The sequence below is a fragment of the Actinomyces sp. ZJ308 genome (assembly GCF_011752065.1).
GTDB lineage: Bacteria > Actinomycetota > Actinomycetes > Actinomycetales > Actinomycetaceae > Actinomyces.
On record NZ_JAAIJY010000002.1, the window covers coordinates 1 to 115,343 of the forward strand.

A 115,343-nucleotide genomic window follows, 5' to 3' on the forward strand; every position below is an offset into this window, starting at 1 on the left:
CACGCAGCCAGGACTCAAGCACCTCCAGGTCACCCTCACGCACAACCAGTCCAGGAGCAGGTCTATTCGCCATACCCCCATCATCCTAAGCACCAACCACAAAACAACTAACGACACGCGACACTAGAGACACGCCATCCCTACCAAACCGACTCAGACACCCTCACCCACCGACTTTGCCGACCCCCTGGTGCGGCAGGGAGGATTGGTGATGGGCGGAATAAGAATTTCTAGTCGCCTTGCTTTGAAGTGGAGAGCGATTACCGTAGCGGTTGTCGTTCTAGTGTTGGCCGCATCCGGCATAATTTTTGTTCACTTCAGATATGTGTCGAGCGGCAAGATAGGGCAAGACAATACTGTTTCTGAGACCGTCTGTAGCGCATTTGATGTTCGCCAAGTTGAGCGAGCTTCAGGTAAGTCAGTAATATTTGAGAATTTTGGACGCTCTAGCTCATCTGAGTATGTCCCTGATCTGTCGTGCCAGTTGTCGCTCGATGGTTTTGGAGATGTCAAAATTGGGTACATTAATGCGCGTTGGTTTAGGGATGGTCCTTCCTCTCATGTGAGTGAGAGCGAGTTGCTAGACTTAGAAAAGTCTCATGGGTGGGCAATTGAAAAAATGGATCTTGGGCTAGATGGGAACTCCTACCTAGCTGTTTCTCCAAAACGTGAGTCTGTCGTCGCCTATGGCGCTTGGTACTCTTCGTCGGGGCGGACGTTTTCGGTGGCCGTATATAATTTAAGTGACACATCTATAACTGACGAGCAGATCAAGGAGGTCATCGATCCGTTGATGCGTTACTTAGTTTCCGCGGTCCAAGCGAAATTTCCTGTTACTTGAGTCGACTCATTTAACTTGGAGATAGTGAGGTTTATTCATGGGGTGTAGTTGAATGTGATTCCGAGGACTGCTGTGATGGTTGTCGGGAAGGTGTCTAGTGGTTTTCTGTAGCCGGTGTGCAGGGCGCGTCAGGTTGAACCGCTTCTGGGTTGGTGGATGCCGTGATGGCACGAAGGGTCGCTGGCATGGGACCTAAGGAAGTGCTCCGACGTGTTGCCGGCGCGGGCCATGAGGGTGGCCTTGGAGGCGCTGGCCGACCCGGCTTGGGTCAAGGGTGTGGTGCGCAGTATCGCTCTGGTGGGGCCGTGATGTTTTCGTGACATCGTTGTGTCCTGGCCGGTAGGGTCGGGATGTTCGTGTTGTGCCGGGGTGTGGTCTCGGCTTGATCGTGGAAGGTCTACCCCTATGAGTCGTCCCCCGTCCTACCTGCACCATCCCTCCGGTCGTCGCCGCCTTGCCAGCGCGCTGGGCGCGAGCCTGCTCGCCGGCTGCCTGGCCCTGGCGGGGTGCTCGTCGAACAGCTCGAAAGCCGGCGGCACCATCCCACCCATGAACAGTGCGGGCGCCGGCAGCGGCTCGACGGCATCGACTGCCGCCTCGGGTGAGGCATCGGCCGGTGCGAACACTGCGGGCTCGGGCCCGGTGACCGCCGAGTCCCTCTCCGACCCCGACCTGGGCTACACGGTGGTGTCCATCCCCGAGGGCCTGGACGCCACCCAGACCAAGGTCCTCCAAGGATTTATTGCATACGACAAACTGACCTGGAGGATATGGTCTACCGGAGAAGGGGTGGAAAATATATCAGAGGTTGCCACGGGAACTACTCGGAATGACGTTGTCCAAAATTATGCAGCGAGGGAGAAAGGTAGACTAGATAGGCCGCCTATGCGAGTCGCGGTCACTGAGGTGAATGTTGATCAAGGTGGGAGTGCGGCAACCGTAAAAGCATGCGTGGACTCAACCAAGGTGGTAACCATCGACTCCTCGGGGAAAGATGTCAGTAATCCGGAGAAGCAGGTTCGAGTGCTGGCCACGGAGGCTATGGTGCTAAGTCCTGAAGGGAATTGGTTAGCTAGCGATGAGTTTACCGAAAGCAACACGTCCTGTTCAGTAGATTGAAGTGTGGAGTGGCAGGAACGTCAAGCATGATGTACACTAAGGCGACGTATCTTCGGCACATATTGTTTCCTTTAGTTGCCGTTTTTCTCGCTACTCCAACAGCGGCAGCGTTAAAAGGTTCGACAGACTCTCGGGCTTCCGGGGTGGTGCGGGAAACTGGGAGCGGTGAGGGCGAGGTTTCCGCGCATGTAGAGGTGGGCTACTCATCTGCTGGCGGAGAGGGTGGTCCTACATCGTCGACTTCGGTGTCGCTGTCAGTAAAACCTTCATGCGGCTATATTCCAGGAGATACGGCTGCTCAGTTCGAGGAAAAATGGGGACTGACGGCGAATGCACCCACGAGCGGCGGCTGGGATAACGACTTAAAGCGGACTTATCCCAATTTTCGAGAACATAGGGGCGATGATACGGGGCGGTGGTGGAAGAGCTATTGCGACCGCAATGCATTTCCGGATGAGCTTACCTGGGCGCAAGAAGGGTCTGAGTTTATGAGCAATAATCCCCCGAACGTGTGGGTTCCTGAGGGACAATCAGCTCCTGCGCCATATATTTCACCTGCATGGCTGGCGGAAGTTGCTTGGCAGGCGGTGAAGATCCCGGCGCCGACGGTGGAGACGAATCCGAAGGTCGGGGACCGGGGCGCCACCCTGGTGGGGATGGACACCTGGGTGTGGGCCACCGGTAGCACGCCGAGGTCGGTGACCGCCACCGCCACGGCCGGTCCGACCACGGCGACGGTTACTGCTTCCTCCACTGGTTTGCAGCTGTCTGCTCCTGACGGGAAGGCCTCCTGCCAGGGCTTCGGTATCCCCTGGCACTCGGGGATGCCGGAAGGATCAAGCCCCTGCACGATCTCCTTCAACCGCAGCTCGGCCCACCTGGGCGGGACCACGCCGTTGACGGTGTCGGTGGCCTACTCCGTGTCCTACACCGGCTCTGACGGGGCCAGTGGGACCCTGCCGGGCCTGACCACCACCAGCACCGTGGACCTGCCGGTCGCCGAGGTCCAGACCCTGACCACCAACAGCAACAACCCACGCCAGAACTGAACCGACGGCGCCGGACAGCGCCCGGGCGGGGTGCCTCGCCGTCGGCGTCTGTTCCCCGGTTCGCCCAGGGCGGGAGGGGGTGCGTGCGGCGCGGGCGGGGTGAATGCTTGGGCACCACCCGGGGCTGAACGGCTGACCGGCTCCGGGCCAGGAACTCGCAGGAAGGGTGTCTCACATGTCCCGCATCGTCATCATCGGAGGCCACGGCAAGGTCGCGCTGCTGGCCGCCCCGCTGCTCGTGGAGGCCGGCCACGAGGTCGTCTCCATCATCCGCAACCCCGACCAGGCCGCCGACATCACCGCCACCGGCGCCACCCCGCTGGTCCTGTCCATCGAGGACGCCGACGTCGCCGAGCTCACCCGGGCCTTCACCGGCGCCGATGCGATCGTCTGGTCCGCCGGGGCCGGTGGCAAGGGCGGCCCGCAGCGCACCGACGCCGTCGACCGCGCCGCCGCGATCCGCTCCATGGAGGCCGCCGCCGCGGCCGGGGTCAAGCGCTACGTCATGGTCTCCTTCATCACCGCCTACGGCGAGGTCGCCGACGACCACCCGCTGCGCGCCTACGCCATCGCCAAGATCGCGGCCGACCGCCACCTGCAGACCACCGGCCTGGACTGGACGATCCTGGGGCCGGGCCTGCTGACCCTGGAGGAGCCCACCGGCGCCATCACGGTGGCGCGACTGGCCCCCGGCTCGGCGTCGGATAGCGGACGGACCTCGCGCGCCAACGTGGCTCGCACCATCGCCGCCGTGCTCGCCGAGCCGGCCAGCATCGGTAAGGTCATCCCCTTCTACGACGGCGATACTCCTATCGCCCAGGCCGTGGCCGACGTGCCCCAGGAGTACGCCGACCTGTCCTGACGCGGGGGCTCCGGATATCTGATGGATACGCTCCGGCCCGTGCTCACTCGATGAGCACGGGCCGGGTCCCGTCTCGGTGTCGACGGGGTGGGACTCACTTGCCGTCACTCATGGCGCCGGAGGTCGGGCTGTCAGACATCTTCCCGTCGCCCATCTTCCCGTCCGACATGCTGCCCGAGGTGGCGTTGTCGGACATCTTGTCGTCCGACATCTTCCCGTCTGCGGTCTTGTCATCGCTCATCTTGCCGTCGGACATCTTTCCGTCGCTCATCGTGCCGTTGGGGCTCGAGGTCTGCTCCATCTTGTCCTTGCCGGCGTCCGTGGAACCGCAGGCGGCGGTGCCGACGGCGAGGGCGGCAACGAGCAGGGCGGCGGACACGATCTTGCGAGTACGCATAAGAGACTCCTTGGTGACGTGGTCAGGTCAGTGGTGGCGCACCGGTGCGGTGAGCCGTCACCAGGAGTTCGGAGCCGGGCGCGAGCCGGATGGGAGCAAGTAAGTGACTCCAGTCACTCTTTAGGGGAGGGTGAGGCGGCTCTATCGCATGTAGGGGTGGTAGTCCCGGTACTGAAGGTGCTGAGAAGGCGACATCCCGGCCGGCGATGGCTGCGGAACTACGTGATTACGCCTGTCCGCGGAGGAACGGCGGCGCAGCATCACCGTCACCCCAACGGCGATGGCACCCAGCAGGATTGAGGCGATCCATGCCCGGACGTAGATGTACAGGAACCTATCCGTGTCAAGACTCGTCAGGCCGAGCACGGAACCGACGGAGGTCGCGGAAATACCGTGGATGAGGAGGATGTACATGTTTGCCAGGGCAACCATCATCGGCGCGATGCCGACGAGGTACGTGAACGCCGTCGGACGGAAAGGGCGGGACCCCATGTAGAGACTGACGGCGGCGATGGTGGCTGTCACGACCATCAGGATGATGCCGACGATCAGAGGGGCGCCACGGTACTCAGAGCTGATTGCGACCGTCATCCACAGGTTGACCGTGCGCTCGCTCAGCTCGGCTCCTCTCAGTCCGTACCGCAGAGCCGTCGCCAGCTGGTGGAGCATCCCCACGAGAACAAACAGGTTGACCGCCAGCCCGAGTGTGACCGGCCATGGCCGTGGGTCGGGGGTGTGCTGGCTCATGACGGTGGTGGCGATCGCGGCACCGCCGGTCGCCAGGAGGCACATGATGGGCAAGGGGGTATTGATGATGCTGTTGTTGAATATCAGGACGTCGATGAGCAGCGGCTGGAGCACCGCCGCTGCCATGACCGCGCTGGGGCGATTCTCGTAAATGGCTCTTATCGGAAGGAACACCAGCAACAACCACCAGGGGCCCAGGTTGATGATGATGTAAAAGATCAGCTCGATGACGAACTGCGCTGAGAAGCCCTGATCGGTGTGGAAAGCCGGATGCCTGGAGGCATCGATGAAGGCCCATATGATCATCGTTCCGCATGCGATGAGGGTCGTGATGAGGGCGATGATCCGGTCGCGTCTCCAGGGAGTGGACGTGAAGGCGGCGGCTTGGCGGACGGATCCGGGCGGCTGCGGCTGGGTGAACCGTTGTGGGGCGGCGGGGGCCGGGCCGGGGGAGGGGGCTGGGATGTATCTGGGGAAGCTTGCGGTGGGGCCTGTTGAGTAGGGGTCGGCGCCGGTGCTGTCGGTGGCGATGCGGTTGGCGGGTTGTCCGACGCTGGAGAGGTGCTGGGCCACCGGTTGCGTGGGAGCGGCTGCCTGTCCGTGATCCAGGTAGGGGTAGTCGGCCTGCTGTCGGCCTGAGGGTGGTGCCTGCTGGGCGAAGGCCGCGTAAGGCGAGGTCGAGGGGTTCGGTGAATGGGGCATGACGCCGTAGGGCTCGTTCGGCGCGTTCGCGGTGTTGCCCGACGACGCGGAGGCGGGAGGGCCCTGATGAGGAGGCTGGATCGGCTGCCGCATAGCAGCATTGTGCTCGCCCTGTCGGATGGTGTCGATGAGCTGAGGGGAGAGGAGCGCCGGCCTCGCAGCTCCTGAATGACCTCAGTACCTGCCTCCCGGGGGTGACTGAGGCTGGTGATGCTGCCTGAAGCGGCTCTGCGTGCCCCGGGTGCTCGGTGCGTATCCGGCGTGAGGGTGGTGTGGGCCGCCGTTGGCGGGTAGCGGGGTGGCAAGGCGCCGTCCCGCAACCAGGATCGAACCGATGAGAACGGCTCCGAAAACGAGGATCAGCGTCACTTCCAGCCCTGTCTCGGAGGGGGTGTACCAGTATTCACCGCGCGTGGGAAGTCCGTAGATGAGGATGACGAGCAGGTTGTAGAGGATCAGGGATACGGCGGCGATCAGGGAGGTCGTTCGAAATGCTCTGCCGGAGGGGGAGCGTATTCCCATGAAGAGGGCCGCGGCGGCAAGAGAAGTGATCGCACTGAATATCAGCAGTCCCGGCGCCAGGGGTACCCCTACTCCTCCTGAGTTCGACCATGTGAACCATACGCCAGCGGTGTACTGAGTGATGCTCCTTCCTTGTGAAATGGCTGCCAGGCTGAGGTGCCCGAAGCGCTGGACACTATTGATGAGTACGAACTGGCAAGCGCCCAGCGTCAGGGTGGCGGCCCACGGTTGTGGTTTCGGAAGGCGTTGGTTCAGGCGTGCGGTGAGAACCGCGCCGATGGTGGTGGTGATGAAGGAGAGAACGGTGGTGACATTCAGCGCGCCGGAGTACGGGTCACTGGATTCCTCGGTGAGCAGACTGAGGGTTCCTAAGAGGAACCACAGTGAGAGTCCTGTCATCTCGGAAACCGGTTGGTTGCGGAAGAAGCGGCGTAATGTGAAGTAAAGCCACCAGACTGTCGGCATGATGGCGAAGTACAGAACGCTGCGGATCACGAGGTTCACCCAGGTGGTGGCGCTTCCCATGGAGAGCTGGAAAATGATGAACACCGCGACCTGGAGGACGCAGCTCGTCAGGATCATGATCAGTGCCGCCGTCTTCTCACCGCGCCACGGCACAGGGCGTCCCACGCCGAGGGCCTGTGACGACGTCGTCTCTCCGCCCGGGTGGCCCGGCTGCGGGAGCCGGCCTCCGGTGGAGTAGCCCGGGGCCGTCACCGCCCCGCTCAGGTACCCGTGCCCGGAACTCGCATACTGCTGCTGATACTGCTGGTAGGGCTGGTACTGCGGCGTCTCGGCCGGACCGGTGAGGTAGTACTGCGGCGCCGGAGCCTGCGCGGATGGACCTGGGTACGGTTGCCCCGGGAAGGCGGGGCCTCCGGATGAGTGGTGAACCGCCTGGGGTGGGATCGCGAGCTGCCCCGGGGGCATGTAGGAGGCCTGATCGGCCGGCGTCGGCACCTGCCCGTAAGGCGCCCCGGTCGGTGGAGCGCCCACTGGCTGCTGGCCGTACGCGGCGTACGGAGAACTCGGCGAGCCCGGCGAGCCGCCGTGACCCTGTGGTGGCCCGGGATGCGGAGACGGGTATGTCATGGCGTGGTCCTGATGGTCGTGGCTGAGAAGTTCAACGAATCTCATCTCCCGCCCGGGTTCCGGGGCGTCAGGTGACCCGCCTGCCGGGCGAGTCAGTCGCGTGTGAAGTGCGAGACGAAGTTGCGGATGATCTGCCCGGCGTCGTGGGTCTCGGAGGACCGGGCCCGGGTGAGGATGTCCTCACTCATGTCCGGGTCACCGTACCCGGCCTCGTCATAGATGCTCACACGCCGCTCGAACCGGTCGGCGTCGAGCTCGGGGTTGAACTGGCAGGCGTAGGCGTTCCTGCCCACGCGAAGCATCTGGACGGGGCAGTCGGGAGAGCTCGCCAGCAGGGTCGCGTGCGCGGGAACCTCCCCGACGCCCTCGTAGTGACCGGCGAACACGGTGACGGCCTGCGGAAGTCCCTCCAGGACCGGGTCCTCACGGCCCTCCGCCGTCAGGAACAGGTCGACGGCGCCCAACTCCTCGCCGAACTCCTCGTGCGTCCCGGTACCCAGGTAGGCGGCCAGGACCTGGAGCGCGACGCCGGTGGCCAGCAGCGGGATCCCCTCCTTGAGGATCACCGCGAGCAGCTCGTGGATCTGCTCCTCGACGTGCCGCTGGCTGCGGGTCTTCTCCGCCGCGGGCGTGTCCGCGTTGTAGGGGCTGGCGCCGATGAGCACCCCGGAGACGTCGGCTGCGGTGAAGGACCCCAGGAAGTCGACCTCCTCCAGGGCGATGTGCTGCAGGTCCTCGCGCGACAGGCCGCTCTGAGCCAGGAAGGACTCGTACTCGTCCCGCGCCGCCTCGTGCTCGGGGCGCGTCGTCACCATGATGAAAGGCTTCACGGGACCACTGTAGGGGACCCGTCGGCCGGCTGGGGACGCTAGACCACGAGCAGTATGAGCACCAGGACGAAGAACCAGATGACGGTGGAGGCGCAGCCGAGGATGAGGCCCAGCCAGGCCATGCCCTCCCCGGAGTCATAGCTGTGGCGCAGCCGCCTCAGCGCCCCGAGGCCGAGGACGATCGCGACGACGCCGATGACGGGGATGACGCTGAGCAGCCCGCAGGCCATGGCGGCCGCCGCCCCCGAGTCGGTACGGGGGCGCGGGGCGGTGTAGCCGGGGCCGGAGAAGATCTCCGCGGGATTGAGGTTCTCGGTGCCGGGGAAGACGAAGCCCGGTGGGAGTCCGTCGACGTACTGCTCCGAGCCCGGGGAGAAGGGCGGGGCGCTGGCTCCTGGAGGTGCGGGCCGGGCGGTGCTCATGACGCCATCATGCCCGCCGGAGCCGGAGGAGGCATCGTTCCCGCGGAGGAGCCGGGTCAAGGCGGTCGAGGCGGTCGAGGCGCTGAAGGCATCGGGCGGCGGCCCGCTCCGGGGCTCCCGATCGGCACGGTCACCGACCGGGGGCTATGCTGAAGTCCCGGCAGGCTCTGCCGGGACCTGCCGAGCGTCTCGCCGGACCTTCCACGGGATGCTGTCACATCCCCATCGTTCAGGCAGGAGACCGTTCGTGTCCTCATCTCCGTCTCACGGCTGGCGCCTTCACGGCGACGGCCGGTCCATCGCTCCCGGTGAGGTCGTCGCTCCCGGTGAGCGTCTCACCTGGCCCCGCACGATCGGCATCGGCATCCAGCACGTCGTCGCCATGTTCGGCGCCACCTTCCTGGTGCCCCTGCTGACGGGCTTCGACCCGGCGACCACGCTGTTCTTCACCGGCGTGGGCACCCTGCTGTTCCTGGGGATCACCTCCGGACGCCTGCCCAGCTACCTGGGGTCCTCCTTCGCGCTCATCGCTCCCATCGGAGCGGTGACCGGCTACATGGCCGACGGCGGAGGACCCATCGACGCCCACAAGGCCTCCCTGGCCCAGGGCGGGATCATCGCGGCGGGACTGTCCCTGCTGCTCGTGGGCGTCGTCGTCCACCTGGCCGGGGCCGGCTGGATCGACCGGCTCATGCCCCCGATCGTCACCGGCGCGATCGTGGCCCTCATCGGCTTCAACCTGGCGCCCTCGGCCTGGAACAACGTCAAGCAGGCCCCGGTGACGGCGGTCGTCACCATCGTCTCGATCCTGGTCATCACCGTGCTGTTCAAGGGCATCGTCGGACGCCTGGCGATCCTCATCGGCGTGCTCATCGGCTATGCCACCGCGGTGGTGCGCGGCGAGGTGGAGTTCACCAAGGTCATCGAGGCCCCGGTCCTGGGCCTGCCGCACTTCCACGCCCCGGCCTTCGACGTCAGCTACCTGGGCCTGTTCATCCCCGTGGTGCTCGTCCTGGTCGCCGAGAACATCGGTCACGTCAAGTCCGTCTCGGCGATGACCGGGGAGGACCTCGACGACGTCACCGGTCGCGCCCTGTTCGCCGACGGCCTGTCCACCATGCTCGCCGGTGCGGGCGGCGGCTCGGGCACCACCACCTACGCGGAGAACATCGGTGTCATGGCCGCCACCCGTGTCTACTCCACCGCCGCCTACGTGGTGGCGGCGGTGACCGCCCTGAGCCTGTCCCTGCTGCCGAAGTTCGGGGAGATCATCGCGACCATCCCGGCGGGTGTTCTGGGCGGTGCGGCCACGGTCCTCTACGGCATGATCGGCATGCTGGGCGTGCGCATCTGGGTGCAGAACCGGGTGGACTTCTCCGACCCGGTCAACCTCAACACGGCGGCCGTGTCCATGGTCGTGGCCATCGCCAACTACACCCTGGCCTGGGACGGCATGACCTTCGAGGGCATCGCCCTGGGGTCGCTGTCCGCGATCGGCATCTACCACGCCATGCGCTGGATCTCGAAGGTGCGCGGCACCAACCTTGAGCAGGCCTCCCCGGCCTCGGCCCCCGCCGGCACCGAGCTGGAGGGCCCGGCCTACTCCAGCCGTGCCGCCCACGCACCCTCGGCCGCCTCCCCGGGGGCGGGCCCGACGCCGTCGAGCCCTTCGGAGTGACGGGCACCGAGCGGATTGCTGAGTGTCGCGGAGGGGCGCAGAGGCCTAAGGCTGCGCCAGTAGTCAGCGGATCAGGAGGTATCAGCGGGTAGGTGGTGCGGTTGCGTTGAGAGGCGGGTGCGGCGTCCTCGCGGTGACCCGTCAGCACTGCACGAGTGTCCGGGGTCTACTGGCTGGGAGGTGGGTGTACTCCACGTGGTCCGGAGCCCCGTGCAGTGCGGTCAACCCCTGGTCAGTACCGTCCGAACCTCGTGGAGTAGGGCGCCCGGAATCAGGCCGCAGGGTCCGCCACTCGCAGTCTCCCTGTTCCAAGCCGCTGTGGCGCTCCCCGCTCAGCCCTCCTTCTTCGTGGCATTGTCCACCGGGACGCAGTCGCTGGGGGCGGTGATGGGCTTGTCGGAGCCGATCAGCTTGATCTCGTCCGCGTTCAGCGCGTCCTTCAGGTACTCCTTGCCCAGGACCACCGAGACCGTGGAGTCGTTGTCGGCCAGGCTCTCATCGACCTGCACCGTGGAGCTGGGGAAGATCTGAGCCAAGGAGTAGGCGTTGGTCAGGCTGCCCTTGGAGGACAGGATCTGCACCTCGCCGTTGTAGATGCCCCCGGGCCAGTCGCTCGCGGAGGCGACGGTCAGGCCCGCTTCCTCCAGGTCCTGCTGAACCTCCGTCGCCAGGCCCACCGACTCGGAGCCGTTGTACACGTTGATCGTGAGCGTAGTGACGTCGACGGTCTTGGCGCCGGCGGGCGGGCAGGGCTGCGGCACGTAGGTCGCGGTGCTCTTGGGCTGCGAGAAGCCCGGGTTGTAGGCGGGCAGGACGCCCAGCGCCACCAGAAGGCTCACGGCAACCGCAACGACCATGACGGCCAGGATGGAGCCGATGACGGTGGCCTGACGGTGCTGCATGTGCCGCCGGTACTCGGTGCGCGGATCTGCGGGACTACTCACGCGATCCAGAGTAATGGACGACGGCGCTCACTGGGCGGTGGTCGGCCCGATGTGACATGGGACCGAGGCGGGTGCTGCGGCTACTGGCCGGCTACTGGCCGCCTCGGGCGGGCGTCAGGCGCTCGGCGGCGCTGGAGCGAGCCTCGGTGTCCCGTCCTCGGTGACCTCCAGGATGCGGGCGTGGATCGCGGTGCGTCCTTGCAGGGCGGCGCGCAGTGCCCGGTGCAGGCCGGTCTCCAGGTAGAGGTCCCCCTTGAAGGAGACGACGTGGGCGAACAGGTCGCCGTAGAAGGTGGAGTCGTCATCCAGGAGGCTGCGCAGGTCGAGAGTCGCACGGGTGGTGGTGAGATCGGCCAGGCGGATCTGTCGGGGCGCGATGACGGCCCACTCGCGCTGAGTGGTGACCCCGTGGTCGGGGTAGGGGGGCCTCTCTCGCACTGCCTTGAAGATCACGACAACATCCTAGTGAATGAACCGGCCTGAGGCGCACGGGAGCACCGTGGGCGGCCCAACATCCCGCTCACGCGCGGGGCTGGTGGGGCCCGGTGGGGAGCTCGGGTCCCACGGGGTCGGGCCGCCGAGCCGCTTGCCGAACCGTTATCTGTCTCACTAGTTGGAATGTGGTCTGCGGAACGATTGTCTCGTCATCTTGTTGTGATTGGCGTTATCACTACGAAATCTAGTGGTTCGCTGGGAACGTGGGACGTCTGATGCTGTCAGCGGGTTTTATGCCTGATTTCCAGACTGTTCCCCTCCTCTTCGGGGCTCTAGTACCGTGTTGGCTGCACCGACGTCGACCGAAAGGATGCCGCAGTCATGACCGCCACGGTCCGCCGAAGCGGCTTCACCATCCCCCTGTCCCTTGTTGTCCTCACCTCGACCGCCATGCTTCTGGCCGGTTGTCAGTCCGGTGGTGCGTCCAATGCCAATCAGCAGGGCACCGCGGGCTCGTCCTCGTCATCCTCTGCCAAGTCCCAGTCGACTGCCAGCGCCAAGCCGACCTCGGGGCAGAAGCCGGGACACGCCTCCCCTCGCATCCCGAGCCCCACGGGGAAGGGGACCGGCGAGTCGTCCGCGCCGCAGTCCTCCTCCGGCTCCAACGCCCGCCCGTCGAGTCCGCGTGCCAACGAGCCCCGTCCGGCCGCCAGCGGTACCGGCACCGACAAGGCCGCGACCCCCGGGAAGACGGACGCGCCGAGCGCCTCCGGCAAGCAGAGCGGCGGCGCCTCCAAGGCCCCCGAGACGAGCGGCTCCAGCGATCCTCAGGCCGGGGCCTCCCCGCAGGCGCAGCCCGCGGCTCCCCAGGCTCAGTCCTCACCCGAGCCCGCCTCGCCCGTTCAGCCGCCCGCCGACGGCTCCGGCAGCGCCGACCAGACGACCCCCGCGCCGGCGCCCGCTGAGCCGGCAGACCCCGCAACCCCGCAGGCCACGTCCTTCGTTCCGGACAACCTCGTCTCGGAGAAGACCGCCATGATCGTCTCGCCGTCGGGCAACATCGGCTGCGACCTGTCCGCCCACTTCGCGGGCTGCGGCGTGCTGTCCTACCGCTCCGACGGCACCTACGGCCAGGACGAGATGGGCTCGCCCAAGTGGTGGTTCGATCTGAGCAGCGGTGACACGCCCCAGCTCGGCGGCCGTGGCGAGGGCGCCTTCTCCCTGGACGAGTCCTTCCGTGGCGCCGGATCCTCGCCCCAGGTGATCGAGTACGGCCAGTCCGTCGCCTTCGGCTCCTGGGTGTGCAGCTCGGAGGAGACCGGCATGACCTGCCGCAACACCGAGACCGGCCACGGCGTCTTCCTCAGTTCCGCGCGCTACGAGACCTTCTGAGCCGGACCTGACCGGTTCGTGACCATATGCATGCATTCGCCCCGGTTTTCAGCCGGGGCGAACGCATGCGCCCGAGTCCATGTGTCGAGCCCGCTGGGACCAGGAAGGTGTATTCGTGGGTGAGCAGGTGAAGAGTCCCGAGGAGTCCGCGACCAGCGCCCTCGATGGCCTCGCGAGTCGGTGGGCCGCCTGGCTGCGTCGGACCGACTCGCTGGAGATGGTGGTGGAGATCGAGGCGCTGGGCGAGCGAGTCGCCTGCGCCAACCGGGTGCTGCGCAAGACCGGCCTTCGGCGTCGGCTCGAGTGGGTGGAGGGCGGTGTCCCCGATGAGCTCGTTCACGACGCCGTCGCCCTGCGGGACTCCACGACCCGCGCCGACGGCGCCGCCTGGACCTGGGCCTTCCTGTCAATCAGTACGCGCGACGGCGAGCTCACCACCGACTTCGACTACGAGCGCCGCCCCGACCTCGTCCCGCCGTGCACCCGTGACGACTGCGCGGCGGAGCTGAGACTCTTCCCCCGTGAGCTGGACCGACTCCCCGCCTGGATGGCGGGGCTCCGGTCCGACGACGCCCGGGACGCAGTACCCCCAACGGGCTCGGGAGGCGATGAGGATGCGGGGTCGCGGCGGCTGGTGGGCCGTCCTGCCCTGCAGCTCCGTTAGACGTTAGACCACTTCTCATCTCAGTCCGCCCAGAAGGAAGATCTCGTGTCCGATTCTCCGTACTCTCCCGGCGCCCCGATCAGTGGCGGTCACTACGGCGGCGACATGCCTCCGACGGCGGGCGCCGACGCCGCCTACGGCTACCCGCAGACTCCTGCCTACATGCCTTCCCCGCGGCCTCCGGTGCCGCGGATCGAGGTGGGCGACGCCGTGAAATGGGCATGGTCCAAGACCTTCGCCAACCCCCTCATCATCGCCTGGATCCCGCTGTCCCTCGCCGGCATGGGCCTGGTGGTGGGGGGCCTCCTCAGCCTGGTTGACGATGACTCGCTCAATGCCGCGATCGGGATCCCGGGGGTGCTGGTCTGGGCGCTGATCATGTACCTGGGGATTCAGAGCGCGGCCCTGCGGGTCGCCCGTGGGGAGAGAGTGACGTTGCGGTCCTTCGTCGCGCCGCCCAATGGTTTCGACGCGGCTGCGGCCCTCGTGCTCGTCGGACTCGCGAGCGTGGTCGCCTCACTCGTCCCCTTCGGTGGCGTGGTGGCCGGCTACTTCTTCTGGGTGACGGCGATGGCGGCCATGAATGAGGGCTGCTCCTGCTTCACGGCGATCGGCCGCTCGTGTCGCCTCATGAAACAGGGCGGGAACGCGCCCGTGGTGCTGCTCGTCCTCGGTGTGATCCATCTCGTCGGTATGCTGACCGCCGTTGGCTGGCTCATCACCGGTCCGATGGTCGCTCTCATGACGGCCTACGTCTACATGCGCATGTCCGGCGGTGACGTGGCGCGCTGACGCGGCCGGCGCCGCTCCGGGCCTCCGGCGGGCAGGTCATCTGGGATGCAGCGGGCCGGTGAGGTAGTGCTGGATCGTCGGCCCGACGACCTCCACCAGGTGATCGACGCTCGCGCTCGCGATCGGGTCGAGGCGCAGCACGTAACGGATCATGGCCAGCCCCACCAGCTGAGATCCGGCCAGGGTGGCCCTCTCACGCGCCGACACCCCCGACAGCCCCGACTGCTTGAGGGCCTCGGCCATCGGGACGGCGATCTGCTCGGTCGCGTAGCTCTGGATCGCCTCCGGGGCGCTGACATCCGTGGCCATCCACCGCAGCAGGGTGCGGAAGGTCGCCCCGCCCGCGGCGTCGTCCCAGGCGGTCAGTGACAGCCGCACGAGGCGGGGGCCGGCCGAGCGCAGGTCGCCGCTGACGGCGGCCGCGATCTCCTCGCTCGCCCGCACCCGCAGGTTGACGGCCGCTCCGAACAGGTCCCCCTTGGAGCCGAAGTAGTACGACACGAGCGCCGGATCCACCCCGGCCGTGCGCGCCACCGCCCGGATCGTCGTGCCCTCGTAGCCCTGCGCCAGGAAGGACTCGCGCGCGGCCTTCAGGATCGCCTCTCGTGTGGAGGGCGTCTGGGTGCTGCCGGTCTCCGGCCGACGTCGCGGCCCTCGACGGCGTGCACGGCCGGGACGGGCGGGCTCGAGCGTCTCCTCCTCGGGCACGGCGCTCGGCTGCGGCGCGCTGACGGCATCACTGGTCACTCCAGGAGATTACGAGTGCCGCCGTCGCTGGTCGGGGGCGCCCCGGCGGAAACCGGGGAAGTTCCGGGAGAACACGGCACTTGAGCGAGGTCGAGGGGCGCGGCGGTATGTGACGACCGCCCTATTTTTAGAGAACACTATCGGTGCGATATTCAACGTCGTTCAGATTCTCGGTGTGAGCGGCATGGCTGCGATGGGGGTCTTGCGCGTCATCCCGCCAAGAAGCGCGGCGGGCGACGAGGGTGGAGGGAGGGTATTTCAACGCCGTTGAGGCTGGTGGGGTGTCTCGATACGGTGGTGCCCAGCCCACATCGCCGTCGGCTCACAGGGGGCCGGCGCAGGTGCCCGCCGAGGTGAAGCATGTCCGTTCCCGATCCTGTCTCCAGCGTGCGGAAAACCGACTCCTCCGTGGCCGCGGGACCGGCTGCGCAACCGACGGCGCCGGTGCCCGGCGGTACCTCGAGGGTCCTGCGGATGGGGCTGGACATCGGCTCGACCACCATCAAGCTCGTCCTCCTGCCCGAGGTAGCTTCGGGTTCTCAGGCCGAGTCGGCGCCTCCCGTGTCCCCCTTGTTTGCTGAGTACCGTCGCCACAACGCGGACGTGCGCGGCGAGCTGACCCGGCTGCTGGGGGAGCTCGGCCGGGCCTACCCGGACGCCGTCGTGCGCGGGGCCGTCACCGGCAGCGCCGGCCTGTCCCTGGCCACCCTCATGGGCCTGCCCTTCGTCCAGGAGGTCATCGCCGAGACCGAGACCGTGCGCGCGTGCGACCCGCAGGCCGACGTCATCATCGAGCTCGGCGGCGAGGACGCCAAGATCACCTACCTCCACCCCACGCCGGAGCAGCGCATGAACGGCACCTGCGCGGGCGGCACCGGCGCCTTCATCGACCAGATGGCCCAGCTCCTCCACACCGACGCCGCAGGGCTGGACGACCTGGCCTCGCGTTACACGACGCTCTACCCCATCGCCTCGCGCTGCGGCGTCTTCGCCAAGTCCGACCTCCAGCCGCTCATCAATCAGGGCGCAGCCGGGGAGGACCTGGCCGCCTCCGTCCTCCAGGCCGTCGTCACCCAGACCATCGCGGGCCTGGCCTGCGGGCGCCCCATCCGCGGCCACGTCATGTTCCTGGGCGGGCCGCTGCACTTCCTGCCCCAGCTGCGCGCCGCCTTTGAGCGGACCCTGGCCGATCAGGTCGACTCCTTCACCTGCCCCGACAACGCCCAGCTCTACGTCGCCATCGGCGCCGCCCTGCTCTCCTCGGGGGAGCCGACGCCGATCTCGGAGCTGTCCACCCGGCTGGCCACCCGCAAGGCCCTGTCCCTGGGCACCTCCCGGATGCGCCCGCTCTTCCGCGACGACGCCGAGCTGGAGGCCTTCCGCGAGCGCCACGCCCGCGCCCGTATCGAGCGGGCCCCCTGGCCGGTCCCCGCCGAGGCCGCCACGGGGACGGCCGAGCCGAGCGGTCCGGACGACGAGCTCGACGACCATCTTGACGACCATCTCGACGACGAGGTGTCCGCTGCGGCGTCGGCGCCGGGGGCGAGCGGGACCGCGGAGCACCGCGACGGCGACTGCTTCCTGGGGATCGACGCCGGCTCGACGACGATCAAGGCCGTCGTCCTGGACGCGCGCGGGCGGATCGTGTGGGAGCACTACGCCGGCAACGAGGGCGACCCGGTGACGGCCGCCGTGGAGATCCTGCGGCGTATCCACCGCGAGATCCCGGACGGGGTGCGGATCGTGCGCTCCTGCGTCACCGGCTACGGGGAGTCCCTGGTCAAGGCGGCGCTGCGCATCGACGAGGGCGTGGTCGAGACGATGGCGCACTACCGGGCGGCGGCCTACCTCAACCCCGGGGTCACCTCGGTCATCGACATCGGCGGCCAGGACATGAAGTACCTGCGCATCAAGGGTGACGCGATCGACTCCATCAGCGTCAACGAGGCCTGCTCGGCCGGCTGCGGCTCCTTCCTGCAGACCTTCGCCCGCTCGATGGGCCTGGAGATCGGCGAGTTCGCCGAGGCCGCCCTGCACGCCGAGCGGCCGGTGGACCTGGGCAGCCGCTGCACCGTGTTCATGAACTCCTCGGTCAAGCAGGCCCAGCGCGAGTCGGCCACCGTGGGGGAGATCAGCGCGGGGCTGTCCTACTCGGTGGTGCGCAACGCCCTGTACAAGGTCATCAAGCTCAAGGACGCCGACCAGCTCGGCGAGCGCGTCTCGGTCCAGGGCGGCACCTTCCTCAACGACGCGGTCCTGCGGGCCTTCGAGCTGCTCACCGGCCGGGAGGTGGTGCGCCCCGACGTCGCCGGCCTCATGGGCTGCTTCGGTGCGGCCCTGAGCGCCCGGGCCTCATACGCCGGCGTGCCCTCGGGCCTCATGAGCCTGGGCGAGCTCTCCCGCTTCAGCCTGACCACCGAGACCGCCACCTGCAAGCTGTGCCAGAACCACTGCCAGCTGACCATCACCACCTTCAACGACGGCCAGCGCCACATCTCCGGCAACCGCTGCGAACGGGGCGCCACCCAGGAGCGGCGCGCCACCAAGTCCGACCTGCCCAACCTCTACGACTACAAGTACAAGCGGGCCTTCTCCTACCGGCGTCTGCTGGAGGGCGCGGCCACGCGCGGGGACATCGGTATCCCCAGGGTGCTGGGCATGTACGAGAACTACCCCCTGTGGTTCACGGTGCTCACCTCGCTGGGCTTCCGCGTCATGATCTCGGGGCGCTCCAACCACGAGCTGTTCGAGTCGGGCATGGACACGATCCCCTCGGAGAACGTCTGCTACCCGGCCAAGCTCGCCCACGGCCACATCGAGGCCCTCATCGCCAAGGGGATCACCACGATCTGGTTCCCCTGCGTCTTCTACGAGCGCGAGCTCGTCCAGGGCGCCGCCGACCACTTCAACTGCCCGATCGTGGCCACCTACCCCGAGGTCATCCGCAACAACGTCGAGGCCGTGCGCGACGGCAGGCGGGAAGGGCCCGACGGCGTCGAGGGAGCCGCTGGATCCGGTGGCTCAGGCGTGCGGATGCTCGCCCCCTTCCTCAACCTGGCCGACCCCGCCACCCTGGCCGAACGGCTCGTCGAGGTTCTCGCCGACTGGGACGTCACCCTGCCCGAGGCCCGCCGGGCCGTGGCCGCGGGCTTCGCCGAGGACGCCGCCTTCAAGGCCGACGTGCGCGCCGAGGGCCGCCGCGCCCTGAGGTGGATGGAGGAGCACGGCCGCAAGGGAATCGTCCTGGCCGGGCGGCCCTACCACATCGACCCCGAGATCAACCACGGCGTCCCCGACGTCATCAACACCCTGGGCCTGGCCGTCCTGTCCGAGGACTCCCTCCTGCCCGAGCCCGACGCCGCGGCGACCGGCCCGACTGAAGCGGCGAGTCCCGGGGCCGGAACTGAGGTGCCCGCTGAGAGGTCCGGTGAAGCATCCGCGGAGGCATCCACCGGGTCCGTCAGTCCTTCTGCCGCCGGCTCCCGAGCGGCTCGGTCCAGGTCCGGTGGCGACCGAGCCTCCGGCAAGACGGCTGCCGAGACCACCGGGGAGCCCGGGAAACCCGGGGGGAGCGCGGAGAGCGGTGAGGACGGGAAGGCCGGGGCCGGCAAACGCCCGGCCCGGCCCAAGAAGCCCAGGAAGCCCAAGAAGACCGACTGGGCCGCCATCGCCCGCCAGGCCGGATCGCCGCCCGCCAAGGACGAGGCCCAGGCCCCCGACCCCGGCGACGGCGCCGAGCACGCCGTCGCCACCGGGGCGCTCAGCCGGGCCGTGGCCGCACTGCGTCGTCGGGTGGGCCAGACAGGGACCGACCCGCAGGCACCCGCCGACTGGTCCGACGTCACCGGCGTCGGCCTGCCCACCCCCGAACCCGTGGCCACCCCGGGCGTCACCCCGCACCTGCGGGTGCGCGACCAGTGGGCCTACCACTCGCGCCTCTACCAGGCCGCCGAGCTCGTCACGACCCGTGACGACCTCGAGCTCGTCCAGCTCAACTCCTTCGGCTGCGGCGTCGACGCCCTGACCACCGACCAGGTCCAGGAGATCCTGGAGTCCGCCGGGGGCGTGTACACCAGCCTCAAGATCGACGAGGTCTCCAACCTCGGCGCCGCCACCATCCGCCTGCGCTCCCTGGCCGCCGCCTCCGAGGCCCGCGCCGCGGACAAGGCCGCCGGGAAGGCGACTCACGTCGAGGAGGCCACTGAGGGGACCGCGTCTGAGGACGACCTGGAGGGCGCCGCCGTCGAGATCGACACGACCGCCCCCGCCGAGGGGCCCACCGAGACGACCGCCGGTCGACCCGCAGGGAAGAGCACCGAGAAGGCTGGGGGCGAGCCCGCTGAGAAGACCGTCAACGCTGCCGGCCGGCCCGAGGCGGGCGCCGCCGGCAGCACCGCCGGGGCTCGAGAGCTGCCGGGGGCCACCGGCCCGGTCTTCACCGAGGCCATGCGCGCCACCCACACCATCCTCATGCCCCAGATGAGCCCCGTGCACTTCCGGCCCCTGGAGCCGCTCATGCGGCGCCTGGGCTACCAGGTGGAGCTGCTGGAGTCCGCCAGCCGCGACGACCTCGAGGTGGGGCTGCGCTACGTCAACAACGACGCCTGCTTCCCCGCCATCATGGTCATCGGCCAGCTCATCGGCGCCTTCACCGACGGCAGCCACGACCCCGACGCCTGCGTCGTGGCCATCTCCCAGACCGGCGGCATCTGCCGCGCCACCAACTACGCCGCCATGCTGCGCAAGGGCCTGCGCGAGGCCGGCTACCCGCAGGTGCCGGTCGTGGCGATCTCCCTGCAGGGCATCGAGTCCAACCCCGGATTCGAGCTGACCGCCACCATGGGGCTCAAGATGCTTCAGGGCATCATCATCGGCGACACCCTCAACACCTGCCTGCTGCGCGTGCGCCCCTACGAGGCGGTCGCCGGCTCCACCCAGGAGCTCGTCGAGCGCTGGAACCGCATCATCGGCGAGTACTTCGAGCACCGGGGCCGCTCGGCCACCTGGGGCGGACGCATCGGCTACCGCCGCCTGCTGCGGGAGATGGTCCGCGAGTTCAACGACCTGCCCCGGCGCGACGGGCCCCGCCGCCCGCGCGTCGGCGTCGTCGGCGAGATCCTCGTGAAGTTCCAGCCCGACGCCAACAACCACGTCGTCGACGTCATCGAGGCCGAGGGCTGCGAGGCCGTCGTCCCCGGGCTCCTGCCGTTCTTCCTGTCCGGGCTGGTGACCGCCCAGTGGGAGGCGCAGGCCTACGGCATCGGCAAGGAGTCCGTGGCCAAGAAGAAGGCGGCCGTCTGGTTCATCGAGCAGCTCCAGGCTCCGGCCCGAGCCGCGCTGCGCGCCGCCGGCGGCACCTTCGACGTCGAGCCCTCCACGGCCGAGCTGGCCCGCAAGGCCTCGAAGGTGCTCTCGCTGGGCAACCAGGCCGGCGAGGGATGGCTGCTCACCGGCGAGATGATCGAGCTCATCGAGCACGACGTGCCCAACATCGTGTGCTGCCAGCCCTTCGCCTGCCTGCCCAACCACGTGGTGGGCAAGGGCATGTTCCGAGAGGTCCGACGCCGTTACCCCCGGGCCAACATCGTCGCCATCGACTACGACCCCGGCGCCAGCGAGGTCAACCAGCTCAACCGCATCAAGCTCATGATCTCCACCGCCCTCATGGCGCAGGACAGCACCGGGCCGGGGGAGCCCGAGCAGGCGGACGGGACCGGTGCCGTCGCGGCCGAGGACGAGCAGCGGGGCGGAGCGAGCAGCGGCACGACGGGCGAGGAGCTGCTGGCGGGGCTCGGGCCGGTACCCGACGGGACGCCGTCGTCCCCGGATGTCGCCGGGGACCGGCGTCGTCAGCGGATCCGGGCCCGCTGAGAGAACCGGCGGGGCTATTTCTTGGAGTTCTTGGCCGAGCCCTTGACCTCCGACTTGTCACCCTGGGCGACGACGCAGCTGATCTTGCGGTCTCCCTTGGCCCAGGTGTCGTCGCTGGGGGAGAGGTACTCGATCTGGTAGCCGGAGCTGGCGGCGTCGACCCCGACGTACTTGGTGAACTCCTCGCCCTGGCAGAAGCCCTCGCCCAGGGACTTGATCGAGCCCTCGTTGGGAAGCTTGTCGACGTCGTCGGGGAAGGTGGTCTGGGCGATGACCTCGTAGGTGTGGGCCTTGGCGCAGTCGACCACCGTGACCTCGCCGACCGGGTTGTTCCCGCCGGCCTTGTTGCTCACGGTGTTGTAGCAGTTCCCGACCTCGAGGTCCTTGGTGGCGGTGGAGGTGCCCGAGGAGAACAGGCTGCAGGAGGACAGTCCCATGGTCAGGGCGGCGGCGACTGGAAGAGCGAGGAGCGTGGTCAGGGTGCGCATATACCGAACCGTAACAGTCACAATGGCGGGATTGTGCCGGTTTTCCGCGGGATTCTGATCGCGGGTGGGGTGCGGTTGAAAAATCCGGGATGAGGACCGGGTGGCGACGTGAGACGGAGAGACGGAGAGTCGCCACCCGGCCGGAGTGGGTGGCAGGACGGGGAATGCCAGGTGAGTCAAGGAGTGAGCCGTTGCTCCCGGACGGCGGCCCGCCTGCCGATTGAGATCCTGTGTCCTGCTCGACGAGGACAGACTAGGAGTTCTTGATGGATTTGTTCAATGGGGAATCATCCTCGTTCTGGGCGAAGCAGGTGAACTCGTGATCGCCCTGATCCCACGAGGACTGCATGGGGGTCAGAGCGGCCACCATATAGTTCTCGGCCTTGGAGGGCGACCCCACATAGGACTGCAGCAGCGGCTCGCAGACCGTGGAGATCTCCTCGGGGGTGTTCGACTCGGCGTAGCTGGAGGCGGTGGACTGAGCCGTTCCAATCATCTCGTACTGATGCGGGGCGGAGCAGTCGACAACCTTCGCCTCGCTGGTGCCCGTCCGGCCGCCCCTGGTCTCGTCGACCATCTCGCTGACGCAGTCGCCGGTCTTGAGGTCGCCGATGGAGACGGTCCTGCCGTCGGCGCTGGCGCTGGAGCCGGCCTTGGATGAGGGGGTGGCCGAGGCGTCGTCGGAGTCCTCGGAGTCCTTGGAGTCCTTGTCCTTCGTGGAGGCGGACGAGTCGGAGCTGCTTGACGACGAGGAGTCCGTGGGCGTGGTGCTCACGGACTCCTCGTCACAGGCGCTGAGGCTGAGGGCGAGCAGGAGTGCAGTGGGGAGAGCGATGAGGGCAGAGGTTTTCGTGCGCATGGGTTAACCGTGGCAGGAGCGCGTCGTCGCGTCGATGGGGAGAGGTACCAATCTGCCGTTCGGCGGGGAGGCGACTCAGGGGGCCGCGGGGCCGGTTGAGGCCCTCTCCACCAGCCGCGGCACGAGCACCTGCTGCGTGGGCAGATAGCGGTCCGCGGCACGTCCCACGGCTCGCTCCAGTGCCAGCCGGGCCATGAGAGAGGGATTCTGGTCAATGGTGGTCAGCGGAACGAGGCTGGTGTCCGACCTGCGGGCATTGTCGAAGCCGACGACGCTCACCTGCTCGGGCACCTTGACGCCGGCCATGAAGAGGCCCTGAATGATGCCGAAGGCGAGTCGGTCGTTGAAGGCCGTGATCGCCGTCGGCAGGGTGCCTCCGGCCAGGATCTCCCGGGCCGCCCGGACGCCGTCGGCCTGCTCGAGGCCCCCGGGGATGATGGCCGACTCCGCTTTGAGGCCGTGCGCCTCCATCGCCTGGAGGTAGCCGGTGCTTCGCTCGGTGCTCGACGGTGCGGTCCGACCATCAACATGCACGATCCGCCGATGCCCCAGGTCGGCGAGATGGTCAACCGCCATGACGATTCCGCCCCGGTCATCGATGCGAATGACGTCGACGCCGGGGCATGACAGCGGGCGTGCGACGGCGATGACGGGAACCTCGTCCGCAAGCACCCGCAGGCGCCCCATGCCCAGGGAGGGCGCGATCATGATCAGGGCCTCACAACGATCCCGCAGGAGCGTCTCCGCTGCCCTGCGGTCGTCGACGGCGCCGACGACCGCCGAGAGCACCAGCTCGTGCCCGCCGGACTCGGCGGCTGCGTACAGGCCGTCGACGATCTCCGCGTGGAAGGGCTGGTGGACGCCGAAGGTGACGCCGATGAGGCCCGACCTCGCCGAGCGCAGGGCGCGTGCTCGCTGGTCGGGGCGATATCCCAGGCGTGCCGCCACCGCCTTGACCCGACGTCTGGTCTCCTCCGAGGCCCCGGTCGCGTCCCGCATGACGATCGAGGCCAGTGAGACTGAGCAGTTCGCCTCCTTGGCGACATCGAGGAGCGTCACCCGCTTGCTGCGTCCTCGCGCCATGGTCCTCCTTCGCCTGAGCTGCCGCGGTCTCCCGAGTGGACTGTAACGTCTAGAATTCTAGAACGATCGTTCGAGAGGTGCTCGGCATAGACTGTTGAAATATTAGGAAATAGGTGGGATCAGGTTGCAGAGTTGTGATCCTCAATGCTGGTATATCACTAGAACGTCCTAGTCTCGTTGGTGTCAGGAGGCGGCACAGAGGCCGCCGGAAACCCTCATGACGAAGGAGTCATCGTGCCCACCGCCCTGCCCGTCCGCCCCGACACACGTGAAGCAGGCCTTCTCGACACCGCCGTCGTCACCCTGGAGGAGGTCGCCCGATGAGCCCCGTGACCGTTCCCGCCGACAACGCCTTCACCCTCGCCGCCTGCGCCGAGATGATCTACCTCGACAAGCCCTTCCTCGAGCGCGTCGACGCCATTGCCGCTCGCGGCCTCAAGGTGGAGATCTGGGACTGGACCGCCAAGGATCTCACGGCGCTTGCGGCACGGCGCGCCGACGGCGTCGAGATCGTCTCCATGACCGGCTACGTCGAGGGCGATCTCACCACCGACGACGGAGTCACCCGGATCCTGTCCACCGCGGAGGACTCGCTCAAGGCCGCCGAGACGATCGACTGCCCCCGGCTCAACGTCCACGGGACCGGTCTCGGTGAGGGCGGCATCCCCGTGGTCGCCAACGCACATCCCAGCCCGACCGACTGGCTGCGCGCCGTCGACACCTGCCGGCGCCTGGCCGAGCTCGGCGAGCGCCACGGCCGCATCTTCACCCTGGAGAACCTCAACACCGCCGTCGACCACCCCGGCTGCCCCTTTGCGCTCGCCCGTGACACCCGTGCCCTCGTCGCTGCGGTCGACTCTCCCCACCTGCGGATGAACCTCGACCTCTACCACGCGCAGATCGGGGAGGGGAACCTCATCGAGCTGTGCCGGCAGTGCCTGCCGCTCATCGGCGAGATCCAGGTCGCCGACGTCCCCGGCCGCGCCCAGCCCGGCACCGGCGAGATCAGCTACCGGGCCGTCTCCGAGGCCCTGGCCGCCGCCGGTTACCGCGGCACCGTGGCCATGGAGGCCTTCGCCACCGGTGAGGGCGAGAACGGTTCGACGGCCGTGTCCGAGGCTGCTCTCGACCAGTTCATCGACACCTTCTCCGTCTCGGGGGAGAGATCCTCATGAGTGCAGTAACCGCGGTCTCCGATCGCAGAAGAGTCGACAAGCGCCTGTTCACCATCCGCACTATCGCGACCCTCGGTGGTCTCCTCCTCGGGTACGACACCGGCGTCATCTCCGGCGCGCTTCCCTTTCTCGCCAAGGGGGCCTCCGAGGGCGGACTCGGGCTCAGCGCCTTCCAGCAGTCGATCGTCACCTCCAGCCTCACCCTGGGGGCGGCCTTCGGCGCCGTGATCGGCGGGCGTCTGTCCGACCGCTACGGGCGTAGGAAGAACATCATGACCGTGGCCGTCATCTTCCTCCTGGCCGCCCTGGGCTGCGCCCTGTCCCCGAACTATGCGGTGCTCGTGTGCTTCCGCTTTCTGCTCGGGCTGGCGGTCGGAGGCGCCAGCGCCACGGTCCCCGTGTACCTGTCCGAGATGGCGCCCGTCGCCATCCGAGGAACGATGGTGGCTCGCAACGAGCTCATGATCGTCACCGGCCAGCTGCTCGCATACTCCTTCAACGCCTTCATCGCGATCATGTGGCCCCACGCCCACGTGTGGCGCTGGATGCTCGTCATCTGCTCGGTGCCGGCGATCGCGCTGTGGATCGGCATCCACCTGCTGCCCGAGTCCCCCCGCTGGCTCGCCAACAAGCGGCGTACCCAGGAGATGTGGGCCGTCCTCAACGAGGTCCGCATGCCCGATGAGGTGGAGGCCGAGGGCGAGGACATCGCTCGACGGGTCGAGGAGGAGGCCAGGATCGGCTCCGGGGCGTGGAGCGACTTCCGGGTTCCGTGGATCCGCAGGATCACCCTCATCGGCATCGGGCTGGCCGCCCTGTCCCAGCTGACGGGGGTCAACGGCATCATGTACTACGCCCCGACGATCCTGGAGACCACCGGACTGGGCACTCAGGCCGCCCTCGTGGCGACCATCGCCAACGGGGTCGTCTCCGTCGTCGCCGTCGCCATCGGTATCGGCTTCCTCAAGCGGCTGCCGCGCAAACGCATGATGATCATCGGTCAGACCGGCGTCGTCGTCTCCCTGGTGATGCTCGGGTTCATGTTCCTCCTGCCCGCCTCGGTGACCCGGAGCTACCTGGTCCTGCTGTTCATGCTGACGTTCCTGTTCTCCATGCAGTGCTTCATCGGCCCGACCTTCTGGCTCATGCTCGCCGAGATGTTCCCGATGCGGGTGCGCGGCCTGGCCAACGGGGTGGCCGTGTTCTGCAACTGGATGGGCAACGTCATCGTGGCCTTCGCCTTCCCCAACCTCATCGCGGCGGTCCAGGGCAACACCTTCTTCGTCTTCGCCGTCATCAACGCGCTCACGCTCGCCTTCTACGCCAGGTTCCTGCCCGAGACCTTCGGTCACACCCTGGAGTCCCTCGAGCGTCACTTCGAGGAGAGGTACTCCTGAGCTCGTCGTCGGGCGCCTGAGGGGGCCCGGCACCCGCCCTTGCACCATGACAAAACCCCGGGATCGTGCGGATCCCGGGGTTGGTGGCGGAGGATGGGGGATTCGAACCCCCGAGGGCTTGCACCCAACACGCTTTCCAAGCGTGCGCCATAGGCCACTAGGCGAATCCTCCAGGTGCTCCATGCGGCGACAACCGCGTGCAACGAGAAAGGAATATATCGGACCGCCCATCTCCGGGGCCAGTCCGGGGCGGTGGGATCTGTCACGCGAGGCCGGATCCGCTGGCCCGATCTGCTTGCCCTGACCGAGAGCGGCCCTGACCGGGAGCGGCCCTGACCGGGAGCGGCCCTGACCGGGAGCGGCCCGGACCGGGAGACGTGGCCACCGGTTCCCGCGCGGACGCACCTTGGGCCTCCAAGACTTGATGCCAAGGGGGCAGTCCCGGGGCTCTATGGTGCGTCCGCGCGATCAGAGGCGAGTGAAGCCGGTTCGCAACCGGGGCCCCGATCGGGTAGTCTCTCGCTCGGCCCCTCGTGCGGCGTCATCCAGCGAATCCCCCAGGACCGGAAGGTAGCAAGGGTAAGCGGGCTCTGGCGGGTGCACGAGGGGTCCTCACGTTCCTGGGTGCCGAGGGATCGGGCCGGGAGCGCGGAAGAGTCCGGAAAGACCCGGAGCGCGCATCGAGGAGCTATCGGCGACTGCGCTTCCCGTCGGGGACGTACCTTTCTCGCAGACGACTGGGGGCGGACCTCAGTAACCTGCGGGAAAGCGCAGTCCTCGCCTCAAAGGTACGTCCTCGCTCGGCCCATGCCCCGCCGCCTCGGGCTCAGCACGACGTCGGTGCGGCCCGCTGAGCCCACCCGCCTGTACTGTGCGAGGCCCGGGTGGGATGGCACGTGAGGGCTCCTCGTGGCGGCAGGCCCACTCGCCCGCACTGCACGACGTCTGGGGGCCACTGGAGGAAGGTTGGCGGTACTCCACGACGGTTGACGTATCGTGCAGTGCGGCTAACCCCCGGCCAGGGGCACCCGAGGTTCGTGGAGTACGCCCTGGATCATGCCTCGGCGCCGATCCTCGTTTCCCCGTTGTTCCGCCGTTCCTCCCGCCGACGCCGGTCGAGCCCTCCGACGTGAGTCGCTCGGTGCGCACCTGACGTGCCCGGCGCCTCGCACGGGGTCGGCCCGGCCGATTAGGCTCGGCCCGTGACCACCGCTCTGTACCGCCGCTACCGTCCCGACGCCTTCCAGGAGGTCATCGGGCAGGACCATGTCACCGCTCCGCTCATGGCGGCGCTGCGGGCCGACCGGGTCACCCACGCCTACCTCTTCTCCGGCCCGCGCGGCTGCGGCAAGACGACGTCGGCGCGCATCCTGGCCCGCTGCCTCAACTGCGCCCAGGCCCCCACCGACACCCCCTGCGGCACCTGCCCCTCCTGCCGGGACCTGGCCACCGGCGGCCCCGGCAGCCTCGACGTCGTCGAGATCGACGCCGCCAGCCACAACGGCGTTGACGACGCCCGCGACCTGCGCGAGCGCGCCGCCTTCGCCCCGGCCCGCGACCGCTACAAGATCTTCATCCTCGACGAGGCCCACATGGTCACCGCCCAGGGCTTCAACGCGCTGCTCAAGCTCGTCGAGGAGCCGCCCGCGCACGTGAAGTTCATCTTCGCCACCACCGAGCCCGAGAAGGTCATCGGCACGATCCGCTCGCGCACCCACCACTACCCCTTCCGCCTCGTCCCGCCGGACGTCCTCGAGGGCTACCTGGGCCAGCTGTGCCGGGCCGAGGGCGTCGAGATCGGCCCCGGCGTCTTCCCCCTCGTGGTGCGCGCCGGCGGCGGCTCCGTGCGCGACACCCTGTCCGTCATGGATCAGCTCATCGGCGGTGCGCACGACGGCGGCGTCGACTATCAGCGGGCCGTCGCCCTGCTCGGCTACACCGACACCACCATGCTCGACCAGTGCGTCGACGCGATCGCGGCGGCCGACGGCGCCGGCGTCTTCCGGGTGGTCGACCGGGTCGTCTCCTCCGGGCACGACCCCAGGCGCTTCGTCGAGGACCTGCTCGCCCGCCTGCGCGATCTCCTCGTCATCGCCCTGGCCGGCTCCGAGGCCGGAGCGGCGCTCGGCTCCATGCCTCTCGACGAGCTCGAGCGCATGGACCTCCAGGCCCGCACCATGGGGGCCGCGGCCCTCTCGCGGGCCGCCGACACCACCGCCCAGGCCCTCACGGCGATGGTCGGCGCCACCTCCCCCCGCCTCCAGCTCGAGCTGCTCGTGGCCCGCCTGCTCATCCCGGCCGGTCACGCCCAGGCCGGTGGCGCCGCGGGCCCGGGAGGAGCGCCCGGGCAGGCCGGGGCCGCAGGGCCGACGTCGTCGCTCGCTCCCGGGGCGGGCGCTGCCAACGCCTCTGGCGGTATACCCGCCGGATCCGGGCGCGAGATGGCCGCCCAGATCGCCCGACAGGCCTCCGCGGACGCCGCCGGACGGCGCGGGAGCCAGTGGCCCGAGAACACCGGGGGAGCGGGGAATGACGGGAGCGCAGCCCCCGCCGCGGCGCCCGGGGCGCCCCCGGCCCCTCAGACCCCTCAGGCCGACGACGGCTGGGGACAGGCCTCGAACGCGGACGGCTGGAACGAGCCGGGTGGTGCCCCGACAGGGGCGGCGCCACGGGCGTCGGCGTCGGCCCCGAACGCGCCCTCGGCGCCCGCCGCGGGAGCGACGTCGGCTGCGCAGGCTCCGCAGGCCGGATCCGCCGTCAGCTGGGACGGCCCCAACGACGGCGCCCCGTCCCACGGGCCGGCAGCCTCCGCCGCGTCCTCGTCCCCCGCCCCGTCAGGGCTCTCGGCGCCGTCCGCCGCGGCCGCGCCGCCCCAACAGCCGGTCGAGCAGCCCTCATACGCAGCCGGACAGGCCGGCGCCCCGGCGGCCCCGAGCGCGCCGGCGGCCCCCACGACCCAGGGGCGTGGTGCCGCCGGCGGTCCTGGCGGGGCCGAGGCGGCCGACGCGGAGATGATCCGCACCCGCTGGGAGGAGGTCCTCGAGGCCGCCAAGCGCTCGCGGCGCGCGACCTGGGCGCTGGTCGGCCCCAACTCCCGGCCGGGCACCGTCTCCGGGGGCGTCTTCACCCTGCTGTTCGCCGCGCCCGGTCTCGTGGGCGCCTTCGAGAACGGCGGACACGGTCCCATCTTCTCCGCAGCCCTCCACCAGGCCCTCGGCCTGCGCCTTGAGGTGCACGCCATCGTCGCCGGTGACGGTCCCGACGGGTCAGGTGGCTCGGGAGGTCCGGGAGGCTCCGGCGGCTCGCACGGTCCGGGTGGCCCGGGCGGCTTCGGCGGTGGAGCCGCCGGAGTCGGTGACGCGGGCAGTGGAGGCCACAGCCTTGGCCGTCCTGACGGTGCTGGTCATGCCGGTCATGGTGGAGCTCCGGGGGCTCACGACGCCGGTGCCCCGAGTGCAGGCCCAAGCGGTCCGGCTCCCCTGGCGAGCGCCGTCGACTCGGCCGTTCACGGTGGACAGGCGAGCGACGGCGATGTCGGCTCCAGGCTCCAGGGCTCCGCGCAGGTCGTCGCCGACCCGGTTGTCGGTGGTCGTGCCGGTGGCGTCGATCAAGGCGGCGGTGCACCGCAGGACTCCTCCGGGGCTGGTGCGTCCTCCGCCCCGTCTGCCGCCGTCCCCCGGGCGGGCGCCGCCGGTGTCGACAGGGCCTACGACGACTCGGCGGTGACCGATCCGACCTTCAGCGCAGCAGAAGGGGCCGGTGAGTCTGACGCTCGCGATCGTGCCGATGCGGCCGCTGCCGGACCGGCCCGGTCGGCCGGCATCGATCCCGCCGACCGTGCTCATGCGCGCCGGTCCGTCTCCACCACCTGGGACGACGGCTCGCCGATCGTCGAGCCCCCGCCCGACGACGACTGGGGCTCCGACCCCTACGCCGATGCCCCGGGGTACCCGGGATATGACGCCGCCGAGCCCTCCGGCCCGGCTGAGCGGATCGGACCCACCGGGGACCCTGCCGCTGCGGGGGCCGCCGCGCAGGCCACCGCGGCCTCGCCCGAGCCGCGCGCGCTGCAGCCCGCCCCCGCGCCCTCCGAGTTCCAGGCCGTTTCCCCGGCCTCCCCCGCCGCCCCGGCCTTCTCCGCATCCTCCGCACCCCCGGCGGCTCCGGTTGCTTCTGCACCCGCCCCCCACGCGGTCCCGACGTCGTCGGCCCCCGCGGTGCCCACAGACCCCGACGACGGGTGGGGACCCGTCGCGGTCCCCGGAGGCGGCTCGGCTCCGGCGCCCGCATCGGCGCCCGCCCCCGACAGCACTGGCAGCACCGACACGGACGACGGCTGGGGACCGGTCGCCGTCCCCGGAGGCGGAACCGTGCAGGCCCGGTCCGCACCGGGCTCAGCGCCGTCATCCCCGCCGGGCGGATCACCCTCCTCGGGCGCGTCGGCGGCCCCGGCGCCCGAGGTGTCCCTCCCGCACGCCTCGGCCCCCGCTCCCGCCGGTCCCCGGGGCGGCTCCCGGCCCAGTGCCTCCAGCCCCCAGCCCTCATCCGCGCCGGTCCCGACTCCGGCTCCCGCCTCACCATCACCCGCACAGTCACCCGCGCAGTCCCGCTCCGCCCCCGCCGCGCAGGCGCCCGACGAGGCGCCTCTGGCCACCGTCCACCGTCTGCGCGCCCTGCCGGAGATTCCCGGCGGGGCCGCATCGTCCCCGGCCGCTCCCCAGTCCTACCAGCAGGCTCAGTCCCCGCAGGCGCCGGCCGCCGGCAGCGCGTCCGGTGCGCCCGACGTCACCGCCGGATCGCCCGGCCTGGCCCCCGTCACCTGGGAGGGGACGCCGTCGAGCCCCTTCAGCCCCGGCCCGGCGCCCGAGGAACCCAGCGCCCCGAGCGCCCCGCCCGAGGACGACGCCACCTGGGCGCCGTCGGGCATCGCGGGCTCGCGCCTGGCCGCCGCCATGGCCGCCGCCCGCGCCGCCGCGCAGGACGCCGGCGCCGACTCCCTGGCCGACGACACCCCCAGCGAGGACGACCCCGACGCCGAGGACGCCGGCGTTGTCGGGCTGGAGGTCGTCAAGCGCATCCTGGGCGCCCAGGTCATCGAGGAGGTCACCGTGACCCAGGAGGGACGCTGACATGCCCGCCGTCTACGAAGGTGCCGTCCAGGACCTCATCGACGAGTTCGGCGAGCTGCCCGGCATCGGCCCCAAGTCCGCCCAGCGCATGGCCTTCCATGTGCTCGCCGCCGACTCGGCCTCCGTCGAGCGCCTCATCGAGGCCCTGCGCGCCGTCAAGGCCAAGGTCCGCTTCTGCGAGACCTGCGGCAACATCGCCGAGGCCCCTCAGTGCGCGATCTGCCGCGACCCCCGCCGCGACCAGCGCGTCATCTGCGTCGTCGAGGAGCCCAAGGACGTCGTCGCCATCGAGCGCACCCGCGAGTACCGGGGGCTCTACCACGTGCTCGGCGGTGCCATCGACCCCATCAACGGCGTCGGCCCCGACGATCTGCGCGTGCGCGAGCTCTTCGGCCGCCTGGGGTCCGGCGAGGTCGAGGAGGTCATCCTGGCCACCGACCCCGACGTCGTCGGCGAAGCCACCGCCGCCTACCTCACCCGCATGCTGCGCACCATGGCCGTGCCCGTCTCCCGGCTCGCCTCCGGCCTGCCCGTGGGAGCTGACCTGGAGTACGCCGACGAGGTCACCCTCGGGCGAGCCTTCGAGGGCCGACGCCGCGTCGAGGACTGAGACTCCTCCTGGCCTCCTTGCCGAGCCGGGCATTCTTCGCGTAGTCCCACGGTTCTTCTGTCCGGCTACGCGAGAAATGCCCGGCTCGACGAATGTAAGGCGGGGAGGCGGTCGGGGCCTCGTTGACGCGGGAATTAACCGGCAACTTCGGTAAGACTTGTAAAACTAGTTATACGGTGCGACGATGGAGGGGTGAGGGCGCACAGAACCCTCCCGCTGAGGCGATCCACCTCGACGGACACATCATCCAGGAGTTCTGATGAACGCCGTCACCTGCAACCACGTCACCCGCCGCTTCAGCGACCTCACCGCTGTCGACGACGTCAGCCTCCAGGTCGCCGACGGCGAGATCTTCGGCATCATCGGCCCCAACGGCGCTGGTAAGACGACACTGCTCTCCAGCATCGAGGGCCTCGACGAACCCACCTCCGGAGAGATCTCCGTCCTGGGCCTGCACCCCGTCAAGGATGCCGGCGAGATCGCCCGCCGCACCGGCATCCAGCTCCAGCAGGCCGCGCTCCTGCCCCGACTACGGGTCGGAGAGGCCCTCGAGCTCTTCTCCTCCTTCTACGACCAGTCCTTGCCCTGGCGTCCGCTGCTGGAGCGCCTCGGCATCGCCTCCAAGGAGAAGACCGACGTCGCCCGGCTCTCCGGTGGGGAGCGCCAGCGCGTCTTCATCGCCCTGGCCCTCGTCCACGACCCCGAGCTGCTCTTCCTCGACGAGCTGACCACCGCGCTCGACCCCCAGGCGCGCCTGGCCATGTGGGATGTCGTGCGCGACATCCGCGAGCGCGGCAAGACGGTGGTCCTGACCACCCACTACATGGAGGAGGCCGAGGCCCTGTGTGACCGGGTCGCCGTCATCGACCACGGACGCGTCATCGCCCTCGACACGATCCCGGCGCTCATCGCGGCCCACGGTGGCCAGGCCACGCTCCGTCTCAGACTCGGTGCGCCTGCGCCGGCGAGCCTGTCCGACGTCGAGGGCGTCACCTCCGTGACCAACGACGGCGCCGTCACCGTCGTCGGCGGCACGGGCGCTTTCGCTCAGGCGGTCCTGGCCCACCTGGCGCAGGCCGACGTCGTCGTGCAGGACATGGAGACCCACTCGCCGGGGCTGGAGGAGGTCTTCCTCAACCTCACCGGGCGCGCCCTCCGGGACTCATGACCGGTCAAGGCTCCGCTGAAACCGACTATCAAGACAACGAGCGCTGAGAAGAGATACGACCATGCCGACCACGCGCACCCGTCGAACCTATACAACCCTGCTCGTCATGCTGACCCGCTCGACCCTGCCTGAGCCCGTCGGCCTGTTCTTCACCCTGATCCTCGCCCCGCTGCTGGTGGTGATCCTCGGCGTGCTCTTCGGCAACGAGCCCAACCCCCAGTTCGGGGGCCGTGGCTTCATGGACGCCACCTTGCCGGCCTGCGCCTGCCTCGTGGTGGGGATGACCGGCATCATCATCCTGCCCACCAGCCAGCTCCAGCTGCGCGAGAGCGGGGCCCTGACTCGCCTGCGGGCTACGCCGCTGAGCCCGCGGGTCTTCGTGGCGGCCGACCTGACCGTCAACTTCCTCGTCAGCCTGGTAGGCATCGTGCTGGCGCTGCTGGTGGGAGCCCTCGGCTTCGGGGTGAGGCTCCAGGGCAACCCGGTGGCGGTCCTGGCCGCCGCGGCCCTTGGGCTGGTGGCCTTCCTGGCGCTGGGCTACACGCTGGCCGCCGTCTATCCGTCCTCCCGCGCCGCCACCGGGATCGGGAACGGATTGTTCATCGTCATCATGATGACCTCCGGGGCCTTCGTCCCCCAGAGCCAGATCCCGCAGGGCGTCCAGCGAGTGGCCCGCTACTCGCCCTTCCGCTACCCGGTCGACCTCGTGCAGGGGATGTGGTCCGGCCGGTCCTGGGCGGATTATGGGACGGCGCTGGCGGTGCTCGTCGGTATGACGGTGGTCTGCGGCCTGCTGGGGGCCCGGCTGTTCCGGTGGAAGACGGCCTGACTGAGAGCCACTTATCCCTTGCGGCGAGCCGGGCATTTCTCGCGTAGCCGGACAGAAAAACCGTAGGGCTACGCGAGAAGTGCCCGGCTCGATGAGGGTAGGTGGCCGCGGGAGGAAGTGACGCTCAGGCCAGGCGGATGCCGCGCGGCAGCCTGCCGGCCGGGACGCGCAGGCGCCGACTGGCCGTCACCACGCCGCCTGCCCCCAGAGCCATGAGCGCCACAAGGCTGGCGGGCCAGAAGGCCAGGTGGTTCGTCGTCGGGTCGTCACTGCTCGTCATCGGAGACTGTGGCGAGCCGTCATCGGAGTCGTCCCCCTCGCAGTAGTTGCGGACAACCCGCTCGGGCTTGGGGTCGCGCATGTCGTCGATCATCCTGCCGGAGATCGTCAGCGGTGACGCGCTGTAGCCGCTGCCCCTGCTGGCCGGCTGAAGCGGTACGTGCGCGGTGGCGTCCCCCAGGGCCACGAAGGGGTTGGGGGCCAGCATCCACCAGATCCGGTCGGTGCGGGTGACGTCGTGGGTGGAGGTTTCGGGCTCGGGCTGGCATACGACCTTGTCATCGGTGGAGTCGCTGTAGTTCACGTCGTAGACCACCTCGGTCTGCGTGCCGGTCACCACGGAGGAGGCGATGGCCGTGGCCAGGGGCGTTCCGACGGTCAGGGCGGCCACCACGATGTAGGTCAGCGCCGCCGATGCCGAGGGGCGCGCCGTCAGGCTGGAGAACCCCAAACCGATCGCGCACACCGCCCCCAGCGTGAAGACGAGGATGACCAGGTGGGCGACGAGCGCCTGCCAGTGCGATCCGCCCGCGACGGTCAGGATGATGAGGAAGGGTGCGGCCACCCCCAGGAAGGCGATCGCCGCGACCCAGGCCGCCAGCAGCTTGCCGACGACGATCTCCTGGCTGCGCAGCGCGGTGGCCTGCAGCAGCGCCAGGGTCGCGTCGGCCCGGTCGCCGTTGATGGATGTCGCCGACAGGGTGGGGGCCACGATGAGCCCGATCCCCAGGACGAAGCAGACGACGAGGTCGTAGAGGGCCACGAGGTAGTCGTTGGACGGCCCGGGGCTCGTCGTCTCCACGGCGATCGTCAGCCCGCCGCACAGCAGGATGAGGACGGCCAGCCAGATCCCCAGCATGACGCGCCAGCGCGTGGCCCTCACCCGCTGGCGCAGCTCGAGCACCATGATGGTGCGCACACCGGTCCAGGTCATCGGCGTTCTCCTTCCAGGGCCAGGTAGGTCTCCTCCAGGGTTCCCGGCAGCGGGGCGAAGGAGACGACCTCCACCCCGGCCTCGACGGCCTCGCGCAGCAGACGGGCCGCCGCCGCGTCGTCGGCCACCGGCAGGCGCACGGTCCCGTCCTCCTCCGGCGTGACAGGCAGCTGCGCGGAGCCGGCCCAGTCGTTGAGGCGCCCTGCGTCCAGGGCTCGCATCCGCCAGGTCCGTCGCACCGGCGCCGGGTGCGTGGCGCCGTCGGCCGCGGCGTCTCCGACCGGTACCGGGTCCGATGGCGAGGGGACGGCGGTTCCGCGGGACATGAAGACGACGCCGTCGACCATCTCCTCCATCTCCGACAGGATGTGGCTGGAGAGCAGGACCGTGGTGCCGCCCGAGGCCAGGTCGCGCAGCAGGATGCGCAGGTCGGCGCGCGAGCGCGGGTCCATGCCGGCGGCCGGCTCGTCCAGGAGCAGGACCTTGGGGGCGTGGATGAGGGCGCGGGCCAGGCCCAGGCGCTGCTTCTGGCCCCGGGAGAGTACCCGGGCGGGCGTGCGCGCCAGCTCGTCGAGGTGGACCAGGGTGAGCATCTCGACGGCGCGGGTGCGGGCGGTATCGGCGTCCATCCCCTGGGCGGCGGCGAAGGTCAGGAGGATCTCGGTGCAGGTCAGGGAGTCCCAGGTGCCGAAGGCGTCGGGCATCCAGCCCACGGCGCGGTGGATCTCGCGGGACTGGGTGACCGGGTCCAGGCCCGCGACGCGGATCGTCCCGGAGTCCGGGGCCAGGAGGGCCGCGAGCATGAGCAGCAGCGTCGTCTTGCCTGCGCCGTTGGGGCCGACCAGGCCGGTGACGGCGCCGTCGGGCACCGACATATCCAGCTGGCGCACCGCGGGCGAGCGACCGAAGAAGCGGGTGAGCTGAGAGACTTCAATGCCCATAAGGAGAGACTACCGTGTGGAAGGTTGCGGTGACACAGGTGGAGGAAGGCAAGTGCGGCCACTGTGAGAGCCGCGTGATATGTCGGCAACACGGTGCATCGTATGCTTGACCCAGCCACGCCGTCGTGGGCGCCGCGCGGCGTCGGCTTCACACCTCGGAAGCCCCTGCGGGGCCGCCCGCTGCGCTGCGCGGCAGTTGACAGCAGGACTGACTGATACAGGACTGACCCGAGGACCCGAGGAGCGCCACATGGCACTGGTCGTCCAGAAGTACGGCGGCTCGTCCGTCAGTGACGTCGACGCGATGCGACGCGTCGCCCGGCGCATCGTCGCCACCCGCGAGGCCGGCAACACGGTCGTCGTCGTCGTCTCCGCGATGGGGGACACGACCGACGAGCTCCTCGACCAGGCCGCCGCCCTGACCACCGACGCCCCGGCCCGCGAGATGGACATCCTGCTGTCGGCCGGCGAGCGCATCTCCATGGCCCTGCTCGCCATGGCCGTCGGCGAGCTCGGCGTGCCGGCACGCGCCTACACCGGCGCCCAGGCCGGCGTCCTCACCGACTCCAAGTACGGCAAGGCCTCCATCGTCGGGGTCCTGCCCGAGCGCGTGGCCCGCTCCATCCAGACCGGCGCCGTCGCCATCGTCGCCGGCTTCCAGGGCATCAACGAGGTCGAGGACACCACCACCCTGGGGCGCGGCGGCTCCGACACCACCGCCGTCGCCCTGGCCGCCGCCCTCAACGCCGACGTCTGCGAGATCTACACCGACGTCGACGGCCTGTTCACCGCCGACCCCCGCATCGTCCCCACCGCCAAGCGCATCGAGTCCCTCTCCAGCGAGGAGACCCTGGAGCTGGCCGCCCACGGCGCCAAGATCCTCCACCTGCGCGCCGTGGAGTACGCCCGCCGCTTCGGCGTGCCGCTGCACGTGCGCTCCTCCTTCTCCGACAAGACCGGGACCTGGATCTACGACGGCCGCAGGCAGGGCGCCTTCGTGCCCTCGGTCGTGGCCGCCCAGCTCGACGACGTCGTCGCCGCAGACATCGCGACGCCGGGCAGTCCTGCGACGCCGGCCAGTGCCGCCAGCGCAGCGAGCCCGGAGGCGGCCCCCGCCGGCCCGGCCTCGCCCTCAGACCCCGCCGGACTCGACGAGGGCCCCTCGGCCGCCGTCGTCGACTCCGCGCACCGCAATGCCATCGCCGCGCGGGCCCAGGCCCGCCCCCGCCCGTCCGCCAAGGAGGACCACGTGGAAGCCCCCGTCATCTCCGGAATCGCCCACGACCGCAGCCAGGACAAGATCACGCTCGTGGGCGTGCCCGACGTCCCCGGCGCCGCCGCCCGCATCTTCGCGATCGTGGCCGGCACCGACGCCAACATCGACATGATCGTCCAGGACGTCTCCGCCGAGGGCACGGGCCTGACCAACATCTCCTTCACCTGCCCCGACGGCGACTCCGCCACCGCCCGCGAGGCCCTGGAGGGCGCCCGCGAGGAGCTGGGCTTCCGCAGCCTGCACTTCAACCCCGACATCGGCATCCTGTCCCTGGTGGGCGCCGGCATGCGCTCCAACCCCGGGGTCTCGGCGCGCCTGTTCAGCGCCCTGAGCGAGGCCGGGGTCAACATCCACATGATCTCCACCTCCGAGATCCGCATCTCGGTGGTGGTCGACGACGCCGTACTCGACGAGGCCGTGCGCGCCGTCCACTCCGCCTTCGGCCTCGACGCCCAGGCCGCCGAGGCGGTCGTCTACGGAGGGACCGGACGATGAGCCAGCCAGTCAGCACTGTCAACACCTTCACCGGACCGGCCGACGGCGTCGCCGTCGCCGTCGTGGGCGCCACCGGCCAGGTCGGCCGCGTCATGCGCGCCATGCTGGCCGAACGCGACTTCCCGGCCCGCGCGGTGCGCTTCTTCTCCTCGGCCCGCAGCGCCGGGAGCGTCGTCGACTTCCGCGGCGCCCAGGTCGAGGTCGAGGACGTCGCCACCGCCGACCTGAGCGGCATCGACGTCGCGATCTTCTCCGCCGGGGGCGCCGCCTCGCGCGAGCACGCGCCCCGCTTCGCCGAGGCCGGGGCCGTCGTCGTCGACAACTCCTCCGCCTGGCGCAAGGACCCCGAGGTCCCGCTCGTGGTGAGCGAGGTCAACCCGCACGCCCTGCGCGAGCGCCCCAAGGGCATCATCGCCAACCCCAACTGCACCACCATGGCCGCCATGCCCGCCCTCAAGGTGCTGCACGAGGAGGCCGGGCTCATCCGCCTCATCGTCTCCACCTACCAGGCCGTCTCCGGCTCGGGGCGGGCCGGGGTGGCCGAGCTGGCCGGGCAGGTGCGCGCCGTCGTGAACGAGGACATGGAGGGCCTGGCCCTGGACGGGCGGGCCGTGGACTTCCCCGCGCCGGAGGTCTACGTCGACACCATCGCCTTCAACGCCGTGGCCTGGGCCGGGAACGACGCCGGGGACGGCTCCGGCGAGACCGACGAGGAGCAGAAGCTGCGCAACGAGTCGCGCAAGATCCTGGGGATCCCGGACCTGCTGGTCTCCGGTACCTGCGTGCGCATCCCGGTGTTCTCCGGCCACGGCCTGAGCGTCAACGCCGAGTTCGCCCGCGAGATCAGCGTCGAGCGCGCCCGCGAGCTGCTGGAGGCGGCGCCCGGCGTCACCTACCAGGACGTGCCCAGCCCCCTCAAGGGCGCCGGCCGCGACGGCACCTTCGTGGGGCGGCTGCGCGCCGACCAGGCCTTCGCGCCGGGTCACGGCCTGCAGTTCTTCGCCGTGGGGGACAACCTGCGCAAGGGCGCGGCCCTCAACGCCGTCGAGCTCGCCGAGCTGGTGGCCGCCGAGATCCAGGCCGCGCGGGGCTGAGGCTGTCCCCTTTCCTCCTCCGCCGAGCCGGGCATTTTTCGCGTAGCCCGACAGAAATTCTGTTGTCCTCCGCGAGAAATGCCCGGCTCGGTGTCTGCGCGGTCAGTGCGGCCGACGATCCTCCCAGGAGCCCGGTGTAGAGTCCCGTCCATCAGAGGAGAGGAGGTGCCCTGTGTGCAGACAAGTGAGTGTCACTCTGCCGAGTCATCTGGCGGACGAGCTGGAGCAGCGCGTCGCCTCGGGTGCCTACGCCGACCGCAGCGAGGCAGTCACTGATGGGCTTCGGGAGCTGTTCGCCCGCGAGGAGGCTGTTGACGCCTGGCTGCGCGGTGACGTGGCGTCGGCGTATGACGAGCTGAGGGCTGATCCCTCGTTGGCCCTGGATGCCTCGCAGGTGCGCGCCCACATCGCGGCCCATCACTCCCGCCGTACCTCCGAGGCCTGAGGACGATCCGTGACCCGGCGTGTGGGCTACTCTCCGCAGGCGCAGCGTCATCTGACCGATCTCTACGACTGGATCGCGTACAAGTCTGGCTTCCCCGATCGCGCCGAGGCCTACGTGACCGCGCTGATGGACCGGTGCGATGCGCTGGCCGACTTCCCGATGGTTGGTCGCGCTCGCGACGACATCCGCCCCGGTCTGCGCACCATCGGGTTTCGCCGGCGTGCTGTCATCGCTTTCGCCGTCACTGATGAGGCGATTGAGATCATCGGTATCTACTACGGCGGGCGCGACTATGGTCCGCTTCTGCATGCCGACGACGAATGACTGAGCTTGTGAATCTTTGTGCAGCATCGCCCTCGCCCTCTGCCCTGAGCCGGGCATTTTTCGCGTAGCCGGACAGAAATTCTGTTGTCCTACGCGAGAGATGCCCGGCTCGGTGTCTGCGCGGTCAGTGCGGCCGACGTCGGACCGGAAGACGGGTGGACGCGGTCAGGTGCCCGAGCCGCGTTCCTCCAGGAGACGGTCGATGCGCCGGCTCAGCTCACTGACCTGCTGCTGGAGGGCGGCCACCTGCGCCTGCGTGGCGGCCTCCTGCTCGGCGTTCTCCTCCTCGACCAGCGAGACGATCCACGACGCCAGGGTCGCCGTGACGACACCGATGAGCGCCACGCCGCCGATCATGAGCAGCGCCGCGATGCAGCGCCCTTGCGTGGTCATCGGGGTGGTGTCGCCGTAGCCGATGGTGGTGATGGTCGTCAGCGCCCACCACAGGGCCTGACCGAAGGTCCGGATCGAGGAGCCCGGTTCCTGGCGCTCCGCCTCCAGCGTGGCCAGCGCCGAGGTGAAGATGAGCAGGCCCGCGCTTCCGACCGTGTAGAGGGTGATGCGTCCGCGCAGTGCGGTGCCGGCGCTGCGCTGCATGACGCCCACGAGCGTCACCAGGCGCAGGAGGCGCAGTGGCCGCAGGACTGGCAGGGCGAGCACCGCCAGGTCCGGCAGGTGATGGAGGAACCAGCGTCCCCGGTTCGGCGCCAGGACCAGGCGCACGAGGTAGTCGACGCCGAACAGGGCCCATACGACGTCGATGACCAGCTCGGCGGAGGCCTTGGCCGCGCCCTGCGCGCTGAGCACCTGCCAGGCGTAGGCGCCCAGGAAGACGACGGCGGCGCCGGTCAGCGGCCACTCGGTCGCCCGCTCCCACGCCCGCAGTCGAGCGCCCGTGCTCTCCTTGGTCGGCATGCCCCGATGGTAGACCTCGTCCGCCGGCTGCGTGCCGCCCTCGCCGATGGAGGCATGCGGCACTGACGGGGACCTTCGACGCCCCGGGGACGTGTCGCGCGTACGGGGACAGAAATCCTGTACCCGACGGCGCAGAACGTCCCCGGCCGTGAGAGGGGCGCACCCGTTCGCGTGGGATGTCCCCGGCCGCGAGAAGGGTGAGTGAAAAGGGCGAAGGGCGCGCCCGTGAACGCCGAAGGCCCCACAGGTGGGGGCGGGGCCCTTCGCACCGGCTCCTCAGACGACCTCGGGGTAGACCGGCTGCCACATGGCGTCCTGGACCGCCTGGATGAGGTTGTCGTGCTGGATGGTGGCGACGCCGTCGGCCTCGGCCTGGCGGGCGACGGCGACGGCGACCGTCGCCGAGGAGGCGCGCAGGTTCTCCACCGGCGGCAGCAGGGCCGCACCGGGCGCCGTCGGGTCCACCTGGCTCGCCACCGCCTGAGCGGCGGCGAGCAGCATGCCGTCGGTCACCCGGCTCGCCCCCGAAACGATGACCCCCAGGCCCAGACCCGGGTAGAGCAGCGCGTTGTTGCCCTGCCCGATCGTGAACGTGGTCCCCTCGTAGTCGAAGGGCTCCACCGGGATGCCCGTGGCGACCAGCGCCTTGCCGTCGGACCAGGCGACGACGTCGGCCGGTATGGCCTCGATCCGCTCGGTGGGGTTGGACAGCGGCAGGACGATGGGGCGCTCGACGCCGCTGCTCATCTCCTCGATGACCTCCCGGGTGAAGGCCCCGTGGTCCGTGGAGGTACCGATGAGAACCGTGGGGTGGACCCGCCGCACCGTCTCCAGCAGACCGATCCGGCCGTGCTCGCGCGTCCAGTCGGAGACCTCGGAGGCCGGGCGGGCGTAGGCCTGCTGGTAGTCGGGCAGGTCCTTCATGTCGTCGGTGACCAGGCCCTCCCGGTCGATGAGCCAGATGCGTGAGCGCGCCTCGTCCGGGCTGAGGCCGTCGCGGACCATGCCCGCGTGGATCTGGTCGGCCATCCCCGTGCCGGCGGTGCCGGCGCCGTAGACGACAAGACGCTGGTCGGCGAAGTTCTGGCCGGTGACCTTCATGCCGGAGATCACCGCGGCGATGACGATGGCGCCGGTGCCCTGCATGTCGTCATTGAAGATGCGGTACTGGTCGCGGTTGGCCAGCAGGATGCGGCGCGCGTTGGACGGGCCGAAGTCCTCGAAGTGGAGCAGCGCGTGGGGGAAGAGCTCGCCGGCCACGGACAGGTACTCGGCAATGAGGTCGTCATAGCGCTGGCCGCGCACGCGCGCGTGCCGCTCGCCCAGGTAGGCGGGGTCGTTGAGGAGGGCCTCGTTGTCGGTGCCGCAGTCCAGGTTGACGGCGATCGTGCGCTCGGGGTGGATGCCGGCGGCGGCCGTGTAGACGGCGAGCTTGCCCACGGAGATGTCGGTGCCGTTGACGCCCCAGTCGCCGATGCCCAGGATCTCCTCGGCGTCGGAGACCACCACCAGGTCGACGTCGTCAGGGCCCAGCCCCAGGTTCTCCAGGGAGGGGCGCACGTCCTCGATGCGGTCCACGGACAGGTAGACGGCGCGTGACCTGCGGTAGTCGCGGCTCCACTTCTTGATGGCCTCGCCGATCGTGGGGTCGTAGACGATCGGGAGCAGCTCGGCGAGGTGGTCGGTGAGCACCCGGTAGTAGAGGACCTCGTTGCGGTTGTGGAGCTGGTCGAGGAAGACGTACTTGTCCAGGTTCGTGGGCTGGGAGCACAGCTGCGCGTAGGTGCGGGCCGCCTGCTGGTCGAGGGTCTCGACGGCGGAGGGGAAGCGACCGATGAGCCCGAGCCGACGTCGCTCCTCCTGGGAGAAGGCCGTGCCGCGGTTGGTCAGGGGGTCGGTGATGATGGACGGTTTGGCAGGCATGTGGTCTCCTCGGAAGCGGCTGGAGCTGTTCGTCAGTTTAGTGACGATCTTAGTGGGTGGATAGAAGTAAACTAACTACTCTTCCTGGAGCGCGTCCACCGGTGCCGGTTCCGCGGTGGATCGGGCGGGAGGCAGTGCGGGAGTCAGTCGGAGTCGGTGGGAGTCGTCTGGAGGACGGCGGGACGGCTCCGCCGTCACAGGTAGCCGCGCATGAGGTCGAAGGTCTCCTCGACGGCTTCGGCGCGGCGGTGCTCGGGGTGCTCAGCCGCCACCGCGTCGAGAACCGCCTCGAGGACGACGAGCGTGGCCGCGCGCGTCCGGAACATCGCCTCCTGGCTGATCGACGGCGTGGTCAGAAGGATGTCCGCCATGGGCACGAGCGGCCCGGTGCGTCGGTTGGTCAGGAGGATCGAGGTGGCGCCGCGCTGGCGCGCCAGGCGCAGCAGGGCCTCGATCGGGGAGGGATGGCGGTCGAAGGTCGCGGCGAGGACGACGGCGTCGTCCCCCAGGCCGGCCAGCGCGTGCGCCCAGCGGTCGGTTCCCTCCAGAATGACGACGTCGCCCCTGAGGTAGGACAGCAGGAGACCGAAGTACTGCATGAGGGGCCGGCCCGTGGCGACGGCACCCAGGTAGAGGGGGCGATCGGCGTCGCCGACCAGGGCGCAGGTGCGGGTGAAGGCCTCCTCGTCGATCGCCGTGGGACAACCGGAGAGCACCTCTTGAGCAGCGGTGACGCGCCGATCGAGGATGGACCGCGGAGACGATGCGGTCTCGGCGCGGTCGTCACGCAGCCGTCGAAGGCGTTCGACCGGCAGGGACAGGTCCTCGCGCACGCCGGCGCGCAGGCTGCGGCTCATGGCGCGGAAGTCGGGGTACCCGAGCTTGCGCGCGAACCGGCCCGCCGTCGCCGAGGAGACCCCCACGGCCCGACAGACCTCCTCGAGGTTGAGCAGGGCGGCACCGGGCAGGTTGTCCTCATAGAAACGGGCGACGTCGAGCTCGCGCGAGGTGAGGCGGGCGGACGCGAGCCGGTTCAGAAAAGGAGTGTCCTCGGATGGCTCCACAGCCCCAATCTATCGAAGTCGCCAGGGCTGAACAGGGCCGGGGCGGTCGGCCCGGCCCGTGGGACTCGGCCGTGGCCCTCGCCCGCGCGCTCGCGGGGACATTCGACGCCGTCGGGGACATTTCTGCGCGGCCGGGGGCGTGTCGCGCGTACGGGGACAGAATTCCTGCACCCGCACGCGCAGGATGTCCCCGGCCGTGGGGAGGGGGCGGGATAAGGCCACGTCAGGTGCACGTCAGGTGAGTAGAACCTTCAGGAGGGCCGGGGCGGCGAAGCGGCGAGGCTGAGACCCTGTCCCGACGACGTCGAGCACTCCGATGTCGATCAGCTGGCCGACGAGGCTGTTGGCCCGCCCGTATGAGATATCGAGGGCGGCCTCGACCTTGCGCACCGTGAAGCTCGGGTTCGCGACGGCGAAGTCGACGAGGTCGAGCGCGCGCCCAGATCTCAGGCTGGAGGCTCGCACCGTCTCCTTGAGACTCTGGTGTGCGGCTGCCAGAGCGAGCATCTGGTGACGCGTGCTGGTGGCGGCCGCGGCCAGCCCCCGGGAGAAGAAGGTGAGGAAGGTGTCCCAGTCGCCGTGGGTACTGACCCCGAGCAGAGCGTCGTAGTACTCGGCGCGGCGCTCCTCGAACCATGGTGAGACTGTCAGTGTCGGTTCGCTGAGAACGCCTGAGCCGAGGAGTGTGAGCACGATGAGGAACCGCCCCAGACGACCGTTCCCGTCCCGGAAGGGGTGAAGGGTCTCGAACTGGTAGTGGGCCATGCCTGCGGCGATGATCGGGTCGATCTCTCCGCCGTGGTCCTGGCGCAGCCAGTCGACAAGGGCGCGTACGCCGGAGCGAAGACGATCTCCGGGTGGCACGGGAACGAAGCGGCTCGTGTGGATCGGAGCCGCGCCGTGCGTACCGGGCCGGCGTCCAATCATGACCTGGCTGTCGCGCAGCCGACCGGAAGCGGGCTCAAGTGGGGTGCCCCGCATGAGCTCCCCTTGAAGGTCCTCGATGAATGCCAAGGTGATGGGACGCCCCTCCTGGGCCCACAGGAAGCCGCTGTTGGCCATGCGGACGTAGTTGAGGATCTCCGCCATCTCAGCGGTGTCGGGGGCGTCGTCGTCGGCGGTCAGTACCTCGCGCAACGGTGCGTACGTTCCCTCCAGGGCCGACGTCGACTGCGCCTCGCGTCGCAAGGAGGGCGTTCGTAGAAGGTAGGGATTCGGCAGCTGCTGGGCCGTGGCGTCGAGCGCGGCCAGTGCGCGGCCGGCTTTTGCCAGCATCCGGTAGGTGCTTCCACTGAGAGTCGGCTCGTCGGAACCGAGTGGCGCGGGGATGAAGGCCTTGTGCTGCCAGCTGCCGGTCACCTGGTCTGAGCCGGTGATGTCGACCAATTCTCCCATGGTGTCGTCAACGAACATCCTTAGATCCATGATGTCAGTCTAAAGGGTGTTGTGTGACATTTGAAGGGTGTCGATTGTATACAACGGATACTTGTTGCACATCCTGAGTGGAGCTGTATCTGCAAACGGTCATGTCTGGGGTTGGGGCGAGTGGCCCCACCGCCCTGTCGGGGACCTTCGACGCCGTCGGGGACATTTCTGCGCGGCCGGGGGCGTGTCGCGCGTACGGGGACAGAATTCCTGCACCCGTACGCGCAGGATGTCCCCGGCCGTGGGGAGGGGCTTGGGGTCCGGATGGGAGGGGGACACCCGCCGTCGGCGGTGGAGCGCGGCTGGGGGCAGGAATAGGGTGGGGCCCGGTCGTGTTGGCCGCAGTGGAACCGATCAGTATCCGCAGTCTTGAAAGGAACGCTCATGGCCACCAAGAACATCACCGGCCCGGAGTTCAAGGACACCATCCACGGCGAGGGCATCACGCTCGTGGACTTCTGGGCCTCCTGGTGCGGCCCGTGCATGCGCTTCGGCCCCATCTACGAGAAGGCCTCCGAGGCCAACCCGGACATCACCTTCGCCAAGGTGGACACCGAGGCCGAGCAGGACCTCGCCGGGGCCCTGGGCATCTCCTCGATCCCCACGCTCATGGTCTTCCGGGACAATGTGCTCGTCTATCGCGAGGCCGGCGCCCTGCCCGCCCCCGCGCTCGACTCACTCATCACGCAGGTGCGCGAGCTCGACATGGACGCCCTCAAGGCCAAGATCGCCGAGGAGGAGGCTGCCGGCGCCCAGGCCTGAGCCGCCTCACGCCTCGGCACCGCGCTGAGCCCTGCCGGCCCTTCCCTGCCGCTCCAGCTCTTCGACGTCGCCCGAAAACCCGCCGTTTCCGGGCGACGTCGTCGTCTGTTACCCGGCTCGCCCAGTCAAGGGCAGAACATTACGTTTTGATATCCTATGATGGCCCGCGTGAAGTTGGAGTCCCATGTCAGTCACGCTGTCAGAGCCCGATGGGCAGTACCCGTCGGCGCCTCGGGCCGCGACGCACTGGTGCGCCACCTGGTCTACGCCTTCCTGCGCTCCGACCCCGAGGGGGCCACGGACTGGATCGACTCGACGGTCCCCACCGACCCCGACGAGCTGCGCACCATGCTCGACTTCCTCCTGACCGCCCGGCCCCCGGCGCCCCTGCCCGAGGACATCGCCGCCGACCTCGACACCCTCCTGGAGGCCGAGGCCGCCGAGCGCGGCATGGTCGACGCCACCGAGATCCCGCCCCTGGCGATCACCGACCACGTGCCCGGCCTGCTGGGCCGCAACGTGGCCTTCTGGCGCGGCGACCTGACCCGTCTGCGCGCCGGCGCCGTCCTCAACGCCGCCAACTCCGGGATGCTCGGCTGCTTCGCGCCCGGGCACCGCTGCATCGACAACATCATCCACGCCGTCGCCGGCCCGGCCCTGCGCGCCGAGTGCGCCCGCTACATGACCTGGGCGGAGACCTTCGACCCTACCCGCCGCCAGGGCGGGGAGCCCGCCGGCCGGGCCGTCTTCACCGGCGGCTACCACCTGCCCGCCCAGCACGTCATCCACTCGGTGGGCCCCATCATCGAGGATGGCCGCAAGCCCACCCTGCACGACCGGCGCCTGCTGTCCTCGTGCTACACGAGCGTCCTCAACGTCGCGCACGCCGCGGGGCTGGGCAGCGTCGGCCTGTGCTCGCTGTCTACGGGCGTCTTCGGCTACCCCAAGCGCCAGGCCGCCCTGGTGACCCTGGAGACGATCGGCCGCTGGCTGGCGGCCCACCCAGACTCCCGGCTGCGCATCGTCATCAGCCTCAACGCCGACGTCGACGTCGCCGCCTACGAGGCCGCCCTCGCCCCGCCGCCCTGGAGGCCGTAACGGAACCGCTGTTGGACGCGGCCGGTTACGACCGGTCGTGACTGTCTGCTGAGGCGGCGGCGCGCGCGGCAGCCGGAGCCGCGGCGGCAATGGCCTCCAGCTCCGCCTCGCCGTGCGCGGCCGAGACGAACCAGGCCTCGAACACCGACGGCGGCAGGCTCACCCCGGCCTCGAGGAAGGCGTGGAAGAAGGGGCCGTAGCGCCAGGTCTCCTGAGCCCTGGCCGCCTCGTAGTCGCTCACGCCGAGGTCCGCCGCCCGCCTGCCGAACATGATCGAGAACAGGGAGCCCGCCCGCTGCACGCGGTGGGCAACCCCCTGCTCGGTCAGGGCCCGCGAGACCGCCTCGCCGATGGCCCGGGAGTGCTTGGCCACCGAGGCGTAGACGGCGTCGTCGGCCAGCTGGAGCGTGGCCAGGCCGGCCGCCGTGGCCAGCGGGTTCCCCGAGAGCGTGCCCGCCTGGTAGACGGGCCCGTCCGGCGCCAGCAGGTCCATGACCTCCACGCGACCGCCGACGGCGGCCAGCGGCATCCCGCCGCCCACCACCTTGCCGAAGGTCACCAGGTCCGGGACCCAGGTGGCGCGCTCGCGCCAGTCGGCGCCCGGCCAGGAGGGGGCGACATCGGAGGCAGGCGCGGTCGCGGAGGCGCCGGGAACGGCGTCGGTGTCGGCGGTGAAGGCCGGCAGGTCCGAGGCCCAGCCGTCGACGGCCTCCAGGCCCCACCAGCCGGCCGGTCCCACGCGGAAGCCCGTGAGGACCTCGTCGAGGATCATGAGCGCGCCGTGCTCGGCGGTCACGCGGCGGATCGCGGCATTGAAGCCGGGCGCCGGCGGGACGATCCCCATGTTGGCCGGGGCGCCCTCGGTGATGACGGCGGCGATCTCCGGGCCGCGCTCGGCGAAGCAGGCCTCCAGGGCGGCGACGTCGTTGTAGGGCAGGACGATCGTCTGGGCGGCCACGGCCGCGGGCACGCCCGCGCTGCCGGGCAGGCCTCCGGTGGCCAGGCCCGAGCCGGCCGACGCGAGCAGGCCGTCGCTGTGCCCGTGGTAGCAGCCGGCGAACTTCACCACCACGTCGCGGCCGGTGGCGCCGCGGGCCAGGCGCACCGCGGTCATCGTCGCCTCGGTGCCGGTGGACACGAAACGGACCTTCTGCGCGGCCGGGACCCGACGGCGGACCTCCTCGGCCAGGAGCGTCTCGGTGGCGGTGGGCGCGCCGAAGGACAGGCCGCGGGCGGCGGCGTCCTGCACCGCGGCGACCACCTCGGGGTGGGCGTGTCCCAGGAGCGCCGGGCCCCACGAGCCCACGAGGTCCACGTAGCGGCGGCCCTCGGCGTCGATGACGTGGGCGCCGCTCGCCGAGGCGATGAAGCGCGGCGTGCCGCCCACCGAGCCGAAGGCGCGCACGGGGGAGTCGACGCCCCCGGGGATGACGGCGCGGGCCGCCTCGAACAGGGCTGTGTTGGTCATTCGGTTGGTCATTCGGTTGGTTGCTCGGTTGGTCGCCTCGGCGCTGGTCGCGCCGGCGGTTGCCTTGGCGGAGGTGGCGGCGGGGCGGTCTGCGGGCTGCGGCTGCTGAGTCACGGTCGATCCTGCGGGTGAAGGTGCTGGTCAGGGCTGATTCCAAACCTACCTGACCAAGGTGGCCGGCTGCGGAGTTGACCGGTTGGGATGGCCGACGAAGGCGAAAAGTGTCCGTTCTGGCGACTTTTCAGGCGGTAGGAACAGGTGCTTCCCGGAAACATCGCAGGTCAGAGAGTGATTACTTCTGGATACTCAGTGGCAGAGGCATCTAAAAGTCTCCGCCGTGGACACTTTGGCGACTTCGTGGCATACGGGCTGAGTCGTGTTGCAAAACCGGGGCTGCGGGGGTCTCTCAGAGCCGCAGCGAGGCACACGCCCCGTCGCGGTCGTACCTTGTGTCGCGCGGTCGGAGGGGTAGAGAGTACGACCGCGCGACCTACCCTACGACCGCGCCGACGCCCCATCGTGTTGTCGCAACAGGGCCTGCTTCGCCATGACCGGCGGCGAGACCAGCTCGCAGGACCGAGCCTCCTCCACGCAGGTTGGGCGCATGGCGTCTCTCTGGGCGCGCTTGGGAGGTACCGCCAGGACCTTCCAGGCGGGTGCGCTGTGATGTCACCCTGAAGACCTGAACAATGACCATCAGCTGAAACCACCAGCAGAGGAGAGACGAGTGATGACTGAGCAGCACGGTCGACGATCCGAGTCGCCCGGGGACGATATGAAACGACGCACCATCCTGACCGCGGGCTCGCTCGCCGCCGCCGGGGCACTGGCCGGCCTGAGCGCCTGCTCCAGGGCGAGCAGCAGCACCTCCACGGCGAGGACCGGCGCGGCCCCCAGCGTGAGCGGCGCCGTCTCTCCGGGAGCCACGCAGTCCATGGGCTCGCAGCAGACCTACACCGTCACCACCGAGCAGCTGGGCTTCGAGAGCGCCGGCAACCGCATCTACGGCGAGGTCAAGCGCCCCGACGTCCAAGGACGCGCACCGGTGGTCATCGTGAGCCACGGCTTCGGCGGCAACCACACCCAGACGCCGCACATGCAGGAGCTGCTGGCCCAGCACGGCGTCGTCGTCTACAGCTTCGACTTCGCCGGAGGCAGCGGCTACGAGTCCGGTCAGAGCGAAGGCAGCATGACGGACATGTCGGTGATGACCGAGGTGCAGAACCTCCGCGACGCGCTCACCCTCGTTCAGGGGCTCGACTACATCGACCCCAACCGCATCTACCTCATCGGAGCCAGCCAGGGCGGCGTCGTCACCACGCTCGTGGCCGAGGACAACCCCAGCGGCATCCCCGGCATCGCGCTGATCTACCCGGCCTTTTCGCTGTTCGACGACGCCCACGAGCGCTTCCCCACCAGGGAGGACATCACCGACACCACCAACCTCATGGGCCTGACCGTGGGCCGCAGGTACTTCGAGGACGTCTACGACGTCACCATCGACGACCACATGACCTTCGCCGGGCAGGTCCTCATCTTCCACGGAACGGCGGATGACATCGTGCCGATCTCCTACTCGCAGCGAGCCTCGACCACCTTCGCCAACGCCACCCTGACCACACTGGACGGCGAGGGACACGGGTTCACCGAGGCCGCCCAGGAGACCGTCGCCGACGGCATCCTGCGCATGACCACCGGGTGACGGCCCATCGCCGGAGCCCGGCTCCGCGCCCGCCCGGCAGGCCCTCGCGAGACGACCCCACTCAGCGCAGGGCCGGGTTCTCGGCGATCTCCCGGGCCCAATAGGTCAGGACCATGTCCGCCCCCGCCCGCACGATCCCCAGCACCGACTCGGCGATGACGCGCTCGCGGTCGACCCACCCGCGCCGGGCGGCCGCCTCCACCATCGCGTACTCGCCGCTGACCTGGTAGGCGGCCACCGGCACCGGGGAGGAGGCGACGACGTCGGCCAGCACGTCCAGGTAGGGGCCGGCCGGCTTGACCATGACGATGTCCGCCCCCTCGGCGACGTCGAGCATCACCTCGCGCAGGCCCTCGCGACGGTTGGCCGGATCCTGCTGGTAGGCGCGCCGGTCCCCGGTGAGCGTGGAGCCCACGGCCTCCCGGAACGGCCCGAAGTAGGCCGAGGCGTACTTCGCCGAGTAGGCCAGGATCGCGACGTCGTCGTGCCCGGTGGCGTCCAGGGCGGTGCGGATCGCGGCGACCTGCCCGTCCATCATTCCCGACGGCGAGACCATGTGGGCCCCGGCCTCCGCCTGCGCCACCGCCATCGCCTGGTAGGCGGCCAGCGTGGCGTCGTTGTCGACCTCGCCGGCGCGCGGGCCGCCCTGGCGGATCAGCCCGCAGTGGCCGTGGCTCGTGAACTCATCCAGGCACGTGTCCGCGCACACGACGACGTCGTCCCCGACCTCCGCGCGCACGGCCGCGATCCCGCGGTTGAGGATGCCGTCCTCGGCCCAGGCCGCGGTGCCGGACTCGTCGCGCTTGGCCGGCACGCCGAACAGATCGATGGCGCCGATGCCGGCCTCGGCGCAGGCGGCGGCCTCACGGCGCAGCGAGTCCAGCGTGTGCTGGACGACCCCCGGCATGGCCTCCACGGGACGGGGTGCGTCAATGTCCTCGCGCACGAACACCGGCAGGATGAGGGCGGCCGGGTCCACGGTGTGCTCGCGCGCCAGGCGGCGCATCGCCGGGGTGGTGCGCAGGCGGCGGGGGCGGATCGTGGGGGCCTGCGGGGCCGGGACGGCGCGGCGGGACAGGAAGTCGGCGGCCGGTCGAAGGGCGTCGGTCATGTGGTGCTCCTGGGGTCGTTGGTCGTCTCGTAGCCGGGTAGTCCGGGGAAGCGTTGGAATGACAGGGTTATGTGGATGCAGTGAGGTGAGGACGGTCCCGTGCTTACGGGGGCTGAGAGGGGCGAGGAGGTGCCCCGGATACCGGTTTGTGTCACGAATGGAGACTTTTAAGGGCCGGAGTTGAGGGCGCAGCTCCCGGCGCCTTCGCACATCCGGTCCTGACCTGGGCAGACGTCTGGGACGTGGGTGTCGGATGCGTAGTGATGTCGGTGAAAAGTCGCCCAGCGTGACACTTTTGCCGATGTGCGGTCATCGTGGCGGCTCCTGCGAGAGGTGTTCGGGGTTGGCGGGGGTCTGAACGGTGTCGATGGCGGCCCGCAGGACGCCCTCGGGCGTGGGGGAGGAGGCGGTGGCGGCGACCGGCAGGCCCAGGTCTCCGGCGGCGGCCGCGGTCGTGGCGCCTATGGCCACGAGCCGGGTCTCGGGCGGGGGCGTCCCGAGCAGCTCCAGGACGGCTCGCGTCGTGGACGGGGCGGTGAGCACGACGACGTCCACGCCGCCCGCGCCCCAGGTGTGATCCAGACCCTCGGGCAGGTCGCGGGCGTCGGCCGTCACGGTCGTGTAGGCGGCCACCTGCTCGACCTCCCAGCCCGCCCGGCGCAGGCCGTCGGCCAGTGTCGGGTCGGCCAGGGCCGAGGCCGGCAGCAGCACCCGCCGCGCCGGTCCCGGGTCGGTCGTGGGCACGGCGGGAACGCTGCCGGCGGGGGTGCGCGGGGACCGCGGGGACCGCGGGGACTGCGGGGACTGCGGGGACGCGGTCGCATCGCGTGGGGTACCGGCGGGGTCCGCACCCCGATCGGCATCCCGGGGCGTGCCCGGGTCATCGACGAGGACGGGCTCCTCCAGGAGAGCAGCTGCCGAGCCCCGGGCCACCAGGTCGGGGGAGTCACCGGTGAGCTCCGTCCAGGCGCGCGCGGTCGCCGGCCCGACGACCGCCACCCGCACCGAGGAGGGCACCGGAGCGAGCAGGTACGGCGCCAGCGCCTCGACCGTGCGCGCCGAGGTGAGCACCAGCCAGGCGGCCTTACCCGCCGCGATACGTCGTGCGGTCGCCTCCAGGGCCGAGGCGTCCCCCGGAACCGTCCGAGTCACGGCCGCGCGCAGTACCTGGGCCCCGGTGCTCTCCAGTGCCGAGGCGATCCGGTCATGCTCCTTGACCCGCGGCAGCAGCACGACCCGACCCGACAGCGGCGCAGCGGCAGGCTCAGAGGCGCCCCGGCCCGGGGGGTGCCCGGCCGGGCCGTTGTCTGCGGCGGAGTCCGTCATGGTCTCAGTCCCGCCGCGGCTTGTTGGCGTGCAGGTCGACGATCTCCCCGGCGCCGTCCTCCAGCAGGATCTCAGCCACCCGGACCCCCAGCGCCGCGGCCGCCCGAACCGCCGCGCTCGTCGCCTCTCCCGGTGCATCCGCGTCGCCGGCGGCCTCGGGCAGCTCGGTGCTCAGCTCGCAGCCGACCTCCTGGGCGCCGTCGAGCGAGGTGACCACCGCCCGCAGCACGAGCACCCGCGGCGAGCAGTGAGACGCCGCCGAAGCATGCCGCCCTACCGCATCGGCCCGGTCCGGGATCCGGTCCTCACTGCGGGAGCCTTCGCCCCCGCAGGCCTGAACCGCCACGGCTCCGTCTGACTGCGAGCCGCCGTTCGCAGACCCGGCGTTCCGCCCGGTTTCGGCCATGGTGGTGTCATAGCCGTGGAGGCTGTCATTCCAGCCGATTCCGGTCCGTTCCGAGGTCTCCTCCTCGACGACGTCGCCGCCGCGCAGCCGCGCCCAGGCGCCCACCGGCGCCGCACAGCCCGCGCCGAGCCGGGCCATGAGCGCCCGCTCCGCGGTCACCGCCAGACGCGTGGGCTCGTCGTCGAGGGCCGCCACAGCCCGGGCCAACGCGGCGGAACCCATCGGGTTGTCCGCCCCATCGACGTCGTCCGCGCGCTCCTCGCTGGACGGTGCGGCCATCTCACCCGTTCTCGCCTCCACGGCCAGGGCCCCCTGGGCGGGCGCGGGCAGCATCGTCTCCAGGTCCAGGACCTCGCTCGCGCAGTGCTCCAGCCCCAGGCGCCGCAGCCCCGACAGGGCCAGGACCACGGCGTCCAGGTCCCCGGTGGCGTCGGCCCGGCCGGGTGCGACCGGCTCATCGGTACCGACCCCGGCCACCTCCAGCCCCCGCACCCGCGCCAGGCGCGTGGGCACGTTGCCACGCAGGTCCACGATCTCCAGGTCGGGCCGGGCGGCCAGCAGCTGCGCGGTCCGCCGCGGCGAGCCGGTGCCCACGCGGGCTCCCTCCGGCAGGGTCGACAGGGTCAGTCCGTCGCGGGCGCACAGGGCGTCGCGCGGGTCCTCGCGCGGCGGCACGCAGACGACCTCCAGGCCCTCGACCGGCTGCGTCGGCAGGTCCTTGAAGGAGTGGACCACCAGGTCTACCTCACCATCCAGGAGCGCATGGCGCAGCCGGGCGGCGAAGACCCCGATGCCGCCGAGCCGGTGCAGGGGCGTGCGGTCGCCGTCGCCGTCCGTGCGCACGGTGACCAGCTCAATGTTCAGATCAGCGCCCGGCCCAGTGGCCGAGCCGCCGGGGCCGTCTCCGGGCCCGGCCGGCGCGCTACCGGCTGCGGCGCGACGCAGCGCCTCGGCGACCTGCCCGGACTGGGTCAGCGCCAGGCGCGAGCCGCGCGTTCCCAGCCGGACCCGCCCGCGCCCCTCAGCCGTGCTCATGCCCATCTCCTCCTTGATGCCGCTTGACGCTTCGGCCCCATCCAGGCGTCGTACCTTGGGGGTGCAACGCGAGACCTAATATACGAACGTGACGAGGACGTCGGACTCGGCCGGTCGCCTCACTGGCCGTTCGGGCTTGCATGCGGACTCACCCGCCGGTTCACCAGGCGCCCGGCGGCGGCGCGGGCATGCCCGACGACGGCCGCGATCCCGGTCCCCGCCACCCACGCCCCGGTGACCTCCAGGCCCGGCACCGGTGCCAGCCGCTCCTCCAGGCGCGTCGTGCGCACCCGGTAGGCGGGCGTCACCGGCGGCAGCGTCCCGTCCCAGCGCACCAGCATGTGGTCGACGACGTCGCCCGGATCGATCCGCACCCCGGTCAGGGCGGCCACGTCATCGAGCGCCACCGACAGGTCCACCTCCGGCCGGGGCCGGCCGGGCCGACCGTAGGACAGGCGCAGCGCGTGGACGTCCGGCCCGTGCAGCGCGCGCAGCTCGGCGCCGACCCACGGCCACTTGGCACTCAGGTGCGACAGCGCCTTGGCCCGAGCCGGGCAGGCCGCCTCACCCGAGTCCTCATCCGAGTCCGGCCCGCTCGTGGTCGCGGCGTCGGCGGATGCCTCGGGGGCAGCTGGGCCGGGCAGTCCGGTAGGCATGGTAAGTGCGGCAGCCTCGGCAGCCCCCGGTCCCACGTCACCCGGGCCAGGACCGTCCGGCGCCGCCGCGCCGGTGGAAACCTCGGGAGCGGCAGGAACAGCAGATCCGGCGGGCCCGGCAGGCTCCGCGGGCGCCACGAGCAGGCCCGACCCCACCGGCTCACCGCTGAGCCCGGGAGCACGCGCCACCAGCGTGAAGCGGGCGATCGGCGCCCCCACCGGCACGGTCAGGTCCGTCGCGCTCGCGGGCAGGCCCGGCACGCCCCGCAGCAGCCGCAGCGCGGCACTCGCTGAGCAGGCCAGGACGACCCGGTCGGTGACCACGACCTCCTCGGCGCCGTCGGGCACGGGCTCCTCCGACGGCGTCGGCCCCCGACGCGTCGGCGCGATCCCGACCCTCCACGTGCCCGAGTCCTCGTTGCCGTCCGGCAGCAGCCACTGGGCGCCGGTGCGGGTGCGCACGCTCCCGCCGCCGGCCTCGATCGCCTCGCGCAGCGCGTCGGTGAGCCGGAACAGCCCGCCCTCGACGGCCGCGTCCACGCTCCGCCCGCCGGCGCCGTCCTGGCGCGCCCGACGCCGCTCCAGCACCGCGGCCACGGCCGCACTGAGCGAGCCCAGCTCCGCGGTGGCCCGCCGCAGCCCGGGCGCGACGACGTCGGCCGCCAGGTCCGCCGGGTCCGCCGAGTGAATCCCCGCGACGATCGGGCGCACGAGCCGCTCCAGGACGCCGGAGCCCATCCGGGCGGTGACGAAGGAGGCCAGGTCGGCCGGGTCCTCGGGGCCGGTGCCCACGCTCCCGGGCAGGGTGGCGTCCTGCGCGGCCCTGCGCGCGGCCTCGGCCCCGATGATGCCCACGACGTCGGGCGCCATCGGGTCCGCGGGGATCCCCAGATAGGCGTCCTGCGGGAATCGGTGCAGGGCCCAGCCGGAGCTCCCCTCGCGATGGGATCCGTCCGCCGCGCCGACGCCGCCGTCGGCCGGTGCCAGGGGCGGCAGGAAGAGCCTCGGTCGGCCGTGCGGTGCGGTGGCGCGCAGGCCGAGCTCCGCCAGCATCGAGGTGGCGGCCTCGCCGCGCACCACGAAGCCCTCGGCCCCCAGGTCCAGCCGTGCGCCGCCGATCCGCCCGGCCGCGACGAGCCCGCCGGTGTAGCCGCGCGCCTCGATGAGCAGAGGCCGCAGCCCGGCGCGCACCAGGTCCCACGCCGCCGTCAGCCCGGCGATCCCGCCGCCGACGACGAGCGCGTCCCACCGCTGAACCGGCGCCTGCCAGTCGTCAGAGCCCACAGGCCGCTCACCGGTCCCGGGGGGACTCGCAGAACCGGCCGCGGTGGCTTCCGGCGACTCGACCGTCTCGGGGCCGGGCCCGGCGGGACTCGCTTGCCCCCAGTGCCCGTCCGCCTTGTGGCCCCCGTTGTCCTGCGGATTCAGGGTCATTCAGCGGCCCTCCCGTGTCCATCCCGTCCGGGCGTGCGTGTCGTGCGGGCCAGCGGCCTGCCGCCGGGTCCCCGCGGCGCCTGGCGGCCGGGAACCTGCCGGTCCTGCCGGCCGGGGCCCCGCTGTCCGGGATCTCCGGCAGCGCCCTCGGTCGGCGAGCCCGCGCCCGATCCTGTGACCGACCCGGTGTCCGCCGGCGTCCCCGAAGGCGTCGCTGCCACAGTCTGCGCCGCCGAGTCCGCGACGGCGTCCCAGCCGGCCAGCGCCACGGACTCCCACTCCTGCGAGCCGTGCACCCGCGCCACGATCCGGGTGAGCACGTCCGCATCGGTGGCCGGCGACACCCCGTGCCCCAGGTTAACCACGTGCCCCGGTGCCGCGCGCCCCGCGGCCAGGACCGCGTCCACCTCCTGGGCCACCAGCGGCCACGGCGCCGCCAGGAGCGCCGGGTCGAGATTGCCCTGAACCGGGCAGGCCCCCGTCCGCGAGTCGGCCCGGGCCAGAGCCTCGATCGCCTCACCGAGCTCGATGCGCTCATCGACGCCGACGGCGTCGGCCCCCGCCTGACGCATGAGCCCCAGCAGCCGGGCCGTGCCGGTCCCGAAGTGGATGAGGGGCGCCGCCCGGCCGGTGGTGGGGGAGACTGCCGCCCGGGCCGCATCCAGGGCGAGCGCCGAGTAGGGCGCCACGCGCTCGCGGTAGGCGCGCGGCGACAGCGAGCCCGCCCAGGAGTCGAAGAGCTGGGCCGCGGCGGCACCGGCGCGCACCTGGGTGGCGATGAACTCGCCGGTCAGGCGCGCGCACCAGGTCATGAGCTTCTCCCAGGCCTCGGGGTCGGCTCGCATGAGCGTGCGTGCCGCCAGGTGGTCGCGGCTGGGCCGGCCCTCCACGAGGTAGGCCGCCAGCGTGAAGGGCGCCCCGCCGAAGGCGAGCACCGGCGTCCACCCGGCCGCCCCGGCGCTGTGCTCCAGTCCCGCGCGGGCCCGCTCGCCCAGGGACTCGCGCACGCCCGGCGTCTGCGGGCTGCCGAGCTCGACGACGACGCGGCGCACCGCCTCCTCGATCGCCACCACGCCCTCGGCCCCGGGACCGTCACCGAAGCGGCGGGCGACCAGCTCCCTCACCTCGGCCGCACTGCGCACCGGGGCGTCCAGTACCGGCCCGATGCCCTCCTCGATGCGCACGCCCACGCCGGCCAGGCGCAGCGGCACCATGATGTCGGAGAAGAGGACGGCCGCGTCGACGCCGTGGCGCCGCACCGGCTGCAGCGTCGCCTCCGCCGCGAGCTCGGGATCCAGACAGGCGTCCAGCATCGCCAGGCCGGCGCGCTCCCGCAGCGCGCGGTACTCCGGCAGGGACCGGCCGGCCTGACGCATGAACCACACGGGCGTGCGCGCCGGTCTGCGACCCGCCAACGCCTCCAGGATCGCGGGCTCCGCCGTCCGATCGGCGTCAATTGAATTGCGTGAAGAGCCGCTGACTAAATCGCCGTGATCGCCCACGGAATACTGACGCCGTGTGCCTTCCTTGCGATAAGGAAACTGAATCCGAGACATATTCACCAACCTCTTCGTGTGTGAGTCCACAGGTGAGTTTTGTGTGTTATCACAAGGCAAGCCCCGTGTCGCCCTGATAGTGACAGGATGTCAGAAATAGTGTGATGACGCATTGTCCTGACGTTGGGTGCGTATCGCCACGCCGCTATTGTGCCCGCACCCCTGCATGATGTTTCAATAGCGCTCGCTGTGACTACTCATCTTCTCTCCGCCGACCACCGACTCCCGGGCCTCGACGTCGTCGCCCGGCTCGGTGCGGTCGCTCCCGGACTGGGGCCGGCCCTCATGGCGGCCGTGCCCGCGCTGCGCGGGATCGTCGTCCTGTCCACCTGCAACCGCCTGGCCCTCCTGCTCGACGCCGACTCCTGGGCCGACACGGGGTGCCCGGCCGCCCTCGACACGGTGACCCTCCACTCCGGTCTCGTCCCGGCGGCCGCGACGCAGGCCGCCACCGAGCCCGGCGCGGCCGGGGCCGAGGCCGGAACTGAGACCGGAGCCGAGCACCAGGCGCCGTCGGACCTGGGGCGGGCCGTCTCCGACCTCCTGGCCGAGCGCGCCGGCCTCGCCCCGGGAAGCCTCCACCTGACCCACCTGGCCGGGGCTCCCGCCCGCCGCGAGATGCTCGCCATCGCCGCGGGCCTGAGCTCCATGGTGGTCGGCGAGTCCCAGATCGTCGGCCAGGTCCGCCGCGCCGCCGAGACCGCCGAGGCCGAGGGCACCCTCAGCCCCGACCTCGTGCGGGTCGTCGAGCGCGCCTCGGCCGCCGCCCGCCGGGTCGCCCACGAGACCGAGCTGTCCGGCCAGGGGCGCAGCGTCGTCGCCGTCGGCGTCGAGCAGGCCGCCCGTCACCTACCGCCCCTGGAGGGCTGCCGCGCGCTCATCGTCGGCACCGGCTCCTACGCCGGCGCCACCGTTGCCGCCCTGCGCGCCCGTGGCCTGACGGACATCGCCGTCTACTCCGCCTCCAACCGGGCCGAGACCTTCGCCGCCGGCCACGACCTGCGCCCCGTCCCCGCCGACGCCCTGGGCCGGGCCATGAGCCGCGCCGACCTCGTCGTCACCTGCCGCGGTGTGGGCGGCCCGGTGCTGACCGCCGACGTCGTCGCCCCCGTCGCCGCTGAGCGGCTCCGCCCCGGCGGCAGTGCCAGCCGGGATGCCGACCGGACCGCCACCCGCCCGCTCGTCATCCTCGACCTGGCCCTGACCCGCGACGTCGACGAGACCGTCGGCGCCCTGCCCGGCGTCATCCACCTCGACCTGGCCGGGGTGCGCGACGCCGTTCCCGCCGCCGAGGCCCAGCAGGTGGCCGCCGCCCGCGCCATCGTCGAGGCCGAGGCCGCCGACTTCGAGTGCACCCTGGCCGGCCGGGCCATGGACCCCCTCATCACCGCCCTGCGCGCCCAGGTGGGCCGTGTCGTCGCCGAGGAGGTGGCGCGCCTGCGCCCGCAGCCCGCACGCCGACTCGCCCTGGCCGTGCCCGCCGTCGACGGACGCGCCGGAACCGGGGTGAACGGTGTCAACAGCGCCGACGCCGCCGCGGGCGCCTGCCCTCGGAGCCATGCCGCGTCCCCGGCCGACGTCGAACCCGGCCTCGAGTCCCACCCGGAGGCCGACGGCGAGCCGATGGTCTCCCTCGCCCAGGCCGAGCGCGCCCTGAACCACCTGGCCGCCCGCCTCCTCCACCAGCCCACCGTCATGGCCCGCCGCGCCGGCCAGGAGGGTCGTGAGGAGGCCTATCGCCAGGCCCTTGAGCTCGTCTGGGGCCTGGAGACCGCAGGAGAGAGCCTTGACTGACACCGCCGCGTCCACCTCCGGTCCCGCCGAGGGCTCGGCCGCCGCTCACGGCGCCGACCCGGCCGCCGGCCTCAGCACCGACCTCACCGGTATCCCGGCCAGCATCCCCGCCGCCGACCCGCTGGCCCCCTACGACGCCGTCCTCCTGCTGTCCTACGGCGGTCCCCGACGTCCCGAGGACGTCCTGCCCTTCATGCGCAACGCCACCGCCGGCCGCGGAGTGCCCGACTCGCGCCTCCTGGAGGTCTCCGGCCACTACCAGGGCTTCGGCGGCGCCTCCCCGATCAACGCGCGCAATGCCGAGCTTCGCGATGCCCTCCAGGCCCGCCTGGCCGAGCGCGGATCCCGGCTGCCGATCGTCGTCGGCAACCGCAACTGGCACCCCTTCGTCAGCGAGGCCCTGCGCGAGCTCGCCGACGCCGGAGCCCGACACATCCTGGCCCTGCCCACCGCCGCCTTCGGGTCCTACTCCGGCTGCCGCCAGTACCGCGAGGACCTGGCCGGCGCCGTCGCCCTGCTCGCCGCGGGCGCGGACGGCTCCACCGGAGACGGGTTCGAGGCCGACGCCGTCGCCCGGGTCGGCGGGGACGGCGGCGGGCCCGTGGACCTCACCGTGGACAAGACGCGCCCCTACTACAACACCCCCGGGCTGCTGGAGGCTAACGTCGACGCCATCGTCCGGGCCTACGGCGAGCTGGCCGAGCAGGACGTGGCCGCCGCCGACGTGCGCCTCGTGCTCGTCACCCACTCCATCCCCCTGGGCATGGAGGCAGGCTCCGCACCGGGCCCCGGCTCCGACGACGCCCCCAGCGGCCCCGACGCCCCCAGCGTCCCCGACATCGGCGGCTCGTCCGCATCCGACGCCGGGGCGCCCCGAGGGTACTCGGCGGGTCACCCCGGCCGGCGCTCGGCCGCCCGGTCTCCGGCGCAGCCCACCTCCCGGCTCGCGGAGCACCTCACCGGCCGGCGCGAGCCCGGCGTCGCCGCGGACCTGTCCACGGAGGTCTCCTACGTCGCCCAGCACGAGGCCCTCGCCGCGGTTCTCGTCCCCGAGGTCGCCCGCCGCCTCGGTCTGGAGCGGGTGGAGGCCGACCTCGTCTACTGCTCACGCTCCGGACCGCCCCAGGCACGCTGGCTCGAGCCCGACGTCAATGACCACCTCGAGGCCCTGGCCGCCGGCCGCCTGACCGACGGCCGCCCGACCGCCCGGCCCGCGGGCGTCGTCGTGGCGCCCTTCGGGTTCATCTCCGACCACATGGAGGTCGTCTTCGACCTCGACACCGAGGCCGCCCAGACCGCCCGGGACCTGGGGGTGCCGTACGCGCGCGCCGCCACGGCCGGCACCCACCCGGCCTTCGTCGACTCCCTGGTCGACATCCTCATCGAGCGGGCCGCCGCCGCCCGAGGCGAGGACGTCCACCCCGGCTCGACCACCGGCGTCGGACCCTTCCACACCGTCTGCCCGCCGACCTGCTGCCGCCCCGGCAACCGCCATCCCGGCCACCACCTGGCCCACGGTGCCGACGGCGAGCACGCCGGCGGGCACCAGCCCGCCATGAGTCGGCCATGAGCCGGCCGTGACCAGGTGCGATCGGACCTCGACCCGCCCCGTCCAGTGACTGACCGCCCCTGTCGGGGCGGATGAGTCCCCGATAGCCTCAAGCCCAGCAGCTCCGGAAGAATCAAGGAGAAGAGATGAGCACCGACACCCACGGCCACCCCGGCGGCCACCCCGGCGAGAGTGGTCTGCACCGCTTCGAGGACGAGGAGCGCCGCCCCCACCGCGACCCCCGCGACGCCACCGACGTCGACCTGGAGGCCATCAACAACCAGTACCACTACACCCTCTACGCCGTCTTCCGCCTGGCCCGCCCCCTGCCCGCCTCCCAGCCCGAGCGCGAGCAGCTCCTGGGTGAGAGCGCCGACTTCGTCGAGGCCGGCGGCGTGACGACGCGCGGCTGGTACGACGTCGGCGGCCTGCGCGCCGACGCCGACCTGCTCGTGTGGTGGCTCGACGACGACCCCGAGGTCCTCCAGAACGCCTACCACCGCCTGCGCGGCAGCGCGCTGGGACGCTACCTGGAGCCGGTGTGGTCCTGCATGGGGCTGCACACGCCCGCCGAGTTCAACCCCCGCCACGTGCCGGCCTGCCTGGCCGGGGTGGCGCCGCGCGACTGGGTCATGGTCTACCCCTTCGTGCGCTCCTACGAGTGGTACCTGCTCGACCCCGAGGAGCGCTCGCGCATGATGGCCCAGCACGGCCGCCACGGCTTCTCCAAGTACCCCGACGTCAAGGGCTCGACCCTGGCGACCTTCGGCCTGAGCGACTACGAGTGGATCCTCGGCTTCGAGGCCGACACCCTCGACCGGCTCGAAGGGGTGCTGCACCACCAGCGCTACACGGACGCGCGCATGCATGTGCGCGTGGACACGCCCTTCTACACCGGGCGCCGCGTCAGCCCCCAGGAGTGGGCCGAGCGCCAGCCCTGGGCCTGACGGGGCCGGCGGCCTCCAGCACGGCGGCCCTGGCCGGCACGCGACCAACACTCAACCGGCACGATGTGAGCCGGCTCGTCGCCGTCGGGGACATTCGACGCCGTCGGGGACACTTTTCTGTAGCCGGGGACATCCTGCGCGTGCAGGGACAGAAACTCCGCACCCGCACGCGCAGGATGCCCCCGCCCGGGAGGTGGCGCACCCGTACGCGTGACATGTCCCCGTCGGTGGCCAGCCTGCCTCAAGACAAACGGCTTAGGGTGGGTGGCATGAGTGCAGAGACCAGAGCAGAGACCGCAGCCGCACCATCCGTCACCTTCGCCTTCACTGCCTCCGCCGCCCTGAGCGACAGCCTCCAGCGCGTGCTGGTCGACCTCATTGCGCTGGGCATCGCCACCAAGCAGGCCCACTGGAACATCGTGGGTGCGAACTTCCGCGACCTTCACCTGAACTTCGACGACGTCGTCGGCATCGCCCGCGAGGGCTCCGACGAGGTCGCCGAGCGCATGCGGGCCATCAACGCGACCCCCGACGGCCGCCCGGCCACCGTCGCCGCCGACTCCACCGTCCCGACCCTGCCCAAGGACGAGATCACCGTCTCCGAGGGCGTCGCCTACGTCGTCTCCGCCATCGAGGCCGCCGTGGCCACGCTGCGCGGCGTGCACGACGCCGTCGATGACGAGGACCCGACGTCGGCCGGCATCCTGGAGGACCTGACCGGCAAGCTCGAGCAGCAGGCCTGGTTCATCTCCTCGCAGGACCGCAAGCCCGTGCGTTGAGCGCGGCGTCCGACATCCGACGACGGGCGGTTCCGGCCACTTCCGGGACCGCCCGTCGTCGCTGGAGAGCCGAAAGACGGACCTCCCGCGACGAACGTCGAGACACGCTCGTGACCTTCGCGGTAGTGTCGACGGGTTGGTTTCCGCCGGGTTGAATCCGGCCGACTGGGAGGAGCCCCTGTGACACGTGTCGAGAGCCGCCCCGTGAACCGGGTCGGAGCCCGCCGTTGGACTGCCGTGCTGGGCTGCCTGCTGCTGGCCGGCTCGCTGACTCTGAGCGGCTGCTCGTCCAGCAACTCCAGGTCCGGAGAGAAGAGCGCCGCGAGCGGCGCGGGCACAACCGGTCACTCGACGTCGTCGCCCTCGGGTGTCGCCACGGCGTCGAGCAGCGCCGGGCCGGTCACGGCGGCCTCCCTGTCCGACGCCCAGCTGGGCTACACCATCACCGCCATCCCGGCCGGCCTGGATGTCACCCAGGTCAAGATCCTCCAGGACTTCGTGGCCTACGACCAGATGTCCTGGCGGCTCTGGGTCGGCGGCGGCCAGGACGTCAGCAAGGTGCCCACCGTGACCACCGGCAACCTCCAGCAGCAGCTCACCGATGACGCCACCAATATGCAGAACAAGGGGGAGAGGGCCAAAACCCCGGTCAGGGTCGCGGTCTCCGAGGTCGCCATGAGCGCCGACGGCCAGAGCGCCACCGTCTCCTACTGCGTGGACATGACGCAGGTGACCTTCGTTGACGCTCAGGGCAAGGACGTCACGGACCCCACTAACAAGGCCCAGATCCCGGCCAGGAACACGATGGTGCCCGGAAGTGACGGACGCTGGCTCGCCTCCGAGGAGGAGGAGACCGGAGAGCCGAATACCTGCTCGGCCGGCTGATATCTCCGGAGCCGCCGTGACATGATTGCTCTCGCCTTTCTTCGACACCTTCTCCCGAAACATCCAGTGTCCTGTCGGGGAAGAAGGGAGTCGGAAGGAGGTGGGGGTCGTGTCCAAGCCGAAAGGCCGACACGGGCAAGTCCGCAAGGACAAGGAAACGGCCCGGAAGGTGAGCGAACTATTAACCGCAATCGCTCGCCTGATCCGGGCCGTCAGTGTCCTTGTGGATACCCTCGGCAAGTGGTTCGGATGAGCCGCTTACCTAGGGGAGCCGTCCGGTAGCCGCCGGAGAGCTCCCCGTCATTATGCCAGCCGGCTCGCGCCAGTGTCCATGCGCTGCCGAGTGCCGTCGTCGTCCTGTTGATGGGTGAGGAGCTGCTACCCGCCATCAGCTTGGTCGAGGGGGTGTTCGCGCAGGTGAGCCTTGGTTCCAGGTGAGGCTTGGCTTGCCTGTGAATCATAAGTAACACCCACAGTGGCTGGCGAAGTAGTAAGGTAATAGCCATGAACGCAGACACCATGACTACCCCGTCCATCAACCTCTCCTTCACCGCCTCCGCCGCCCTGAGCGACAACCTCCAGCGCGTCCTGACCGACCTCATCGCCCTGGAGCTCGTGGGCAAGCAGATCCACTGGAACGTCGTCGGCCCGAACTTCCGCGACATCCACCGCAACCTGGACGACGTCGTCGACATCGCCCGCGAGGGCTCCGACGAGGTCGCCGAGCGCATGCGGGCCATCAACGCGACCCCCGACGGCCGCCCGGCCACCGTCGCCGCCGCCACCACCGTCCCGGCCGCCCCCGAGGGCGAGGTCCTCACCAGCGAGGGTGTCGCCTACATCGTCTCCGCCATCGAGGCCGTCGTGGCCACGCTGCGCGGCGTGGACGAGGACGTCGACGCCGAGGACCCCACCTCCTCCGGCATCGTCGAGGACCTCATCGGCAAGCTCGAGCAGCAGGCCTGGTTCCTCTCCGCGGAGATCCGCAAGCCCGTCCGCTGAGCCCGAGGCTCGCGCCGACGCGCTGACTCATCACGTGGGGCCCACCTCCTGGCGAGGGTGGGCCCTACGTCGTGTCTGTCCGGTGTCCTCGTGCTGTTCCTGTTCTGTCCTTCACGGGCCCTGCCGTCGGCGCGGCTTGCGAGCCCTCATGTCCGGAAGGCCGCCCCGGGGCGGCCGGCACCCCGCGCCGTCACCTGCGCCAGTCGCCCAGCGCCCCCTCCAGGCAGCCGAGCGCCGCGTCGATGAGGCTGTGGCGCTGGTCCTCCGGGCACCCGGCGCGAACCCAGCGCAGGCAGGCGTCGTCGAGGAACCCCAGATAGCCCCACAGGGCGAAGTCGTCGCGATACCCCCGGCTGCCGCCGACGACGTCGGCCAGCGCCCTGACCGCCGCCTCGCGGGCGGCCTGGCGCACCTGCGCGGCCTCGCCCGGCTCGTGCCCGGCCAGGATCTGGTAGGCCATCCAGCCGGGGGAGCGCTCGGCGATGAAGTCCAGGTAGGTCAGGATCGAGGTGCGCACGCGGTCGCGCGCCGAGGAGCCCGGTGGCAGGGCGTCGTCGGCCTGTCGGGTGCGCTCGGCGAGCTCGTCGGTGGCGCGCTGGAGGACCTGGGCATAGATGCCGGCCTTATTGGCGAAGTACTTGTGCACCAGGGCCTCCGAGGCATGGGCCTCCTCGGCGATCGCGGCCAGCGAGACCTCCTCGTACGGGCGGCTCGCGAAGGCGCGGCTCGCGGCGGACAGGATCAGCTCGCGGCGCTCGGCGGGATCCATGCGCAGGCGCTGGCGCTTATCGGTGCGGGACGGCATCTTGACATGCTAGCGGGCGCGGAGGATCCTTGGAGACATGACTAGTGAGGTACCTGGAATAAGTCGTCCTGCAACGCCCGCCTGGATCGATCACGCCATCTGGTGGCAGGTCTACCCTCTCGGCGCCACCGGCGCCCCCATCCGCCCCCGGCCGGGCACGCCGCTGGCCGAGGCCGGCGCCGCCCCGCGCCTGGACCGCCTTGAGCCCTGGCTCGACTACGCCGTCGAGCTCGGTGCCAACGGGCTGTCGCTCGGCCCGATCTTCGCCTCATCCACCCACGGCTACGACACCACCGATCACCTGCGCATCGACCCCCGCCTGGGTGACGACGCCGCCTTCGACCGTCTCGCCGAGGCCTGCCGCGCGCGCGGCCTGGCCCTCATGCTCGACGGCGTCCTCGGGCACGTCGGTACCGAGCATCCTCTCTTTCGGGCCGCCCGCGCCGGGGGAGAGGAGCGGGCTCTCTTCCGCTTCGACGACGCCGCCGGCGGGGAGGGCGGTGGGGCCGGACCCGGCTACGCCACCTTCGAGGGGCACGAGTCCCTGGCCGCCCTCAACCACGACTCCGCCGAGGTCCGTGACCTGGCCGTGCGGGTCCTGAGCCACTGGCTCGACCGCGGTGCGAGCGCCTGGCGTCTGGACGCCGCCTACGCCGTCGCCCCCGCCTTCTGGGCGAGCGTCCTGCCGGCCGTGCGCGAGCGCCACCCCGACGCCTGGTTCATGGGTGAGGTCATCCACGGCGACTATCCCGGGTTCGTCGAGGCCTCCACGGTGGACACCGTCACCCAGTACGAGCTGTGGAAGGCCACCTGGAGCTCACTGGCCGACGTCAACTTCTACGAGCTCGACTGGTGCCTCAAGCGCCACAACGAGCTGCTGGAGCGCTTCATCCCGGCCACCTTCGTCGGCAACCACGACGTCACCCGCATCGCCAGCAAGGTCGGGGCCGGTGGGGCCGCGCTCGCCGTCGTGCTGCTCATGACCGTGGGTGGGGTGCCCAGCGTCTACTACGGGGATGAGCAGGCATTCCGCGGGGTCAAGACCGAGACCCTCGGCGGCGATGACGAGGTTCGGCCCGCCCTGCCGGCTGGGCCGTCCGAGCTCGCGCCGCAGGGGGCCTGGATGCTGCGGCTCCACCAGGACCTCATCGGGCTGCGGCGCCGGCACCCCTGGCTCGTGCGCGCCCGCACCGAGGTCACCGAGCTGGACAACCCGCGGCTGGCCTACGACGCGGTTGGCGAGGAGGGGCAGCGGCTGCACGTGAGCCTGGCCCTGGAGCCGACCCCGCGCGCTGAGGTGCGCGCGCCGGGTGAGGCTCCGCTCGTCGTCGAGCCGCCCGCGCAGTGACCGGCTCTCGCTGACCTCTCTCGCCGACCTCTCTCGCGGCTCGCGCTGGCGGGGACACTCTGCGCCGTCGGGGACATAATCTCCCGGGCGGGGACGTTCGGCGCCGTCGGGGACAGAATTCCGGTCCCCGTACGCGCAGGATGTCCCCGGCTGTGCTTGCGGTAGTCGCCTACACCTCGATCAGGGGGAGGCCTGGATGCACTGTGCTCAGGTCTCCCGGATCAGAGGTCACCACGGTGTATCCCTGTTCCTGAGCCACGAGGACGACGTGGACGTCAACGACGTCCCGATGACCGGTTCGTCCGCACAGCAGGCCGACAGCCCTTGCCGTCATCTCATCGAGTGACATGACCCGCACGCGAGGATCAGACAGCAGTCGCGCGACCCGAGCCTGCCTCGGACCGCCCCGCCAGGCCTGTGCCACAACCCCGGCGGGCACGCTCAGGGGCAGGTCGGCCTCTAAAGCCCGCCGAAGGAGGGCGCGAACTCGGGAGTCTCCGCGTTCAAGGGCAAGCAGCGCGCCGGTGTCCAGGGTCAGACCCTTGGCGGTTCCTCTGCCGGCGGCGGTCATGCCAGGCCCAGCTCCTTGTCCGCCCATGCCAGGTCGGAGTCGCTGACGGGGCCGAGCTCGCGGTCGAGCTCGTCCAGCAGCTGCGCCAGGCCGTCCTCCTGCTGGGCGCGCGCGACCGCTGCGCTGATGAATCCCGACACCGAAGGTGCTCGCCCCTGCTGAACGGCACGGCGAATCGAGATGACCTGCTCGTCCGGGAGGCTCACCGCAATCTTCTGAGTCCCACCGGGATCGTATCGGCGGTGAGCGAGAGGGCGCGATGTGGACATGCTCGTCGCCACTCCGCCATAATGGTGGGGAGCCATCCGGCTGCTATCCGGATGACTCCCCTCGCAAGGGGCCGGCTCAGCCGATCCACTTGCTGAGGGCATCCACAAGGACACCGACGGCCCGGACAAGGCGAGCGACAGCGGTCAAGACTTCGCTCACCTTCCGGGCCGTTACCTTGCCCTTGGGGACTCTGACGTGCCGACCTCTCGGCTTGGACACGGCCCTCACCTCCTTCCCGGCTCCTTCCTCCCCGGCAAGGACAACGGGTGTTCCGGGAGAAGGTGCCGAAGGGAGGCGTCACCCATCATGCCAACGGGTACCGACACTCTGGCCGGGATCGTGGTCTCTTGCCGGCGGCGATGAGACGGAACTGCGATTCGGGCCGGCCTTGACCCTGACGTAGCGTGAGGGACAAGGCTCATCCGCATGAGCACCTTCAACGCATTCGAGATGAGCCCCGTCCCCGCCCCCGGTGAGGACGCCCAGCCACCTGAGCCCTTCCGCGGCATCTACGGCATGCCGATGTTCGTCACCGTCCCAACATCCGACCTGGACGCCTCGGTCGACTTCTGGACGGAGGCGCTCGGCTTCTTCATCCTGTTCACCATTCCCGGCCGGCTCGTGCACCTGCGCCGCTGGGCCTTCCAGGACGTCCTCCTGGTACCGGCCCCGCAGGAGCCCACGCCGGCTGACGGCCCCACGATGAGCGTCAGCTTCTCCTGCGTCCTGTCCCAGATCGACGAGATCGCCGCGGCCTGCGAGCAGCGTCGACCGGGCAGCGTCACCGGCCCGCGCATCACCCCGTGGAACTCCTCCGAGGTCGAGGTCACCACCCCCGAGGGCGTGCGCGTCGTCCTCACCGCCGCCAGGCCCCTCGACCCGCACAGCGAGCAGGCCGACGGCTTCCGGCGCGTCGGCATTGAGGTGCCCGAGTCCTGACCGCTGTCCTCTGAGGTCGCCCCCTCACCGCTGCCTTGTCGTCCCACCGACGCCCCGGCCGGGGACACTCGACGCCTACGGGGACAGAAATCCCGTCCCCGCACGCGCAGGATGTCCCCGGCTGGGATGGGGATGCACCCGGCCGAGTGGAATGTCCCCGGCTGTGCGCGGAGGAAGGGCGGCAGCGTCAGACCGCGGGGTGGAAGCGCGCGCCCGAGGCCGGGTCGGCCAGCCAGGCCAGCGCCGCCTCGATGCGCCCGGGCGTCGAGCCCAGCAGCGGCGCGGGCAACGCGTCCGGCTCGAACCAGCCCACGTGCGTGGACTCGTCGTCGGCCACGTGGGCCCGGGCCGCGCTGCCGGGCCGCGCCCGCCCCACGAAGTTGATATCCATGAAGACGCAGTTGTCCCCGTTGGGGAAGGCGAAGGGCTCGCCCGCGGTCACGCTCGTGAGCGCCAGCACCTCCACGTCCACGCCGGTCTCCTCCAGGCACTCGCGCCGGATCGCCACCGCCGGCTGCTCACCGGGCTCGGGGATGCCGGAGACCACCGCCCACCGCCCGTTGTCGGCCCGCCGTCCCAGCAGGATCCGCCCGGCCTCGTCGACGACGACGATGCTCACCCTGGGCAGCCACAGCATGTCGTGCCCGATCTTCTGCCGCAGGGAGACGATGAACTCAGGAGTCGCCATGCCGTAAGCCTAGACGATCGGCTTTCGCAGAGGCAGCCGGCGGTCGCCGGATGCTGGCCCGCGCACACGCACATCAACAAAATCTTCATACGCAACACGGCTCCGCGTCGCATATGAAGATTTTGTCGAAATAGGTGGCTCCGCCTGCCTCACACGAGCATGGCGACGATGAACCGCGTGAGCGCGGCCATCACCCAGGCGGTGACGAACATGTAGCTGTAGGCGATGACCGGCCACTTCCAGGTGCCGGTCTCACGGCGCATCGCGGCCGCCGTCGACATGCACTGGAGGGCGTAGACGAAGAACACGAGGATGGCCGCGATCGTGGCCGGGTTGAACAGCTGCTCCCCGGCCTTGTTGGTCAGGGTGTCGTGCTGGTAGGTCATACTCGCCAGGTGGGCGCTGGGCTGCTCGGGGTCCTCGGCGGCGGCGATCTGGCCGAGGGTGGCCACGAAGGTCTCGCGCGCCGCCAGCGAGGAGAGCACCGCGACGTTGATGCGCCAGTCGAAGCCCAGTGGCTCGAAGACCGGCTGGACCGTCTTGCCGATCGTCGCACCCCAGGAGTGGTCCATCGTGTAGGAGGTCTTCTGGGCCTCCAGGGCCTTGTCCAGCTCCTCGGCGTCGGTGACGATCTGTCCGTCGTCGCCCTTGACCGTGGACGACGACGGGTCCTCCACCGCTGCCGAGACGGCCGCGCACTCGGCGTCGGCGGCGCAGTAGGCGTTGAACTGCTCCTCGGAGCGCATCGGCATGTTGAGCAGCACCCACAGGATGAGCGTGGTCAGGGTGATGACGGTCCCGGCCTTCTTCATGAAGCCCTTGCAGGCGTCCCACACCATGAGCCCGACGGCGCGCGGCCGCGGCAGCCGGTAGGGCGGCATCTCCATGTAGAAGGGCAGGAGCACCCCGCCGCGGTCGGTGAGGCGCTTGACCACCCAGGCCGCCAGCATCGCGGAGACGGCCCCCAGCAGGTAGAGGGCGAACATGACGGTGCCGCGCGCCCCCAGGGGCCCGATCTTCGCGTCCCCGGGCACCATGAGGGAGGTGAGCAGGACGTAGACGGGCAGGCGCGCCGAGCAGGTCATGAGCGGGGCGGCCAGCATCGTGGCCACCCGGTCCTTCGCGCTGGGCAGTGTGCGGGTGGCCATGATGCCGGGGATCGCGCAGGCGAAGGAGGACAGGAGGGCCACGAAGGCCCGCCCCTCCAGCCCGGCCCGGCTCATGATCTTGTCCATGAGGAAGGCGGCTCGGGACATGTACCCCACGCCCTCGAGGAAGGCGATGATGAGGAACATGATGATGATCTGGGGGATGAAGGTGAGCACCGCGCCGACGCCCCCGATGAGGCCGTCGCCCAGGAGCCCGGCGATGAGCGGGTGGGACTCGTCCAGCCAGCCGTGCACCAGCTGCCCCAGGGCGCTGAATCCTCCCTCGACGGCGTCCTGGAGCGGCGCGGCCCAGGTGAAGATCGCCTGGAAGAAGACGTACATGATGGCGAAGAACACCAGGGACCCCAGGACCGGATGGAGCAGCACCCGGTCGACGGCGGCCGTGACGCGGTCCTGTTGGGGCGCCTCGTAGTCGGCGGCGGCGAGCACCGAGTCCGCCCAGGAGGCGACCTCGCCGGGCGCGCTCGGCGGTGGAAGCGGCGGGCGCTGCCAGGTGGCCACCTCGGTGAGCCGCTCGCGCAGCTCGGGCAGGCCGATCCCGCGGTTGCCGACCACCCGCACGGCCGGGATCCCCAGGGCATCGCCCAGCGCCGCCACGTCCAGGCGTCCGGCGCGGCGCGTGAGCTCATCGGTCATGGTGACCACCAGGCACGTGGGCAGGTCCAGGGCCAGGGCCTCGGCCACGAAGTTCATCCCCCGCCGCAGCGTCGTGGCGTCGACGACGACCACCAGGGCGTCGGGGACGGAGACGGCCTGAGAGGAGTCGGTGAGGACATCGCGCACCACCTGCTCGTCGGGGCTGATCGGGTCCAGCGAGTAGGCCCCGGGCAGGTCCTCGATCGTCAGGTCGGTCTCACCGATCCGGCAGGTTCCCAACGAGCGCGTGACGGTGACGCCGGGGTAGTTGCCGGTCTTGGCGCGCAGACCGGTCAGGGCGTTGTAGATGGAGGTCTTGCCGGCATTCGGGGCGCCGGCCAGCGCGATGCGTCGGGCCCCGGCCACCAGCGTCTTGGAGCTGCCCGAGCCGCAGTGGCAGTCCGGGGCGCCGGGGACGTCGTGCGTGGAGCAGTGGTCGCTCATCGGCGCAGCTCCTTCCCATCGGGCCCGGCGACCGGCCTGGTGAGGACGGTCGCCTCGCCTGTCTCCGTCTCGGTCCCGGTGACGGACCCAGTGACGGACTCAGTCACGAGCTCGACGGCGTCGTCGGCCTCGGCAACGGCCTCGACCCGGACGATGCGGGCCTCGTGGTGGCGCAGGCACAGCTCGTAGTCGGCGACGCGGTAGACCACCGGGTCGCCCAGCGGTGCGCGGCGCAGTGGCGTCACGATCCGGCCGGGAACGAAGCCCAGGTTGCTCAGCCGCCTGATGATCGGGCCGCTGGCCGCGTCCTCCAGGAGGCCGACGACGCGGCCGGCGGTGCCCAGGCGCAGGTCGGACAGGGATCGCTGCGCCGGAGGCGGGGTGTCGGGCGGGGTGCCTGTGGTGCCGGTGGGGGCCGACGTGCTGTGGGATGAGACTGCAGTCGTCATGTTGTCCTTGGGTGTGCTCGGAGCTTCTCAGAGTCCTTGTGCCTGTGCCCTCTGCCTTTCCTCGGCGTCGTCTCGACGCGGGCGGCGCGCATCGACCGCCTCAGTCTGAGGTAAGGCTTTTCTATCGGCAGATTAACACACCGAGCCGGTCATCTTTCGCGTAGCCCTACGGAAAAACGGTAGGGCTACGCGAAAGATGACCGGCTCGATGATGGGGAGTGATGGAGAGGCGGGTTGGCGAACGAGGGGAAGGCCCGGCTCGGTGATGGGGAGGGGCCGGCGCGGCTACCTCTCGATGCGGCGGACCTCGACCAGCCAGGGGCAGCGACGCCGCAGTAGGTGCTCGAAGCGCGCGTGCATCGTGATCTCGGCGGCCGGACACTCGTCGCAGGCCCCCTCCATGGCCACCTCGACGACGCCGTCGCGCACCGAGCGCACCACGAGTGAGCCTCCGTGGCTGTTGACGAAGGACCCCAGTGAGCCGCCGGCGATCTGTCGGGCGGCCGCCTCCAGGGCGTCGTCGGGCCCGGATGCGTGGGCGGTGGCGCTCCCTTCCCAGGCCTCCGGGGCGCCCAGGGCGTCCACCAGCGCGCTGCGCACCCGGGCCCCCTCCGCTCGCCAGCTGTGGCCGGGGCTCAGGAGGGTGAGCACCGCGCCGTCGTCGACCCGCACGGAGCCCAGGGTGCCGTCGTCGATGAGTGCCTGGAGCAGCGCCGGGGCGTGGGCCACCTCCCCGGTGAAGGGCAGCAGGCCGTCGGGGACGACCCACCTCAGCACGTCGGGATCCGGTGTGGTCACCGGGTGCGTGGGAACGACGGGCACGGCCGCCTCACCTCTCCTGAGTGTCCTGTCATCCGTCTGCTCATCGTCTCACTCTCACAGGAAGGCGGCGACGAGCGCGTGGGTGATCGCCGCCATGACCCAGGCGGTGGCGAACATGTAGGTGAAGGCGATGACCGGCCACTTCCAGGAGCCGGTCTCGCGGCGCATCGCCCCCGCCGTCGCCATGCACTGGAGGGCGTAGACGAAGAACACGAGGATCGCGACGACGGTGGCCGGGTTGAACAGCTGGTCGCCCGCCTTGTTGGTCAGGGTGTCCTGCTGGTAGGTCATGGTGGCCAGGTGGGCGCTGGGCTGCTCGGGGTCCTCGGCGGCGGCGATCTGGCCGAGGGTGGCCACGAAGGTCTCACGCGCCGCCAGCGAGGACAGGGTGGCCACGTTGATGCGCCAGTCGAAGCCCAGCGGCTCGAAGACCGGCTGCACGGCCTTGCCGACCGTGGCCGCCCACGAGTGATCCATCGTGTAGGAGGTCTTCTGGGCCTCCAGCAGCTTGTCCAGCTCCTCGGCGTCGGTGACGATCTGCCCGTCGTCGCCCTTGACCGTGGACGACGACGGATCCTCCACGGCCGCGGAGACGGCCGCGCACTCGGCGTCGGCGGCGCAGAAGGCCTCGAACTGGGCGTCCGAGCGCATGGGGACGTTGAGCAGCACCCACAGGATGACGGTGGTCAGGGTGATGATCGTGCCGGCCTTCTTCAAAAAGCCCTTGCAGGCGTCCCACACCATGATGAGGATCGTGCGCACACGGGGCATGCGGTAGGGCGGCATCTCCATGTAGAAGGGCAGCAGGATGTTGCCGCGGTCGGTGAGCTGCTTGACCACCCAGGCGGCCGCCATCGCGGAGACGGCCCCCAGCAGGTAGAGGGCGAACATGACGACGCCGCGCGCCCCGAAGGGGCCGATCCTGGCGCCGCCGTCGACCGTCAGCGAGATCATGATGACGTAGACGGGCAGGCGCGCCGAGCAGGTCATGAGCGGGGCGGCCAGCATCGTGGCCACCCGGTCCTTGGTCGACGGCAGCGTGCGGGTGGCCATGATGCCGGGGATCGCACAGGCCAGCGAGGACAGGAGGGCCACGAAGGCCCGCCCCTCCAGCCCGGCGATGCTCATGACCTTGTCCATGAGGAAGGCCGCCCGGGACATGTACCCCACGCCCTCCAGGACGGAGATGATGAGGAACATGATGACGATCTGAGGGATGAAGGTGAGCACCGCGCCCACGCCCCCGATGAGGCCGTCGCCCAGGAGCCCGGCGATGAGCGGGTGGGACTCGTCCAGCCAGCCGTGCACCATCGTCCCCAGCGCCCCGAAGCCGTCCTCGATGGCTCCCTTGAAGGGCTCGGCCCAGGTGAAGATCGCCTGGAAGAAGAGGAACATGATCGTGAAGAACACGATGGTTCCGGGGATGGGGCGCAGCAGGACCCTGTCGATCGCCGAGGTGATCTGGTCGCTCTGGGGCGCCTGGTAGTCGGCGGCGGCGAGCACCGAGTCGGCCCAGGAGGTGATCTCGTCGGGGTCGGTGGGCGGCGGCAGCGGGGTGCGCTGCCAGGTGGCGACCTGGGCGAGCTGGGCGCGCAGGTCGGGCATGCCGATGCCGCGGTGCCCGATGACACGCACGGCCGGGATCCCCAGGGCCTGGCCGAGGGCCGCCACGTTGAGCCGGCCCGTGCGGCGGCTGAGCTCGTCGGTCATGGTGACCACCAGGCACGTGGGCAGGTCCAGGGCCAGGGCCTCGGCGATGAAGTTCATGCCGCGCTGCAAGGTGGTGGCGTCGACGACGATGACCAGGGCGTCCGGGGCGCTGACCGTGGTCGAGGTGCCGGTGAGGACGTCGTGGACGATCTCCTCGTCGGGGCTGATCGGGTCCAGGGAGTAGGCCCCGGGCAGGTCCTCGATCGTCAGGGCGGTGTCGCCGATCTTGCAGGTTCCCATCGACCGCTGGACGGTGACGCCGGGGTAGTTGCCGGTCTTGGCGTGCAGGCCGGTCAGGGCGTTGTAGATGGAGGTCTTGCCGGCGTTGGGGGCCCCGGCCAGGGCGATGCGTCGTGACCCGGCCACCAGCGTCCTGGAGCTGCCCGATCCGCAGTGGCAGTCGGCGCCCTCATGGTGGTGGTCGCCGTGGTGGTCGCCCTGGTGCTGTCCCTGGTGCGGCCGGCCGGTGGTGTGCTGCATGGTGTCGTGGGTGCTCACAGCGTCTCTCCTGCTGTCTGGGCGGGGTCCGCGGCCACGTGCCTGCCGGCGGGCCTGGGCTGAAGGATGATGCGGTCCTCGACCTCAACGGTGGTGACCTCGACGAGCCGGGCCTCATGGCGGCGCAGGCACAGCTCGTAGTCGGAGACGCGGTAGACCACCGGGTCTCCCATCGGGGCGCGGCGCAGCGGCGTGGCGATCCTGCCGGGGACGAAGCCCAGGTTGCGCAGGCGCTTGATGAGGACGCCGCCGACGCCGTCGTCGAGCAGGCGGGTGATGCGTCCGTTGGTCCCGGGGCTGAGGTCCGACAGTGCGAAGGTAGCCGCTCCCGGCTCGGGAAGGTGGGCGGTGCCGGCGGGAGCGCGGTGTCGTGGAACAGCAAAAGCCATGGTGTCCTCAGATCGACATGAAGGGTGTCTTCGTCGATGGGAGTGTAAGGCGATGCTTCTCTATCCCGCAGGGAGTCGACCTGAAGAATGCGTGAAAGAACCTGCGGTGGCACGTGCCGGCGGAATGCGGCGCTCAAGGCTGAAAGTGGCCGTCCTTGTGGCTGACCGGGGCTGTTGTTCGTGAAAAATCTGGTCCTCCGGCTGGTGGTGGGCGCTCTCGCTGAGGTGGGGTGTTCTCGCTGATGGGCGCCTCGGTGCCTCTCCTGGTGTGAGTAAGGGCGAGCGGGGTCGACTCTCCTGGTGCCGTAAAAATGAGAGAAAAAGGATCGAGGCTCTGGATGGTCTTTTGTGAGACCCGTTTCGGGTCATATTAAATAGGGGACTGGATTTAACTAAAATCAGATAGGTGACCCACGGTGCTGGGACTCGGCGTCAAAACAGAAGGGCGCCCTTGTCTTAATTCTGAATCGACAGGAGGCTGCCCGAGAACGCGAAAGCGGCGTCGCCGGGGCTCTGTCCGGCGACGCCGTATGTGCTGGGCGGAAGCGGCCGGGGCCCTCAGCGGGGCCGGGACATGGCCACGGTGCGGGCGCGCTCGGCCCAGGCGTCGTCGAGGGGCTCGGGCTCCCAGGCGGCGCCGGAGTGCTCGACGGCGCGGGCCAGCAGCCAGTCGGCCACGGCCGGGTTCTTGGGAAGCAGGGAGCCGTGCAGGTAGGTGCCGATGACGTGGTGGACGCGTCCGCCCTCGGTGGAGTCCTTGCCGTTGTTGCCGTCGCCCACGCGCACCGTGCCGAAGGGGCGCGCGCCCGGCCCCAGGGTGGTCAGGCCGGAGTGGTTCTCGTAGCCGACCACCGCCCCGAAGTCGTGGGTGTCCAGAGTGATGTTGCCGATGAGGCGGGTGTCGCCGGCGACCGTATGGGCGTCCATGAGGCCGATGCCGGGGATCTCGTTGCCCTTGGCGGTGGTGAAGCCGTGCCCGAAGAGCTGGTAGAGGCCGCAGATCGCCAGCATGGGGACGCCGTCGGCCGCCCACGCCTTGAGCGTTGGACCGACTCCGGTCAGGTCCTCCTTGATGCGGTCCTGGCCGGAGTCCTGGCCGCCGCCGCCCACGAGGACGTCGACGTCGCGGGGCAGCTCATCACCCGGGTCGTAGGAGAGGAGCTCGACGTCGTAGCCCTGCCACTGGGCGCGCCGGGCCAGCACGAGCGTGTTGCCCCAGTCCCCGTAGATGTTCATGTCCCGCGGGTAGAGCTGGAGCAGGCGCAGGCGGCCCCGGGCGGGACCGTCAGTGGTGTGCTCGTAGCGCGCGGTCATGACATGACCTCCTCAACGTCTGTCATCTCGCCCAGGATCGAGCGCAGGGCCAGCATGGCGGTGTAGGTGGTGAAGATCCGCATGGGGCGGTCGGCGTCGGCGGCCGCCCGGCGCATGAGGGCCACGGCCTTGCGCAGATCGGGCTCGACGTCGGCGACCTCGACGTCGTCGTAGCGCAGCCGCAGCGCCATGTCCCAGGCCCGCACCCCGGTGACGACGGCGACCCCGCCGGCCCGTAGGGCCGCGAACTCGACGTCCCACAGCCAGGACATGTCCCGGCCGTCGGCGTACTCGTCGTTGATGGCCACGACGACGACCTCGCCGGCCTGCGCCTGGGAGGCCGCCGAGAGCAGCCCCATGCGGAAGCCGGCCGGGTTCTTGACCAGGGAGAGCTGGACCGGGCGACCGTCCAGGGTGAGGACCTCGCCGCGGCCGAAGGCGGCCTGCACGTTGCCCAGGGTGGTCAGCAGCCCGGGCAGGTCGGCGTCCTCGCCCAGGACCTCCAGGACCACTCCGAGGGCGGCGCAGGCGTTGAGGAGGTTGTGGACGCCGGGGATGGCGAAGTCGACCTCGTGGTCGACGCCGTCGACGCGCACGGTGGCGCGCTGGCCGTTGATGGTCTCCAGGGTGACGCGCGGGCCGGGCGTCTCGCCGTCGTCGTGGCGTGCCCGGGGGGCGGCCTGGCCGGTGCGCAGGTCGTCGTCGGATAGGAACAGGGAGCACAGGTCCTCGCCTGAGCCGAAGGAGACGACGCGGGCGGTGACGCCCTTGAGGAAGGCGGGGGCGGCCAGGCGCGGGTCGTCTCCGTTGAGGACGACGACGTCGCTGGTGGCCCGGGCCACGGAGTGCAGGAGGGAGGCGGTGTAGTCGATCTCGCCGAAGCGGTCGAGCTGGTCGCGCATGACGTTGAGCAGGAGGCAGGTGCGCGGACGGACGCGGGCCACGAAGTGCACGGCGTGGGCCTCGTCGAGCTCGAGGACCGCGATGTCGGCGTCCAGGTTGCCGGCGGCGTCGACCTCGGTGAGCAGGGAGGCGAGCACGCCGCGCACGAAGTTCGAGCCGGTCCGGTTGGTGAAGACCTTGAGCCCCTGCTCGCGCAGGAGCTGGACGACCATCTTGGTGGTGGTGGTCTTGCCGTTGGTTCCCGACACGACGATGACGCCGCGGGGCAGGCGGCTGAGGGTGCGCTCCAGGAATCCGGGATCGGTGCGCTCCATGACCAGGCCGGGGAAGGCGGTACCGCCTGTGCCGCCGCCGCGCACGCGGGCGGCCAGGCGCGCTGCGCGGCCGAGGGCGACCGTGAGTCGAGAACGCATGGAACTCCTGCTGGCTCAAGAAGACGGCACCGGGGTGCGTCGAGGCGTGGGTGACCGTATAGGTATCGGCTGTGCGCAGTCTAAAGCAGGAGTGCGATCACGGATGCATCACGATGCTCACGTGAAAGATGTGGAGGAAGGGGACGTCCGCGGGGCTGCTCGTTGCGGCGTGCGGGTCCTGAGCGGGTGCATGGGTCCTGAGTGAGTCCGTGTGAGTCCGTGTGAGTCCGTATGGGCCTGTGCGGGCCCGGCCGGGCCGCGGTCCGGGACGGCCCGCCGGCTCACTGGGGGACGACGACGTGCAGGGCGCCCTGGTCGACCTCGGCCCGCAGGGTGCGGGTGGATCCGGCCGTGTCGCCGTCGAGCTCGAAGGGGACGGGACGGTCGGCCTCGATGAGGACCCTCCTGGCCCGGGTGAGGGTGAAGCCCTCCATCTCCTGGCCGGTGAGGATCTGTGCGCCCAGGCGGGCCCAGTCCACGACCTTGCCGGGGCTGGCCAGGAGCAGGTCGACCATGCCGTCGGTGGGGGTGGCCCGGGGGAAGAGCGTCATGCCGGCGGTGATGGTGCCGACGTTGCCCATGAGCGCCATGACCATCTCGCGGCGCCCGGGGGGTGCGTCGTCGAGCGTGATGGTGGCGGTGAAGGGGTCGGGGACCGCGTTCTGGACGGCGGCCACCGCGTAGGCGCCAGAGCGGATGACCCTCTTCAGACCCGAGTCGGTGGACTCCATGATCTGGGCGTCCAGGCCCATGCCGGCCATGACGACGAAGCGCTCCTCGCCGTCGTCGAAGGTGCAGGTGACCATGTCGATGGACTGCAGGCGGCCGCGCAGGGCCAGGCGGATGGCGGCGTCGGTGTCCAGGGGGATGGACAGGTTGCGGGCCAGGAGGTTGCCGGTGCCTGCGGGGATGAGGGCCATGGGCATCTCGGTGCCCGCGAGCTCGGAGGAGACGGCTCGCACGGTGCCGTCGCCGCCGGCCACCATGACCAGGTCGACGCCGGCGTCCAGGGCGCGGCGGGCCATGGAGCGGCCGGGGTCGTCGGGGGTGGTCTCCAGCCAGACGGTGGGGCGCCAGCCGGTGGCGTGCACCTCGGCGGTGACGCGACGGCGCAGGAGCGAGAGATCGTCGAACTTGGTGGGGTTGTAGATGATGGCGGCGCGCTTCTCGCTGCTGGCGCGCGACAGGCGGCTGTTGACCCAGCTGGTGAGGATCGCGTCGATGCCGCCGACCCACAGGGCCAGGTTCGCGAAAGCGGCGCCCAGGAGGAAGCCGCCGATGAGGTCGCTGAGCGTGGCCAGCCCCATGTACCACTGGCCGACGGCGGTCACGGCGACGGCGGTGTAGCCCAGGACAGTGCCGGTGGCGACCATGGCGCTGCGGTGGTGGGCGCGTGCGAGGGTTACCAGGACCCAGGAGGCCAGGGTCATGGCGGTGACGTGCGCGTTGGGGTAGGCGTGGGTGAAGGCGGCGATCGAGTCGGCGAAGGCCGCGCCCGGGGCGGGGCGGGCCAGGTGCAGGGCGATGAGGAACTGGGTGGGGATGCCGGCGGCGGCGATGGCCAGCGAGACGCTCAGACGGCGCATGCGGGCGGTGTAGGCGTAGACCACCCAGGCCGCGATGACAGCGAGGACGATGAGGGGGTGGGTGAGGGTCGCGAAGGCCTCGGCGAGCTGGCCGGCGGCTGAGCGGGGCTGGGTGTCCGGGGTGGGGAGGAGAGCGTCGAGGCCGAGCGGGTCGCTCGGGGAGCGCGGGTCGGCGCTCCGGGTGAGGGGGCCGGGGACGGCCAGGCGGGTCCAGACGATGAAGGTCAGGGCGAAGCAGACGCACAGGACGGCCTCGACATACTTCAGGCGCAGCGGGGGGCGGGGGGATGAGGGGGACGAGGCGGTATCGCGCCGGGACCTGATCACGCTCACTCGTCCTTTCCGCCGGTCGATTGTTCGGGAGGAAGCCTAGCCGGTGCGGCTGTGGGTGGCATGTGTGCGACTGTGCGGTGACTGAGCGGCCGAGTCTCAGGGGTGGGCGGATCCGCAGCGGCTCGGCCGGTGCTCAGCATGTGAGACGGGGACGGTGACCATAGTTATAGATAGTCGAATATATGCTGAATTTTTGCTGATAGTGGCATTGGGCGGTGTGGGAAAGGTGGGGAATAAGAATAGTCCAGGATGTATGACGTCGTGATGGCGGGCACGTTCGGCTCTGTGTGGCTCGAAGAAATTTTCGAGTGGTTATGTTGCTGGGGTCCCCGATGTCTTTCCCGCCCTCCCGTGGCTCTTGAGTGACGGGAGGGCATCCATACGATGATGGAGATCCCTGTGCGTCAGCAGATTCAGTTCCTCTCCCGTGCTCTTGGTCGTCGCGAGACGGTCAAGTATCTGTCCATTGCGGCCGTCGGCGCCGTGATCGCGCCCCTGACCGGCTGCTCCGGCTCCACCTTGGCCTTCAAGAAGTTCGCTGCGGGTACCTGGGACCTGAAGTTCACTGAAGTGAAGAGCAGGGTGACCGGCTGGGAGAACCCGAAGGTCACGATCGAGGAGAATGGGAAGTGGTCCTTCAAAACCGATCTTTATAATCATAAGGACAGTCAGGAGTCGACTGCCGGCACATGGAGCTTGTCCGGCACCGATCTGAAGATACTGGAGACAGGGGTTGACGGTTCTGGCTCCGGCAAAGTGTTCTTCCATGCCGGCAGTGAGGAGGAAGATGCCAGTATCGCAAGCGGCGTCCCTGAGACTGTCGACACCGACAAGTTCCCCACCTCGTTCGAGTGGGCTTTTGATACCGTGGACAATTTCAGTGTACCGGTGAAATGGGACAACAAGTCCCAGACTCTGACACTGGATGCTGAAAGTAAGCGAGGCGGAACCTTCTCGATCATCGCCACCAAGCAGAAGAAGTAGCCGCTGGTGCTGCCGGCACACTTCTGGGTGGCGACGATGAGGGATGAATCGGTGAGTGTCCGGTGGGCTTCGAGTCCCAGGCCCCGGGTGCGGTGCGCCTCCAGGGCCTGCCGGCCGAGGCGTTTGCTGCCCAGAACCTCGCCGACGATCCGGACGGCCTCCTCCCAGTCGATCTGCTTCGGCGAGCAGGCCTCGGCCAGTGCGGGGAAGTCCGGAAGGATCTCGTCGCGGGCGGCCGGGGCAAGCGGGCGCACGTCGCCCTGCGCCCGGGAGAGCACACCGGCGATCGCCATCGCCAATGCGATCCGTCGCCGTCCGGCGATGCCATGCTTCGCCAGAAACGCCAGGTATGGCTCCTCCGTCCGGTACTGTACGGCGATCGCCAGCGTGTGGAGGGCGTCCTGGAGCTCTTCGATCTGCTGGGACTGCTCCTCAACCCGACGACGCAGCTCGTCGAGCGCAGCGGTGGGGTCCGACATGCGCCATGACTCCTTGTCCTGGTGACTCCTACTCAGCGTAGGGCTCTTGCCGCCGGGCTTCGAGAGATGTGGCGAGGTAATCCGTCGTCGGCTCGTCGAAGGGCGCACCTTGCCGAGCGCCGGGCGTGCTGAGCCCGGGGCGGTGCAGCGTGGGTCGATCGAGGACGTACCTTTGAGGCGAGGACTGCGCTTTCCCGCAGGTTACTGAGGTCTGCCCCCAGTCGTCTGCGAGAAAGGTACGTCCCCGACGGAAAGCGCAGTCGTCGATAGCCTCCCGATGATGGTGTGACTCGCAGGAAAGCGAGCGATGAAGCAAAAACCCACGCCATGGGACGTCCATGACGTGGGTTTGAGTGTTGAGTTAATGGTCGGGGTGGCGGGATTTGAACCCACGACCTCTTCGTCCCGAACGAAGCGCGCTACCAAACTGCGCCACACCCCGTGTGCAGCAGGCGACAGCATAGCCTCCCCCCACCGCGGGGAGGAAATCGGAGGTGCTGAGTCATCCGTCACGTCAGTGCTCGGCGCCTTCCGGAGCCCGAGCCCGGTTGGTATCCGACGGCGTCTGTGACAGGCTGGTCGTGACCGGTCCGGTCGCCGTCGAGTCCCGGCTCGCCTCCGCATCTCCGGCCCGAGGAACCCCGGGGCGGACTCCAGGACGCCGAAGAGGCCGGCCCGAGCAGAGCAGAGGAGCCGTCATGCGCATCGAGGCCGTCGTCGGAGACATCACCGCCGAAAAGGTCGACGCCATCGTCAACGCCGCCAACAGCACCCTCCTGGGCGGCGGGGGAGTCGACGGCGCCATCCACCGCGCCGCCGGCCCCCGCCTACTCGAGGCCTGCCAGCAGCTGCGCGACACGGAGCTGCCCGATGGGCTGCCGGTCGGCCGCGCCGTGGCCACCCCTGGATTCGACCTGCCCGCCGCCCGGGTCATCCACACCGTCGGCCCCAACCGTCACGCCGGCGAGGACGACCCCGCCCTGCTGCGCGCCTGCTTCGACAGCTGTCTGGACCTCGCCATCGACCTCAGCTGCGCCAGCATCGCCCTGCCGGCCGTCTCCGCCGGCGTCTACGGCTGGTCGATCGCGCAGGTCGCCGAGATCGCCGTGGCCCGGGCCCGTGCCGTCGAGCAGCGTTCCCTCACCGAGTCCGACGCCGTCGGTCGCCTCGAGCTCATCCGCTTCGTCCTGTCCTCTCAGGCCAACCACGAGGCCTTCGCGCGCGAGCTCGAGCGCACTGAGGATTGACCCGGCCGGTCGCCGGCCCCTCTGCGCGGTTGGCGGCATTCGACGCCGTTGGGGCCCTTTTCTTGTGGCCGGGGACATCTCGCACGGCCGGGGACAGGAATCCTGCATCCGTACGCGTGGAGTGGCCCCGCCCGCAGGAAAAGGTCGCCGCACGCGCAGAATGTCCCCGCCCGGAATGGAACGTCCCCGTGAGTGAGCCACCTCTACACTCGCCGGTATGACCACCGACGCTCAGCACTCGCCTCGCCCCGACGGGGACGTCCTCAGTGACGCCCTCCCCGCCGGCCGCGACCCGCTGCCCCTGGCGGGCCGCATGGTCCTGGTCACCGGCGTCAGCCGCCGCATCGGCATCGGTCACGCCATCGCCTGCCGCGCCGCCGACTACGGGGCGAGCATCGTCGCCCACCACTACCGTCCGCACGACGTCTCCCAGCCCTGGGGCGCCGACGACGTCGAGGCCGTCATGGCCTCCATCCGCACCCACCTGGTCGGCCCGGCCCGACTCATTGACATCCCCGCCGACCTGGCCGCCCCCGGGGAGCCCGCGCGCGTCGTCGAGCAGGCCGCAACCGCCGCCGGTCACCTCGACGCCCTCGTGTGCAACCAGGCCATGAGCAGCCCGGACGGCCCGCTCGGCGAGATGACCGAGGCCGTCCTGGACGCCCACTGGGCCGTCGACGCCCGCGCCTCCATCCTTCTGGCCCAGGCCTTCGCCGCCCAGGAGGGCTTCGCCTCGCCCACCCCGCAGGAGACCGGGCGTCGTCGGCACGGCGCCATCGTCTTCCTCACCTCCGGTCAGGGGCTGGGCCCTCTGCCCGGGGAGATCGCCTACGCCGCCGCCAAGGCCGCCGTCGCGGGTGTCACCCTGACCATCGCCGACGAGCTCATCGACGCCGGCATCACCGTCAACACGGTCAACCCCGGTCCCGTCGACACCGGCTACGTCACCGAGGCGGACCGCGAGGCGACGGCCGCCATGTTCCCCCAGGGCCGCTGGGGCGAGCCCGACGACGCCGCCCGGCTCATCACCTGGCTGCTGACCGACGAGGCCCGTTGGATCACCGGGCAGGTCATCAGCTCCGAGGGCGGCTTCGCCCGCTGGCGCCACTGACGGCCGGCACTGAGGGCCCGCCGCCGGCCCACTGAGCCCACCAGATCAACAAAAACTTCATAGACGACACGGCTCCGCGTCATCTATGAAGTTTTGGTCGAAGTTGGTGGCGCGCGCTGTCAGCCGGCCGTCAGTCAGTCGTTACTGCGCCGGCAGCAGCCTCAGCAGCGTGGCCTCGGGCCGGCAGGCCAGGCGCACGGGTGTGAAGGGGCTCGTGCCGAGCCCGGCCGAGACGTGCAGGTACATGTGGTCCGCCGCCCGCGGGTCCCCGAGGCGACCCGGCCACTGCGACAGCCCCGAGGCACGCCCCGGGTCCAGGTCGCAGTTGGTCACCAGCGCCCCCACCCCGGGTACGCACAGCTGCCCGCCGTGCGTGTGCCCGGCCAGGACCAGGTCGACGTCGTCGGCCGACATCGCCTCCAGGACCCGCCGGTAGGGGGCGTGCGTGAGCCCCAGCCGCAGGGCCCGGCCCTCGCGGTCGCGGATCGCCGGCAGGGAGAGCGCCGACCCCGCCGACCCGGATGTGTCGGCGGCGGCCCGGGGGATGGGGAAGACATCGCGGTTGGCGTGCGGGTCGTCGACGCCGACCAACTCGATGCGCCGCCCACGCACGGTCAGTGCGCCGCGCCGGTTGGTCAGGTCCACCCAGCCGCCGGCCGCCTGCAGGTCGCGGACCTCCTCCCAGGGCAGGGCCTCGATGTCCTCGTCACGGACACGGCTGGAGGCCTTGCGCGGGTCTCGGTGCAGGTAGCGCGTCGGCAGGCGGAACACGGTCGTGCGGTAGTCATGGTCGCCCATGACGAAGGCGCCGGGCAGACCCGTCAGCGGTTCCAGGGCCCGCCGCAGCGGCTCCAGTCCGGAGGACAGGGACAGGTTGTCCCCGGTGTTGACGACGACGTCGGGCTGCACGTCCGCCAGACGCCGCACCCACTCGACCCTCGCCTCGGTGCGGTCGGTCAGGTGCAGGTCGGACAGGTGCAGCACCGTGAGGGGCTCCTCATCGGCGGCCAGAACCGGCACGTCGATGCGCCGCAGGACGGGGCAGCGGGCCTCGATGAGGCTGTAGGCCAGCGTGGCCGCCCCCAGGGCGGCGGTGGCGCCGACGACGGACAGGGCCGCGCGGCCGGCAGGGGAGGGCGTCATGGAGAGTCAGGTCCTCTTCTGTTCAGTTGTGCATCCGTGCCGGGAGGCCGGCACTCACTGGTGGGAGGGGATGGGCAGGACCGGGTCGCTCGCCAGGGCCTGGGACATGTAGTCGCGCCACATCGGCACGGCCAGGTCGCTGCCGTACATTCTCGCGTAGTAGCGCCCCCCGATAGTCCTGCCCGCGAGGCTCTTGTTGCTCTCCTGGGCGTCACCGATCCAGACGGCGGTGGACAGCTGCGGGGTGAAGCCCACGAACCAGGCGTTCTCGGCCTCGTCCGTGGTTCCGGTCTTACCCGCGATCGCCCTCCCGAATCCGGCGTCCTTGGCGGTACCGCCGGACTCCGACGTGGCTTGGAGCGTGATCGCCGTCTGATCGGCGACGTTCTGGTCCATGGCCTGGGTGCAGTCGGCGCTGGGAACCGCCATCGAGGTGCCACTGGCGTCCAGGATCGAGTCGATGGCGATGGGCTTGCAGTACTTACCGCCGGAGGCGAAGGTCGCGTAGGCGTTGGCCATGCTGAGCGGCGGCACCGGCTTGGCACCCAGGGCCAGCGAGGGGTCGGGATCCAGCTGGCTCCCGTCCGCCTTGGTGACGCCGATGGAGGAGGCGAACTGCGTGACGTCGCAGACGTCCAGCTGCTTGAGCATCTCAGTGAAGCCCACGTTGATGGACTGCTTCGTGGCGTCCCTGACACTCATGACGCCGGCGTTGGTGCCGGCCACGTTGTTGACGGTCCAGGAGCCGGCAGCGAGCTCGGGGGCGCAAGGAATGTTGAACGTGTTGGGCGGGTAGGTTCTCGGCGCGGACGCGTTGACCGTTTGAGCGGCCGAGTGGCCTGTCTTGAGCCATTCGGCCAGGATGAGCGCCTTGAACGTCGAGCCGGGCTGGAAGCCGACGTTTCCGTCGGGGAGCTCGACTCCACCGTGCTTGGCGTCCGCCGCGAAGACGAGCTGGGAGTCCTCATAGGTGGTGTTCTGAGCCAGGGCTCGGATCTTTCCCGTACCGGGCTCGATCGAGACGATGGTGGAGTTGGCCCCGTCCGAGTCCCCGATCGGGGTCTTGGACTGAATGACGCCGTCGGCGGCGTTCTGCCGCTGGAGGTCCAGAGTGGTGGTGATCTTCAGTCCTCCGCGCGTCAGGAGCTGGCGGCGAGAGGCGACGTCGGGCCCGAAGTTCTCCGAGCCGAGGATCTCGTTGACCACGTAGGTGCAGAAGTAGGCGTAACTGCCCGCGGCGCCGCAGCCGGCAGGCGCCTCCTGAACATTGAGCTGGATCTCGGAGCTGACGGCCTCGTCGTACTGCTCCTGGGTAATGAACTTCTCCTCCAGCATCTTGGACAGAACCCAGTCCCTACGGCTCTTGGCCAGCTCCGGCTGGGACTCGGGGTCATAGGCACTGGGGGCGTTGGTCGTTCCGGCCAGCAGGGCGGCCTCGGCCACCGTCAGGTCCTTGGCGTGCTTATTGAAGTAGTGCAGCGAGGAGGCCTCGACCCCGTAGGTGGACGGGCTGAAGGCGGCGATGTTGAGGTAGCCCTCGAGGATCTGCTGCTTGGAGTACTTCTGCTCCAGGCTGAGCGCGAACTTCATCTCCCGCAGCTTGCGGGCCACGGTGCTCTCGGTGGCGTCCTTGATGATCTTGTGGTCGTCGTTCTTCAGACCGGTCTCGATGAGCGTGTTGCGCACGTACTGCTGCGTCAGGGTCGAGGCGCCCTGGCGCGAACCGCCCGAGTTGTTGGAGACCAGGGCGCGCACCATGCCGGTGGGGTCGACCCCCTGGTGCTGGTAGAAGCGCTGGTCCTCCACGGCGACGATCGCGTTCTGCATGTTGACCGAGATCTCGCTCAGGGGCACCACGATGCGGTTCTCCGCGTAGAACTGAGCGATCTCGCTGCCGTCGGACGCCAGGAGGGTCGAGATCTGGCTGGGCTGCTGGACGTTGAAGTCGCTGGGGAGCTCCTCGAAGAGCTCGGCGGAGGCCTTGGTCAGGGCCGCCGTGACGCCCACGAAGGGAGTGGCGAAGCCTGCTGACAGGACCCCGCCGACGCCCGACAGTGCCAGAAAGACCACGAGCATCGAGACGACCTGGGGAGGTGTCAGAGAGCGTCCGCGCGCAGAGGAGTTCGCCATGGCGCCAGCCTACGTGGAATCGCTCGAAGGATGCAGTGGCGTAGACCCCCCTCGGCCTGAGAAGACCCTAGGAGACTGCCCCGGTGCCCTTCGGTGGCCCTCCGGACAAGGGGTTTGGGGTGACCGGGCGTCGTCGGCGGTCGTCGGCGAGGGGGTCGCAAGCGGTACGGCTCGACCACATGGCGAGACGGCGCTCCACGCTCAGGGAATTCTTAAGAAATCTTCAGGGGTGGATCACGACGGGGTCACGGTTCGTCGATCGGGCTCTCGGCCCGCAGGTGGCCCTGCGCCCGTGAGAACTGGATTTCCCAACCGTGCGAAAGGTGAGATCCCGATGAGTCCGACGCCCGGAAATTGGCTCGCTCTCAGAGAACTCCCCTTGAATGCCGTGGTGGGCGCCGGTCTTGCGGAGGTCTGCGTCGCCGAAGCCGCTCGGACCACAGAAATGGGATTTGGTGTGCGGCGCCCGGTTGCCATACGGTAACGGCTGTGACGTGACCGACAACGGCGTCGGCCGTTGAATGAATCGGGAGTGAGCATGACTCAAGACGACCAGACCTGGGCGGCCAGGGCGGCGTGTGCAACTGTCGAGCCCGACCAGCTCTTCGGCAAGGGAGCTGAGCAGCGCGACGCCAGATCGCTGTGCTTCGCGTGTCCGGTTCGCATGGAGTGTCTGGCCGAGGCTCTCAACTCCGAGTCCAGCTTCGGTGTCTGGGGAGGGCTGACCGAGCGGGAGAGGCGGGCGCTGCTGCGGCGCTTCCCCGAGGTCGACGACTGGGGGCTGTGGCTCCAGCGCGAGGACGACGAGCTCGTCGCCGAGATTCACGCCCGCCGCGCCCCCCGCATCCTGGCCCGGGTGCGCTGCGCCTCCTGAGCCGGCCCGTGACCGGACGCGACCGGGCTTCCGACGCCTCGCAGCGGGCTCTAGGCTGAGGCCCATGACTGCATCATCCGACCACGTCTCCGGCGCCCCGACCGCCTGGGAGTACGTCACCGTCCCCCTCATCACCCACGCCACCAAGCAGATCCTCGACCAGTGGGGCGCTGACGGCTGGGAGCTCGTTCAGGTCGTGCCCGGCCCGTCCGGCACGGAGAATCTCATCGCCTACCTCAAGCGCCCCCGGCCCTGAGGCCCGCCGGCGAGGGCGCCGACAGCACCAGTAACGCCACGAGCGCGCCGCGTCCGCGGTCCGTGAGTACGGACCGCGGACGCGGCGTCTTCGGTGGTGTGCGGGAGCGTCGGGACGCCTCGGCGCCTGGCGCTCAGGTGCGCCGCCCGGGAGGGCTCGTGACCCGAAACGGGCCCTCAGCGGGCGCGACGGCGCAGGCGGTCGACGTCGAGCAGCGTGACCGCCCGGCCCTCCAGGCGGATCCAGCCGCGGGAGACGAACTCTGCCAGCGACTTGTTGACCGTCTCGCGCGAGGCGCCCACCAGCTGGGCGAGCTCCTCCTGGGTGAGGTCGTGGGGGACGTGGACGCCGTCGTCGGTGGGCGAGCCGAAGCGGTCGGCCAGGTCCAGCAGGGCCTTGGCCACGCGGCCGGGCACGTCGGAGAAGACGAGGTCGGCCAGTGCGGTGTTGGTGCGGCGCAGGCGCTGGGCCAGGGCGCGCAGCATGTCCTTGGCCAGCTGCGGGTGGGACTCCACGAAGGTCATGAGCTGGTTGTGGTCCAGCGTCAGGAGCTCGGTGGGGGCCACGGCGGTGGCGGTGGTGGAGCGCGGGCCCGGGTCGAACAGGGTCAGCTCGCCGACGATCTCGCCGGGACCGAGCACCGCGAGCAGGTTCTCGCGGCCGTCGGCGCTGGCGTGGCCGAGCTTCACCTTTCCGGAGAGGAGAATGTAGAGGCGGTCGCCTGAGTCGCCCTCGTTGAAGAGGGTCTCGCCACGGCGCAGAGTCGTCTGCGTCATCATGGCGCGCAGTTCCTCCTGCTCATCCGGGCTCAGGCCCTCGAAGAGCGGGATCCTGGAGATAATGCTGTCTTCCACGGAGATCCTCCTGGTGGTTAGGGGGCTGGCATCCCGCATGCGGGAGCCCTCGGGTCTATCCTGCCACGGCTTGTGACCTGTGGCACGCCGTCGAGCATTGTAGCCTTCGTGTGTTGCAGGTCAAAGGGTAGTGAGCAAAATCGGGTGCGTCCTGCGACACCCTCGAGCCATGTGCGGTTGCGGGCGGGCGGCGGGATCGACTGCAATGGCGTCCGCATGGTTCAGGCCTGATAGGGCTGTTGACACGACGATGGGCGAGGCGCGGGTGGCGCTGGTGGTGACACTGACGAGAACGCGGAAGGAGGACGAGGTGCGCAGGTCGGCACGTAGTGAGATCTCGGCGGCAACCGCCGACGCGGGCGCTGGGGTCCCCGAGGTCCCCGAGGTATCGGCGGTTCCGGGACCGGCCTGGCGAGCGGGCGCCGTCGACGACGAGCTCATCGCCCTCTATCCCGACGCCGCCTGCGCCCTGGACCACGACGGCCCCTTCCAGCTGCTCATCGCCACCGTCCTGTCCGCCCAGATCACCGACGCCCGTGTCAACACCGTCACGCCCGAGCTCTTCGAGCGATACCCCGACGCCGGCGTCCTGGGGGCCGCCCGGCGCGAGGACCTCGAGGCGATCCTGAGGCCCCTTGGTTTCCAGCGGGCCAAGGCCGGTCACCTGCTGGGCATCGGCCAGGCCCTCACCGAGCGCTTCGGCGGCGAGGTCCCGCGCAGTCGCGAGGAGCTCGTCTCCCTGCCCGGGGTGGGGCGCAAGACGGCCAACGTCGTCCTCGGCAACGCCTTCGGGGAGCCCGCCATCACCGTGGACACCCACGTCGGGCGGCTCTCGCGCCGCCTGGGGTGGACGACGTCGAAGGACCCGGTGCGCGTGGAGAAGGACATCGCCGCCCTGTGGGAGCCCTGGCGCTGGACCGACGGCTGCCACCGGCTCATCGAGCACGGGCGCCGGGTGTGCTCGGCCCGCGCGCCCCGTTGCGGTGAGTGCGCGCTGCTCGAGGCCGGGCTGTGCCCCCAGGTGGGCGTCTGATGGGCGTCTGAGGCCGGAACCTGCGGGGCCGCGCGCCGAGCCGGATGCCGAGCCGGGCACATTTCGCGTAGCCGGGCAGAATTTCCGTAGGGCTACGCGAAATGTGCCCGGCTCGACGGGGTGGGCGGGCAGGCGGGCAGCGGTGGGCGGGCGGCAGCGTACGGGGGTGGGCGGCAGCGTATGGGGGTGGGCGGGTCGGCGCAGCAGTGTCGGGCTAGCCCCACCCCGGATTCGCCAGATGGCTGGATGGGACCGGCGGGCCGGCGCGGTCAGGCTGGAGACATGAGCGCACGCCAGCCCCTGACCCCCTCCTCCTCATCCTCCTCGTCCGCCATACCACCCGCGACGCCGCCCGGTCCGGCCGGACCGGGTACGCCGTCGCCCGTCGCCATCCGGCTGCGCGGGCTCACCCGCGTCTACGAGGTGCCCGGGCGCCAGGACGCCCGCGTCACCGCCCTGGACCACGTCGACGCCGACCTGGCCGAGGGCAGCTTCACCGCCGTCGTCGGGGCCTCGGGCTCGGGCAAGTCGACGCTGCTGCACTGCGTGGCCGGCCTCGATGCGCCCACGGCAGGCCAGGTGACCATGCTCGGCGCCGTCACCTCCGGGCTGCGGCCCGCCGAGCGGGCCCGGTTCCGCGCCCGCCACGTCGGCTTCATCTTCCAGGAGTACAACCTCATCGCCTCCCTGAGCGCCGCCGACAACGTCTCCATGCCCTCACGCCTGGCCGGCACCCCTCTGAGCGACGCCCAGACCCGGGCGGCCCTCGACGCCGTCGGGCTGGCTCACCGCTCCGGTCTCAAGCCCCACCAGCTCTCCGGCGGGGAGCGCCAGCGCGTGGCCATCGCCCGCGTCATGGCCAGCCGGCCCCGGATCGTCTTCGCCGACGAGCCCACCGGCGCCCTCGACCTGAGCTCCGCCGCGCTCGTGCTGGACTGGCTGCGCCGGCTCGCCGAGCAGGGGACCACCGTGGTCATGGTGACCCACGACGTCGAGGCCGCCGCCAAGGCCGACGCGGTCGCCGTCATGAGCCAGGGGCACCTGGTCCAGTGGACCGGCTGCCGCGACGCCCGCCAGATCGCCGAGCTCGTCCACTCGGCCCGGGCCGCGCGCGCCGCCTGACCGGGACAGGAGCAGAAGAACATGGTCACACTCATCTGGAACGACCTACGCCACCACGCCCGCCAGTGGCTGTGGTCGCTGCTCGTCGCCACGGTCGGCGGCGCCATCATCGGCGTCATCATCATCGCCTGGTACAGCGCCCTGAGCTGGGCCCAGGCCCAGGGCTCGGCGGAGCTCGTCAGCGCCTCCCACATCATCGGCTCCAGCCTCGTGTCCTACGCGGGGCTGGCCACCGCCGTCATCCTGTCCACGACACTGGGACTCACCGTCTCGGCCCAGCAGCGCTCGCACGCGCTGTGGAAGGTCCTGGGCATCCCCGGAAGCCGCATCCGCCGCATCATCCTGGCGCAGGTCGGGGCGATCGGTCTGGCCGGCGGGATCATCGGGGCGGTGGCCTGCATGCCGCTGGCCCGCGTCTACCTGCTCACCTGGCGGGAGTTCGAGGGCTTCCCGCATGACCTCCCGGTGAGCATGCCGGGCTTCGGGGTGCCTCTCACCATCGCGGCGACGACGCTCTTCTGCATCCTGGGCGGGACGGGGCCGGCCCGGCGCGCGGCGTCGGTCCCCGAGATGCAGGCGCTGCGGGAGTCCACGGCTCCACAGACCCGGACCCGGTGGTGGCAGTGGGCGATCGTCGGCGTCATGGTCCTGGCCCTCGTGCTGGTCCCCTTCGACAGCGCTATGCCTCTCAACGAGGCGGAGAGGGCGGAGATGGTCGCCGCTGGTGCCGATCTCAACGACCCGGGGGAGCGCGCGGTCATCGGGGGCGCCATGGGGCTCATCGCCGCGATCGCGGCCCTCAGCGTGCCGAACTGGACCCTGCGGCCGCTGCTGACCTGGTGGACCGCGCTCATCCCGGGCCGCAGCCCCGCCTGGTTCGCCGCCCGCGCCAACGCCCGCCACCGCGCCTCTTTGTCGATGACGACGATCGTCCCCTTCGCCATCGCCGTGGCCATGACCGGTACCGTCTACGCCGCCGTCGGCGCCGGTCAGGCCACCGGCGCACAGGGCTCGGTCAACGGTTTCCTCACCGTCGGGGTGCCGATCTTCCTCATCGCCGGCGTCGGTGGGATCGCCAACATCGCCATGGTGGGGCGGGCCCGGCGCCAGGAGGGCGCGCTGCTGGGGGTCATCGGTGCGCGCACCGGGACGGTTCTGGCCTCCACCGCGCTGGAGGGCGTCATCTACGCCGTCACCGGCATCCTCTTCGGGCTGGCGGCCACCGCCTTCAGCGCCGTCTACGCCGCGCTGTACTCCGGGGGCGGGGTGGCGGTCCTGGTCGCCTCGGTCCCGGTGGGGCTGCTGGCGCTCGTCAGCGGGATCTCGTTGGTGCTCGCGGTGGCGACCACCTGGCTGCCCGCACAGCTCGACCGCCGGCCCCTCATGGAGAACCTGCGCCAACCGGTGTGAGTCGGCGGCACGTACGCGCCGAGCCGGGCATTTCTCGCGTAGCCGGACAGAATTTCTGTAGGGCTATGCGAGAAACGCCCGGCTCGAGGGGGTCAGGCGGGGGTGGCCGGGGCGACGTCGGCCAGGAAGGGCAGCAGGGCCCGGACGAGCTCGGCCGGGGCCTCCTCCTGGGGGAAGTGCCCGGAGCGGCGGATCGTCGCCTGGCGCAGGTTGCCGGTGACGTGATGGGTGTCGCGCGCGTAGGCCTGGGCGGGCTGAACCGGGTCGAGCTCTCCCTGGACGGACAGGACGGGCACCGCCACCGGCTTGTCCAGCGCCGCGGTCTCGGCCCGCGACAGCATGAGGTTGCGCAGCGGCTCCAGGGCGCTGTGGGCGGCGCCGGGGCGGGAGAGGAGCTCGGCGTAGTAGGGGGCCTCCTCGGCCAACGCCTCCCGGGTGTGCGGCCCGGCCCAGGATCGCAGCAGCCCCTCCAGGGCGCCGCGGCTGCGCAGGCGCCGCTCGGCCAGGCCCGGGATCTGCAGGCTCGCGTACTGCAGCGCCGGCCCCGACAGCACCCGGGCCCGCAGCGAGCGCAGCGCCAGCGGGTGAGGGGCGCCCACCGGAACGATCGCCGTCGTCAGGCCCGGGGCCGCATGCGGCAGCGCCCAGGCGACCTGGCCGCCCAGCCCCGCCCCGACGACCACGGCCCGCTCGTGTCCCAGGGAACGCACCACGGCGGCGAGGTCCTGGGCCAGCGTCACCAGGTCGTAGCCCGACGGCGGCCGGTCCGAGCCGCCGAAACCGCGCAGGTCGAGAGCCGCCACTCGGTGCCCGGCCTGCGAGAGGCCGGGGATGACATGGCGCCAGGTCCACCAGCACTCGGGGAATCCGTGGACCAGGAGGGTCAGGGGCCCGGTGCCGGTCGGGGCCTCGGGGCCGGCCAGCGCGACATGGAAACGGGTGCCGCGGGCGGTGAGGTTGCGGTGGGTCCAGGGGCCGGGGCGATTGACGTCAACAGGCACGGCCGCAGCCTACTGGCCGGCGCGCGGTGCCGCCTGCGGGGCCTTCGACGTCGTCGAGGACATGCTGCCCCGACTCGCCGCGGGTGGGGACCTTCTGCGCCGCCGGGTGCATCCCCGATCTCGCGGGGGCCTTTCACGCCTACGGGGACAGAATTCCCGTCCCCGTACGCGCAGGATGTCTCCGCCCAGCTCAGGGCCGCACCCGCCCGCGTGGAGTGTCCCCGCCGGCCGCGGCGGGTCAGGTCAGCAGGAGGCTGAGGGCGACGTAGACGCCGGTGCCTCCGATGAGCGACAGGCCGATGGAGCGCCTCCACAGGTGCAGCCCCGCCGTCGCACCGATCCCGCCGACCGCCGGCAGCCAGGTCGACGGCGCCAGGCTCATGCCGCCCAGCGTGTAGGCCACCAGGACGATCATGACGCCCAGGGGCATCGCCCGGGACAGGAAGCCCAGCAGCGCGCTGTCCCCGCGCCCGCGCAGCAGTACGAAGGGGGCGATCCGGCAGGCGAAGGTGATGACGGCGACGACCACGACGGCGATCGCGATCTGCGGGTCGGTGAGCATCACTCGACCCCTTGTCCCGACGCGGACCTTGGCGCAGGCGCCCCGGGCCGGCGACTGCGCCAGACGTACAGACCCACGAGGCCGAGGGCCAGCGTGACCAGCGCCGTCAGCAGCGCCGCCGATCCGCCCACCGCCAGACCGACGCCCCCGGCCACCAGCCCCAGGCACAGCACCCCGATATCGGGGTGGTTGCGCCAGTTCTCGATGGCCAGTACGACGAACAGGGCGGTGAGCACGAAACCGAGCAGCTCGATGCGCTCACCCACGACGGAGGCCAGCGCCGTCCCGGCCAGCGCCCCGATGGTCGTGCCCGCCACCCAGGAGGTCTGGCTGATCGCCTCCACGGCCACCAGGTAGCGCCCGCTCATGGCCCGCCGGTCGCGGGCCGCCAGCAGCGCGTAGACCTCGTCGGTGATCGCGTGGACGGCGTAGAGACGGGTGAGTGCCCCGCCGCGCACCCGGTCCAGGGGGAACCCCAGGCCGTAGAAGACGTGCCGGCCGGAGACGAATCCGGTGGACAGGGCGATGGTCGCCAGCGGCTCGCCGCCGCCGGCCAGCGGCACCAGCAGCATCTGCATGGTCCCGGAGTAGATGACCAGGCTCCACACCGGCGCCCACCACCAGGACAGCCCCTCGGCGACCAGCAGCATCCCGGCCGCGATCCCCAGGGTCACGTAGCCGATGACGACCGGGGACGCGTCGCGGGCGGCGTCGGCGACGGACTGCATCCGAGGGGCCGGCTGCGAGGTCGCTCCGGTGGATTCCTCGGCGGGTGGCCGGGCGGCGTCGGACTCAGTCACGGCGACCGCGGTCGTCGGTCTCCTGCTCGCGCCTGCCGGCCCGGCGCGCCAGGTGGGCGACGACGGCGACCATGGCTGTGAGCACGCCCATGAGGATGAAGCGGCCCGACAGGCCGTCGTCCATGACGTAGGTGGACAGGGCGCGACCCAGGTCGGAGTGGGCCTGGAGCCGGTCGACCGTGGGGCCGATGACCGACTGGACGACCCCCGGCATGAGGACGAAGGGCAGCCCGATGACCGCGCTGATGGCGCCGACGACGAAGGCCCCCAGGGAGGAGCGCGAGATCATGAACAGGGCGGCGGCGCAGGCCGCGGTCCCACCCAGGATCTCCAGGGCGCCCAGCGGGGAGGCGGCGGCCGGCCAGGCCGAGGGGTTGCCGCCGGTCAGGGTGGCGGCGCCGTCGTGCACGAGGAACCAGGCCGCCGGGAACAGGACGACGGCGATGAGCACCCCGGCCCAGTGGGTCTCGGCGCGCGAGTCGGCGACGCTCAGCACGCTGGCGCCCTTGAGAAGGATCGAGTCGTCGTCCTGGGCCGAGCCGGTCATGGCCATGGCGGCCTGCCGGGCGCGCGAGCGGCCGCGCTCCTCGGGGTCGTCGCTCTCCAGGGGGTCGGTGCCCGCGGAGAAGCCCCGGGCAGTGGAGGTCGAGGGCCAGGTGGGCCTCTGCAGCGGGGAGGCATCCTCCGACGGCGCCCCTGCCGGCGCGGCGCTCGGCGCCGAGGTCGCTGCTGAGCCCGACGCTGAGGCCGCCGCGGAGGCGGCGCTGTCGGTCGTCGGCGTCGGACGTGCGCCCGGGACCGGCTGGGTGGCGGGGGCGGGCCGGTAGGCCTGCGGGGCCGCGGTGGACGAGGTCGCCGGCACCGACGATGCTCCCGCCGGCCGCGCCGACGCGGAGAGAGAGGCAGTGGTGGACGCTGTGGTGGAGGCAGTGCCGGACGCTGTGCCGGATACTGCCGACGACGTCGTCGCGGAGGTGGCCGTGGGGGTCGTGTCTGCCGGTGCTGAGCTGTCCGCTACCTCGGGCCGGTAGCCGGAGAGCCCGGAGGCAGGGGCCGAGGGCGACGTGGTCGCCGCCGGCCTGTCCGCGGGGAAGGCGGGGCGCACGGAGGAGGTCGACTCGGCCGAGCGCGCCGTGGAGGCGCTCGCCGCCGAGGCCGTCCGGGCCAGCTGGGCCGCGGGGGTCGCCGGCCAGGAGGGCGCCGAGGGGCGGTTGTCCACCGGGGCGTTGGCAGGCGCATCGGTCGACGTGGGCGCTGCGGGCGGTTCGGTGGCGTCCGCCGTCGGTTCCGATGTCGGGCGTGCCGGTGCCGAGGCCGTCGGCTCTGTCGGTGAGGCCGCTGACGGCACTGACGCCGGTGAGGCCGATGCCGGCTCGGCAACCGAGTGGACCGAGGACGCGCCCGTGGGTGAGCTCGCCGAGGGGACCATCGGCGTCTCGGAGGGTGCGTGCGTCGGCTCGGCGTCCGCGAAGGAGCCGGCGGGAGAGTCGGTGACGTCGCCGGCGGCCGTCGTTGGTGCAGCAGCAGATGCGGACACGGTGGAGGTCGCCGCTCTGGCGGCTCTGGCAGCGGAGGAGGCCGATGGCGCCGAGTAGGCGGTTGCCGACGAGGCGGCAGATGCGGCTGATACCGCGGATACTGCCGAAGCGGTTGACGCGGCCGACGTCGTCGCGGCTCCCGAGGACGCGGATGGTGCCGATGACGCCCATGCGGCCGCAGCACTGAAGCCATCGTCCTCGACTGTGTCCACTGCGTCGACCACGGCGGCCCGATCGGCGGCCTCGTCCGAGGCCGGAGCCTCGGGGACGGCGGACGCATCGTGACCCCCACGATCCTGCGTTGCTGGGAGGTTCTCCGGTTCTGCCGGATCCTCGGCGGTGTCGGCCACGGGCGCGCGCACTCCTGCGCCTACGGCCGTTGTCGCCGGCGCAGTGGCTGACTCAGTGGCTGACCCAGTGGCCGGCTCAGTGGCCGGCTCGGTGGCGGTCGTCGTGGTCGCAGTGCTCACCGCACCCGATGGCGCCTCGTCCTCCTCGCCCGCCTGAGCGGGGGACGACGGCGTCTGCGGGGTGGAGGCGGTACGCCCCCGATCCTCATGCTCGTCCTGGCTCCCCTGGGCAACCGGCTCTTGATCCGCGGGCTCTGAGGAGCCCGAGGAGGCCTCCGCGGCGTCGGTCGAGGAGGTGGAGGGAGCTGCCGATGCAGCGGCGACCTGGGCAGTCTCCGGCTCCTGCGTCCCGGTCGGCGCCTCGGCCCTCGCCGCGCCCGGCCCCGACGCCGGCGGGATCGACGGCGGCATGCCGGTGCCTCCGATGCTTCCAACGGCCCTGGTGGCTGCCGTCATCGGCTGGCTGACCGGTTCGGAGGACTCGGACGGCGTTGGAGCCGCCTCGGTGACCACCGGACGGGGTGAGGGATCCTCCGGACGCAGCGGGTCCTGGGCGGGGCGGCCGACCGGGAAGGTGCCGACCTGGGCCTCCTGGCGAGCCGTCGATGCCGGCCCATCGGAGACCTCGTCGACCTCCCCGTCCGCGTCATCGGCCATGTCCTCGGCGTCGTCGTCCGCGTCGTCCGCCGTGTCGGCGACTCGGGCGGCGTTCACGGCTCCGCTCCCGGTGGAGCCGTGAACGCCCGCCTGCTCGCGGATGTTCAGGGTGTCGACGTCGTCATCCGCCGTGTCAACGGCGGAGTCGATCGTGCTGACCGCGTCGTCCGCACCAGCCGCATCGTCAACGTCCGCGTCGTCCGCCGTCGCCGGTGTGACCGGCGTGGAGGTGGCGGACCGGGAGACCTGGGTGACCTTGCCCGCGAGGCTCTTGAGAGAGGCGACGGCCTCATCGGCCAGGTCGACCGCCGCCTCCTGCTGCGGGTGAGCCTCCGAGGCCGGTGGCCCCGCGACGGGAGTCGACGCCGTCGGGGAGGCTGGGTCGACGCCGTCGGACGTAGTGGGTGTCTGCGGGGCGGTGCGGTCTGTGTTGTCGGTGCTCACGAGGTCTCCTTACGCATGCACACGGTAGTAGGAGGGGCGGGGACGCCGGAAGGGGGCCCGGTCATCCTCAGGACACGGCTGCGGGCATGGGACCCTCAGACGCCGGAGCGCAACCTGGCCAGCGCGTTCGCACGACCCTGGCGGCGAGCCATATGTGCTCCCCAGCCGATCGCCATGAGCTCGATGCCGATGGCGGCGAGCACGACGGCGTCCGGGCCGTAGGGCAGGAGCCTGGAGACCAGATGGCCGCCAGGGATCATACCGTTACTGAGCGCCGGCACCGCCAGAAGGACAAGGACCGGGCCGGTGACGCGCGCGCCGAGGGTGGAGTGCGCCGTCGAGGCACCGGCCGCGACCAGGGCGATGAAGGAGACGAGCACGGCGGCCAGCATGAGCGGACCGGTCTGGATGCCGGGGGCGACCGCCCGCAGGTAGGAGCGGGGCAGCAAGAAGGCCGCGAGCGCCAGCCCTGCGACCACCCAGGGCAGGGACAGGAGGTGGTCGCGCCGACGCGAGGGCGGCGGCGTCGGGGTGGAGCCCACGGTCCGGTCGGCCTGAGTGAGCCGGAAGGCGGCGTGGCCCTGAGCCTGCCCGGCGCGCCGGGCCAGGCGCATCCCCCAGGAGCCGCCGAGCCACAGGCCCGCCAGGATGAGCATGAATCCGGTGCTGATCAGCTTGCGCAGCCATGTCTCGGACAAGGAGGACGCGTGGATGGGAGCCATGAAGACCATCGACTGGGCCGCCAGGGCGGTCAGGCCCGTGACCAGCGCGCCCAGTGAGGAGCGGCCGGCGAACAGCGCCGTGACGGCGGAGGAGACCAGCAGGATCGCGCCGAGCAGCAGGGCGGTGTGCAGGATCGAGGCCCGTGGGGTGTCGGCCAGGCCCAGAAGGACAGAGACGCTCAAGGCGAAGATGACTCCGACGACGGCGGTGAGCACGTAGTCGGGCCGACGACTGCGCGGAGCCTGCTCTGACGCGCCCGGGGGCGCGGACGGCGGGGCGGAGCCCGGGATGTTATGGGAGGGGGAGTCACTCACCTGATCGAGTCTAGGGGGTGCGCCCGGTCCGTGTTGGTTCACGGCTGGTTCACGGCTCGTTCACGGCTGGTTCACGGTCGGCCCACGCCGGTCCGGGTCCGTTTCGTCGAGGTCTGAGGCGCTCCGGGATGGCCTGCGGCCGGCAGCGGCCGGGGTATGCCACAGTGGGCGCGTGGTGCGAATGTCGGTAGGGATCGGGCCGTCCGCGGCCGGGGCGCCGAGGAGACACGACCGGGCGGGGGCGGCGGGCCGGCTCGGCGTGTCGACCGGGCGGTCGGATCCTGGGGAGGATGCGCTCACCGAGACGGTGGAATCCGGTGCCTCTCCCGCGCTGGAGGCGCTGAGGTCGGTGGCCGCCGACGAGCGGGTGCGCGCCGTCGAGGCGGCGGTGCGTGAGGCCTGCGCCGAGCTGCGCTGGAACGAGGCCCTGCGGCGTCGGTGGCGTGAGGCCCGCGCCGAGGCCGCGATCCGGGGGGCCGTCGCCTCAGGCGGAGCCGAGGGGGCGGTGGTCTCGGCCGAGGTCCTGCGCGAGCACGTGGCCGCGGGCTCCCTGACCGAGGCCGCTACGGGCGACCCGGGTCTGGACGCCGTGGCCGGGCTGTGGCGCGCCGGGACCCGTCTGGTCGGCTGGATGCCGGACCTGGTGGGGCGGGGCAGGCCGGTGGTGCCCCCGGCGCGCTCGCTGCTGGCCGTGCTGCACCGCGACGTCGTCGGGCCCCTGGCGGCCGGCGGTCGGGTGGGGCTGGAGGAGGTCGGCGTGCCGCGCGCCGGGTGGGTGCGCGCCCGGGAGGGTGGTCCGGGAACGGCGCCCCAGGGGGAGGAGCTGGAGGCGCGGCTTGCGGGGCTGGTGGGGCTCCTGGAGGCGGAGCCTGCGCCGGCGCTGGTGCGGGCCGCCATCGTCCACGCCGAGATGCTCTCGGCCAGGCCCTTCACGGCCGGCAATGCCGCGGTGGGTCGGCTGCTGGTGCGTCACCTCCTGGTGCGCGACGGGGTCGAGCCGACCGGCACGGCGGTCTGCGACCTCTACCCCGGGCGGGTACCGGCGGCCTACGCCGAGGCCGCCGGCGCCTACGCCTCCGGGACGATGGAGGGGGTGGTGGCCTGGGTGGTGTGGCAGGCCGAGGCGGTGCTCGTGGGGGTGCAGGAGGCTCAGCGCCTGTGCCGGGCGGTCCAGGCGGGTACGTGGCGCGCCGGGTGACTGTGCGGATGCCACGTGGGGCGATGCCCCGTCCTTTGTGTCACGATGGCAGACTTTTCCGCTGGTGAGGAGAGCGCTGAAGTCCCCGACCACCCTGCCGCCAAGGCTCTGACCAGCACATATGTAGAACAGTCGATGGGGGAGAGGGCTGGTTCCGTTGTCGAAAGGTCGCCATCTGTGACACGTCGGGGCCCCACGAGGCGCTGACGACGGACAGATCAGGCCGCACCGACGGCCCGGCGGTTCAGGCCCCGCCGCGACCGCGGCGGGCGACGAGCCAGGCGGCGGCGCCCCCGACGGCGAGAACTCCCGCCGCTCCGGCGATGAGGGCGGTCCGCGTGGACAGGGCCGGAGGCTCCCAGCGCGGCCGCAGCCGCACCGGCCGGGCGAAGTCGCGCACCGGCCAGTCGCGCTCCTGAGCCAGGCGCCGCAGCTCCCGATCGGGGTTGACCGCGACGGGGTGACCAACGGCGCTGAGCATCGGCTCATCGGAGATGGAGTCGGAGTAGGCCCAGCACCGGGCCGGGTCGATGCCGTGGGCGACGGCGTCCTCATGCAGCGCCACCACCTTCTCCGAGTGCAGCATGGAGCGGGAGATGCGCCCTGTGAACAGGCCGTCCTCGCCGACCTCCATGCGGGTGGCCACGGCGCGGTCGGCTCCCACGAGCTCGGCGATGGGGGCGACCATCTCGGTGATGGAGGCCGAGACGACCACGACGTCGTGCCCGGCCCGGCGATGGGCCTCGATGAGATCGAGGGCCTCGGCGTAGACGGCCGGCTCGATCGCCGTGGTCAGGGCGCTCTCGACGACCTCCACCAGGTCGCGGCGGCTGATGCCTGCGGATATGAGGGCCAGGTGCTCCATGAGGCTGGTCGACTGCCGGGTGCCGGCGCCGACCAGAAGGTAGGGGAGCTGGGCGACGAGCCCATGGGCCAGCGCCCGCGAGGAGATGAGGCCGCTGCGCCGCATCGGGGTACCCAGCGCCCAGGTCGACGACGTCGCCAGAATCGTCTTGTCCAGATCGAAGTAGGCCGCAGCGCGGTGCCCGGTGGGCTCGATGGACCCGGCAGGTGCGCTGACGGCAGCGGGCGCAGCCGACGCGGAGGCAGGCGACGTCACCGGTGACGCTGCTGCTGGCTGGGAGGGGTCGCTTGCGCGGGGCTGCGCGCTCATGGCCCCATCTCATCACGAGGTGGGCCGCGCTGTCAGGCGTGTGAGCCCCTACGTCTCGCCACTGTCTTATCGCACTTATCACTGTTTTATTGCTGCTGTCTCATCGCTGCGTCGGCGCCGTCCTCAGTGCCAGTGGCGGGCGGCCGCGGGTTGCCAGAGGCCACAGGTCCGTTTCCGCAACCCGTTTCCACAGGTCCGACGACGCCGGTGGGCGCCGCCGGCTACGGGCTCGCATCCTGGTGAACGGGACCGGCACCGAGCCGGCACTGATCCGGTACTGAGCCGGTACTGAGCTAATGCCGAGCCGATACCGCACGCGGATCGGGGAAGGCGCCCACGGAGGCAGTCGTCAAGGACAGGGGAGAAGACGGGTGGAGACAGTGGAGACAACGATGGAGGCACTGGAGGAAGCAGTCAGGGCGCCGCAGACAACGGGGGACGCGGTGACGGCGGAGACATGGGACGGCCGGGACGTGTCCTTCCCTCCCCTGAGGCCTTCTGAGGATACGTCTGCGCCTCCCGTTGAGGCGGCTGAGGCGGCGCAGGAGGCAGAGAGCCGGGGCGCCTTGACGGCACTGTCGACGTCGTCGGCGCCGACCGCGCCGACCGCGCCGGCTGGGTTGCCGGCAACCGTCACCCAGGCCCGGAAGGGCCCCGCGGCCCAGATCCTGGCCGTGACCGGCGCTCGCGGGGGCCTGGGCGTCAGCGTCCTGCTGCTGCACCTGGCGTGGGCGCTGAGCCGGGCCGGCCGACGGGTGGCGATGATGGACCTCTACCCCGCCGGCGGGCTGGACCTCCTGTGCGGTGAGACCGTGCTGACCGGCCTGCGCTGGGCGGATCTTCCGGCCGAGGAGTCCGCCTTCCGACCCGGGCACCTGGTCGGGGCCCTGCCCGTGTGGCACGCCATGCCGGTGCTCACCGCTGACGTCCGTGGCGGGCCCTCGAGCTGTGCGGACGCGGTCCTGGAGGCGATGCGCACCGAGCACGACGTCGTCCTGGTGGACCTGCCCCGAGGCGCGCCCCCGCCGCCGGGTGCCCGGGTGCTGCTCGTCACCGGCCTCGACCTGCGCTCGGCCGTCGCGGCGGAGAGCGTCGCCCCACGGCTGCGGGGCCCTCATCCCTCCAACGCATCCCCTGCCGCCGACCCGGGCTCGCCGTCGCCGGTATGGCTCGTCGTGCGCCGGAGCGGCGAGGACGTCGTCCCCGAGGACCTCGAGCTCATCACCGGCTGCCCGGTCCTGGGACACGTCCCCACCGACCGGGTCCTGACCAAGCGCCTCGCTCTCGGGGAGGACCCGGTGCGGGCCCGTTCGGCCACCCGGCGCGCGGCCTCCGCCCTGGCCCGAGAGCTGCTGGCTCGCGTTCTCGTCGCCGAGCCGCCCCAGCCGGTGCCGACCGCCGCCGGGGGAGCCCCGCAGCCGGCCGGCGGACGAGTCAGGGTGCAGGAGAGGGGGAGCCGGTCATGGTCCCGATGAGCCCCGATCGTCCCGGCGACGCCGGGAGACCCGCAGCCCCGGGCCCCGAGGACCCCGAGCTGGCCCGGGTCCGCAACGCCCTGGCGCGGGGAGCCGGCCTGGACCGGGCCCTCAGCGATGCCGCCGCCCCCACCACCGGAGAAGTGGGCATGGCCCGTCTCGGTGAGCGGGTGCGCGCCGACGTCGAGGGCGCCGGACCGATCCTCCAGCCCCTCATCGAGACCGACGGCGTCACCGACGTCCTCGTCAGCGGCGGAAGCACCTGGATCGACCGAGGACACGGCCTCGAGCCCGTCCCCTCGGCCACCATGGACGAGCCCCAGGTGCGGGCCCTGGCCGTGCGCATGGCCGCCTCCGCCCACAAGCGCCTCGACGACGCCTGCCCCGTCGTCGACGCCACCCTGCCCGACGGCACCCGCCTCAACGCGGTCCTGCCGCCCCTGAGCGCCGACGGCACTCTGATCAGCCTGCGTACCAAGCGCCGCCGCGGCTTCACCCTGGCCGAGCTCACCCTGGCCGGAACCATCGCCCCCGGCCTCGACGACGTCTTGACCGCCCTCGTGGCCGGCCGCGCCAGCTGCCTGGTCACCGGCGCCACCGGAACCGGCAAGACCACCCTTCTGGCGGCCCTGCTCGGGCTCGTCCCGGCGGACGAGCGCATCGTGTGCATCGAGGAGGCCAGCGAGCTGCGCCCCGACCACCCCCACGTCGTCCACCTCCAGGAGCGCGGTGCCAACGTCCAGGGCGTCGGGGCGGTCTCGATGACCTCCCTGGTGCGCACCGCCCTGCGCATGCGGCCCGACCGGATCGTCCTGGGGGAGTGCCGCGGCCCCGAGGTGCGCGACGTCCTCACCGCCCTCAACACCGGCCACGAGGGCGGCTGGGCCACCCTCCACGCCAACTCGCCCGCCGACGTCCCCGCCCGCCTCACCGCCCTGGGGGCGCTCGCGGGACTCGACGAGGCGGCCGTCGCCGCCCAGGCCACCAGCGCGCTCGACGCCGTCGTCCACCTGCGCCGACAGGCCGGTTCCTCCGGGGCGCGCCGCTACGTCGCCTCCATCGGGGTGCTGCGGCGCGAGACCACACCGGCCGGAACGGTTCTCACCTGCGAGGAGGCCCTCCGTGTGGATGACGACGGACGTCTGGCCACCGGCCCGGCCGCCGCGGCGCTGCGAGCCCGGATCGGTCCACAGGCCCTCTCCCGCCTCGGTCCGGCGGGCTCGACCGGCCTGGGCGAGGGGAGCCCGCTATGACCGAGGCGACTGCTCCTCCGGCCGCCATGGCGGTCTCGATCGTCTCCGGCTCGGCAACCGCCCCAGGGGCCGTCTCGCCCGCGCCCGGTGCCTGGATCGCGGCTGTCCTGGTGGCGCTGGCCACCGCCGTGCTCCTGCTACCGGCCCGTCGCGGGCTGCCGCGCGGCCGGACCACGGGCGTCGCGCCGGCCGGTGCGAGCCCATCGGCCCCGCAGAGGCTGCTCGGCGCCCTGGGCTCGTGGCGGGCCGGGCCGCCCGAGCCCGACCTCGGGCTGCTGCTCACCGAGGTCGCCAGCCTCCTGCGCGCCGGCGCCACCCCGCAGCGGGCCTGGACGCGCACCCTCCGGCGCGCGGGGCTCAGCGAGGGAACCGAGCCCGACGATGACGGCGTCCCACCCGCGCTGCACGCGCTCGCCGACCTCCAGCACGACTCCTGGCTTCCCCGTCTGCGCGACGGCCACCCGCACTGGCGCCCGCCTCCCAGGGGGCGGCGGGCCCGGCAGCGGCGAGCCACCGCCGCCGGGGTGCCGGGAGCCATCGCCTCCTGCCGCCTGTCGACCGCCCTGGGGGCGCCCCTGGCCGACATCCTCCAGGCCGTGGCGGGTGGCGTCGCCGAATCCGGCCATGCCGAGGCCTCCCGCCGGGCCGCCCTGGCCGGTCCCCGCACCACCGCCCGGCTCCTGGCCTGCCTTCCCGCGGTCGGCCTGGGGTTGGGGATGCTGGTGGGCGCTGACCCCGCCGCCCTCCTGCTCGACGGCGGCGTCGGCAGCGCCCTGGGAGTGCTCGGCGTCGTGCTCATGGTCGTGGGTCACCTGGTCACCAGGCGCTTCGTGCGTGCCGCGACGGCCGACGGCGACGTCGTCGACGAGGCCCTCGTACTGGACCTGGCCGCCGCCGCGCTGAGCGCCGGGGCCTCGGTCCCCGGGGTGCTCACCGCCCTGGGCCAGACCCTGGAGGAGGACGGCGCCGGCATCGCGGGCCGGGCCCTGCTGCTGGGCGCCGACTGGGAGGAGGCCTGGGAGGCACCCGACGACGAGCAGTGGCGCCGTCGGCGCACCCGCCTGGAGTCCTGTCTGCGCCCCGGCTGGGAGGACGGGGCCTCACCGGTCGCCCTCCTGGAGGCGACGGCCGCGAGCCTGCGCGCGGGTAGGCGCGCCAGTGACGAGGAGGCCGCCGAGCGCCTGGCGGTCCGCCTCGTTCTGCCGCTGGGCGCCTGCCACCTGCCGGCCTTCGTCATCCTGGGGATCGCACCGGTCGTCGCCTCGGTCGGTATGAGCATGCTCACCGGTTGAACGGCCGCTGCCCTGGGAGCACCCCGGTTCCGCCCGATAGGTGCCCTGTCTCCGCCTCGGCTCCGCCCTGGCCCTGACCCGTCCCCGCCCTGTCCTCGTCCTGTCCCAGCCCAGAATGCGGACGGCTGATGATCCGCTCATGACCGGCCTGCGACCGGCTTGCGACCAGCCACTGCTCGGATGACTCGCCGGCCCCTCCCACTCGGGTGCGCGAACCCCCGGCGCCCTGGCACGATGGGGCCATGGCACTGTCGAAGAAGCTCCTGAGCCGCGACGAGGTCGTGGTGCGGCACATGCACACCCACATCAAGGTCCTCCTGTGGCGGTTCGTCGTCGAGATCCTCCTGCTGGTGGTCGGCGTCGTCGCCTCGGTCATGGCCCCGGCCTCCTGGCAGCCCTGGGGCGTCCTGGCGATCTGGGTGGTGGTCCTCGCCGCGAGCATCCCCCTGCTGCTCGTGCCGTGGCTGCAGTGGTACACGCGCACCTACACCGTCACCACCAAGCGCATCATCACCCGCTCGGGCGTCTTCAGCCGCGTCGGCCACGACCTGCCCCTGACCCGGATCTCCGACATCCAGCTCGACAAGGACGTCACCGACCGCTTCTTCGGCTGCGGCACGCTCGCTCTGCAGACCTCGGCCGACGACCCGCTCCTCCTGCACGACGTCCCCCAGGTCGAGATGGTCCAGGTTGAGATCTCCAACCTGCTCTTCGACGACGTCCAGGGCGCCATCGACGCCGACCCCCGCAGCTGACCCGCGATCGATTCCCGTCGCTGCCCCCGGGCGAGGCCACCGGCGTCATCAGCCGGCACCAGTGACAACGACGGCGGCCGCCCGCTCCCAGTGAAGGAGCCGGCGGCCGCCGTCGTACCGGTCAGGACGGCGAGACCGGGTTCAGTCGAGGGTCTCCACGACGCTGATCGCCTGGGCCACGCCGGTCAGGGTGGCGGCGATGCGCACGGCCTCCCAGACCTGCTCGGTGCTCAGGCCCTCACCGCGCACGGTGGCCTCGTGGGCGGTCACGCACTTCTCGCAGCCGTTGATGGTGGACACGGCCAGGCTCCACAGCTCGAAGTCGACCTTCTCCACACCGCCGGAGGTGCCGATGATGTTCATGCGCAGGCCCATGCGCTCGTTGTCGTAGGCCGAGCCCAGGAAGTGGCGCGTGCGGTAGGCGACGTTGTTCATCGCCATGATGGAGGCGGCGCCCAGGGCGGCGCTGACCGCCTCCTCGGACAGGTGGGTGCGGGCGTCCTCCATGACCTGGACCAGGACGGACTCGTTGCGGGTGGCGGCGGCCGCGGCCACGAAGGTGCCCCACTGCTGCTGCTCGGTCAGCGAGGAGGAGCGGGACAGGGTGGACAGGTTCAGGGAGAGGTCCTTGGCCCAGTCGGGCAGGGCGGAGCGCAGGTTGTCGATGCTCATGTCTTCTCGTTTCGTCGTTGGGGTGGCGGAGAGTAGTGAAGGTCAGGAGGTGCGGGCCGGTAGGTCAGTCCATCTGGCCCAGGGCGTCGATCGTGGCGGCGCCGGCCTGCCAGTTGCAGGCGCACAGCTCGTCGGACTGGAGGGCGTCGAGCTGGCGCAGGACCTCCTCGGTGTTGCGGCCCACGGAGTCGGCGGTCACGGAGACGGACTGGATGACGTTGTGGGGGTCGATGATGAAGGTGGCGCGGTCGGCCTCACCGGTGGCGCGCTTGATGCCCAGGGCCTCGGTGAGCTCGCGGTTCAGGTCGCTGGCCATGGGGAAGGGCAGGTCCTGGAGCTTGTCGTGGCTGCGCCGCCAGGCGTAGTGGGTGTACTCGTTGTCCACGGAGACGCCCACGACCTCGCAGTCGCGGTCCTTGAAGTCCTGGTAGAGGTCGCCGAAGGCCGCGATCTCGGTGGGGCACACGAAGGTGAAGTCCTTGGGCCAGAAGAAGACGACGCGCCAGGTCCCGGCGGGAACCTGGGAGGAGACGGTGGTGAAGTAGTCCTCGGGCTTGGTGGCCTCAACATCTTTGAGGTTGCCGGGGACGACGGCGGTGAGCTCGTAGGCGGGGAACTGGTCTCCGATGGTGAGAACGGCCATGGGTGCCTCCTGATTCGTGGATCGCGGCGCGGTGCGGCGCGACGTCGTGTGAGTTGGTGCGAGCCGCAGCGGATCCGGGGAGCGCCGGTCAGGGTCCTCCGTACCTGTCATCCCCGTCCCGGTGGACGGTGATCCTTTCAGGTGGGATCGGTGGACGCTGCGTCGGTTTGTGCCGGGCTGGTACCGGCTGGTGCCGGGCGGCTTCGGGGTCCAACCGTAGGGCCGATCGTTAATAACTGCAAATATGATTTCTCCTATCTTTGAGAAGGAACACCTTATGTTGTGTCGGTCCGATGACGGCGCTCGTGAACGGCTCGCGAACGGCCCGCGAACAGTCGCTGTGCACTGCGAGGCACTGCGAGCCATGTCCGGAATGAGGGCCCGCCGCCCGGTGTTGACCCGGCTGATCGGTAGCCGCCGCACGCCGTGACGCGCTATCACGCACCGTCTCCCACCGTCACGCCTCAGGAGAAGTCATGAGCCCTCGCCTCAGCCGTATCAGCGCCCTCGAGCAGGTCCCCCTCTTCGAAGGAGGAGACACTCGCCGCACCCTGGAGGACCTCGTCGTCCTGGGGCGGGGCCTGGAGGAGGCCGGCTACCACCGCTTCTGGCTGGCCGAGCACCACAACACCGGCTCCTTCCTGTCCTCGGCACCCGACCTGCTCATGATGCACGTCCTGGACGCCACCAGCCGCATCCGCGTGGGCTCGGGCGGCGTCATGGCCATGCACTACGGCTCACTGCAGATGGCCGAGCGCTTCGCCACCCTGGCCGCCCTCCACCCCGGCCGCGTCGACATGGGACTGGGGCGCGCCCCCGGCGGCGACATGCGCGCGGCGGGCGCCCTCAACCAGGGCCGCGTCATCGATCCCGACGCCATCAACACCCTCATCGAGGAGACGGTCGCCCTCCTGCGCGACGACCTGCCGGCGACCCACCACTACGCCTCCCTCGAGGTTCAGCCCCGCCCGGCCGAGATGCCCGAGGTCTGGCTCCTGGGCTCCTCGGGCCAGTCCGCCGCCTGGGCCGGCGCCCACGACCTCAACTACGCCTACGCCCAGTTCTTCACCGGCCGCCAGCAGGTCGAGATCATGAACCACTACCGGGCTCACCTCCCCGAGAGCCCGGGCACCCACTCCGACAACCCGACCCGCGGCGGCCGCGATGGAATTCATGGTGGCCAGACCCTCTCCGCCCTGTGCGTCAGCGCCGCCGACAGTCGCGAGGAGGCCCACGAGCAGGCCCTCGTGGCCGCCGACGCCCGCTTCAGCCTGCGCACCGGCCGGCCCATGCGCTTCCGCGACCCCTCCACCCTCGACGCCGCCTACCGTGCCGAGATCGAGCGCTACCTCGAGCGTGACACATCCATCATCGTGGGCACCTACGACGAGGTCGCCCGAGCCCTGTCCTCCTTCGCCGAGAACCACGGCACCGAGGAGGTCATGCTCGTCAGCTACATCGACGACGTCGAGGTCAAGGCGCATCAGTACACCGAGCTCGCCTCCCGGCTCCTGTGAGTCGGTGGGCGCCCCGTCGGGCTTCTTCCCCCGGCGGGGCGCCCGAGGCGACCGGCGCGCCCCGCGCTACGGTCGGTGCCATGCGCCCAGCGAGCCCAGCCAGTACCCGGTCCGAGTCCGCGCCGTCTCCCGCGACGACGCCGCGACCCTCGTCCTCCGTCCCGCCCCCGGCTCTCACCGGCGAGCAGGCGGCGAGCCTGCGGGCGGACCTGGACGGCGCCGGCTGGGGCGTGGAGGCCGTGGCCGCGCTCCTGGGCGAGGCGGCCGATGCCGCACTGCGCCGGGAGATCCGCCTGCCCGCCCTGAGGGCCGTGCGCGCCGCCCTGGCCCAAGGGGCCGATGCGTCCGCCGTGGCCGTCCTGACCGCGCTGTTCATGCTCGGCCAGCCGGTTCCCACCACCTTGCTCGACGCCGCCCTGCCCCGCACCGGAGCGGCCGGCGCCCACCGGATCGGCCTGGTCGGTGATCCCGACGAGGACGGGCGCGTTCGCGCCCGCGTCGACCTGCGCCCCCACGAGGCCGTCGACGACGCCGGCGAGATCCGCTGGTGGGTGGCCTCCGACCTCGGCGAGCTCGTCACCGGCCGGGCCCTGGCCCCCGACCACGTCCTGGGCATCGGCGGCGCCGGACTCACCCTGGCCGGCCTCACCCCGCGCACGCCGGTCCGTACCGCTCTGGACCTGGGCTGCGGCTGCGGCATCCAGACCCTCTACCTGCTGCGCCACGCCGAGCACGTCGTCGCCACCGACATCTCCGCGCGCGCCCTGGCCTTCACCGCCTTCAACGCCGCCCTGGCCGGCGTGAGCGACACCGTCGGGCTCGGTTCCGACGTCGGCGCCGGCCGGCTGGAGCTTCGGCGCGGCTCCCTCCTCGAACCGGTGGCCGGCCGCCGCTTCGACCTCATCGCCTCCAACCCGCCCTTCGTCCTCACCCCGCCCGCGGTACGTGAGGCCGGCCTGCCGCTCATGGAGTACCGCGACGCCGGCGGCCCCGTCCTGCCGGCCCTCGTGGCCGGGCTGAGCGAGCACCTTGCACCCGGAGGAACCGCCGTCATGCTCGGCAACTGGGAGCACCGCCCCGACCCCCGCGACCCCTCCGACGCCCCTGAGCCCGATGCCTCCGGCTCCGAGCGCCCGGTGTCTCCGGCGTCGGCGGGCACCTCCTGGCGCGACGCCGTCGCCGCCTGGATCCCCGAGGACCTCGACGCCTGGGTCATCGAGCGCGAGGTCCAGGACCCGGTCGAGTACGCCACCATGTGGCTGCGAGACGGCGGCCTGACCCCCGAGCGCGACGCCGGCGGCTTCGACACCGCCCTGGAGACCTGGATCGGCGACTTCGAGGCCCGTGGCGTCGAGGGCATCGGCTTCGGCTACCTCGTCGTCCACCGCCCGGAGCGTCACCGCCAGCCCTGGCGCCTTCTGGAGGAGGTCACCACCTCCGGACAAGGAGTCCTGGGACCCCACGTCGCCGGCGTCCTGGCCGCCCGGGAGCGGCTCGCCGGTCTCGACGACGACGCCGTCGCCGACCTGCGTCCGGTGCTCGCCCCCGACGTCACCGAGGAGCGCCACCTGATTCCGGGGGCGGCCGAGCCCACCGTCATCCTGCTGCGCCAGGGCGGCGGGCTGGGGCGCACCATTCGGGCCACGACGGCGGTGGCCGCCCTGGCCGGGGTGGCCGACGGCGAGCTGAGCATCGGGCAGGTCGCCTCCGCGGTCGCCGCACTGAGCGAGATGACCGGATCGGATGCGACCGCGCTGCGAGCGGAGATGATCGAGGCGGCCCGGCACCTCCTGGCCGTGGGCTTCCTCACCATCGGCTGAGAATTGCGTGCTGCGCACGGAGCGAAAAGGCGTGGATCACACGTAGATCGTGCGGTGAATAATCCTTTCGCTTGAGACTGGCGATTAATGTCTGCCGCCTCCTCTTCATCATCGTAACCACTCCGCCATCAATGATGCGCAACTGGAACGTGCACTGATTGGTGGGATCTCAAGGAAAAGTGGTCGTGTCGTGCGACGATGCGCGATTGTTGCCCATTGCGGGGCCTCATGGGTATCGGAGCGGAGGCAGGGGATCTACATTCCTCGGCAGTCAAGCCCGTGGCGCGCATCCCCGTGCGCCCGTTCCTCATGATCGGATTCAGATCGGTATGCCCCTCTCGTCAATCCGCCCGCGGTGCGGGCGCGAAGGACTCCTGCGCAGATTCGTTGCCGCGGTTGGTTCTGTTGTCATCGTCCTGGTGACGATGGTGTCGCTCCCGTGGGCGACGCCGTCGGCGGACGCGGCCACCGGTGAGCTGACCGTCCCGCTGGGGGACACCTCCGCTCAGATCGCCTACGTGCGCAACACCGAGGGGGTGGACGCCGTCACCGAAACGGTGAACGACTACCCCTATACGGTACTCCCGTGGGAGTGGGCGTACTCGCGCGCCTGTGTTCGCTACTCGCCCGCCGGCGGCGGCTACTACACCGATGTCGTCAAGGGGAGCAGCGGCGCCTACGCCACAGTCGGGTACGGGCGCCAGGAGCTTAACGGCGCCTGCCCGGACTTCGAGGGCGACCCCTCCTGGGGGAGGCAGTCCTCGCTGGGGTTCCAGCCGTCCAATACCACGTCCATCAAAACCGGACAGGTGTTTCTCGTAGGAATGATGAGGCACGTCAATCGCCCCATCTACTCGGACACCAGCAGTGTCACCAACCCGGCCAGGCCGGAGACGATCTACTACGGAAGCTTCAACGTCAGGACGGCCGGAACCATTGAGGCCAACTTTCCCTGGGTTGAGAAGGACACGATCAACACCTGCACCGGAAAGATCGGCTCCGACGGCAAGCTGGTGATCGATGACTATGGCAAGGAGAGCCAAAGGATCCCGACCCCTTACGCCTACGACTCCAGGGGAAATGTCGGCCGTTACGGCGGCGGCTACGTCTACATGTACCAAAATGGCAGGCTGGTGTGGTTCGACGGTTACATGACCCAGGACTACACGGACAAGAACGGACGGACCTGCTCGGATGACATTCTTGATATCCGCTCCGACCGCTCGGACACGGCCTGGACCGACCCGAACACCGGCATCAGCTACAAGCTCAAGCTCTGGGGATTCGTCAACAACGGGAGCTCCGACAACTGCCAGGCGCAGCTGTCCAAGGCCGAGTCCGCAGGACTTGAGGAGCGCTTCATCACCCGCGAACGGGCCATCTCCTACGGCTGCCTCTACGGCTCCCTGGAGCAGGAGCGGCCCGTCACCTTCGCCAAGGACGTCAAAGCCGACCCCTCTGTTCAAGGATCGCTGACAATCCCTCAGTTCAGCTACGTCAACGCCTCTCCGAAGGGCACCTACGGGTACGAGAACTGGGGCACTCCCTCCGGCCTCACCCCTACCTGGGACAACGAGGCCGTGGACCCCAAGACCTACACCCTGCTGGCCCCCAACGACGCCGCAACGGTCCAGGAGGTCGGGACCGCGCCGCAGGGAGCCATCGACAGGGATGCGGGAGAGGTCCGGAGAACGGGATGGTTCCTGCGCGGTATCACCTGCACCGCCGGCACCCGCCAGACGCCGCTGCTGCGTCGGGACGGCGCGACCCGCCTGGACCAGTCCGACTCGGTCAACCTTCAGCAGCAGACCGTCCGCCTGGACGAGACCCAGCTCGCCGAGCACCAGGACGAGCTCGGTATCAAGTGCGTCTGGCACAACGAGTACGTCGTCGCGCCCGGACGCCTGACCCTCGTCAACGTCGTCGACGCCGGCTCGGCCAAGCCCACTGAGTGGACCCTGTCGGCCACGCCCACGGTCTCCGGGCTCTTCGGGCAGAAGACCGTCACCGGGGCCAGCGGCTCCGCGCAGGTCACCAGGATCAGCACCGCCGGCGGCACCTACTCGCTGACCTCCGGCTCCGGTCCGGAGGGCTACACGCAGAACGGCCCCTGGGCGTGCACCGACGACGACGGCTCCGACGTCCCGGTCAACGGCGACGGCCAGTTCGTGCTGGGCGAGGGACGCCACGTCACCTGCACCGTTCACCAGAAGCCCCTCCAGACCCCGGTCAGCGCGGACAAGACCGTCGACGGCGCCTCCGACGCCGCCACGGCCGGCTCCTACTCGCTGTCCTACAGCTGCACCCCGGGACCCGACGGCCGGGGTACCTCGACCGGCAGGATCTCGGTGGACGCCAAGGGCGGCGCCGTCGACCTGCCCGCCCAGCACGTGGGCGCCACCTGCACCATCACCGAGGACGCCCGTGACGCCAAGGGCCTCAAGCAGCCGGCCTCGGCCGCGGGGGGCTCGGTCAGCTGGAAGGACCCGGCCGCCTTCAAGGTGGTGACCAACCCCGGCCGTCAGGAGAAGGAGATCGCCTCGACCGCCGTCGCCCCGGCGAACGGCAACGCGGGAGGCGTGACGTTCACGGTTCCCGACTCCACCGAGGGCAACGTCAGGGTCAAGGTCGTCAACTCCGTCGTCCCCCACGCCGGTATCGCCAAGACCTTCACCAAGGTCACCAAGAGCGCCGAGAAGGTCGACGGGAGGAACACCTTCGACCAGACCTACACGATCACGGTCACCAACCCCTCGGCCAAGGCCGACCTCACCTATGACCTCAACGACGCCTGGCAGGTCCCCACGGGTGTCACCGTCCACAAGGTCAGCATCTCCGGCGGCGACATCACCGGCACCGAGACGCCCCAGGCCGGCGTCCCCTACGCCAGGACCGGCATCACCCTGCCCGCGGGCCAGAAGCACACCTACACGGTCGTGCTCAACGTCTCCGGCCCCGACGTCGGCCTGCCCGGCGTCCAGGGAACCTGCCAGCCCGGCGCGGTCGGCCAGGGCAGAGCCGTCTACAACAAGGCCTCGGTCACCACCAAGGGCGACGATCAGCCCAAGGAGGCCGCGGCCTGCGGCTCGCTGCCCCCCAACCCCCGGTTCAAGGCCGCCAAGGCCCCGCTCGACGTGATCCGCAACGCCGACGGCACCTTCACCGCCGGGTACACGGTCACGGTCACCAACACCTCCCAGGCGGCCAGCCCGGTGGTCGCCGACCTCACCGACACCCCGCAGCTGCCCGCGGGCACCCGGCTCAGCCGGGTCAGGGTGCTGGAGAAGGGCGTCGACGCCCAGGGCACCACCGTCCCCGCCATCAACGGCGCCACCGGGACCCTCGACGGCCCGATCACCCTCATCAGGGCCGGCTCCGGCGGGACGCTCGCCGCTGCGAGCCCCGGGGGCGAGGGCGGCAGCCGCACCTTCACCGTGCAGATGACCTTCACGGTCCGCGAGGACGCGCAGGGCTTCGTCGAGTCCGACTTCCAGTGCGGTCACCAGCGTGCCGACGGCAGGCCCTCCGGCCTGGTCAACACCATCGCCATGGAGGGCGACGCCGACGGCGAGGACAACAACCACGCCTGCCTGTCGACCTCCGGCAAGCTGAAGTTCTCCAAGGAGATCACCGTCCAGCCCACGAGCGGCTCCACCTTCGACGTCGTCTACACCGTGAGCGTCGTCAACGAGGGCTCCCTGACCGCGGCCACCGGCCCCATCAACGACACCCCCTCCTTCGCCCCCGGGCTCGTGCCCACCACGGTCAAGGTCCAGCGTGAGACGGACAGGCCCCGGACGGTCACTCAGCAGGCCGACGGATCCTACCGGCTCGCTGATAACGAGCGTCTCCACTCGGGCCTGCGGATCCGCTACACGGTGACCTTCACCGTCAGAATCGATCCGTCGGTTCAGGGCTACAGCGAGGACCTGCTGTCCTGCACCACCGAGAACGGCAGGCTCGTCCCCGGCCGCGGCCTGTACAACAAGGTCGTCCCCGAGCCCGGCAAGGACTCCGACACCCGCCCCGACCACGATGTGGCCTGCGCCAACGTCTCGCCCGACGCCGGTAGGCGCGTCCTGTCCATTGTCAAGACCGGCAGCCAGGGTCCCCTGGACGACGCCGCCTTCGACATCTACCCGATGGACCCCGCCACCCCGGGGGCCAAGCCCCTGCCCGACGGCGTCACCTTCACCGGCGGCAAGGGCACCGGAACCTTCACCACGACGGGCCTGGCCATCAACCGCGAGTACTGGCTGGTGGAGACCAGGGCCCCGGCCGGCCACCAGCTCATGGCCAAGCCCGCCCGCTTCAAGGTGACCGACTCCGGCATCGAGCTCATCAACCCCGACCCCGGCGGCTCGGCCCTCACGGTCTCGCGCAGCGGGGCCGGCAGGGCCGAGGACACGATCACCGTCCGCGACGTCCAGATCGGCACCCTGCCGCTGTCCGGCGGGCGCGGCATCGGGATGAACGTCGCCATCGGGATCGCGGCCATCACCGGCGCCGGCCTGCTGGCGCTGCGCCGACGAAAGACTTCCTCACCCAGGCACGCCGCCTGAGCGCGAGAAGAATCCCCGACTCCGCTCCGTCGTGCGCGGGTCACCTCATTTCCCTCAATATCCCTCACTCATCCCACAACCACAGGAGACAACAGCCATGCACTCCCTCACCATGCGCCGGGGACTCGGCCTCGCCGCCGCGTTGACACTCGCCGCCGGCGCGCTCATCGCCCCGACCGGCGCGGCGGCACCCG

93 protein-coding genes, 2 tRNA genes, 1 other RNA gene and 1 pseudogene (1 of these 97 running past the window's edge) are annotated in these 115,343 nt (G+C 70.8%); 49 read left to right on the forward strand and 48 right to left on the reverse strand.

All coding sequences use genetic code 11. From position 1 onward, the window contains the following. The first annotated feature begins 208 nt into the window (after nt 1-208). The 4 genes from HCR68_RS01005 to HCR68_RS01025 all read left to right on the forward strand — a co-directional run bounded on the left by HCR68_RS01005 (nt 209) and on the right by HCR68_RS01025 (nt 3,871). Entirely contained in the window at nt 209-841 is a 633-nt protein-coding gene (locus tag HCR68_RS01005; RefSeq protein ID WP_167145365.1) for a hypothetical protein, read from the forward strand. A 549-nt stretch (nt 842-1,390) separates the two neighbouring features. After that, on the forward strand, nt 1,391-1,960 hold the full coding sequence (locus HCR68_RS01015; protein WP_243858850.1) for a hypothetical protein: 570 nt from the start codon (nt 1,391-1,393) through the stop codon (nt 1,958-1,960). A gap of 608 nt (nt 1,961-2,568) precedes the next feature. Continuing rightward, nucleotides 2,569-3,009, forward strand: coding sequence for a hypothetical protein (locus HCR68_RS14510; RefSeq protein WP_347878287.1), 441 nt, complete (start codon nt 2,569-2,571; stop codon nt 3,007-3,009). A gap of 175 nt (nt 3,010-3,184) precedes the next feature. Continuing rightward, nucleotides 3,185-3,871 (forward strand): SDR family oxidoreductase, encoded by a 687-nt coding sequence (locus HCR68_RS01025; protein WP_167145369.1) that lies wholly within the window; start codon nt 3,185-3,187, stop codon nt 3,869-3,871. A 94-nt stretch (nt 3,872-3,965) separates the two neighbouring features. On the opposite strand, the gene HCR68_RS01030 is transcribed toward HCR68_RS01025, so the two are convergent. The 5 genes from HCR68_RS01030 to HCR68_RS01050 all read right to left on the reverse strand — a co-directional run bounded on the left by HCR68_RS01030 (nt 3,966) and on the right by HCR68_RS01050 (nt 8,583). Further along, nucleotides 3,966-4,268 carry a hypothetical protein gene (locus tag HCR68_RS01030; RefSeq protein ID WP_167145371.1) on the reverse strand — a complete coding sequence of 101 codons (303 nt, stop codon included), beginning with the start codon at nt 4,266-4,268 and terminating at the stop codon, nt 3,966-3,968. Nucleotides 4,269-4,409: 141 nt separating this feature from the next. Continuing rightward, nucleotides 4,410-5,588, reverse strand: a complete 1,179-nt coding sequence (locus HCR68_RS01035; RefSeq protein WP_243858852.1) for a hypothetical protein — start codon at nt 5,586-5,588, stop codon at nt 4,410-4,412. Between the two features lie 303 nt (nt 5,589-5,891). Continuing rightward, nucleotides 5,892-6,869, reverse strand: a complete 978-nt coding sequence (locus tag HCR68_RS01040; RefSeq protein ID WP_243858853.1) for a hypothetical protein — start codon at nt 6,867-6,869, stop codon at nt 5,892-5,894. 554 nt (nt 6,870-7,423) lie between these two features. Beyond that, nucleotides 7,424-8,161: a hypothetical protein gene (locus tag HCR68_RS01045; RefSeq protein WP_167145376.1), complete on the reverse strand. Its 738-nt coding sequence runs from the start codon at nt 8,159-8,161 to the stop codon at nt 7,424-7,426. A 38-nt stretch (nt 8,162-8,199) separates the two neighbouring features. Beyond that, nucleotides 8,200-8,583 (reverse strand): DUF4190 domain-containing protein, encoded by a 384-nt coding sequence (locus HCR68_RS01050; RefSeq protein WP_167145378.1) that lies wholly within the window; start codon nt 8,581-8,583, stop codon nt 8,200-8,202. Nucleotides 8,584-8,830: 247 nt separating this feature from the next. Here HCR68_RS01050 and HCR68_RS01055 point away from each other — a divergent pair, with 247 nt between their 5' ends. Continuing rightward, the gene (locus HCR68_RS01055; protein ID WP_167145380.1) at nt 8,831-10,261 is read left to right on the forward strand and encodes a solute carrier family 23 protein; all 1,431 of its coding nucleotides are present in this window, start codon (nt 8,831-8,833) and stop codon (nt 10,259-10,261) included. 332 nt (nt 10,262-10,593) lie between these two features. Here HCR68_RS01055 and HCR68_RS01060 read toward each other — a convergent pair whose 3' ends face one another. Together HCR68_RS01060 and HCR68_RS01065 are read right to left on the reverse strand one after the other, a co-directional pair. Beyond that, nucleotides 10,594-11,163 carry a LytR C-terminal domain-containing protein gene (locus tag HCR68_RS01060; RefSeq protein WP_167145636.1) on the reverse strand — a complete coding sequence of 190 codons (570 nt, stop codon included), beginning with the start codon at nt 11,161-11,163 and terminating at the stop codon, nt 10,594-10,596. Nucleotides 11,164-11,319: 156 nt separating this feature from the next. Next, entirely contained in the window at nt 11,320-11,658 is a 339-nt protein-coding gene (locus tag HCR68_RS01065) for a type II toxin-antitoxin system VapB family antitoxin (RefSeq protein ID WP_126414496.1), read from the reverse strand. Nucleotides 11,659-12,021: 363 nt separating this feature from the next. On the opposite strand from HCR68_RS01065, the gene HCR68_RS01070 reads away from it, so the two are divergent. The 3 genes from HCR68_RS01070 to HCR68_RS01080 all read left to right on the forward strand — a co-directional run bounded on the left by HCR68_RS01070 (nt 12,022) and on the right by HCR68_RS01080 (nt 14,488). Beyond that, on the forward strand, nt 12,022-13,032 hold the full coding sequence (locus tag HCR68_RS01070) for a hypothetical protein (protein WP_167145382.1): 1,011 nt from the start codon (nt 12,022-12,024) through the stop codon (nt 13,030-13,032). Between the two features lie 115 nt (nt 13,033-13,147). Next, on the forward strand, nt 13,148-13,696 hold the full coding sequence (locus HCR68_RS01075; RefSeq protein WP_167145384.1) for a hypothetical protein: 549 nt from the start codon (nt 13,148-13,150) through the stop codon (nt 13,694-13,696). Nucleotides 13,697-13,741: 45 nt separating this feature from the next. Further along, complete coding sequence (locus HCR68_RS01080; protein WP_243858854.1) at nt 13,742-14,488, forward strand: hypothetical protein; 747 nt, start codon at nt 13,742-13,744, stop codon at nt 14,486-14,488. A gap of 36 nt (nt 14,489-14,524) precedes the next feature. On the opposite strand, the gene HCR68_RS01085 is transcribed toward HCR68_RS01080, so the two are convergent. Beyond that, the gene (locus HCR68_RS01085; RefSeq protein WP_167145386.1) at nt 14,525-15,235 is read right to left on the reverse strand and encodes a TetR family transcriptional regulator; all 711 of its coding nucleotides are present in this window, start codon (nt 15,233-15,235) and stop codon (nt 14,525-14,527) included. 474 nt (nt 15,236-15,709) lie between these two features. On the opposite strand from HCR68_RS01085, the gene HCR68_RS01090 reads away from it, so the two are divergent. After that, nucleotides 15,710-21,106 carry an acyl-CoA dehydratase activase-related protein gene (locus tag HCR68_RS01090; protein WP_167145640.1) on the forward strand — a complete coding sequence of 1,799 codons (5,397 nt, stop codon included), beginning with the start codon at nt 15,710-15,712 and terminating at the stop codon, nt 21,104-21,106. Nucleotides 21,107-21,120: 14 nt separating this feature from the next. On the opposite strand, the gene HCR68_RS01095 is transcribed toward HCR68_RS01090, so the two are convergent. The 3 genes from HCR68_RS01095 to HCR68_RS01105 all read right to left on the reverse strand — a co-directional run bounded on the left by HCR68_RS01095 (nt 21,121) and on the right by HCR68_RS01105 (nt 23,536). Next, complete coding sequence (locus HCR68_RS01095) at nt 21,121-21,594, reverse strand: septum formation family protein (RefSeq protein ID WP_167145388.1); 474 nt, start codon at nt 21,592-21,594, stop codon at nt 21,121-21,123. 253 nt (nt 21,595-21,847) lie between these two features. Next, nucleotides 21,848-22,453: a septum formation family protein gene (locus HCR68_RS01100; protein WP_167145390.1), complete on the reverse strand. Its 606-nt coding sequence runs from the start codon at nt 22,451-22,453 to the stop codon at nt 21,848-21,850. A gap of 75 nt (nt 22,454-22,528) precedes the next feature. Further along, nucleotides 22,529-23,536 (reverse strand): LacI family DNA-binding transcriptional regulator, encoded by a 1,008-nt coding sequence (locus tag HCR68_RS01105; RefSeq protein WP_243858855.1) that lies wholly within the window; start codon nt 23,534-23,536, stop codon nt 22,529-22,531. 320 nt (nt 23,537-23,856) lie between these two features. On the opposite strand from HCR68_RS01105, the gene HCR68_RS01110 reads away from it, so the two are divergent. Beyond that, nucleotides 23,857-24,711, forward strand: a complete 855-nt coding sequence (locus HCR68_RS01110; protein ID WP_167145392.1) for a TIM barrel protein — start codon at nt 23,857-23,859, stop codon at nt 24,709-24,711. Further along, a complete protein-coding gene (locus HCR68_RS01115; protein WP_167145394.1) occupies nt 24,708-26,108 on the forward strand; it encodes a sugar porter family MFS transporter in 1,401 nt (466 codons plus the stop codon). Before HCR68_RS01110 ends, HCR68_RS01115 begins: the two co-directional genes overlap by 4 nt. A gap of 84 nt (nt 26,109-26,192) precedes the next feature. On the opposite strand, the gene HCR68_RS01120 is transcribed toward HCR68_RS01115, so the two are convergent. Then, nucleotides 26,193-26,280: transfer RNA gene (locus HCR68_RS01120), tRNA-Ser, on the reverse strand. A gap of 350 nt (nt 26,281-26,630) precedes the next feature. Here HCR68_RS01120 and ffs point away from each other — a divergent pair. The 5 genes from ffs to HCR68_RS01145 all read left to right on the forward strand — a co-directional run bounded on the left by ffs (nt 26,631) and on the right by HCR68_RS01145 (nt 33,844). Continuing rightward, nucleotides 26,631-26,725: signal recognition particle sRNA small type (gene ffs, locus HCR68_RS01125), an RNA gene on the forward strand. 585 nt (nt 26,726-27,310) lie between these two features. Further along, entirely contained in the window at nt 27,311-31,237 is a 3,927-nt protein-coding gene (locus HCR68_RS14420) for a DNA polymerase III subunit gamma and tau (RefSeq protein WP_279586954.1), read from the forward strand. A gap of 1 nt (nt 31,238) precedes the next feature. After that, nucleotides 31,239-31,847: a recombination mediator RecR gene (recR, locus tag HCR68_RS01135; RefSeq protein ID WP_167145396.1), complete on the forward strand. Its 609-nt coding sequence runs from the start codon at nt 31,239-31,241 to the stop codon at nt 31,845-31,847. Nucleotides 31,848-32,106: 259 nt separating this feature from the next. Beyond that, on the forward strand, nt 32,107-33,015 hold the full coding sequence (locus HCR68_RS01140) for an ABC transporter ATP-binding protein (protein ID WP_208320463.1): 909 nt from the start codon (nt 32,107-32,109) through the stop codon (nt 33,013-33,015). Nucleotides 33,016-33,076: 61 nt separating this feature from the next. Beyond that, a complete protein-coding gene (locus HCR68_RS01145; protein WP_167145398.1) occupies nt 33,077-33,844 on the forward strand; it encodes an ABC transporter permease in 768 nt (255 codons plus the stop codon). A gap of 124 nt (nt 33,845-33,968) precedes the next feature. Here HCR68_RS01145 and HCR68_RS01150 read toward each other — a convergent pair whose 3' ends face one another. Further along, nucleotides 33,969-35,057 (reverse strand): ABC transporter permease, encoded by a 1,089-nt coding sequence (locus HCR68_RS01150; RefSeq protein WP_167145400.1) that lies wholly within the window; start codon nt 35,055-35,057, stop codon nt 33,969-33,971. After that, nucleotides 35,054-35,998, reverse strand: coding sequence for an ABC transporter ATP-binding protein (locus HCR68_RS01155; RefSeq protein WP_167145402.1), 945 nt, complete (start codon nt 35,996-35,998; stop codon nt 35,054-35,056). The genes HCR68_RS01150 and HCR68_RS01155 overlap by 4 nt, the downstream gene beginning before the upstream one ends. Before the next feature lie 250 nt (nt 35,999-36,248). Here HCR68_RS01155 and HCR68_RS01160 point away from each other — a divergent pair, with 250 nt between their 5' ends. The 4 genes from HCR68_RS01160 (at nt 36,249) to HCR68_RS01175 (ending at nt 39,632) form a co-directional block, all read left to right on the forward strand. Further along, the gene (locus HCR68_RS01160; protein ID WP_167145404.1) at nt 36,249-37,769 is read left to right on the forward strand and encodes an aspartate kinase; all 1,521 of its coding nucleotides are present in this window, start codon (nt 36,249-36,251) and stop codon (nt 37,767-37,769) included. After that, complete coding sequence (locus HCR68_RS01165) at nt 37,766-38,863, forward strand: aspartate-semialdehyde dehydrogenase (protein WP_167145406.1); 1,098 nt, start codon at nt 37,766-37,768, stop codon at nt 38,861-38,863. Before HCR68_RS01160 ends, HCR68_RS01165 begins: the two co-directional genes overlap by 4 nt. 184 nt (nt 38,864-39,047) lie before the next feature. Next, entirely contained in the window at nt 39,048-39,308 is a 261-nt protein-coding gene (locus HCR68_RS01170) for a type II toxin-antitoxin system ParD family antitoxin (protein ID WP_243858856.1), read from the forward strand. A 9-nt stretch (nt 39,309-39,317) separates the two neighbouring features. Further along, nucleotides 39,318-39,632, forward strand: coding sequence for a type II toxin-antitoxin system RelE/ParE family toxin (locus HCR68_RS01175; RefSeq protein ID WP_167145410.1), 315 nt, complete (start codon nt 39,318-39,320; stop codon nt 39,630-39,632). Between the two features lie 165 nt (nt 39,633-39,797). Here the strand turns inward: HCR68_RS01175 and HCR68_RS01180 are convergent, their stop codons facing one another. The 4 genes from HCR68_RS01180 to HCR68_RS01195 form a co-directional block, all read right to left on the reverse strand. Continuing rightward, entirely contained in the window at nt 39,798-40,547 is a 750-nt protein-coding gene (locus HCR68_RS01180; RefSeq protein ID WP_167145412.1) for a potassium channel family protein, read from the reverse strand. 276 nt (nt 40,548-40,823) lie between these two features. Beyond that, complete coding sequence (locus tag HCR68_RS01185; protein WP_167145414.1) at nt 40,824-42,470, reverse strand: NAD-dependent malic enzyme; 1,647 nt, start codon at nt 42,468-42,470, stop codon at nt 40,824-40,826. A 194-nt stretch (nt 42,471-42,664) separates the two neighbouring features. After that, entirely contained in the window at nt 42,665-43,534 is an 870-nt protein-coding gene (locus HCR68_RS01190; RefSeq protein WP_167145416.1) for a MurR/RpiR family transcriptional regulator, read from the reverse strand. Between the two features lie 234 nt (nt 43,535-43,768). Beyond that, a complete protein-coding gene (locus tag HCR68_RS01195; RefSeq protein WP_167145418.1) occupies nt 43,769-44,959 on the reverse strand; it encodes a Fic family protein in 1,191 nt (396 codons plus the stop codon). Between the two features lie 384 nt (nt 44,960-45,343). Between HCR68_RS01195 and HCR68_RS01200 the strand changes: the two genes are divergently transcribed. Further along, entirely contained in the window at nt 45,344-45,721 is a 378-nt protein-coding gene (locus HCR68_RS01200; RefSeq protein ID WP_167145420.1) for a thioredoxin family protein, read from the forward strand. A gap of 156 nt (nt 45,722-45,877) precedes the next feature. Continuing rightward, entirely contained in the window at nt 45,878-46,819 is a 942-nt protein-coding gene (locus HCR68_RS01205; protein WP_167145421.1) for a macro domain-containing protein, read from the forward strand. Between the two features lie 25 nt (nt 46,820-46,844). On the opposite strand, the gene HCR68_RS01210 is transcribed toward HCR68_RS01205, so the two are convergent. Further along, complete coding sequence (locus HCR68_RS01210; RefSeq protein ID WP_167145651.1) at nt 46,845-48,287, reverse strand: glutamate-1-semialdehyde 2,1-aminomutase; 1,443 nt, start codon at nt 48,285-48,287, stop codon at nt 46,845-46,847. A gap of 730 nt (nt 48,288-49,017) precedes the next feature. Here HCR68_RS01210 and HCR68_RS01215 point away from each other — a divergent pair. Continuing rightward, nucleotides 49,018-49,989, forward strand: a complete 972-nt coding sequence (locus tag HCR68_RS01215; RefSeq protein WP_243858858.1) for an alpha/beta fold hydrolase — start codon at nt 49,018-49,020, stop codon at nt 49,987-49,989. Between the two features lie 61 nt (nt 49,990-50,050). Here the strand turns inward: HCR68_RS01215 and hemB are convergent, their stop codons facing one another. The 5 genes and pseudogenes from hemB to HCR68_RS01240 all read right to left on the reverse strand — a co-directional run. Beyond that, entirely contained in the window at nt 50,051-51,100 is a 1,050-nt protein-coding gene (gene hemB, locus HCR68_RS01220; protein ID WP_167145424.1) for a porphobilinogen synthase, read from the reverse strand. A 309-nt stretch (nt 51,101-51,409) separates the two neighbouring features. Further along, a complete protein-coding gene (locus HCR68_RS01225; RefSeq protein WP_167145425.1) occupies nt 51,410-52,426 on the reverse strand; it encodes a uroporphyrinogen-III synthase in 1,017 nt (338 codons plus the stop codon). 4 nt (nt 52,427-52,430) lie between these two features. Continuing rightward, on the reverse strand, nt 52,431-53,867 hold the full coding sequence (locus HCR68_RS01230) for a hydroxymethylbilane synthase (RefSeq protein WP_347878288.1): 1,437 nt from the start codon (nt 53,865-53,867) through the stop codon (nt 52,431-52,433). 119 nt (nt 53,868-53,986) lie between these two features. After that, complete coding sequence (locus tag HCR68_RS01235) at nt 53,987-55,957, reverse strand: NAD(P)-binding protein (RefSeq protein ID WP_167145427.1); 1,971 nt, start codon at nt 55,955-55,957, stop codon at nt 53,987-53,989. Nucleotides 55,958-56,202: 245 nt separating this feature from the next. After that, a pseudogene (locus HCR68_RS01240) lies at nt 56,203-57,513 on the reverse strand (uroporphyrinogen decarboxylase); the annotation flags it as partial. A 189-nt stretch (nt 57,514-57,702) separates the two neighbouring features. On the opposite strand from HCR68_RS01240, the gene HCR68_RS01245 reads away from it, so the two are divergent. The 6 genes from HCR68_RS01245 (at nt 57,703) to HCR68_RS01270 (ending at nt 64,469) form a co-directional block, all read left to right on the forward strand. Then, on the forward strand, nt 57,703-59,307 hold the full coding sequence (locus HCR68_RS01245) for a glutamyl-tRNA reductase (RefSeq protein WP_167145429.1): 1,605 nt from the start codon (nt 57,703-57,705) through the stop codon (nt 59,305-59,307). Between the two features lie 91 nt (nt 59,308-59,398). After that, nucleotides 59,399-60,877 (forward strand): ferrochelatase, encoded by a 1,479-nt coding sequence (locus HCR68_RS01250; protein ID WP_167145655.1) that lies wholly within the window; start codon nt 59,399-59,401, stop codon nt 60,875-60,877. A 125-nt stretch (nt 60,878-61,002) separates the two neighbouring features. Next, nucleotides 61,003-61,803: a hydrogen peroxide-dependent heme synthase gene (gene hemQ, locus HCR68_RS01255; protein WP_167145431.1), complete on the forward strand. Its 801-nt coding sequence runs from the start codon at nt 61,003-61,005 to the stop codon at nt 61,801-61,803. A gap of 269 nt (nt 61,804-62,072) precedes the next feature. Next, nucleotides 62,073-62,582: a DNA starvation/stationary phase protection protein gene (locus HCR68_RS01260; RefSeq protein ID WP_167145433.1), complete on the forward strand. Its 510-nt coding sequence runs from the start codon at nt 62,073-62,075 to the stop codon at nt 62,580-62,582. 180 nt (nt 62,583-62,762) lie between these two features. Continuing rightward, nucleotides 62,763-63,467, forward strand: coding sequence for a hypothetical protein (locus HCR68_RS01265; RefSeq protein ID WP_167145435.1), 705 nt, complete (start codon nt 62,763-62,765; stop codon nt 63,465-63,467). A 504-nt stretch (nt 63,468-63,971) separates the two neighbouring features. Then, a complete protein-coding gene (locus HCR68_RS01270; RefSeq protein ID WP_167145436.1) occupies nt 63,972-64,469 on the forward strand; it encodes a DNA starvation/stationary phase protection protein in 498 nt (165 codons plus the stop codon). Nucleotides 64,470-64,659: 190 nt separating this feature from the next. On the opposite strand, the gene HCR68_RS01275 is transcribed toward HCR68_RS01270, so the two are convergent. Next, nucleotides 64,660-65,274: a TetR/AcrR family transcriptional regulator gene (locus HCR68_RS01275; protein WP_167145438.1), complete on the reverse strand. Its 615-nt coding sequence runs from the start codon at nt 65,272-65,274 to the stop codon at nt 64,660-64,662. 37 nt (nt 65,275-65,311) lie between these two features. On the opposite strand from HCR68_RS01275, the gene HCR68_RS01280 reads away from it, so the two are divergent. Beyond that, a complete protein-coding gene (locus HCR68_RS01280) occupies nt 65,312-66,622 on the forward strand; it encodes an alpha-amylase family protein (RefSeq protein ID WP_167145440.1) in 1,311 nt (436 codons plus the stop codon). 169 nt (nt 66,623-66,791) lie between these two features. On the opposite strand, the gene HCR68_RS01285 is transcribed toward HCR68_RS01280, so the two are convergent. Both HCR68_RS01285 and HCR68_RS01290 read right to left on the reverse strand, forming a co-directional pair. Beyond that, nucleotides 66,792-67,193, reverse strand: coding sequence for a PIN domain-containing protein (locus HCR68_RS01285; RefSeq protein WP_167145442.1), 402 nt, complete (start codon nt 67,191-67,193; stop codon nt 66,792-66,794). Further along, nucleotides 67,190-67,399, reverse strand: a complete 210-nt coding sequence (locus HCR68_RS01290) for a toxin-antitoxin system antitoxin subunit (protein ID WP_243858859.1) — start codon at nt 67,397-67,399, stop codon at nt 67,190-67,192. Before HCR68_RS01290 ends, HCR68_RS01285 begins: the two co-directional genes overlap by 4 nt. A 490-nt stretch (nt 67,400-67,889) precedes the next feature. Here HCR68_RS01290 and HCR68_RS01295 point away from each other — a divergent pair, with 490 nt between their 5' ends. Further along, nucleotides 67,890-68,402 carry a VOC family protein gene (locus tag HCR68_RS01295; RefSeq protein WP_167145447.1) on the forward strand — a complete coding sequence of 171 codons (513 nt, stop codon included), beginning with the start codon at nt 67,890-67,892 and terminating at the stop codon, nt 68,400-68,402. Between the two features lie 187 nt (nt 68,403-68,589). Here the strand turns inward: HCR68_RS01295 and HCR68_RS01300 are convergent, their stop codons facing one another. The 9 genes from HCR68_RS01300 to HCR68_RS01340 all read right to left on the reverse strand — a co-directional run bounded on the left by HCR68_RS01300 (nt 68,590) and on the right by HCR68_RS01340 (nt 79,750). Next, a complete protein-coding gene (locus tag HCR68_RS01300; RefSeq protein WP_167145449.1) occupies nt 68,590-69,090 on the reverse strand; it encodes an NUDIX domain-containing protein in 501 nt (166 codons plus the stop codon). 149 nt (nt 69,091-69,239) lie between these two features. Next, nucleotides 69,240-71,339 (reverse strand): ferrous iron transporter B, encoded by a 2,100-nt coding sequence (locus HCR68_RS01305; RefSeq protein WP_167145450.1) that lies wholly within the window; start codon nt 71,337-71,339, stop codon nt 69,240-69,242. Next, on the reverse strand, nt 71,336-71,788 hold the full coding sequence (locus tag HCR68_RS01310; protein ID WP_167145452.1) for a FeoA family protein: 453 nt from the start codon (nt 71,786-71,788) through the stop codon (nt 71,336-71,338). Before HCR68_RS01310 ends, HCR68_RS01305 begins: the two co-directional genes overlap by 4 nt. Before the next feature lie 285 nt (nt 71,789-72,073). After that, nucleotides 72,074-72,610 (reverse strand): NifU family protein, encoded by a 537-nt coding sequence (locus tag HCR68_RS01315; RefSeq protein WP_167145454.1) that lies wholly within the window; start codon nt 72,608-72,610, stop codon nt 72,074-72,076. A gap of 54 nt (nt 72,611-72,664) precedes the next feature. Beyond that, nucleotides 72,665-74,818, reverse strand: coding sequence for a ferrous iron transporter B (locus HCR68_RS01320; RefSeq protein WP_167145456.1), 2,154 nt, complete (start codon nt 74,816-74,818; stop codon nt 72,665-72,667). Further along, nucleotides 74,815-75,207: a FeoA family protein gene (locus tag HCR68_RS01325; RefSeq protein WP_167145458.1), complete on the reverse strand. Its 393-nt coding sequence runs from the start codon at nt 75,205-75,207 to the stop codon at nt 74,815-74,817. The genes HCR68_RS01320 and HCR68_RS01325 overlap by 4 nt, the downstream gene beginning before the upstream one ends. Before the next feature lie 558 nt (nt 75,208-75,765). Next, a complete protein-coding gene (locus HCR68_RS01330; protein ID WP_167145460.1) occupies nt 75,766-76,521 on the reverse strand; it encodes a glutamine amidotransferase in 756 nt (251 codons plus the stop codon). Then, a complete protein-coding gene (locus tag HCR68_RS01335) occupies nt 76,518-77,837 on the reverse strand; it encodes a Mur ligase family protein (RefSeq protein WP_167145462.1) in 1,320 nt (439 codons plus the stop codon). Before HCR68_RS01335 ends, HCR68_RS01330 begins: the two co-directional genes overlap by 4 nt. Before the next feature lie 281 nt (nt 77,838-78,118). Then, nucleotides 78,119-79,750, reverse strand: coding sequence for a diacylglycerol kinase family protein (locus HCR68_RS01340; protein ID WP_167145657.1), 1,632 nt, complete (start codon nt 79,748-79,750; stop codon nt 78,119-78,121). 405 nt (nt 79,751-80,155) lie between these two features. Between HCR68_RS01340 and HCR68_RS01345 the strand changes: the two genes are divergently transcribed. Continuing rightward, complete coding sequence (locus HCR68_RS01345) at nt 80,156-80,740, forward strand: hypothetical protein (protein ID WP_167145464.1); 585 nt, start codon at nt 80,156-80,158, stop codon at nt 80,738-80,740. 62 nt (nt 80,741-80,802) lie between these two features. Beyond that, nucleotides 80,803-81,228 (forward strand): hypothetical protein, encoded by a 426-nt coding sequence (locus HCR68_RS01350; RefSeq protein WP_167145466.1) that lies wholly within the window; start codon nt 80,803-80,805, stop codon nt 81,226-81,228. A gap of 356 nt (nt 81,229-81,584) precedes the next feature. Here HCR68_RS01350 and HCR68_RS01355 read toward each other — a convergent pair. After that, a tRNA-Pro gene (locus tag HCR68_RS01355) sits at nt 81,585-81,661 on the reverse strand. 256 nt (nt 81,662-81,917) lie between these two features. Here HCR68_RS01355 and HCR68_RS01360 point away from each other — a divergent pair. Together HCR68_RS01360 and HCR68_RS01365 are read left to right on the forward strand one after the other, a co-directional pair. Then, nucleotides 81,918-82,466: an O-acetyl-ADP-ribose deacetylase gene (locus HCR68_RS01360; RefSeq protein WP_167145468.1), complete on the forward strand. Its 549-nt coding sequence runs from the start codon at nt 81,918-81,920 to the stop codon at nt 82,464-82,466. A gap of 313 nt (nt 82,467-82,779) precedes the next feature. Beyond that, entirely contained in the window at nt 82,780-83,577 is a 798-nt protein-coding gene (locus tag HCR68_RS01365) for an SDR family oxidoreductase (protein WP_167145659.1), read from the forward strand. Between the two features lie 141 nt (nt 83,578-83,718). On the opposite strand, the gene HCR68_RS01370 is transcribed toward HCR68_RS01365, so the two are convergent. Together HCR68_RS01370 and HCR68_RS01375 are read right to left on the reverse strand one after the other, a co-directional pair. Further along, nucleotides 83,719-84,720, reverse strand: a complete 1,002-nt coding sequence (locus HCR68_RS01370) for a metallophosphoesterase (protein WP_167145469.1) — start codon at nt 84,718-84,720, stop codon at nt 83,719-83,721. Between the two features lie 54 nt (nt 84,721-84,774). After that, nucleotides 84,775-86,850, reverse strand: coding sequence for a transglycosylase domain-containing protein (locus tag HCR68_RS01375; protein WP_167145471.1), 2,076 nt, complete (start codon nt 86,848-86,850; stop codon nt 84,775-84,777). A gap of 538 nt (nt 86,851-87,388) precedes the next feature. On the opposite strand from HCR68_RS01375, the gene HCR68_RS01380 reads away from it, so the two are divergent. Further along, entirely contained in the window at nt 87,389-87,724 is a 336-nt protein-coding gene (locus tag HCR68_RS01380) for a WhiB family transcriptional regulator (RefSeq protein ID WP_167145473.1), read from the forward strand. Nucleotides 87,725-87,788: 64 nt separating this feature from the next. Then, entirely contained in the window at nt 87,789-87,980 is a 192-nt protein-coding gene (locus HCR68_RS01385) for a DUF4177 domain-containing protein (protein WP_167145475.1), read from the forward strand. 176 nt (nt 87,981-88,156) lie between these two features. On the opposite strand, the gene HCR68_RS01390 is transcribed toward HCR68_RS01385, so the two are convergent. Continuing rightward, nucleotides 88,157-88,834, reverse strand: a complete 678-nt coding sequence (locus tag HCR68_RS01390; protein WP_003779318.1) for a Crp/Fnr family transcriptional regulator — start codon at nt 88,832-88,834, stop codon at nt 88,157-88,159. A gap of 250 nt (nt 88,835-89,084) precedes the next feature. On the opposite strand from HCR68_RS01390, the gene nth reads away from it, so the two are divergent. From nth to HCR68_RS01405, 3 genes are all read left to right on the forward strand, one after another. Further along, a complete protein-coding gene (gene nth, locus HCR68_RS01395; protein WP_167145477.1) occupies nt 89,085-89,867 on the forward strand; it encodes an endonuclease III in 783 nt (260 codons plus the stop codon). A gap of 282 nt (nt 89,868-90,149) precedes the next feature. Beyond that, complete coding sequence (locus HCR68_RS01400) at nt 90,150-90,989, forward strand: ABC transporter ATP-binding protein (protein ID WP_167145479.1); 840 nt, start codon at nt 90,150-90,152, stop codon at nt 90,987-90,989. A gap of 21 nt (nt 90,990-91,010) precedes the next feature. Then, nucleotides 91,011-92,399, forward strand: coding sequence for an ABC transporter permease (locus HCR68_RS01405; RefSeq protein WP_167145481.1), 1,389 nt, complete (start codon nt 91,011-91,013; stop codon nt 92,397-92,399). 92 nt (nt 92,400-92,491) lie between these two features. Here HCR68_RS01405 and HCR68_RS01410 read toward each other — a convergent pair whose 3' ends face one another. The 5 genes from HCR68_RS01410 to HCR68_RS01430 all read right to left on the reverse strand — a co-directional run bounded on the left by HCR68_RS01410 (nt 92,492) and on the right by HCR68_RS01430 (nt 98,788). Beyond that, entirely contained in the window at nt 92,492-93,400 is a 909-nt protein-coding gene (locus HCR68_RS01410; RefSeq protein ID WP_167145483.1) for an alpha/beta hydrolase, read from the reverse strand. Nucleotides 93,401-93,638: 238 nt separating this feature from the next. Next, nucleotides 93,639-93,962, reverse strand: a complete 324-nt coding sequence (locus HCR68_RS01415) for an AzlD domain-containing protein (RefSeq protein WP_167145485.1) — start codon at nt 93,960-93,962, stop codon at nt 93,639-93,641. Next, entirely contained in the window at nt 93,962-94,690 is a 729-nt protein-coding gene (locus HCR68_RS01420) for an AzlC family ABC transporter permease (protein ID WP_167145661.1), read from the reverse strand. The genes HCR68_RS01415 and HCR68_RS01420 overlap by 1 nt, the downstream gene beginning before the upstream one ends. A gap of 64 nt (nt 94,691-94,754) precedes the next feature. Continuing rightward, entirely contained in the window at nt 94,755-97,751 is a 2,997-nt protein-coding gene (locus HCR68_RS14090) for a hypothetical protein (protein ID WP_243858860.1), read from the reverse strand. Between the two features lie 95 nt (nt 97,752-97,846). Then, nucleotides 97,847-98,788: a hypothetical protein gene (locus tag HCR68_RS01430; protein ID WP_243858861.1), complete on the reverse strand. Its 942-nt coding sequence runs from the start codon at nt 98,786-98,788 to the stop codon at nt 97,847-97,849. 172 nt (nt 98,789-98,960) lie between these two features. On the opposite strand from HCR68_RS01430, the gene HCR68_RS01435 reads away from it, so the two are divergent. Continuing rightward, a complete protein-coding gene (locus HCR68_RS01435) occupies nt 98,961-99,986 on the forward strand; it encodes a Fic family protein (protein ID WP_243858862.1) in 1,026 nt (341 codons plus the stop codon). A 244-nt stretch (nt 99,987-100,230) separates the two neighbouring features. Here HCR68_RS01435 and HCR68_RS01440 read toward each other — a convergent pair whose 3' ends face one another. Further along, nucleotides 100,231-101,160 (reverse strand): HAD family hydrolase, encoded by a 930-nt coding sequence (locus tag HCR68_RS01440; RefSeq protein ID WP_167145487.1) that lies wholly within the window; start codon nt 101,158-101,160, stop codon nt 100,231-100,233. A 392-nt stretch (nt 101,161-101,552) separates the two neighbouring features. Between HCR68_RS01440 and HCR68_RS01445 the strand changes: the two genes are divergently transcribed. The 4 genes from HCR68_RS01445 (at nt 101,553) to HCR68_RS01460 (ending at nt 105,935) form a co-directional block, all read left to right on the forward strand. Continuing rightward, nucleotides 101,553-102,635, forward strand: coding sequence for a cellulose synthase operon protein YhjQ/BcsQ (locus tag HCR68_RS01445; RefSeq protein WP_243858863.1), 1,083 nt, complete (start codon nt 101,553-101,555; stop codon nt 102,633-102,635). Continuing rightward, on the forward strand, nt 102,623-103,888 hold the full coding sequence (locus HCR68_RS01450) for a TadA family conjugal transfer-associated ATPase (protein ID WP_167145491.1): 1,266 nt from the start codon (nt 102,623-102,625) through the stop codon (nt 103,886-103,888). The genes HCR68_RS01445 and HCR68_RS01450 overlap by 13 nt, the downstream gene beginning before the upstream one ends. Continuing rightward, nucleotides 103,885-105,180, forward strand: coding sequence for a hypothetical protein (locus tag HCR68_RS14095; protein WP_243858864.1), 1,296 nt, complete (start codon nt 103,885-103,887; stop codon nt 105,178-105,180). Before HCR68_RS01450 ends, HCR68_RS14095 begins: the two co-directional genes overlap by 4 nt. 242 nt (nt 105,181-105,422) lie before the next feature. Further along, nucleotides 105,423-105,935, forward strand: a complete 513-nt coding sequence (locus HCR68_RS01460; RefSeq protein WP_167145493.1) for a PH domain-containing protein — start codon at nt 105,423-105,425, stop codon at nt 105,933-105,935. 141 nt (nt 105,936-106,076) lie between these two features. Here HCR68_RS01460 and HCR68_RS01465 read toward each other — a convergent pair whose 3' ends face one another. Next, nucleotides 106,077-106,607 carry a carboxymuconolactone decarboxylase family protein gene (locus HCR68_RS01465; RefSeq protein ID WP_167145495.1) on the reverse strand — a complete coding sequence of 177 codons (531 nt, stop codon included), beginning with the start codon at nt 106,605-106,607 and terminating at the stop codon, nt 106,077-106,079. Between the two features lie 64 nt (nt 106,608-106,671). Next, nucleotides 106,672-107,250, reverse strand: a complete 579-nt coding sequence (locus HCR68_RS01470) for a peroxiredoxin (RefSeq protein WP_167145497.1) — start codon at nt 107,248-107,250, stop codon at nt 106,672-106,674. A gap of 476 nt (nt 107,251-107,726) precedes the next feature. Between HCR68_RS01470 and HCR68_RS01475 the strand changes: the two genes are divergently transcribed. From HCR68_RS01475 to HCR68_RS01490, 4 genes are all read left to right on the forward strand, one after another. Then, nucleotides 107,727-108,767: an MsnO8 family LLM class oxidoreductase gene (locus tag HCR68_RS01475; RefSeq protein ID WP_167145499.1), complete on the forward strand. Its 1,041-nt coding sequence runs from the start codon at nt 107,727-107,729 to the stop codon at nt 108,765-108,767. A gap of 80 nt (nt 108,768-108,847) precedes the next feature. Then, the gene (locus HCR68_RS01480) at nt 108,848-110,587 is read left to right on the forward strand and encodes a methyltransferase (protein ID WP_167145501.1); all 1,740 of its coding nucleotides are present in this window, start codon (nt 108,848-108,850) and stop codon (nt 110,585-110,587) included. Between the two features lie 329 nt (nt 110,588-110,916). Next, a complete protein-coding gene (locus HCR68_RS01485; RefSeq protein WP_167145503.1) occupies nt 110,917-115,149 on the forward strand; it encodes a SpaA isopeptide-forming pilin-related protein in 4,233 nt (1,410 codons plus the stop codon). A gap of 97 nt (nt 115,150-115,246) precedes the next feature. Then, on the forward strand, nt 115,247-115,343 hold the start of the coding sequence (locus tag HCR68_RS01490) for a SpaH/EbpB family LPXTG-anchored major pilin (protein WP_167145505.1). It continues 1,514 nt past the right edge of the window; the window shows 97 of its 1,611 coding nt (coding positions 1-97); it begins with the start codon at nt 115,247-115,249; its stop codon lies off the right edge, out of view.

Bases quoted from the DNA above. Each gene is read 5' to 3' on its own strand.
- HCR68_RS01015 (WP_243858850.1), top strand. From the start codon at position 1,391: ATGAACAGTGCGGGCGCCGGCAGCGGCTCGACGGCATCGACTGCCGCC.
- HCR68_RS01025 (WP_167145369.1), top strand. From the start codon at position 3,185: ATGTCCCGCATCGTCATCATCGGAGGCCACGGCAAGGTCGCGCTGCTG.
- HCR68_RS01030 (WP_167145371.1), bottom strand. From the start codon at position 4,268: ATGCGTACTCGCAAGATCGTGTCCGCCGCCCTGCTCGTTGCCGCCCTC.
- HCR68_RS01050 (WP_167145378.1), bottom strand. From the start codon at position 8,583: ATGAGCACCGCCCGGCCCGCACCTCCAGGAGCCAGCGCCCCGCCCTTC.
- HCR68_RS01060 (WP_167145636.1), bottom strand. From the start codon at position 11,163: ATGCAGCACCGTCAGGCCACCGTCATCGGCTCCATCCTGGCCGTCATG.
- HCR68_RS01070 (WP_167145382.1), top strand. From the start codon at position 12,022: ATGACCGCCACGGTCCGCCGAAGCGGCTTCACCATCCCCCTGTCCCTT.
- HCR68_RS01090 (WP_167145640.1), top strand. From the start codon at position 15,710: ATGGGGCTGGACATCGGCTCGACCACCATCAAGCTCGTCCTCCTGCCC.
- HCR68_RS01095 (WP_167145388.1), bottom strand. From the start codon at position 21,594: ATGCGCACCCTGACCACGCTCCTCGCTCTTCCAGTCGCCGCCGCCCTG.
- HCR68_RS01100 (WP_167145390.1), bottom strand. From the start codon at position 22,453: ATGCGCACGAAAACCTCTGCCCTCATCGCTCTCCCCACTGCACTCCTG.
- HCR68_RS01105 (WP_243858855.1), bottom strand. From the start codon at position 23,536: ATGGCGCGAGGACGCAGCAAGCGGGTGACGCTCCTCGATGTCGCCAAG.
- HCR68_RS01110 (WP_167145392.1), top strand. From the start codon at position 23,857: ATGAGCCCCGTGACCGTTCCCGCCGACAACGCCTTCACCCTCGCCGCC.
- HCR68_RS01115 (WP_167145394.1), top strand. From the start codon at position 24,708: ATGAGTGCAGTAACCGCGGTCTCCGATCGCAGAAGAGTCGACAAGCGC.
- recR (WP_167145396.1), top strand. From the start codon at position 31,239: ATGCCCGCCGTCTACGAAGGTGCCGTCCAGGACCTCATCGACGAGTTC.
- HCR68_RS01140 (WP_208320463.1), top strand. From the start codon at position 32,107: ATGAACGCCGTCACCTGCAACCACGTCACCCGCCGCTTCAGCGACCTC.
- HCR68_RS01145 (WP_167145398.1), top strand. From the start codon at position 33,077: ATGCCGACCACGCGCACCCGTCGAACCTATACAACCCTGCTCGTCATG.
- HCR68_RS01150 (WP_167145400.1), bottom strand. From the start codon at position 35,057: ATGACCTGGACCGGTGTGCGCACCATCATGGTGCTCGAGCTGCGCCAG.
- HCR68_RS01155 (WP_167145402.1), bottom strand. From the start codon at position 35,998: ATGGGCATTGAAGTCTCTCAGCTCACCCGCTTCTTCGGTCGCTCGCCC.
- HCR68_RS01160 (WP_167145404.1), top strand. From the start codon at position 36,249: ATGGCACTGGTCGTCCAGAAGTACGGCGGCTCGTCCGTCAGTGACGTC.
- HCR68_RS01165 (WP_167145406.1), top strand. From the start codon at position 37,766: ATGAGCCAGCCAGTCAGCACTGTCAACACCTTCACCGGACCGGCCGAC.
- HCR68_RS01180 (WP_167145412.1), bottom strand. From the start codon at position 40,547: ATGCCGACCAAGGAGAGCACGGGCGCTCGACTGCGGGCGTGGGAGCGG.
- HCR68_RS01185 (WP_167145414.1), bottom strand. From the start codon at position 42,470: ATGCCTGCCAAACCGTCCATCATCACCGACCCCCTGACCAACCGCGGC.
- HCR68_RS01195 (WP_167145418.1), bottom strand. From the start codon at position 44,959: ATGGATCTAAGGATGTTCGTTGACGACACCATGGGAGAATTGGTCGAC.
- HCR68_RS01200 (WP_167145420.1), top strand. From the start codon at position 45,344: ATGGCCACCAAGAACATCACCGGCCCGGAGTTCAAGGACACCATCCAC.
- HCR68_RS01205 (WP_167145421.1), top strand. From the start codon at position 45,878: ATGATGGCCCGCGTGAAGTTGGAGTCCCATGTCAGTCACGCTGTCAGA.
- HCR68_RS01210 (WP_167145651.1), bottom strand. From the start codon at position 48,287: ATGACCAACACAGCCCTGTTCGAGGCGGCCCGCGCCGTCATCCCCGGG.
- HCR68_RS01215 (WP_243858858.1), top strand. From the start codon at position 49,018: ATGACTGAGCAGCACGGTCGACGATCCGAGTCGCCCGGGGACGATATG.
- hemB (WP_167145424.1), bottom strand. From the start codon at position 51,100: ATGACCGACGCCCTTCGACCGGCCGCCGACTTCCTGTCCCGCCGCGCC.
- HCR68_RS01225 (WP_167145425.1), bottom strand. From the start codon at position 52,426: ATGACGGACTCCGCCGCAGACAACGGCCCGGCCGGGCACCCCCCGGGC.
- HCR68_RS01230 (WP_347878288.1), bottom strand. From the start codon at position 53,867: ATGAGCACGGCTGAGGGGCGCGGGCGGGTCCGGCTGGGAACGCGCGGC.
- HCR68_RS01235 (WP_167145427.1), bottom strand. From the start codon at position 55,957: ATGACCCTGAATCCGCAGGACAACGGGGGCCACAAGGCGGACGGGCAC.
- hemQ (WP_167145431.1), top strand. From the start codon at position 61,003: ATGAGCACCGACACCCACGGCCACCCCGGCGGCCACCCCGGCGAGAGT.
- HCR68_RS01260 (WP_167145433.1), top strand. From the start codon at position 62,073: ATGAGTGCAGAGACCAGAGCAGAGACCGCAGCCGCACCATCCGTCACC.
- HCR68_RS01270 (WP_167145436.1), top strand. From the start codon at position 63,972: ATGAACGCAGACACCATGACTACCCCGTCCATCAACCTCTCCTTCACC.
- HCR68_RS01275 (WP_167145438.1), bottom strand. From the start codon at position 65,274: ATGCCGTCCCGCACCGATAAGCGCCAGCGCCTGCGCATGGATCCCGCC.
- HCR68_RS01280 (WP_167145440.1), top strand. From the start codon at position 65,312: ATGACTAGTGAGGTACCTGGAATAAGTCGTCCTGCAACGCCCGCCTGG.
- HCR68_RS01285 (WP_167145442.1), bottom strand. From the start codon at position 67,193: ATGACCGCCGCCGGCAGAGGAACCGCCAAGGGTCTGACCCTGGACACC.
- HCR68_RS01295 (WP_167145447.1), top strand. From the start codon at position 67,890: ATGAGCACCTTCAACGCATTCGAGATGAGCCCCGTCCCCGCCCCCGGT.
- HCR68_RS01300 (WP_167145449.1), bottom strand. From the start codon at position 69,090: ATGGCGACTCCTGAGTTCATCGTCTCCCTGCGGCAGAAGATCGGGCAC.
- HCR68_RS01305 (WP_167145450.1), bottom strand. From the start codon at position 71,339: ATGAGCGACCACTGCTCCACGCACGACGTCCCCGGCGCCCCGGACTGC.
- HCR68_RS01310 (WP_167145452.1), bottom strand. From the start codon at position 71,788: ATGACGACTGCAGTCTCATCCCACAGCACGTCGGCCCCCACCGGCACC.
- HCR68_RS01325 (WP_167145458.1), bottom strand. From the start codon at position 75,207: ATGGCTTTTGCTGTTCCACGACACCGCGCTCCCGCCGGCACCGCCCAC.
- HCR68_RS01330 (WP_167145460.1), bottom strand. From the start codon at position 76,521: ATGACCGCGCGCTACGAGCACACCACTGACGGTCCCGCCCGGGGCCGC.
- HCR68_RS01335 (WP_167145462.1), bottom strand. From the start codon at position 77,837: ATGCGTTCTCGACTCACGGTCGCCCTCGGCCGCGCAGCGCGCCTGGCC.
- HCR68_RS01360 (WP_167145468.1), top strand. From the start codon at position 81,918: ATGCGCATCGAGGCCGTCGTCGGAGACATCACCGCCGAAAAGGTCGAC.
- HCR68_RS01365 (WP_167145659.1), top strand. From the start codon at position 82,780: ATGGTCCTGGTCACCGGCGTCAGCCGCCGCATCGGCATCGGTCACGCC.
- HCR68_RS01370 (WP_167145469.1), bottom strand. From the start codon at position 84,720: ATGACGCCCTCCCCTGCCGGCCGCGCGGCCCTGTCCGTCGTCGGCGCC.
- HCR68_RS01375 (WP_167145471.1), bottom strand. From the start codon at position 86,850: ATGGCGAACTCCTCTGCGCGCGGACGCTCTCTGACACCTCCCCAGGTC.
- HCR68_RS01380 (WP_167145473.1), top strand. From the start codon at position 87,389: ATGACTCAAGACGACCAGACCTGGGCGGCCAGGGCGGCGTGTGCAACT.
- HCR68_RS01385 (WP_167145475.1), top strand. From the start codon at position 87,789: ATGACTGCATCATCCGACCACGTCTCCGGCGCCCCGACCGCCTGGGAG.
- nth (WP_167145477.1), top strand. From the start codon at position 89,085: ATGGGCGAGGCGCGGGTGGCGCTGGTGGTGACACTGACGAGAACGCGG.
- HCR68_RS01400 (WP_167145479.1), top strand. From the start codon at position 90,150: ATGAGCGCACGCCAGCCCCTGACCCCCTCCTCCTCATCCTCCTCGTCC.
- HCR68_RS01405 (WP_167145481.1), top strand. From the start codon at position 91,011: ATGGTCACACTCATCTGGAACGACCTACGCCACCACGCCCGCCAGTGG.
- HCR68_RS01415 (WP_167145485.1), bottom strand. From the start codon at position 93,962: ATGCTCACCGACCCGCAGATCGCGATCGCCGTCGTGGTCGTCGCCGTC.
- HCR68_RS01420 (WP_167145661.1), bottom strand. From the start codon at position 94,690: ATGCAGTCCGTCGCCGACGCCGCCCGCGACGCGTCCCCGGTCGTCATC.
- HCR68_RS01440 (WP_167145487.1), bottom strand. From the start codon at position 101,160: ATGAGCGCGCAGCCCCGCGCAAGCGACCCCTCCCAGCCAGCAGCAGCG.
- HCR68_RS01445 (WP_243858863.1), top strand. From the start codon at position 101,553: ATGGAGGCACTGGAGGAAGCAGTCAGGGCGCCGCAGACAACGGGGGAC.
- HCR68_RS01450 (WP_167145491.1), top strand. From the start codon at position 102,623: ATGGTCCCGATGAGCCCCGATCGTCCCGGCGACGCCGGGAGACCCGCA.
- HCR68_RS14095 (WP_243858864.1), top strand. From the start codon at position 103,885: ATGACCGAGGCGACTGCTCCTCCGGCCGCCATGGCGGTCTCGATCGTC.
- HCR68_RS01460 (WP_167145493.1), top strand. From the start codon at position 105,423: ATGGCACTGTCGAAGAAGCTCCTGAGCCGCGACGAGGTCGTGGTGCGG.
- HCR68_RS01465 (WP_167145495.1), bottom strand. From the start codon at position 106,607: ATGAGCATCGACAACCTGCGCTCCGCCCTGCCCGACTGGGCCAAGGAC.
- HCR68_RS01470 (WP_167145497.1), bottom strand. From the start codon at position 107,250: ATGGCCGTTCTCACCATCGGAGACCAGTTCCCCGCCTACGAGCTCACC.
- HCR68_RS01475 (WP_167145499.1), top strand. From the start codon at position 107,727: ATGAGCCCTCGCCTCAGCCGTATCAGCGCCCTCGAGCAGGTCCCCCTC.
- HCR68_RS01480 (WP_167145501.1), top strand. From the start codon at position 108,848: ATGCGCCCAGCGAGCCCAGCCAGTACCCGGTCCGAGTCCGCGCCGTCT.
- HCR68_RS01485 (WP_167145503.1), top strand. From the start codon at position 110,917: ATGCCCCTCTCGTCAATCCGCCCGCGGTGCGGGCGCGAAGGACTCCTG.